Raw genomic sequence first — 115,343 nt, forward strand, 5'->3', positions numbered from 1 at the left:
TTAATTTATCCGGACCAAACTCGATACTGATTACTTGAGTATCCGGGGTCTCCCAATCATCTTGATATGCGTAGCGCCCACCGTTCGAACTCACCCGAGTCGGGTAATCAACCTGTAGCCCCCAACGTGCTAGATCCACCATATGTGTACCATTATTCAATGCTTCACCCGTACCCCAATGCCAAAACCAGTGCCAGTTATAATGGATGAGGTTATCTTGAAAATCTCTTCGCGGAGCAGGTCCTTGCCATAGATCAAAATCGAGCCACTCCGGGACAGCCACTTTCTTCCCGACACCTATAGACGGACGATCATTGGAATACCATGTTTTAGCATAAAACACCTTTCCAATTGTGCCATTGTGTACTTCTTGGATACCCTTTACCACATTTGGCCAGGACCGCCGCTGGTTACCCATCTGGATAACGTTTTTATGCTTATTTACCGAATTAATCAGCAACTCACCCTCTCTCGGATTGTGTCCGCATGGCTTTTCTAAATAAACATGCTTTCCGGCCTGAGAAGCCAAGAGAGCAGCTGGAGCATGCCAATGGTCAGGAGTAGCAACGACTAGCACGTCTACATCCTTACTTTCCAGCGACTTTCTGAAATCCGAAAACCCCTTTGCAGTGGTTTGCTGGTATTTTGCCAGTCCCTTTATACACTTATCTATGGCGCGGCTATCCACATCGCACACATGGATGATTTCGCTATTAGGCTGGGCGGCAAAATTTTGCGCTAACGCATTTCCTCTCGCATTAACTCCCATCATCGAAATGCGTAACCTATTATTCGAGCCAATAATGTTATTATAGCTTTTCGCACTAAATGCAGGCAATACACCTCCTACACCAATCGCTGCCGACGCAATCAATGTCTTTTTAAGGAAATCTCTTCTTGAATTATTATTCATAACAAATTATTTTATAATATGATTTAAGTCAATTGAACGGCCATTAGAAAACTTACTGACATCTGCTGCCTCAATAAATGCACAAATTTCTAACGTCTCTTTGCTATCAAAGGGTACAACTTTGGTGTCAAAAAATTCGACAATTCTCTCCAATAACGGGTTATAACCGTTAAATGCTCCCAACGCTACTGTAGCCTTTTCACAGTAAACCGTACCACCGTATGCATTTTTACCTTGGCGAGTACCACGAACTACACCGATACGACTGTCCTCCCATACACCAACAATAATGTCCGAACCCGCTGTATGTGTTCTAGATAAAGATTTACATCCTATTCCCATGGCAGCAAAAAGCATTTCCACGCCGTGGATACCATACCAAAAAAAGTCCGGATGACTCGGATCTAACGCCGCTGGGCTATATACATCCGCACCCAACACTTTACCGTATTTACCCTCGATAACATCTTGCATTCCATCTATGTATCGGAGAGACGACGACGAAAAGAACGGCGTTTTATACTGTTCGGAAAGCTCGAAAATTCGTTGTGCATCGGCATAGGAAGCAGCTAATGGCTTATCGATGAAAAGTACTTTGTTGGCTTTCAATACTTCCTCCGCCTGTTCCAGATGAAGGCGTCCATCGTTCGTCTCCAGCAAAACGAAATCTACCTGCTTCAACAACTCTTTAATAGACTTTGTAATCTTGACCCCATGTGTTTTGATATCTTCCGTAAATTTCGGTATACGATCTGTGGCAGATGGAATAGTCTTCGTACCATAGGGGTAAGCAGCGACTACCTTATATCCTCTATACTGTTCGGGATTCGAATTAATAGATTTTGTAAAAGCTACCGAATGAGAGGTATCCAATCCAATAATACCTATGCGCTTTCTGCTTTGAGAGGTTGTCGATAGGGAAAAAGCGGAAGCTTGATTTGCGGCTAGCCCCAACATCGCTAAGGAGCTTGCTCCTATGAAGTCTCTTCTAGTAAGGTTTTTCATGTCAACGGTTTATCTTGTTATTGTATAAATATATAAAATTGTGTACGTAACCGAAAATATTTTTAAAAAATTGATTCATTTTATTTTCTCTCGTTCTTTTTCTGCGGTTGCTTTCTCGCGGCGTCATTCAGTATGTCTTCTATATACAATCTTCCCTTTCACCATCGTATATTGGACCTGAAAACTATTGTCTAAGATAACAATATCCGCATCTTTTCCGATATCGATAGATCCCTTCTCTTCCTCGACCTTCATCACCCGTGCTGGATTCATCGTGATCATGCGGATAACTTCTATCAAAGGGATATCCCCTAAATTTAACATCGTCCTAACTAATCTATCTGTAGTGGCCACACTTCCCGCAAATGCAGTTCTATCTTTAAGTTTAGCTACGCCGTCTTCCACAAGCACCTCTATACCATCGTCGTAGCTCCCGAGTATTGATATTGTATCGTCGGTTCCGGCCGCACGCATGGCATCCGTTATCAATACCATTTTTTCTGGTCCTTTTATTTTATAGATCAATTTCAATAATGGATCAGGAAGATGCACACCGTCCGCAATAAGTTCGACATCAAAATCGTCAATTAAATAGCCTGCTTCTACAACCCCAGCATACCGAAAAGCATCCCGCCTCGTAACCCCAGACATAGCTGAATAAAAATGGGTCATCAGATTATATCCCACCTGATGCGCCTTCTCTACATCTTCGTAAATGGCATCCGTATGGGCGATGGCGGCAATGATATCATTCGCGACCAAGTATTCTCCAAATGCCAATGCCCCCTCCAATTCTGGGGCCGCACTCCATCGAACGATACTTTTGTACTTATCTATCAAAGCTTTATATTCATCTGGATCAGGATTCCGTATATATCTGGGATCCTGTGCTCCTCGCTGGCTTTGTGCAAAATAGGGTCCCTCTAGATGAATACCCAATAAGTCTGCCCCATCCTTAGCGTATTTTTTTACGCTTTCATAGCTCTGTAATGTCTCTTCCAATCGGTCTGTCGTCGTTGTCAGCGTAGTGGGAACAAGGGAAGTTGTGCCAAATCGCGCATGAGTTTTTGCTATTTGAATAAAAGCTTTTTCTGTCCCATCCATAAAATCATACCCACCTCCACCATGGATATGGATATCAATAAAACCTGGAGAAAGATATTGCTGATTCACATCAATCTGCGTATATCCGTCATATTTATCCAGATATAAAAGCTCATATGCTGGAATTACAGACTTGATTTTACCATTCTCTACTAACACTCCGCCATCTATTATGGTCTGTTGTAAGATTATTTTTGCATTATAAAATAACGTCGGTTTCGCCATTTTAGGTTTATTTTTATTTCCTGTGTACGTACACGAAGGTACAAATTTTTTCTATTTATCAAAATTTAACCTAAAAAAGTTACATTTTTTTCATTACCTCCTAGCTATCGATAGCTCCTGTATAAATCCGTAGTTTAGAGTTTTGTCAATCCTACACTTAAATAACGTAAAGATTCCTATTTTTGCCGTTATGACAACAATAGCGGAATTGAAGGAAGAACTTTTAGGGAAAACCTACCCCGAACGGGTAGAGATTTCACAGGAACAAATCGTGGTAAATACGGACACCTTCCTAAAGATACAATTTCTCGAAGTAGAAGCTTGGAAAAAAGATTTAGAAAAATGTCCGGCTTATTTACGACTTATCAAATTCCGGGAAGCCGTAAAACAGTATAAATGACGTCATTTTGATTGCACTAATTGAAGCGAAAGCTCATTCAGGAGTGCTTTTGCATCGTTGAGATCCTGATTCCAAGTCTCGTTACGCTGCGTAATTTTCAATTTCTGAATACTCTTTTCTAACCGATCCAAATTTACTTGATCAGCTTTACCCTCTAGCGCTTGTTTTACAACCTGAATCTTCGCATAGTCTTGAAGTCCTTCTAATAAACGCTCGTAACGAATCGAGCTTCTGGCATTTGGATATACGATATAGGTATCTCCTGCCGGCCAAGTACGGAACCGAGAGTCCACCAATGGATTTTCTACCCACGAGTTAAACGCCCAACGCAGCATACCATCAAAATGCGCAGCTTCAGCAAACCACGCCACAAGGACAGATTCCGCGGGGTCTGAAAATGTAAATTGATTAGGAAACGCATTACCGCAATAGATATAAAACGTCGTATTCAATCCCCGTGATTGGCGGTCTTTAAGATCCTCTTCCGAAAACGGGTGACCCATTGCAATACTAACGTCATCGCTATTCGGATAACGTTGATAAGTTTTCTGATTATCAGCATACGAAACGCCCAATTCTGGAGATACTTTTTGTAATAACGATAAAGCACCATCCACTTCTTCCCTCGTTCGTTCATCAATGGCAATATTCGTTTTTTCCAACCACCCTTTTTCTCGGAGATGCGCTACGAAATCCTTTAAGAATGGTGTCCATAACTCCTCAAATACAGGCGTACCCGGTTTCGCTTCCACATTGACCAATTCGCCAATCGCCTCATCTCGATAATGGATCTCATTATTCCACGGAATAATAGAATAACAATTGATCATCTTGTTAACTCCTAGATCCATCATCAACTGCACCCATTTATCAAACACACTGTAGTCATATTTCCATGAGCCGTCTTTTTGCTTTGCCCAGACAATCATATCCGCATACGGGTCGAATGTTTGCACATTCCATGGATCTTTATTAAGTGTTGCTGTAATTACCTTTTGTCCTATATCTGCCAACATCTGCATCTGCGGTTTTAACGCCTCAAAATGTTCTTCAGACCACATTTCTAATCCTTCTACACGTGCCACTGCCGAGGGGTGTTGCCACTGGTCCAAATGGTAAGTCCATTCTGATGGCTTTGGTAAGAGTTGATCGATCACGTGCAGAGAAAGTCCCAGTTCCTGTGTGGGTGACTCAAGCCCCTCTACTAGCACTTTTGCTGTATAGTTTCCTGGTTTCGCGTCCTCTGGAATACGGATCGTTATCCAAACAGGCCGTACTTTCTTAGCTTCCAGATTGAAAGAAGTTAAATTATCCAACATATCGGCAGAAAGCGAAGCGGCAAAATCTTCCGGCTTACGATGACCACATCCATCCGCAAACTCATCAGTCATCACGTAACGGACAAAACGGGCAGAGGTAACATCAGCAGGCAGATCAGCACCGTCCTCGGTGCGAAATTCTGTTATTGCCACTTTTACGTCCGCAATTTCCGTATTTGTCCACAACAACAATTGAGCGGAAACACGTTCTCCCCGCCATCCTGTCAAAGACTCCTGCTTTTCGAGCGCAAAGTCTGGCGCTATCGATTTCGGGAAACGCTTGTCAATCGTCACGAAAGACGTCTGTAATCCGTTTTTTACGTTAGACCAGTCAGACAATGTATCTGCCGTCGGATCAGGCAATTCTTCAAAATCAACCAACTCGAAAGGAGTTTTACGCGTCTCATCCGGTTTATTTTCCGCGCAGGCAGAAACCATGATCAATAAGATAGTATGGTATAAAATAGTTTTTAACGTCCTCATACTTAAGTTTATCATATATAAATTAATTTAAACCTAACGAAATTGCCGAGTACATGCAAGCGTTGTTGCAACACAATCGATTGCTTAAAAAATGTTAAGAACCACAGCGACGAGATTTTGGATCCGTGGAGATGCTCATCCATACCATTAGAGACGAATACCAATGACTAAAAGAACAAAAGAAAAGCGTATCTTTGCAGGATGATTAATGTCTCTAATTTATCCCTCCGTTTTGGGAAACGTATATTATTTGAAGATGTAAACCTGAAATTTACTCCTGGAAACTGTTATGGTATTATCGGTGCTAACGGTGCCGGTAAATCAACGTTCCTAAAAATCGTTTCGGGTGATGTTGACCCTACGTCAGGTTCCGTGTCGTTTACACCAGGAGAACGTATGTCGGTCTTAAACCAAAACCACTACGAGTTCGACGAGTTTACAGTGCTTGAAACCGTAATGATGGGCAACCAGGAACTGTACAAGGTGATGAAAGAAAAAGATGCCATTTACATGAAGGAAGACTTTACCGACGCTGACGGTGAACGCGCTGGTGAGCTAGAAAGTCTTTTTGCCGAAATGGATGGATGGAATGCCGAAAGTGATGCTGCAACCTTGCTGAGTAATTTAGGCATACAAGAGAATTTACATTATAAATTAGTAAAGGAGCTTGACGGTAACGAAAAGGTTCGCGTTCTTTTGGCGCAGGCTTTGTTCGGCAAGCCAGACATTTTGATTCTCGATGAGCCTACCAACGACTTGGACATTAATACCATTGCGTGGTTAGAAGATTTTCTTGCGGGATACGAGGCCATTGTTTTAGTGGTTTCACACGACCGTCACTTCTTAGACCATGTTTGTACACATATTGTGGACATCGATTTTGGTAAGATGAATATTTACACCGGTAATTATAGTTTCTGGTATGAATCATCCCAATTGGCATTGAAGCAACGTGCGGATCAGAACAAAAAAATGGAAGATAAAGTGAAGGAGTTACAGGAATTTATACGCCGTTTCTCTGCCAATGCTTCCAAATCCAAACAAGCTACCTCGCGTAAAAAGGCTTTGGATAAGCTCAATGTGGAGGATATCAAACCCTCCAACCGTAAATATCCGGCTATCATGTTCAACCAAATGGACCGTGAACCAGGCGACCAGGTATTAAATGTAGAAAACTTAAGCAAAACTGTTGGCGGGGAAACCTATTTTAAAGATGTTACCTTCATGATCAATAAAGGCGACAAAATCGCCTTATTATCAGAAAACTCTTTGATAACCACAGCTTTTTATGATATACTATCCGGTCGCGATAAAGATTTTGACGGAGAATTCAAATGGGGCGTTACCATCACCCCAACCGATATGCCTATTGAAAACGCCGAGTACTTTGAAGGTCACAATGAAAATCTCGTAGATTGGCTTCGCAACTACACCTCAAAACCTGAAGCAGACGAACAATTTATTCGCGGATTCTTAGGAAAAATGTTGTTTTCAGGAGAGGAAGTCTTGAAAAAAGTATCCGTCTTATCCGGTGGAGAAAAGATGCGCTGCATGTTCTCCAAAATGATGCTTCAAGGCGCCAATTTTCTTCTCTTCGATGAGCCGACAAACCACCTTGATTTGGAATCTATCACGGCGTTGAATAACGGCATGTTAGATTTCAAAGGTTCGATGTTGTTCACATCACGGGACCACGAATTGACACAAACAGTAGCGAACCGCATCATTGAACTTACGCCTAAAGGGGTAATTGATAAATTAATGTCTTATGATGAATACATCAATTCCGACGTTGTAAAAGCACAACGCGAAGAGATGTACGGCAAAAACATAGCATAAGAACGATATCATCAGCGCTTTATCTAGCATAAAAAATAAGGGGGAATGTACGTTTCCCCTTATTTTTTAGTACTTTGGCTTTCTAAACTTATAAAAGAAACCATGAGACTAAACACATTGTCCTCGCTAATATTGTTAGCGGGAATTGCTTTTTTATCTTGTTCGTCTGGAACAACTTCGTCAACCACACAGGTAGAAGACACCCTTCAGGATACCCTTGGTTATCCTGAAGAACATTTAAACTGGAAATTAGGCGCACAAGCCTACACCTTTAGATTGTTCACATTTGCTGAAGCATTAGATAAGATCGACAGCGCTGATTTACGGTTTGTTGAAGCTTTTCCAGGACAAATTGTGGGAGCTGGAAATGAGGAAAAGTTCACGTATACGCTCTCGGAAGAAGGACGTGATCTCGTACGGAAACTCTTAGCCAGCCATAATATTACATTACATGCTTTTGGTGTAGTTAACGGCAAAGATGCGGACGAATGGGAACAGATTTTTGCATTTGCCCAAGACATGGGTGTGAAGGTGATTAACTGTGAACCTAAAGAGGAACATCTGGATATTGTATCCACCCTGTGCGACAAATACGACATCTACGCTGCGATTCATAACCACCCAGAACCTAGTACCTATTGGAAACCCGAGGTCATTTTAGCGGCATTGGAAGGAAGAAGTTCAAAAATGGGCGCTGCAGTCGATGTTGGTCACTGGATGCGCTCGGGGTTGGATCCCGTGGAGTGTCTACAAAAATTAGAAGGCAAGATTATACATTCGCATTTTAAAGATTTAAACACTTTCGGCGATAAAAAAGCACACGACGTACATTGGGGAACAGGTAAACTTCCTATTAATGAAGTTATCGAAGAACTAAAAAGGCAAAACTTTGACGGGATGCTTTCTGCAGAATACGAATACAACTGGGAAAATAATCAAACCGATGTTGCTCAGAGTATTCGTAATTTTCGTGAGCTAATATCAGCATCGGCTAATTAACCCAGTTCTTATAAAAATTTTCCTGCGGTGGTCGACTTAAATCGATAAGATAGCCGTTGACCACCGCATATTTTAACATCGTTCCATTTCCTAGAAAGAAATTGCTGGTTCCTGTCAGTACGATGGAAGGAGTAGGTATAAATTCACTATGGGCAGAAACCACCAAAGGAAGCGTATGTAAACGGTCCTTTCCTCTGGATGCGACCTGGATAGCAATATAGCCCTCTTTCAACAACTCCCAGGCCCTATCATTATTCATATCGTCAACCGTTCGGAGAACCTGAGGATAAACTTTTCCCTGCACGAATTTCAATCCGTCAGCATCCAATTCGTCATAACCAAACGTACCTTCCAAATCGCCTATATCTTCTATCCAACCCCGTACACAATAATCCCGTTCCACAGTCAATTCGGCCCGGCGGATAGCAATATCTGTCTTTAACGGTATACTATCCGTTCCCAGATCGATCTGACGGATGATCACATCATGCAGTTGAGAAGCATTGAAAGGTATATCATCATAGGCTTTATAATCGTACTTTTTATACGAATCCTGCGCTATTTCCAACAAAGCGTTTAAGATAATAGCAAAATTAAACCGTCTTATTTCCTGTTTTTCAGGATCGCCCTTTAAGCCGCCTGATTCAATTAACACCGTACTCGCTCCCCATGCTTGGAAATTGTCACCAAAACCACGTGGCGAATGCGTATCATCATACTTCGCAACTGCGTCAGGAATGTATTGCTGCAAGAGGTTATTCATCCCCACAATCAACTGCATAGCTCCTTTCCGAACATCGTTCACGTCCCTTTCTGTGTTATACGCCGGAGCAAGCACCGCTATCGTTACCGGATTTTTCGTTCCGGGCACATTATAATATATGCTCTGGTCGTGTAGGTTAAACCCGTAATTTGGCTTAATCTCTTCCGCCATTCGTCGCAAGAGTCTCGCCTCTACTGTCTGATTGGCGCGTGCATCGCGATTCAAATCAATGTATTGCGCATTTCGTCGTATAAAACGTTCCGCACCGTCGGGATTAAGCATGGGAATAAAATGAATAGTCAAGTTATCCTTAAGGCAGTCGCGGATAGAATCAAAACCATCATCCTCGCCTTCCAAGAAATTGAAGATGTCAAACAAGGCCATCGTTGCAGTAGGTTCATCACCGTGCATCTGCGACCACAGCATCACTTTTTTCTCTCCGTTGCCATATTGTAGTTTATATATTTCTCGGTTTTCCACCGATTTTCCTATTTCATCTACCTGCAACGTCCCTGCCCCATCATGCACTTCTACTAAATCTACAATATCCTGATGCTTAAAACGCCTATGCGTTAAAACAGTTTCTTTATACTTTTTATGTAAACTGTTATAGTCAGTCGTATCCAACGTCATGCCCTCTGCATATCTATTTGATTCATCCGTCATCGCGGTCTGATTACAAGACTGGAGACATAGGAGTATACCTAGAAGAAATAGCACTCTTTTCATAACATTTCAATAACGTTATACTTTGTACATCGAGACATGCCTCCATGTGTTTCTATCGATTAAACAATAACCGATGTCCCGTACCCACCTCAATAATCTTGCCATCTGTATAGGCCATATTTCCAGATACGATGGTATGCCTTATGGTGGACGAAAACGTATGCCCTTCGAACGGCGACCAACCGCACTTAGATAGGATGTTACCTTTAGAAACCTCATAAGGTTGATTCAAATCCACTAACACCAAATCTGCCCAATAACCCTCTCTGATAAAGCCCCTATTTTCCACCTGAAACACCTCAGCCGTATTATGAGCCGTTTTTTGCACCACTTGCTCTAATGTAATTTTACCCTGTTTTACAAGATCCAACAACGCTTGGAGTGCGTGCTGCACCAACGGACCGCCCGATGGCGCCTGCGCATAAGGTTTCGATTTTTCTTCGAATGTATGAGGGGCGTGGTCGGTGGCAATGACATCAATATGTCCATCTAATACAGCCTGGAAAACGCCATCCCTGTCGGCGGCTGTTTTCACCGCCGGATTCCATTTAATAAAATTTCCCTTTTCTACATAATCCGCATCAGAAAACCAAAGATGATGTATACAAGCTTCGGCGGTAATTTTTTTCTCCCTTAAAGGCGTAGAACTAACAAACAATGCTGTCTCTGCCGCTGTCGAAATATGCAATATATGAAGACGGGTATCATGCTTTTTGGCAAGTTCTACCGCTTTAGAAGAAGAAAGATAACAAGCCTCTGCTGTCCGGATCAGCGGATGCATAAATGGCCGGAGACCATCTTCTCCATATTTTTCCTTAAAGGCTTGAAGATTGCGCTGTACAGTTGCTTCGTCTTCACAATGCACGGCAATCAATGTCGGTGCTTCCGCAAAAATCTTCTCCAGCGTTGCCTCATTATCAACCAGCATATTACCGGTGGAGGAACCCATAAAAATCTTGATTCCACATACATCACGTGGGTTTGTTTTTAAAACCTCGTCTAGATTGTCGTTGGCTGCTCCCATAAAAAACGAATAATTTGCCAACGATTTTTCGGCAGCAATATCGTATTTTTCCTGTAACAATTTTTGGGTTAACGTATTAGGAATAGTATTGGGCATTTCCATAAACGACGTCGTTCCTCCCGCAACCGCAGCCCTACTTTCATGCCAGATATCCGCTTTATAGGTCAGTCCTGGTTCACGAAAATGTACCTGGTCGTCGATCAATCCTGGCAACAGGTGTAAACCTTGCGCATCTACCGTTTGTTCAGCAGCATGATTAATTTCCTCCGCGATCATTTCGATCCGTCCGTTACGAATATACACATCGCCCAAAAAAGTCTTTCCTTCGTTGACAATTTGTGCGGATTTTATAAGAATTGACATGTTTATATCTATGAGTTATAAATTACCTATCCACTTCGCCTAGCACAATATCGATAGAGCCTAGTATCGCGATTAAGTCTGCTATAAGCTGCCCTCTTCCTAACTCCGGCAAAACCGAAAGATTATTAAAGCTAGGACCTCGCGCTTTCACCCGTCGCGGCACATCCGTTTTCTCTTGCGTTACAAAGTGAAATCCGAGTTCTCCTTTCGGGTTTTCCGCCCGAATGTAATATTCCTGTGCTTTCAAGTTCACCTTTTTCGGAACTAATCCGCGGGGGTCGAAATCCGGCGTCCGTTTAAAATCTGTCTGAAGCCTACGCAGACATTGTTCGATTATTTTTACAGACTCCGTCACCTCGTCAACCCGAACCTTATATCGATCCCAACAATCCCCAAGCGTTCCCATCTCTCCTTTTCCAATTGGAATTTCAAACTCTAGTTCCGGGTAAACACTATAACCATCCACCCTACGCAAATCCCACTTGATACCAGAGGCGCGTAACATCGGCCCGCTGCAACCATAATTAATCGCTACATCAGCAGGCAGAGCTCCAATATTTGCTGTCCGCGAAATAAATATCTGGTTATTGGATAACAAATCATCCAACTCCACCAATTTAGGTTTAAAATAATCTACAAATTCCTGACAGCGCTCTTCAAATCCCACGGGCAAATCATAAAATAAACCACCCACCCAAATATAATTGTAGAGCATACGTGACCCTGAAGCCCACTCTAACATATTCATGATATGTTCTCGATCCCGAAAACACCACATAAAAGGTGTAAACGCCCCAATATCTATACCATAAGTACCAATGGCGATTAAGTGCGACGCAATACGGTTAAGTTCACAAACCAACACCCGTATATACTCTACCCGCTTAGGCAATTTATCTTCTATCTTGAGCATCCGTTCCACCCCCATCACGAACGCATGACTATTGTTCATGGACGATAAATAATCCAATCGGTCCGTAAACGGAATAGCCTTTCCATAATTCATTGATTCCGCGTGCTTGTCAAAACAGCGATGCAGATAGCCGAGATGCGGAATAATATCTCTAACAACCTCTCCATCTGTAATAAGTTCCAAACGGAGCACACCATGTGTAGAAGGGTGTTGAGGTCCCATATTAATGACCATCTCTTGGGGTGTTATTGCGGCAAGCTTCTTCTTATAATTTTCCAGTCCTTCAGTATAACTTGTCATCTCCTTCTATTTAATGGCTATTCCATGATAGGTATCCGCATCTTCGTAATCCTTACGTAAAGGATATCCCTGCCAATCGTCAGGCAGCAAAATACGTCTCAAATCCGGATGCCCCGTAAAAAATATTCCCATCAGATCAAACGCCTCTCGTTCGTGCCAATCAGCAGTACGCCAAACCGTAGAAACAGAAGGAATCTCCGGCAAATTGTCAAGTTGGCGGTCGTTCTCCATTTCTACTTTTAATGTTAACTGCGTTTGGTAGGGAATAGATGCCAAGTGGTACACTACACCAAACCGTTGTTCAGGGAAATAATCTACAGCAGAAATATTAGAAAGAAAATCAAAATAGTATCCCTCCGTATCGCGCAGCAAAAAAGCAGTTTCCACTAGATCGTCCACACGGATAACCAAGACAGGTTGTAAGTGCTCTTCTTCCAGACGAACAATAGCCTGTTCGCCCATATTGGTAATGATTAAATCTTTTATTTTGCTTATCATGTACTACGGTGCTAATCGTTGTATAATCCAGTCTCCCTGCCGGAAGACATATTCGATTCGGTCGTGCAAACGGTTACTTCTACCTTGCCAAAATTCCATCCGCAACGGGCTGACCAAGTATCCTCCCCAAAAAGCAGGGCGCTCTATAGTGACGTTATCAGCATATTCTGCTGTCAACTCATCTACACGTGTTTCCAACATTTTTCTATCTGAAATGACTTGACTCTGCGGAGAAGCAACCGCTCCAATACGACTTCCTCTCGGGCGCGATGCAAAATACTCATCCGAATCTTCCGAAGGCAACTTCTCTGCCCAACCCTCAATGCGTACCTGTCTCTGCAGTTCGGGCCAAAACAACAAAAGACTAACTTTCTTTTGCTTTGCCATCGCCTGTCCCTTTTTACTATGATAATTCGTAAAAAAGCTAAAGCCCGCAGGTTTTATATCTTTTAAAAGAACCACCCTCGAAGAAGGGAAACCGTCGTCGCCGATAGTAGCCAACACCATCGCATTTGGTTCGAGGACTTCAGCATGACGCGCTTCGTCAAACCAGCGTTGAAACTGCTCTATCGGATTGGATAGCACTTCGTTTTCATCCAATTTATATTTACAATAATCTTCCCTTATAGCTGCAATATCTTTATGGATAATGGACATGGGTAATATATGTTGATGCAAACACAAACTTAATCAAAAGCCATGGGATTCATAAGGTGTACGGTCAAAAAATTGCTTTTTCAGGAAAAACAACCTATATTGAAACAAGTTTTAGATGAAAGGGTTCTTATTATGTTTAATACGCACGCACCTCAAAAAGGAAGTTTACTACTCTCCGAACCGTTTATGCTTGACAACAATTTCGAAAGATCTGTTATTTTACTATGCGAACACGACATCATTGAGGGTACGATGGGTGTTATCGTCAATAATCGTTCTTCTCTACTTTTATCGGATGTTATACCCGATATAGAAAACGCGCAATTTCCTTTATATATCGGCGGACCAGTAGGCGTAGAAGCCTTATTTTTTCTGCACAAAGTTCCCGAAAAGATCGATGGCGGCATCGAGCTGGTCGATGGTATTTACTTTGGCGGAGCATTTGAACAGATACGGCTTCTGGTAAACGATCATCTTCTTCAGCCCGACGAAATTAAATTTATACTGGGGTACGCCGGATGGACGCCGGGTCAATTAGACGATGAAATAACCCAAAACAGTTGGGCTGTACACAATAAATTTCCTACAGATTTACTTTTACTCCAAGACGGCGAAGATCTATGGAAACAAGCGCTTATAAGCCTCGGCCCGAAATATGCCCACGTCGCCAATTTCCCCAAAAGCCCAGATTTAAACTGAGGATTTTTGGGAAGCCACCTTATTTATCAAAGGATGACTTCCCATGCTTTACTTTATAGAACTTCACGCCAAACAAAAATATAACGATATAGCTCACTATGGGGAGATAGTAAGATACCGCTATATTTGTATCCGCAACCAAACCCATTAAAAACGGAAAAACTGCAGCACCAACAACCCCCATCGAGATAAACGACGAGGCCTGTTGCGTATGTCCGCCTAAATTCTTGAGCCCTAAACTAAAAATCGTCGGAAACATGATGCTAAAGAAAAAGTTGATGGATAGCAGCGCGGCAAACGAGACCCACCCCCAACCCTGCGCGACCAAGATACACATAAAGACATTGGCCAGCGCGAATATAGCTAATAGCTTATTTGCAGCAATATATCGCATCAGAAATGTACCTATAAAACGTCCTAACAACATGGTTCCCATAAAAAGCACGAGGTAGCTCCCCGCTTTTTCATCAGAGAAGCCCATGACCTCATGACCATAATTAATAAAAAATGCCCACGTGCCTCCCTGTGCTGCCGCATTAAAAAACTGGGCGATCACAGCCCACACAAAATGCCTATGCTGGAAGAGCTTCTTATCTGGCGACACGTCCACATTAACAGCCTCAAGATCCACCGCTTCCTCGGATTTATGTGGATCCACCAATGTCGGAATTTTCACAAAAGAAAAGCACACGGCAATTAATATAATCACAGCACCGATACCGATATATAAATTCTTAACCGAGTCCAGCCCCTCCGTGGGAATATTATAGCTTCCCCGTAGTAAAAAATACGTTCCCAGCGCCGGCCCGATCATGGTACCCACTGCGTTAAATGCCTGCGCAAAATTGACCCTTCTATCGCTGCTCCGCTGATCCCCTAAGGATGCCATGAAAGGGTGTGCTACGGTTTCTAATGTTGCCAAACCACATCCCAGCACGAATAGCGCTATCCGAAAAAAACCGAACGACTCCGCATCAGCAGCCGGTACAAAAAGAAAAGAGCCTGTCGCGAATAAGATTAGCCCCAAAAGCACCCCTTTTTTATAACCAAACCTTTTCATAAACATTCCAGCAGGAATACTCATAATAAAATACGCACCAAATATAGAAAACTGAACCAGCCCAGAGTCCGCCTTGGAGACATTTAAAACCGTTTGAAAATGCTTATTAAGAACATCCCCCATCGTGATGGCAATACCCCAAAACATGAATAACGAGGTAACGAAAATAAGCGTAATCATATACTTTTTTTCGGTAAAAGATATTGTCTCTTTCATTGTTTATTTTTTTGGTCTATAAAAATTCTGTTTAATTTGATTTAGCAAGTTTATCGTCCCAGAGATACGCCGCACCCAATAAAGCCGCATCTTCCCATAGCGCACTTTGATATAACGCTACCTCCTTGTTTTCCATTTGGGTTTTCAGCTTATCGACAAATAAATCATAGCAGCGAGCGATATTCCCGCCTATGATAACAGCAGATGCCGATTCTTGCCGAGTAAAATCATCGAGAAAGATCGATAAATGCTCCGAAAACTCATTAAAAAGCCGATCTTTCCATGGATCGTCGCCGTTTGCAAGAGCTTCAACACTTTCTAGCTGCTCGCCGCACAATTCCTGATATCGATGCTTAAACCACCTCGATGATATATAATCTTCTGCTATTCCCTCTTTCATTGGTCTTATCGCTCGGAATACATCCCTGCACATTCCCTTGTCAGACACCGCAGAGCCCAGTCCCGTACCCAATGTGATACCAACGACCTTCGTGTCCGTCAAACCCGTCCTATATACTACCTCTCCTTGTAAAAAAGCCTCTGCGTCGTTCCTAAACAATATATGCTGCTGCGGAATACCCAACATTGTCGCCAGTTCCTTTTTAACGTTTACGCCATATAATGCGTCATACTTATTCAGCTCTTTAATATAGGAAACCCCCTCCGCGTAATCAAAAGGCCCAGGCATAGCAATACCTATACAGATATTGTCTTTATTGGCTTCGTTTACAAAAGGAGAAAGAAAATTAGCCCAAGAACCAAGAATAACTTCCGGGGGCGCATGCGAATCCACTTTCATTCGGCTTTGAGATCCAACAAGCAGCTGTCGCTCATCCAACACAACCTTTCCTGCTGAGATATGCGAGCCACCGATATCCACTCCAATAACTTTCCGTTCGTTTTTGTTCATAACTGTATTAGCTCAAATCGTTTTACAATTATATAAAACGTTTTAGCAAAATCAAAAAAGAACTTAAAAATATTTTAACGAGTAGATGAATCTCGTTCTATAAAAGTAGTTTTCAAGACTATTTTTTGTACATCCTTGTCTATTTCGGTCGCTTTTTTGTTCAATCTAGACAATAATAAATTAATTGCATTTTCCGAAATAGATTCGATAGGCTGCGCTATACTGGTTATCGCTGGAGCATACATCTCGAAAAGTTCATAATCATCAAAGCTAACGACTGCTATATCTTTCGGAATACGTAAGCCAAGTTGTTTGATTGATTTGAGACCACTCACACAAATATAATTTGTCGAAAAAATAACAGCGTCTATACTGTTCCGCTTTCTTTTGAAAAAAGACAATAAATGTTTGTGCCTTTTAACGCTATCCTCGTGTGCAATTTCTTTTATAATCGGGGTCAACTTACTATCTTGTATAGCTTGCTCATACCCCGCTAATCTATCCAGCATTTGACTCTGCAATGAGTTCAGCGTAATAAACGCAATATTCTTATACCCTTGTTTAATAAGATATTGCGTTGCCGAATACACACTTTCATAATTATTGACCAAGACATGATCTGTTTCCACATTATGCAGATGGCGGTCTAGCACCACCACAGGTTTGCCCGATGCGCATAACGCATTTATCTTTTCCTCCACGCCTTCCGGTGGAACAATAATGTAACCATCTACATGCTTATCTTGATAGATTTCTATCAATTCTCTCGTTTTGACAGCATCATTCTCCGTGCTAGAATATATAATCCTATAGCCATTTTTATAGGCATTCTCTTCTATCTCTTTCGCTATTGCCGAGAAAAAAGGAAAAGAAATATCCTCCACAATGAGCGCAATAATATTAGATTTTCCCGTTCGCAAGCTTCTGGCCAATGAATTGGGCTTATAGTCGATCTCTTCCACGTAATCCATAACTTTTTTCACCAATTTATCGCTGATTCGCTTCTCCTGCGCTTTTCCATTCAAAACAAAAGATACCGTTGTCGTCGATATCCCTAAATGTTTTGCAATACTCGTGATCGAAATTTTCTTACTCATTATTTACGCTCGTTATTCCCGTATTCCGCTTGTCAATATACAGTGCTAAAATGATTTTTCCATCTATCTACAAACTTAGATAAATTTCTTTTACAAGCAATATGTCCTATTATCGCAGACGAACACATTATGCTGGAATATCCTGTCGCTCCTGTTTAAACTGCTCGACAATACACTGTCGGTGTCGCGTTCCCCACGCCGCCAGACTGTTAATAACCGGAAGCAACTCGATACAATAATCGGTAAGTTCATAAACAACCGATATCGGTTGCTCCGAGATCACCGTACGTTTTACCAATAGGTTCATTTCCATATCTTTCAATTCCCGACTGAGCATCTTTCCCGAAATCCCCTTTACCTCCTTAAGTATTTCCGAATAACGTCGTTTGCCAAAACCCAACAAAGAGATGATGGTAATTTTCCATTTACCATGCAATACATCCATCGTATCGTGCACAGCCGCAATATGTTTGTCGCAGCTTGCGTGATCCTGTCTTTCACAAGGTATATTTTCTATTTTGTTTTCCATAAAATGTCACTTAGTTACCCGAATGTTACTATTACTTTTTGTCCCTTGGTTACAAATTTACACCAAATCATTGGATATTTGCATAGGTTTTATAAAAATTTAAATTACAGATGGAATTACAAGACGCATTATCATGGCGTTACGCCGTAAAGAAATACAAAGAAGCCACCGTAGCGGACGACAAAATCCGTCGCATTCTCGAAGCGACTAATCTCAGCGCATCCTCCGTAGGCATTCAACCTTATCGGGTTATCGTGGTCAAAGACAAAACGCTGCGCGCCGAACTGGGAGCAGGCTCATTTAATACACAGATTGCCGACGCATCGCATTTACTTGTTTTCGCTGCCTATACCAATATTGATCAACATATGATAGAGGATTTTATGGCACGTACAGCAGCGGCACGGTCCGTACCACTGGAACAACTTGCTGATTTCAAGCATAAACTAGATAGTTACCTTCTAGCACGCAGTGCCGAGGAAAATCATCAGTGGGCCTCCCGTCAAGCCTATATTGGTCTCGGCACTGCCCTTATAGCTGCAGCAGCCGAACAAGTAGATTCTACGCCGATGGAAGGTTTCGATGCCGAACAAGTAGACCGCATCCTTGGGTTATCCGAAAAAGGATTACGTAGCGTAGTCCTATTGTCATTGGGCTATCGCGACGAAGAGCAAGATTGGTTGGCACCTCTTAAAAAAGTTCGACTACCGGTTGACGAATTCGCCTTACAAGTTGGTTGAGTAGAGTCCCACTTGTTTAATAAAAGAATCTCCCGGATCGCCAGGCGATTCAGGAGATTCTTCTACATCCTTATCAACAATTAAATTGAAATATCTACCGGAGTTTTTATTACTTTTACATCATGAGCAACAATGATATCATGAAAAAGCTCCGCGTGGCTTTAAAATTCACCGACGATGACATCATCGAAGTACTATCCCTAGTCGATTTCAAGGTAACGAAAACCGAACTGGGTGCGATATTTCGCAAAGAAGACCACCCCAATTTTAAACCCTGCGGTGACCAGATACTCCGAAATTTTCTTAACGGGTTGATCATTTACAAACGTGGCCGCAGACCCGACAATCGTCCGAAAGTTTAGCGATATCCCATTTCCAATTACCATCGTGCCCGTTCATATTGAACAGGCCACGCTATGTTTACCTTTAATTCATGAGCTGCCCTTAGTGGAAAATGCGGGTCCCTCAAAAATTCGCGGGCAATCATGATTAGATCGGCTTCCTCATTAACTAAAATTGATTCTGCTTGAACAGCATTCGTAATCAATCCTGCCGTAGAAGTCAGTGCACCTGTTTCCCGTTTTACTTTTGCTGCAAAAGGCGTTTGATAAGCCGGTCCAACAGTTATTTTTTGATGACTTACCACACCACCACTCGTGACGTCCATCACGTCCACCCCTTTGTCTTTTAAAATTTGTGCAAGCGCAACAGCGTCCTGAGGTGTCCATCCACCTTCCGCCCAATCCGAACCTGGAATACGTACAAGTAACGGCTTTTCCTGCGGCAACACCGACCGTACGCCATCCAGCACCTCCAATAATAATCGAGTTCTATTTTCAAAAGTACCACCATACGAATCCATACGTTGATTGCTTAAGGGAGACAGAAACTGGTGTAGTAGGTATCCGTGCGAAGCATGAATTTCGATAACATCAAATCCTGCCTTTAGCGCCCTTCCGGTTGCCGTCTTGAAATCCAAAATCACTTTTTGAATCCCCTCCATGTCCAATGCTACCGGTTTTGGGTAATTGTCTGCGTAAGGAATCGCCATGGGAGCTACCGTCTGCCAGCCACCGTCTTCCAGCTTCACTGCATCACGGCCCACCCATGGAACCATGGTACTGGCTTTTCGACCTGCATGAGCCAATTGAATCCCCGGAATCGCGCCTTGCTGTTTAATAAAAGTATTAATTTGACCCAGCTTTTCCACGTGTTCGTCCTTCCACAGTCCTAGGTCCGAAGGTGATATCCTTGCTTCAGGCGAAACACCGGTTGCTTCCACCAAAATCAACGCAGCGCCACCTACAGCAAAACTACCGAGGTGCACCAAATGCCAATCGTTGGCAAAGCCATCCAAAGCGGAATACTGGCACATCGGCGAAACGATGATTCTGTTTTTTAAAGTAATTCCTTTTATAGTAATCGGACTAAATAATTTGGACATACGGGTTATTTTTAAACAATAAAATTCTTATGTTTCGTCAACATCCGAAGTTACAGACAAAGGGATTCTTTATCAAGACAAAATGTGGAAAGCAAGTCATAAAAAATCGTTCATCCAGCGTTGGTAAAACGAGAGACGACGTACTCCTAACCTATGGTTGACTTAACCATTCTAATACATTTAGTAGCAAAAACACATGATCTTTACCATCTGGATGATTCATTCCAACTTTTCTACTATTTATACCTTTTAACAACGCAGTAAAGGAAGAAGCATCGGCGAAAATACAAACCCGGCCTTTGCCACATTCGAGTAATGCGCCATTCGCAAGTTGCGTTCCGATTATATAAGGCATGTCGTTTCGGATACCCGTTTCCGTTTCTTCTATCTTGGAAGGTAAATAAATACGGTACGCCGCATCTAATACCGCAAACACCTCTGCATCTTCAGGAGGAATAAAACCGCTACCTCCCCAAAAACGCAGTTGATGAACCTGCCTCCCTTTTCTATCCGTCACTGGCGAAGGAAGTAGATTTCCGATCTCTCTAGTGAACAGCTCTGGCTGCCCATCTACCCGATGGGTGAAACCATTGATCAAATTAAACCCAAATCGTGCAGCTAAACTACCTACCGCACCCGCACTCGGCATCTGATCTGTGATGATGAGCAAGCTTCCTCCCTCATCATGCACCCAGCGATAAAGCGCTTCTATTTCCTCTTCTCTATAGACGGAAGTATTAGGAAGATCCCACAGCGAAGGATGACTTAAGGCATTCACCGTTACAAACACTTTTGCTTGGGATAAAACATCCCTTTCAATAGCTGCTTTATAAGCTCGCAATCGATAACCTTCTGCCTCTACGACATCTGCAAACCCTTTGTATTGACCTGAAAGAGAAAAGGCATTATAATGATATTGATCGTAGAGCAGCAATGGACCATTTTTATGCGGATACAATGGATACGTCAACTTAACCTTAAAATCAGGATCAGAGACTGTTTGTCCACCCGAATAAGATGGCGCAAAGATGAGCAATAAAATAAACGCTAAGACTGTCATAACTATTTTCCTGCTTTAACCCAACGATCATCTTGAAAACACTGCATCTCAACTGTCTCTTTGGATTCGTCTGCATAAAAAGTAACAGGCATAGCCGCATCCGGATTTATAAATTCCCGATCTGTTATACAAGCAAGCGGTATACGTTTTCCATCCCATTCTTGAACGAGCATTAAGCCATCGCTGTCAGGGAAAATCTTGATTACATACGTTTCGTCCCGTTGGAGATAATAATCCCCCTGATATAAATGAGCTAACGAATCGCTAAGTAACTTTCGCTGTGTAGGATCGAAATCCACTTTGATTAAGTCAACTCTTTCCAAAATCTTTACGGCAGTAGGTGGTAGGCCATTAAATGCCAATTTATATTCTTCCTCGATAGATTCAAAGGTCAAATTTCCAGTTCTTTTGAGCGAATAGCGGCGATCATCCCAGACCTGTCGAGCCTCCAACTGATCGTCTATGATCTCAAATTGAATATAAGCTACTCGATTCGGAAACCGGTAAAAACCCTCAAACGGTTGTAACGAAGTTTGCCCTGCAACACGATCAGCAAACGGATTACGATTGCCCATAGCAACGTGCAACCCACACAGCCCTATAAGAGCCACCAATACCCAAAGTTGTTTTTGTTTCTTTTTCATCTGTATATAATTATCCTTGTTTTAATGAATGAGACAAGTATAAATAACACCTTATTTAAAAGCCTCCGTCTGGATAAATCTGTACAGAATTGTTATTGCTGCTGTAGGTATTGCTTTGGCGTCATGCCAACTATCTGTTTAAAAGCGGTATAAAATGTGGTTTTAGAATTAAATCCCGATCGGATGAAGATCTCCTGGATACTATAATCGTTTTGTGTATTTTCTTTTAACAACTTTTTCGCATAGCGAATACGGAAGCCATTTATAAACTGATAAAAATTCAGATCGACACCGGTGTTCAGCACATAAGAAAGCTCATGGACCGACAATCCGATCTTGTCGGCTAATAGCGGTAAGGTTAATGTCGAGTCCAAATAAGGCTTATCGCTATCCATCAAGGAAAGTAGCCTTTCCTTGAAAAACCCCACTTGTCCTGCCGTCAGTCGTTCCTTATCCTTACATAATATCGCTGCCTTTATAACGGGCACCTCCGAGTCTACGAGCTGATAAATTGCAGTTTGTGATAACGCATAATAACAAAAAGCTAATACGCCAACCAAATAAAACCCGTCCATCAGAGGCGATAGAGAAGGAACAAAACGGACAACCAGAGAACAAACGCCCAAGAACAACATCCCCCACCATATATTAAGCACCCATTGGAGATCCACGTCATGGACATCAGCGGAGATCTTTTTCAACAATGCGCGGTGTCTACGTAATAGCACATACGTCCAAATACCGTATAGAAGAAACTGAATATATAAAAAATAGCGTATTGTATAGACGACAAAATTAGGTAAGTCGTACCCGCCCGGGAGCAACAGAATAAGTAATAAGGTCGGTGTAAAGTGTAAAAAATATTTAAACGGCAACTGGTCGGGAGATATATATAGGTTTATAGCGACGAAAAAGCAAGGTAATATTGCCCATCTCCCAAACTCTAAAAAGTATAGCAGTGCCACCTGTTCTAACATGTTTACGCTTTCCAATAAGAGTTGAATAAATACACTCGACAGAAAAAAGCTACAGATTCCCAGAAACAGATTGGCTCCTTTATTAGCTTTGGGTTGATTGAACAAAAGGAGTAAAGCGAGTAGAAACAAGCTTCCACCGCATAGTCCATAAATTAAGATCTTGTATATCATACGTCTGTATAACCAATTAAAGATAAAAAGTTTAGACGAGATATTTAGCCATCTGTATCCATCCGGACTATAAATTTATTTCATCAACATACCACAAAGTTTATTCTACATTCCTCATAAAAATTTTATCAAACAGCATATTCTGGTTTCCAATATTGTGTTTTTTCGGTCTCTATAGCATCTAACCCCATGCAAATAGCGATTGCAGAAACGCGACCTGTCTCCACATTGGATGCTGGTGTTTTACCATTTACGATGCAATCTTGAAAATCAATCAAAGCACTTATCGTAGGTTCAACCATCTTCTCACCAGATGCTAGATATGGAATTTCTGTTTTTTCGCCCTGCGTCGCGTTTAAAATTGTTGCTCCCGTCACCCCGTCGACCGTACCCAATGTCCGTTTTGTTACTTCAGGATAGATATATGCTTTATTACGTTCTATTTCGATCGTTGCTTTATTGCCTAATATTCTGATCTGATAACCATTAAATGCGTTAGACAATACCGAAGTATATGTTGCCTTTATACCCTTTTCATATTCATAGACCGTCCGTACATTATCATGTGTCTCTCTCCCATCTTTCCAATAGTCGATCCCTCCCAACCCGATCACTTTAGTAGGATGACTAGCCGTCATAAAGTTCACCGCATCGATCTGGTGAGCACACAGTTCAGATAAAGGTCCCCCACAAAGATCTTTATACATCCGCCAATTAATAACCTTTTCTAACGTTGGGTCTTTAACAGGGTATCTCCAGTCCGAGTTTCGATTATATTGGCATTCAAAACTGTATGTATCCCCTATCCATCCTTCGTTAATGACTTTCTTTACTTTGTGATATAGCTCGAAATTTCTGTACTGAAAACCCACTTGAAAAACCAATCTCGAATCTCTTACCCTTTTAACTAAGTCCAACGACTGTGCGATGGTAAAGGCCATAGACTTCTCGACATACACATGCTTATTAGCCGAAAGTGCCGCTACTGCCATGGCGTAATGCAGATACAACGGTGTCGCAATGATAACCGCGTCCAAATTTTTGTCCGCCAATAACTGTTCATAATCTGTATAGGCTTTCGCTTTTGGATCGGCTTTTGCCATGGCTACGCTTAGATTGTCAGGAATAATATCGCAGCATGCCACGACTTTCAAACCCGAAACTTTGCCTATTGTATTTATCAATCCCAGCCCACGTTTTCCCGTGCCGATAACGCCCACCTGAACGATATTTTCGCTGAAGGAGGTCTTTCCTAACAACGACGTTTTAGTAACCATCAAACCGCCCAGCGTTAAAACCGTACCGGACACAAATTTTCTTCTACTTATTAAGTTATCTGACATTCTTCAATTATTTATTAGTTTTACGGTTCCACGACCTTAATATCCACTTGCTTTACGATCTGCTTATCATTATACGCTGTTTTAGCCGAAGCAACGAAAGTAGCAGTGTACGTACCAGCCTCGGTATATACATGTCTAAATTCCTGCAGCGGCATATCAGCATATCCCTTTATCGGAATACTCCTGTCTACTCCCATATCAATTTCATCCACTTGAAAGGATTTAGAGATTCCCCATTCTTCATACTCCAACCGATGTCCAGAAGTAGCCGCCAACAACAAAATTGTCGACGCGACAGTACTAGAAGATGTTAATAAGGTATCCTTTTTTACAAGCTTCCATCCCATCGATGCGTAAGAAGCTAAATCGACAGTATGACCATACTCCGTATTTACCCGAAGCGCATGCGAACGAGTCCTCCAATTTCTGCTCGGAATAGCTCCCTCAGGTACCGGTGGCGCTACATATCGATAAGCGATAAAGAACGGCCGCCCCTCCTCCAGCATATCTACCAAACTCACTGTACCCGATGATTGCCAATTGGTTTGCCAAGGTGCAGGCGCTGCCCATTGAAATCGAGTGCTGAGATCATGCCATGTTGCCTCACTTACATCTTCGTATTTATAAACGCCATTAAAATCTGTGGAGAACATCAACTGTACCTGTACGGCCTCCGTGGGCGTATTATGCGTATCAAATGTAAACATCATATCTTTCACTTTATCAATTCGAGGCACATCCTTAAAGTCGTATGCATTGCCTACTTCACCCGAGTAGAAAGAAAGTTGTGCAGGGTCTCCTGTCAAGAGAAACTCAGCCTGTTCACCCGCCTTTATCGTTAAGCTTACTGGCTGTACAGAAAAAGTGGATATATCCTCAGCCTCTTCCTTTTCACAGGAATTCAATATGGCTAGGCATAATAATATGCCAATTAAACGAATTTTCATATTGCTAAATTATATTTTTATCATATTTATTACCAACCCGGATTTTGTGGCGTCAACCCTCTATTCAATGCCATTTCACGCGGTGAAAACGGCCACAACATATCACGCGGAGAAGCATTTTGAAAGCTGAGCACACCATAAGCGGTTGACGAAGAAGCGCGCGGTACTGGAAAATCGCCGTTGATAAAATCATTCTCTATACGCTTCATATTGATCATAAACTTACCCCAACGAATAAGATCGTGCTTCCTTAACGTTTCAAAACACAGCTCTCGAGCCCTTTCATCTTCAATCAGCTCTTGAAAACTCTCCTGAGTGGCTGTTTGGTCGTCCGTTAAATCGGCATTACTCGTTTGTCGCGTACTGAGTAATGTAATTGCCTCGGCACCAGATCCACCGCCACCTATCAACGAGATAACGGGAGTAGAAGTGTAGTTACTTCCTTCCTCTATTATTTTAACTCTCGTTACCGTTCCATTCGCATTCACAAACGCCTTGCCCGTAGCTCCCGTGCCACCTCCACCAGTGATGGTTACCGTGGGCGCCGCCGTATAACCTGTCCCACCATTCATCATCTGAACCATGCGCACGGACTCATTCGGGAGAAATTTCCCATAAGCTCTCCTACGAACTCGATTTACCGCCGCGATTGCTTCATCGGACGGCGTCTGGGTAATCTTATTGTCTGCCTCAGCAAACATCAATAGCACATCCGAAAACCGCAGTAACGGAAAATTAATCGGTCCAGCATTCTTATTCTTGGGTGCAACCAGTTCTAACTCCCGACGCCATTTGCCACTTGTACGTTCATAAATCTGTGCCGTAGTAAACGGTATTTCTACAGCAGGTGTACCCGTTATCCGATACGGAGCGATAGCCCACTCGCGTCTTTCATCAGACGAAAGCAAGTTGGCGGCGTCATCGTAGAGATGCCATAACCGTCCTGTAATCTGAAGAAATCCATAACTATAACCATACGCTTCATCTTCTCCAGAATAAGCAATGCCATTATTGCTTCCTACTCGTCCATTTTCTTGGAAAGCATCCGCCGAATTCCCATAAAACTCTACCTCCCATATGGATTCTTTGATATCATATCGATCTTGGCACATATTAATAAAAACTTGTTGATAAGACGGGTTGAGATCGTGCTGGAACCCATCTTCTGGAGCGGGATCAATTACCTTTTTAGCCCAATCTCTCGCTTCAATATATTTACCACTATCGTTGATCGGTTCGCCAGCCATATATAAACATACACGTGCTAATATGCCCCTTACTGCCGATTTGCTAACCCGTCCACCATGTCCTATTTCCGAAATCGTTTTCACCATGCCCTCCGCTTGTTTCATATCCGCGAGTATCTGCTCATATACTTCTCGCGCTGCAACGCGAGGCGCTACGGTTTGATCTGCCGAACTGATGGGTTCTAACATCAATGGCACGTCGCCCCAATTGCTCACCAATATCAAGTGGTAGAATGCGCGTAAAAATAAGGCCTCCCCTTTAATAGCTGCCAATTCTGTTTCGTCCATTTCTACTTTATCCGCATTTGCCAATAAAAAATTAGCCCTATTAATACCATCGTACCAATGTTGCCAATTATTAGCAATGGGCGCGTCAGACGGGCCGGTGTTGTAAACCGATACCCCTACCCGCGCAGAAGTACGTGCATAGTAGCCCTCGTCTCCCTCCAGTCCCATACGGCCAAGCATTTGGTCACCAAACGTCTGCGGGCGGGCCATTCGATCATAAACGCCTGCCAGAGCCGATCGAAGCTGTGCTTCCGTTTCGTAATAATTTTCGGGAGATAACGCATCAATTGGCGTGGTTTCCAGAAAGTTTTTACACGCTGTAAAGTGGAGCAGCACCCCTATGATAACTATAAAATATCTTTTCTTCATGATTTTCAATACTAAGTTTATAATGTAGCTTTAATCCCAAACACTACCGTACGCGCTTGCGGATAAGCGGAGTAGTCAAACCCAGGTGTAAGAACAGAGTGCTTAGAGGAAACCTCCGGATCAAACCCGGAATACGATGTCCATGTTAACAAGTTCTGTGCAGATGCCGTTAAGGTCAAATCCTGTATTTTCGCATGTTTAACCCACGACTTGGGAAGACTATACCCTAAGAACAAGGTTTTCAAACGTAGGAACGAACCATCCTCTATTATTTTAGATGAATAGATACCATTCGGTCCCCACCCCCCTACACGATAATGTTCATTAGAAGGATTCTCCGGCGTCCACCGGTCCGCGTACGAAGCAAATTGATTTAAGCTTAATCTCGTTGATCCCTCAAAAATAAGCCTGTTTGCATTCATGATACTATTGCCATAAGACCACTGAAAAAATACGCCTAGGCTGAATCCCTTATATGTAAAGTTATTGGAAAACCCACCAATATGGATAGGAATACCTCGACCGATCACGGTCAGGTCATATTGATTAATTACACCGTCCCCATTCAAGTCTCTATATTTTATATCTCCAGGCTTCACGGTGATGTTCTGTCTATCATTATTATTGGTAGTTACATGGCTTTTCAATTCATACACATTCGGTGAAACTTCATTGAAGTCGTCAAACTGATATATACCGTCCCAAATGTAGCCATACATCTGTCCCGCAGGCTGACCAATTTTCGATATATATGCTGGCGTGTTGTTAAACGCTGTTTCCCACGTTAAATTGCTAATGATGCTGTTTTCGCCCTCCGTTAGCGCTAAAATCTTGTTCTTATTAAAACTGATGTTAAAATTAGACTGCCAGCTGAAATCTTTCGTTTTTACATTCACGGTATTAAGAGTCAATTCGATCCCCTCATTTCGCACTTTTCCAACATTCTTATACACCCTCGTGAAGCCCGTGTGATGAGGCATATTAGCGTTTAACAGAAGGTCGTTAGTCGTTTTTCGATAGAGGTCTACCGTGAATTCCAGTCTGTTTTTCAGAAAAGAGACATCATAGCCGATATCTATTTGTTCCGTTGTTTCCCATTTCAATTTCGTATTCCCCAGACTAGATATATTCACACCTTGCGTCGGAATCTGGTTTCCGAAAGAATACGACGCGTTGTTATTCGGATCTACTAATGCAAATGCGGCAAAATCCGACACCCGGTTATTCCCCGTCAGGCCGTAACTGATACGTAATTTTGCGTCCGAAATCACATTTTGATTTTTCATAAACGGTTCGTTTATCATTCGCCACGCAAACGCTCCCGAAGGAAAAAAGCCCCACTTATTAGCCGTCAGAAATTTTGATGATCCATCTGCACGAAAAGACGCTGTGAACAGATACCGCGAATCAAAGTTATAATTAGCTCTTGCCAAATACGATTGCAATCTAAAAATGGAAGCTCCTCCAGTGGTTCCCAAAGGCGTACCTTGTCGTAGGCCATGAATCCCCAACGATTCATTCGGAACCAGTATAGCGGTATAACCACCTGACTCATTTCGGCTTTCCTGCACACTATAAGCCCCCATCAAATTAAGTTGATGAACCTTGTTGATCGTCTTTTTATACGTCAGGATATTTTCGTTGGACCAAGCCATACGTTCACTGTATGATTTCGACCCCCACTGTCCACGCGAGTTGGAAGGCAAAAGAGGTGTCCCTCGGGATGTCAGCGAATTAAAAAAATTCTCCGACCTCGAATTAAGACTGTTCAATCCTCCTGTTACCTTAAAAGTCAATCCATCGATAATTTCATAAGAGAGGTAGGCGTTCGCAATAAGATTATTTCTTAAAACTTCACGGTATTCATTTTGTGTCGATATAATCGGGTTAATTCGGTAGTCTTCAAGCGGGTTTACATCCTCATCCATCATATCATCCGCTAAATCATCTAAAGAAAAATCCACACTCCCCGTGACCGGCCTATATCCCAATGTCGCGTAAAGCAAGTAACTGGTGGCCGAACCAGCGGAATTGGCAACAGATGCCTCCCTCCCAAATGCCGTTCTGCTGGAGTAATTCGCATCAAATCCAGCTTTTACCTTTTCGCTGAACGTCTGTTCTAATGAAAACCTTCCTTGATATCGATTACTTCCCGTATTAATAATAACCGCATCCGAATCAAAAACTGATGCCGATACCGAGTACTTTGTCCGATCATTCCCTCCTCTTGCCGCTACATTATGGATATTAGTAGCACCTTTGCGAAAAAGTCTATCCTGCCAATCTATTCCTTGCACATCTCGATACGATTCGAGCGTAGTCGTCGAGTCGTCGAAATAACGGCTACCATTACCTCTGTCCGCCTGATATCGTACAAACTCATAAGCATCCATCATTTCCATGCGTTTGATAACTTCTTGAAACCCATAAGAGCCATTATAGGTTACAACCGGCGCCCCGATCTTGCCTCTTTTTGTTTCGATGATAACGACACCATTTGAGCCACGGGCACCATATATAGCCGTTGCAGATGCATCTTTAAGTACATTTATAGACGCTATATCATCCATGTTTAGGGAGCCTGGATCAAAATCTTCAATAGGGAACCCATCTACAACATATAAAGGCGCATTACTTTGCGTTAGCGAGCCCGCGCCACGAATGACGATATTGATTCCTTCACTTCCCGGCTGCCCCTCGCTCGCCGACACCTGTACACCTGCGATTCTCCCGGCCAACGCTTGATCAAAAGACACCACCGGCGCCTTTGCCATCTCTTCTACGTCTACTATTCCAATAGAACCTGTGAGGTCTTCTCGATTTACGGTACCGTACCCGACAACGACTACTTCATTTATTTCTCCCGACATGGGGTACAACCTCACATTGACTGGCGAGCTCCCTTTAAAAGAAACCTCCTGTTTATTGAATCCTATCATACTAAATACGAGCGTATAATTTCCTTTGGGAAGATTCATACTATACGATCCTTTTTTGTTAGTCACCGTCGTTACCGATGCCTCTTTTGAGGACACCGTTACTCCTTCGAGGGGATTACCTGCGTCATCTAAAACGAAGCCGGTTATATGAACAGTTTCTTGCCTGTTATATTTTTTTGTTGCGTTTGAATACCCAGGATCTGTTTTTTTTTCATTAATAACAATCACCTTATTCTTCAACGTCCAATTAAATGGTAAACCTGTTAGGATTTTTTCCATTGCCATTTCTAAAGGAACATCTTTCAACACCGCATTTATTGTTACCGGTACTTTCGTTTTGGCATTCACGAAGAAGCGGTAACCCGTTTGTTCCTGTATATGGCGCATAGCCTCGTTCAGGGAGATGCCTTGAGCATTCAGTGATATCCGCTGAGCATAACTATTTGGAGAGGCTTGCAATACGGTTATGCACGTCAATAATAATATCAATTTCATTCGTATCAAGATCCTTTTAGTCAAAAGCAGATCTATAAAGATGCTTTCGACTTTCTGATTAAAAATCATAACTTTATTCTATGTTTTAGGGTTTATAATTTTATGTGCAGCCAGCTTTTTTAAGCAGCTGTATTATTCGAACCGCCCTAGGCACACCTGGATAGTGTTCACAGCACTATCCAGTTATGTATCATCCCGAAACTAGTCCTCATACTAAATCAGAAAAAACATGAATTTACCATACTTCTTTGCATTTCGTTAAACAATCTGTTAATTACTCCATTACTTTCAAGGCATAATGACCAATTTATGGGTCTTACCACGTACCTCCAATTTAAAATTAAGACCGCTTTCCTTCAGTATATCAAGCACGGATGATAAATGGAGGCTTCTTTCAATTTCACCCGAAAAATATGTCACAGGAACAGCACCTCTATATTCAATCTCTATGTTATACCAACGACTCAGTTCCATCATCGCTGTCTTTAATTCCGTATTAGAAAACCTGAATAAACCATTTTTCCATCCGGTTGCCCGTTCAATATCCGCTATTTGGGTATATAACCGGTTGTCGGCCCATACAGATTCCTCTCCAGGCTTTAACCTAACAGACGATTGTCGCGCCGAAACATTGAGTGAACCATTAACCAGGGTAGTTTTCATTTCTTTTTCCTCTGGATAAGCCAAAACATTAAAAGCCGTCCCCAGTACGTTGATCTCCTGCCCGCCACAAAGCACCTTGAATGGTCGTTTGCTATCTTCTGCCACCTCAAAATACCCTTCCCCTTCTAATTCAATTGTACGTTCATTAGACGAAAATACAGCAGGATATTTCAAGGAAGAAGCAGCATTAAGCCATACTTTAGTACCATCGGAAAGCACAACACGATACGTTCCCCCCTTTGGAATATTCAAAATCATCAGTGAAGCGCTATCGTGTAATTCCTCGTTTATCTCGCCATTATTTGTATCTAACACAGGTCGTCCATCCGTATATGTAATTTCCTGGCCGACGACAATCCCTTCTTGGTCAGCGCTTAGATCCACAATGGTACCATCGGCTAGTGTGAGCATAGCTTTGTTCGTGCCTGGAGCGACATCCTCCAACTCGACAAAATGTACACCCTCAACATTCCCGCCTGCTTTTTCATAAATAACACAATAGATACCGACGAACGAAGCCAAAAGGATCGCTGCGACCGCTCCGTATATCCGTATCCGCTTAGAACGACGTCTGATCTTTGCTTCTCTGTAGACCTTTTCCAACAACTTACGCCGGTGCATCTCTTTCGAAGAGGCAATATCCTCTTGGATATAGATGGGCGTTTCTGCAGAAATAGAAAACCATTCGTCAAACTCTTGTTGTTCCACTTCTGACAGACTGCCGTTTAGCCAACGGCTGGCCAAATCCTGCATACGTCTGTTCCGTTCGTTTTTTGCCATTTAGTTAGGTCCTTTATTAATAAGTACCCTGACCATGCCGAACCCTTCATTTTTTTTTAAAAAAAATTGATGATATATTTTATACCAATAGATACAACGATAGAAACCGCTGTAATCCCGAGCGGAGAACTTTTTTAGCCCGCACAAGGTGGGCATCCACGGCCTTCTCGGTTATATCCAATTCCGAGGCAATTTCGCGATAGCTCATGTCTTCCTCTTTATTCATTCGATAAATCAATCTAGCTTTCTCGGGGAGATTGCCAACAAGCTGTTCAAGGCGGTCTTGTAATTCAACAAAGTCTAGATACTGTCGAGTGGAATCATCTAGTAAGTCTACCGAACTGCACCCTTCCTCGACGTAAACACGTCGGACTCGCTGGTGGTTCAGCACTTTAATTATTCGATATTTAACCGCTACCAATAAGTAATGTTGGAAGCTACCTGTTATATTTAATTCTTTTCTTCTTTTCCACAACGACACAAACACATCCTGAACGATATTTTCCGCTTCCATAACATCATCTATTTTATGTATAGCTGTTTGAAGCAATTTATCCCAATAGCGGCTAAACAGCTCGCTAAAAGCTTGTTCCTGATCTTTTGTCATCAGGCATAATAAATCACTATCGGAGAGCTGTTTATAAGGTATCATATCTATAATATCAGCAGGTTTAGTCATCGATTCCTATTACACAAAGTTAGGACATTAAATCCAAAACGACCGACATTAAATTTAGTTGGAATCCAATTTCAATCGTCATTTCACATTTTTCGGCTAAATTTCTTACTTTTAAACATCGTTCATTTTCATTCAACATATTCACTATGGTTACGACGCTCGCTGTTATCTCTATCCTCCTCATACTTTTAAGTGTCATGCCGTTTATCCAACACCAGCATTGGCTATTCCGCGTTGCCGAATTCATTAAGATACAGCTTCTTATCCTACAAATCATTGTCTTCGGCATCACCATGGTATATATACCGGAGACCCCTTGGCTTTGGAGTATACAGGTCGTTCAGTTTTCATTGGTTGTCTATCACGTCTACATTCTGATGCGATACACCAAATTCGGAAAAAAACAACACCCCGAAAAAACACTTTTTAGTTCGAATAAAATCAAGATTATTTCGTGTAACATTTACCAATTCAACCGTGAGCATCATCGGTTTATCGAACTGATCAAACAAGAACAACCAGACATCTTTGTCACGATGGAGAGTAACGCCGATTGGGAAGAAGCGCTGCGCGGCCTGGAGAAGGATTACCCATCTCAAGAAAAAGTGACATTAGAAAACACTTACGGCATGCATTTTTACACAAAGCTAAAAGTTAAAAAAATAAAAACCCATTATTTTGTAGCTGATGATGTTCCCAGCATCGAAGCAGAACTCGAAACAAGCGACGGATATCGCTTTATTTTCTTTGCAGTACACCCACCACCACCCAGCCCGACCGAAGAAGAAAACTCCAAAGAGCGCGACGGCGACTTGCTATCCGTAGCGAAGAAAGTAAGAGATAGTGCCTTGCCCGTGTTGGTAACGGGAGATTTCAACAATGTCGCCTGGGCAAAATCTTCCATTTTGTTTAAAAAAACCAGCGAGCTGATCGATGCACGCATTGGGCGTGGCATTCTATCAACCTTTCATGCCAAATACTGGTTTTTCAGAGTTCCGTTAGACTTGTTGTTCCATAGTACGAATATTATTATCGACAAGCTGTTTATTTATCCATCCGTTGGTTCCGATCATTTTCCAATGGGCTGTACCTTCCACATCGACGTTAATTCTAACCAGCAGGAAGAAGATGTCGAGCATCTGGAAGCAGGTGAAATGCAGGAAGTAAATGAACTGATTGAAGAAGGAAAAGCAGAAGAAAGTGACAACCGGCCGTCTGCTTAAATCAATCGTATTTCAAAAAAAGTGAAAATTCTTATAGTAGACTTTAAACCTATTTACGTATTAACTAAAAATAGGAACTAAGATTCTTACATCGATATAGTTAGTATGGAGCAAGATCTACAAACGTTATTACAGAAATATTCACATTCAGCAATCAGCACCGACGAGTATCTGCTGCTTAAAAAGATGTTGGAAAACACATCCGATAAGCAAATAGAAGATGCCCTATCCGTACTATGGGAAAAATACGAAAACAAGGAACCCATTCCTCCCGGAGACTTTGACGAATTGGCGCGTCAACTAGGCATAAGCAAAAAACAACATATCCGATCTATTTTCGTACAAATCGCAAAAATAGCCGCCATTTTCACCCTATTTCTTTTCGCTGGATATTACTTATTAAAAACCAACAGCCAAGATATCTTCTTGTCTGACAGTGCAGTGCTTGTCGAAGTAAAAAGCGGAGAAAAGGCAGAAGTAATGTTACCTGACGGATCAAAGGTATTCCTAAACGCAGCATCCTCCCTATCCTATGCTCCGGATTTCGGCCGTAAAAGCAGAGAAGTCACCATACAGGGGGAAGCTTACCTTGAAGTCGCAAAAGATGAGAAGAAACCATTTTTAGTGCATACCGAGTCCATAGAGATTGAAGTGTTAGGAACAAAATTCAATGTGAATGCGTACGACGATTTAAACACGATCGAGACTACGTTATTGGAAGGCAGCGTCCGTCTGAAAACAAAAGGGAAAGACGTACTTTCCACCGTGATGACGCCTTATCACAAAGTCATATACGACAAAGAAAAACATGCACTGTCGGCCCGGCGCACCAACACTGAATTTGAAACAGCGTGGACTCGCGGAGAGTTGGTACTTCGTTCATCTACCTTAGTAGAGGTGATGAATAAGTTAGAAAAACGATATGGGGTCGATATTGACATCATTGGGGATTCTTCTCGTCTGGGCTCCTTTACAGGGAGTTTCAAAGAGGATAATATATATAAGATATTGGATATCCTAAGCCTTCATTACAACTTCACTATTCAACAATCGCAAGGGAAAATAAACATAAGGCTTCGCTAATCGAGTCGTCCACAACAATTATCAAACTTAATACACAAAAAAAATGAAAAGTTAAACACGCTAACAAGGGAATGTCGCGCATATTCCTAACGCTACATTTAAAATAATGTAGATCAAAACAAGGAATTTATTAATAAATGAACCTCTAAACTTAAATTATAAAAATAACCATATGATTGTAAACTATATTAACATAAACAATACATTTCGCGTATTATTCGCTTTATTTTTATACGCATCAGTATCACTACCAAATGTTGTTTTCGCTCAACAGCGGCATTTCGTTACACTCGAGATAACAAATCAGAATCTCAAAACCGTACTTGATTCTATTGAATCGAAAACAATTTACCGGTTTAACTATCGAGATCAGATTCTTTCTCGATCTAAAAATATAACCATCAAGGCAGAGAACATGAAAATCGACGATTTTCTTCGTAAAATTCTGACAAATTCTTCGTTGACATATCGCAGAAATGGGAACATGTTCTCGATCATATCTGGAGGTACTAAAGTAGAAGGCCACCTTCAACAATCCACTATGAATGTGAGCGGAGCGGTGTACGGTGGGAATAGACAGCCTCTAAGCGGGGCGTCAATAACCGTAAAAGGAACCACTGAGGCCACTTTCACTGATGAACAAGGTCATTTTTCACTATCTTGCCCACCCTTATCTACCTTGGTTGTATCACATATAGGTCATACACCGCAGGAAATAAGGCTGGATGGTACTTCCGAAGTAAATATCAATCTGATACCCAATGACCAACTATTAGATGAAGTCGTGATCGTTGGTTACGGCACGCAGAAACGATCGAATGTGACCGGGTCAGTAGCCTCTTTACGACCTGCTGATTTCAACGATCTGAATATGAATGCCACGAATGCCATACAAGGTCGAGTGGCTGGCGTAAATGTATCCAATGGAAATATTATTATTAGAGGAGCCGCATCTGTAAACGGTTCAGATCCGTTGTGGATTGTCGATGGCGTTCCAGGAACAGCTCCAAACATGAATGATGTCGAATCATTGGAAATACTCAAAGATGCTGCCTCAACGGCAATATATGGCGCTCAAGGAGCTGGCGGGGTAATTCTAGTTACTACCAAACGCGGAACAGCAGGGAAGCCAGTAGTAAACGCACGTTATAACGCAGGTGTGGCTTTGCCAATAGATATTCCCAAATTATTGGAAACACCTGACTATATCGACAGGAAATTAGCGGCGGGGTTTACCAATAATCCCGATGCCGGATGGGACGATCCCTCTTCCCTACCTAATACAAATTGGGAAGAATACGTCTGGAGAAATGCCGCCGTTACACAAAATGTATTCGTCCAAGCTACCGGAGGAAGCGAGCACACAAACTATAATACCTCCGGTGAATTTGTTCGCAATCAGCGCATAGAGCAAGGATCACACGACATGGCCGGAAACCTGCGGTTCTCTTCACAAACAAAATTCAGCAATCGGTTTAAAATGACCGAGATCCTTACGCTCGGTTTCACCGACAGAGCGCCCAGTGTATTTGGCGATGCCACATCCAGCAAAATATATTACCGGCAGGTTCCTACCATGCTCCCCTACGACCCAGAAAATGTCACAGGTGGAGGCTGGGGAATGCAGCCTCCGGGGGGCTACTATGAAGGTCCTAATCCGGCAGCAATCATTGGATCCAATCACTATAATCAACGCAGATACAACGGCGGAGCCAATGTAATCTTTGACTGGGAGATTATTGACGGTCTCGCCTTGCAAACCACCCTAACCGGACGATACAATTCGTCGGCAAGCAATTGGTTTCAAGAATATTGGAATACCGGAAATATCAGTCAAGAACAGCGATATACAAAAGATTACGGTGAGGAATTCCATATGCGGATGCTCCATACATTGACCTATAGTAAGACATTGGCCGAAAAACATAGTTTTAAGGTTTTGGCAGGTTACGAAGCCTCAAAAACCGAATCTTCCAGTGCTGGAGGTTGGAAAACAGGCTTTAGTGTGGAGCCCGTGGAAGACATGAGTCTAGGTTCAGGTGCTACGGAAGCTTTGGGTGGTAAAGGGCTACGACGTAGCCTCTCTCAATTCGCCCGCTTAAATTATGCATACGAAGACAAGTACCTGTTTGAAACAAGCATCCGTCGAGACGGTTATGATAATTTTGGTGCAGAAAACCGCTTTGGGCTCTTTCCATCTGCTTCAGCGGGTTGGAATATCGCCGAGGAATCGTTTATAAAAAACAGCGTACAAATGCAGTGGCTAAATCAATTAAAACTAAGAGGAAGCTTGGGACGAATTGGGAACAATACTATTCCTCAATTTCTTTATGAACCTGCCTACACAAGCAATTACCTATACTATTCCTACAACAACTTAGTGACGAATCGCGGCTTCTGGTTTTCTAATATCCCCAATGCAGCTATTAAGTGGGAAGATGTTACACAGTGGAACCTTGGTCTCGATGCCGGTTTCCTACAGAATCGTTTGCAGACCACGATAGAATATTATCAGAAAAAAACGACCGACATGCTCTATACAATCTCCGCACCTCCTTCATCAGGAGCATACAGCAGTGATATCTTCGCGCTTTCCCCAAGTTATGTCGCTAACATTGGAGAGATCAGCAATAAAGGTTTTGAACTTATGGTACAATGGAAAGATGCGATCCAAGATTTCAAATACGATGTCGCATTTACCCTATCGACAAACGACAATAAAGTCATCAAATTGAGTGACCAAGTGAACCCATTGATTTGGACAGGAAGTTCAACGGCCATCAACAGTTCAATTTATCGAACAGAGAATGGATTCCCAATGGGTCAAATGTACGGATACATAGTCGATGAAATTTTTCAGCATCAGGCAGCAATTGATCAGCTAAATGCCGCATCACCAGATGGCGTTTATCAAACAACCGGAACGGCGCCTGGCGACTTTAAATATCGGGATCTAGATGGCGATAACAAAATAACGGTCGATGATCGAACCTATATCGGAAACCCTTGGCCAAAAGCAATCTACGGCATGAATATTAACCTAAGATGGAAAGGCTTTGATCTTTCTATGGTGTGGCTCGCACACACCGGAATGGACATCTTCAATAGCACCAAGGCTTATGAAAGAAATTTCTTCGGAGATTTTAACACCACCTATAAAGTCTACGATGCCTGGACGCCAGAAAATATGCAGACAGAACATCCTCGCGTCACCCAAACTGATCCGAACAATAATTTCAGAAACGTATCATCGTATTTCGTAGAAGATGGTTCTTTTCTGAAATTGAACAATCTTCATTTCGGATACAACATCCCAAAGAAAGTCCTCTCCCCGCTTGGTGTTCAAGGGCTTAAAGTTTACATAAACTGCGATAATATAATGACTATAACCCGCTTTCAGGGAGACCCTGAGATTGGCGGCGGATACCTCGCGCGCAATCATTATACCGAGAAACGTTATCCGAATACACGTTCTATCATCGCTGGCTTAAACCTTACTTTTTAATCTCCTTATCATGAAAAAAACGATAACCATAATTATTAGCGCAATTTTAATGTGGGGTTGCTCAAACGATTTCCTGGATGTTTCCAACCCATCCCGCCTCTCTCCCGCTGTCTTTCCGAAGTCCATAGCCGACATGGAGCAGGTGGTTACAGCCATCTACGGCCAATTGACCCAACAAGGTCTATATGGAAAGCGAATATTTGCCAAAGGCACATTTGTAACGGATCATACCGTAGATATGTCGTGGACGGCAGATGCCTATTGGAATCAGCTAACAACCAACCAGATTACACCAGACAACACCTATATATCAACGTTGTGGTTCGCTTTTTATAAAGTGGTCAACTGTGCCAATACCGTGCTCTTAGAAGCTGGTAGAATCAATACAGCTGGTTTCTCGCCTGAAGACACTAAACGATTAAGCCAGATGAAAGGCGAAGCGTTGTTTTGGCGAGGTTGGGCACATCAACATTTAGTAGCCCTTTGGGGCGAGGGATTTGCCGCCAATGGCGACGGAGACAAACAAGGAATCCCACTTCGATTGGAAGTTGCCTCCAGTCCTGATAAGTTAAATATTCCACGAAATACGGTCGACGAAGTTTACGATCAGATTCTATCGGATTATACCGAAGCTATAGCATTATTGCCCACCAGCTGGAGTGCAAGAGAAAACTTCCCTCGTCCAACTACCTATGCCGTCAAAAGTTTTATGGGGCAGTTGAATCTATTTAAAGGCGATTTGGCTGCCGCGAAAAACGTATTAAAAGATGTAATCGACAATGCCGGCAAAGAACTCGTTTCATTTGAGGATTATAAAGATATGTTTAATGAAAAACAGATCAAATTCAACAGCGAATCGATTTTAGAAATCAACTTAAGAAATGGAAATTCGGGTGCTAACTTCTGGAATAGCGAAGGTTCCCAACATGCATTACTTGCCGCATTATGTTTCGAGAACGCAGCAGGCAATGTGGAGTCCGCAGGATGGGGAAACATATTTTTTCACGATTCGAATATTGAACGCTTTGGTTCCGATCCTCGCTTACACGTAGCAGCCCTTCAGCCTGGTACACCAGTGATCATGCGCGGTGCCAATACCGTCGTGATGAAATATAAAGATATTGAGAGCAATTATCAAGGTTGGAGTCTGGGGAAATATATTCCCAGGAATGCACGCGTTGGCGATAACCCTTACGTCGGCAATAGTGTCGGCATCAACATGTATCTGATGCGATTAGCAGACGTCTATCTGCTATACGCAGAAGCCAACCTCATCGATGATGAAGAAACAGCAAGAGAATACATCAACAAAGTCCGTCGGCGTGCATACGGTTTACCTGTAAACACGACAGCCCCACTAGTAGATATCGTTTCCAGCGGAACGCAACTACGGGACGAATTGCGCGAAGAACGCTTCAAAGAGTTCTGTGGAGAAGGTGTACAGCATTGGATAGACGTATGCCGTTGGAAAACCCTCGATCAAGAAATCAAAACCTGGTATCCCAACACGCGCGTCGGAGCACCAACTTATAACAAGCAAGACCTCTACTATCCCATACCCATGGCGGAGCTGGAAAGTAATCCTAATATGAACCCGAGTACAGGATATTAACATATAAGCCGTTTGTCACGGTCCTACAGATGTACCGTGACAAACATTTTTCAGATTAATGATCATCAAACATGCAACAGAATACACTTTGTTATCACCCAGTCATTCACTTTATTATCCTTGCTCTTCTTTTCCCCTTGACCAATGTACATGCCGATACCAATCCAATGGTCTACTATGTCCAAGACTACGGAGCCAAAGGCGATGGAAAATCCCTTGACACCAAATCGATTCAAAACGCAATTGACGCCTGCCATCACGCAGGGGGAGGCGTCGTTCAATTAAACAGCGGGACGTTTATGTCTGGTACAATTTTCTTAAAAAGTGGTGTTCGGCTACATATCGAGAAAGGAGCAACGCTATTAGGCAGCACAAACGCACAGGACTACCCCGACATTGGTGCCCAAGATCCTACCAAAGAAGAACGCTACAACGCCGGGAAGGCGTTAATTTATAGCGAAGGTCAACACCATATATCGGTATCAGGTCAAGGTGTCATTGATGGAAATGGTGCTGCATTAGCCAATCTCAACCAAGTGAGGGCACACATCATTCATTTCAAAGCCTGTCACGATATCAAAATCAACGATGTTTCCTTGGTAAACGGGTCATGGTGGATACAAAAATACGACACCTGCAATAACCTCCAAATCGATGGTATCACCGTAAATAGCAAGGAAAACAGCGACATGAACAAACCTCGTTATGCCGATACTCCCGGCAGAAATACAGATGGTTGCAATATCGTCGATTCACGGAACGTCCAGTTATCCAATTGCCATATTTTCAGTGGCGACGACGGAATCGTCTTAAAAAGTTTCTCAAAAGATCTGGGTTGCCATAACGTGACGATCAGCAATTGCATCATCAGTACCAATGCTTCCGGCATTAAAATCGGCACAGAATCCGCAGGCAAATTCCACGACGTGCTGGTCAATAACTGTATTGTATATGATACCCGATTAGGCGGAATCGAGTTGATGGTTGTGGATGGAGGCAGCATGGAACGCATCGTCGTTACGAATATCTCGCTTAACAATATTCTCGGTGCCGCCATATATGTGCGATTAGGAAATCGCGGAAGAGAATATACACACAATAAGATGCCTTCGGTAGGTAGCGTCAAAGATATCCTCATCCAAAACATCTATGGAACAAAAATAGGGCGCTATGGCAGTTCTATAACCGGTATTCCTAGTGCACCATTAAAAAATATTACACTAGAAAATATCGACCTCACCTTTACAGGTGGAAATGCGCCGTTATATTTTGAAGGATACCCCACGAAACCTGTAGAAGAGCGAACGATAGATAATGTTCCCGAAGAGGAGAAATCCTATCCACGATGTGATATATTCGGTAAGTTACCCGCCTATGGTTTTTATATAAGACACGTTGAAGGAATCGATCTTCGTAACCTAAAATTAAGATTCGAAGAAGAAGATACACGTTCCGCAATTGTTGCAGACGATGTTTCAAATTTCGTTTTGGATGGCTTAAAAGCACAGATATCACCGCATGCGCCCGCTGTCATTCAGGGAAGAAACATGCAAACTGCAGCGATCGTAAACTGCATAAGTTTGACTCCGGCAAAGTCATTTTTACATGCTTCAGGAAACAAAACGCAACAAATTGTATTATCTTCCAATATATGGAAAAATTTAGGAACCCATTTGTCTACCGACAATTCGTTCCCTATATCTGAAATTCACGAAAAAAAATGAGTATATCACTACGCATAAATAAACTACGCACATTAGGTATGGCTAAGCTGATTATTTTCTTTTATCTCATCCTAGGCGTTTGTCTGTCATCAAGTTCTCAAGAAATCGCGATAAATGCCAACCTATCAGGACAACGTTGGCCAGCCAGTTGGATTAAGGCAAGCGACGGTTCCGTAAACGGGTATGGTGTCTACCACTTTCGTAAAGTATTCGATCTAACCAGCAAACCTTCAAAATTTGTCGTTCATGTATCCGCTGATAATCGCTACAAACTATATGTCAATGAAGAATTGGTTTCCCTAGGACCTGCACGTGCAGACATCTACAATTGGCCATTTGAGACCGTCGATATTGCCCCTTACCTTAAAAAAGGAAAAAATGTACTCGCCGCAGTTGTATGGAACTATGGAGCGCATTTGCCGGTTGCACAAATGAGTTTTTACAAAACAGGATTTATCCTACAAGGAGATAGCGAACCAGAACAGATCGCCAATACCAACACCACCTGGAAAAGCTTCGTTAATTCAAGTTATCAACCTACGACAACCGATCTTCAGACCTATTACGTAGCCGGACCGGGAGATCAAGTTAATGGAGAATTATATCCCTGGAAATGGGAAACCGGAGATTATGATGATTCGTTATGGAAGGAAGCCGTCGCGATCATGGTAGGCGCCGGAAAAGGAGCATATGATTATCCCGGATGGCAATTGGTCCCCAGGCAAATTCCACAAATGGAATTGACCAATTTGCGGATACCAGCATTAAGAAAAGCCGAAGGAATCAATAAATGGTCAGGCTTTCCACAAAAGAAAGGGAACTATACCGTTCCTGCTGGTTCAAAAATCTCCCTGCTCATTGATCAGACTTACCTTACTACCGCCTATTTCAATGCAGAATTCAGCAAAGGAAAAGGGGCGAAAATTAAGATTAAATATGCCGAATCTTTGTTCGAAGACCGCAAAGATGATAAAGAACGGTTCCAGCATAAAGGCAATCGAAATGAAGTAGAAGGAAAAGTTTTCTTAGGATATTATGACGAAATTCTACCCGACGGAGGTACGAATCGTTTATTTACTTCCCTTTGGTGGCGAACCTATCGCTATGTTCTATTAGAGATAGAAACAAGCCAAGAACCCTTAATACTACATGATGTATACGGCGAGTTCACCGCTTACCCATTTGAACAAGTATCCCGTTTTGAGAGTCGGCAGCAACCCGAACTTCAGGATATATTATCCACCGGATGGCGTACCGCACGCCTATGCGCACACGAAACCTATGAAGATTGTCCTTATTACGAACAACTGCAATATTTCGGAGATACACGGATACAAGCAATGATTTCACTTTACAATACACGCGATGACCGTCTGATTAAAAACGCGATAGACAATGGCCGGCAATCCATTATTTCGGACGGTATTACGATGAGTCGTTACCCAACGAGTCTGCATCAATTCATCCCCTCGTTTTCCATTTGGTGGATTGCCACAGTTCACGACTACTGGATGTACCGCGGCGACGATCAGTTTATAAGCCGTCAACTTTCCGCTACCCGGTCCATCTTAAATTTCTATGAACAATACCTTGGGGAAGATGGTAGCCTATCAAAAATCCCTTATTGGTTTTTTACAGACTGGACAGCAGGATTCGAATCCGGGATGCCTCCACGAGCAGCAGACGGAAAATCAGCCATTCAAGATCTACATTTTTTGTATGGCTTACAATTGGCTGCCGAGATGGAGAAAGAGCTCGGCGAGCCTGCTCTCGGAGCCCGATATGAAGCATTGGCTGCACGTATTGCTTTAAATTTCAAAGATAAATATTGGAACGAAAAACGAAATTTATTTGCGGATACCCCCTTATCGGATAGCTTTTCCCAACATACCAATATTCTGGCCATTTTAACCGGCTTGATCGATGGCGAAAAAGCACGCTCAGTCTTGAAAACATTGCTAGCAGATGAAAGTATTACACAGGCGAGTATCTACTTTAGGTATTATCTGCATATGGCGCTGGTCAAAGGTGGATTAGGCAATAATTACCTAGAAATGATGGACCTATGGCACACACAACTTTCACTAGGATTGACTACGTGGGCCGAGCAGCCAGAACCATCACGAAGCGATTGCCACGCGTGGGGCTCTAGTCCCAACATAGAGGTATTCCGAACCGTATTGGGTATTAAAAGCGACGCTCCCGGCTTCAAAAAAATCCGCATACAGCCTCATTTAGGAAATCTTCGCGAAGTCAAAGGTAGCATCCCCCATCCACTGGGCGATGTGGTCGTTAATTATCAAGTAAACGACACCGATTTTTTAGCCGTGATAGACTTACCCATGAAAACGACTGGGATATTGCAATGGCGAGGAAAAGAGTTTATTTTGAAGCCTGGTTTACAGCAGATCAAAATAACGCATTAGCGGAATCTATTCAAAAAAACAAAACGAAGAAGGCAAGACCGGTATAACCGACTTCCTTCTTCAATATTTGTAGCGCTACAGATAGGGTATTATATACGGTTTGTTCGCTAATAGAGAGGCTTTCAGCAATCTCTTTTGCAGGCTTCCCTTGTTCCTTACTCAATTCGAATATTTCTTTTTGACGTGCAGTGAGTTTCGTTTTTGCAACTTCAAGACGTTGAATGAATAAATCCAAATCCATTTTCGAATCCATATTAGACTCGCCACTTTCCAAGGTATCACAATAGTCCAGATAATCGTCAAATACCGGATTCTTGACCTGTTTCCGTAATCGATCAATGATAATATTCTTCGAAATCTTGAACAAATAAGACTTCAAAGATCCATCGGATCGCAGTTTCTCTCTATTTAACCAGAGTTTGATGAACGTCTCCTGAACAATTTCCTTACTGATGTTATGCGATTTGGTTAATGAAAAAACGAAACCATAAAGGTTATCGTAGTATAACTCATATAGTTTTTTGAAATCGTTATAAGAGCCCCGTTGTAGCCCTCTTATATATTCAATATGTTCCATATCACATCAAAACCGGTTATAGAAAGGATGGATACCCCGGGTTGTGTTTCCCGGGGTCGAATTACGTCAACATTTTAGCCACGTCATCATCCACAAGAAATAACAATTCTCCCGCGGTTGGTTTTAAAAGTTGAGATGGATATAGTTCCGGGTTGCTCTCTCCTTGCAAAACCTCCCGCAAAGCCGTAGCCTTTTTCTCACCAAACGCAATCACTACGATCTGGTCGGCCTTATTGATAAATGGAGCTGTCAGCGTAATCCTATACATATCCTGTGGTACCAGAAAATAGGCATCTACCCATTTTTCCTTTTCATGAAGCACCTCCGTGCCAGGAAACAACGATGCCGTATGTCCGTCATCTCCCATTCCTAAAAAAATAAAATCGAGTTGTCCATCATCCCCTAGTTTTTCCCGTAAAATTTGTTCGTAGGTCTGCGCATAATCTGCTGCCTCCACCCCTTCTTTATACATCGGAAAAATGTTAGATTCCAGAACAGGAACATGATTAAGCAACGTTTCATAAGACATCTTTGTATTACTCAAATCGTCTTCGAACGGCACCCATCGTTCGTCGCCCCAAAAAACCAAAACCTTGCTCCAGTCCACCTGTGATTTATAGGCTTCTGTAGCTAATAATTTATGCAAATCAACAGGAGACGAACCACCGGTCAATGCCACAGAAAAAAAACCTTTTTTATCTATATTTTTCTTTGCCGCTTCGACAAACAGCTGCGCAGCTGTTTCAAAAATTTGCTCTTTACTTTTAAACTGTTTTACCATCATATTCCTCTTTTAAATCTTCCATTGTTGCTGATAACCATCGATGTCCCTGTCTACTCAGTAATTCATTAGCCGCTTCCGGACCCCAACTTCCAGCAGCGTACGTGTAGATAGGCGAATACGTTCCGTTTTTCCATTCCTCCTGAATCGTAGCAATAATATCCCAAGCTTCCTCAACTTGATCCGAACGCATAAATAACGTCGAGTCTCCATCGAGTGCGTCGATCAACAAGGTTTCATATGCTTCTGGACTATCCGGTGCACATTCAAAATAGTCAAACACCATTTCCACGGGGTTTAACGTCATGTCCAAGCCAGGCTTTTTCGTCATGAACGATAAACGGATATCCATTTCAGGCTGAATATTGATCGTCAATTGATTCGGCCGTAAGCTATCCGTACCATTTGCAAATGTCTTGTTTGGTACTTCTTTAAAATTTACAATCACACAAGATTTCTTCTGTGCCATACTCTTGCCGGTTCGCATATAAAACGGCACCCCTTGCCATCTCGGATTGTCAATATAAAACTTCATCGCCACAAAAGTCTCCGTACTCGAATTCGGATCCACACCTGGTTCTTGTTTGTAACCTTGTTTTGGATTTCCCTTTATTTCCCCATCCGTATACTGTGCACGAACGGTGTAGTGGTTGATATCTTCCGGCTTGATCCTACGTACAGCTTTTAATATTTCCGCCTTTTTATCCCGGATTAACGAGGATTCGAATTCAACCGGAGCGTCCATAGCAACCATACAGAGAATCTGCAAGAGATGATTTTGAATCATATCACGCAATGCGCCAGAATGGTCGTAATATCCGCCACGATCTTCCACCCCCACCTGTTCCGCTACCGTAATCTGCACCGACTCTATATGCCTATTGCTCCATAGCGGTTCAAAAACCGTGTTGGCAAAGCGAAAGGCAAGAATATTTTGTACAGTTTCCTTACCCAGATAATGATCAATGCGGTAAATCTGTTCTTCTTTAAAATTTTGATTCAATAGCTCATTCAAGGCAACTGCAGAAGCCTTATCATAACCGAATGGCTTTTCGATGATGATGCGATCTTTTTCAACTTCATCTGCCATACCCGCTTTCTTTAAACTAGTCGATACCGAATCGATAAAATTAGGTGCTACCGATAGATAAAAAAGACGATTTACGCGGCTATTGCATTCCACATCGAATGCTGTCAGCTTATCGTTCAGATTCTGGAAAGAATTTTCACCCGTAATATCAAAATTTAAGAAGGTAATTTTTTCGCTAAAACTAAGCCATTGTTCTTCAGTAAACTTGTTATTACGTGAAAATTCCTTCAAATTTTCCAAGACATAAGCTCGGAAACCCTCCTGGCTATATTGCTTTCTACCCAATGCAATGATCTGGAAACGTACAGGCATCCATTCATCAATGAATAAGTTAAAAAAAGCCGGGAATAATTTTCTTTTCGCCAGATCCCCCGTTCCACCAAATACGACAATCGACGTTGGTGCTGTTGTTCTATCATGCGTCATGCTACGGTTGCTAAAATTAGTTCCACTGGAAATGAAATATACCCTCTAGATCTACATGTTCATAAGTGTGTGCGTCAAAATAATCAACGATTCCAAAATTGTATTTATACATTTTTTTAAATTAGTTAAATATGGAAAGAGCAAATATATCGAAACTTGTGTGCTATTATGCAATAAATCGCTTTTTTAACCCCGACGTGACCAATGTTCACATCGGAGTTTACCCAATCAGCTTACGGATTCGTACTAAAAATCGATCCATTCGCAATCAGCGCCCTGCGATTCATTTTTAGGATATCCACCACCCATTCTGCAAAATCTTCCGGTTGCAGCACCTTGTCAGGGTTACCATCCGTTAATCCCCCCTCTATACTCATATCCGTAGCAATCGTGCTCGGTGTCAGGGTGACCACGCGGATATCGTCCTTACGCCACTCCGCCATCATGGATTGCGAAAGTGAAATCACGGCCGCTTTAGAAGCCGCATACGCCGCCATACCCGCGCCACCCTTTAAACCTGCAGTTGAAGCAACATTGATGATATCACCTTGTCCTGTTGTTTTTAGGTAGGGATAAATCGCTCTAGCCACGTTATAAACACCAAAGAAATTAATATCGAATACCTTTTGGAAATCTGTCGATGACATTTCCATCACTTTACCGAACTGGCCCACGCCAGCATTATTTATTAAAATGTGAATGCCTCTCAGCGATTCAACCAGTTCCCTTATGCCTTTTTCTACTTGCGCATTATCGGCTACGTCAAATACGGCGTAGCGTGCTTCCACACCATATCCCCGGAGCTCTTCCACCGTTGACTGTAAATTCTTTTCGTTTTGTCCGGTGATACCTACATCCACCCCCTCAGCCGCCAGTGCTAGCGCGACCGCTTTTCCTAAACCACGACCGCCGCCAGTGATAATTGCTTTTTTACCTTTTAATTCTATCATTTTAATATTGTTGTAATCTTATTAGCCCCGCTCTTACTTCGTTAGCTCGTCCGTATCGGGCATTACTTTATTCCGTTCCACAGATCCTAAAAATCCACCATATTTAGTTAGGTTAAACGGATCATACGACTATTTTCGTCGGCGTTGAAGATAATCATATTTTTACATAAATTATCTTTCTATCCTCAACCTCATCTTAAAACGATGACTACCTGCCACCAACTGCACGGTCTTCCTATCGTGTACGTTGCTTGGCATATAAAACGTAGCTGAAGCATTCGGTGGAACCACGATATCGTAATAGACACTATCTCCCTCCTTTTCCCATGTAGAACGAATTTCACCGTACGGAGAGCTATAGCGCACGTCCGACTGTTCCAACCCTTCGGGAAATATCGGCTTAAGCAACGTATTTTTAAATCCCGGTTGTTCAGGATCTGGCAATATCCCGCCTATGGACTTAAAAAACCAACCGCCAATCTCTCCAAACATCATGTGGTTATCTGAAATATCCCTTTTCGCATCCAAATCCCAATTCTCCAAGAGCGTCGTTGCACCATTCTCTACCCACCAACCCCAAGACGGATATGTATTTTGTACCGCTAACTTGTATGCCGTTTCGCCATAGCCATTATCTTTCAGTGCATTCAGTATCGCTTTTGCCCCTAAAACCCCTACATCAAGATGAAAATCGTTTTCCTTCACCCTTTCATTCAGATTAGCGGCCACTTTGGCCCTGCTCTCTTCTGGGACGACGCCCCAATGCAAAGGTACACTCAATTCCGTCTGGCTGCCATCTGCATATATACCTGTTGCCCGGTTCAGAAACTTATTATTTATAGCGTCCCTGATTTTCTCACCCAGCGCGTAATATTTCTTATAATCCTCCTCTTTGCCAAACAATTTAGCCGCACTTGCCAAAATCCGTGCATCTGTATAAAAGTATACCGAAGAGGTCAGTTCGAGATTAGACGTTGTTTTTACGGGTACCCAATCCCCTCTTCCAAAAGTCGTCAACCCATTTGGACTAATGCCGTCTACATAATCTACATAACGTTTGATATTATCATAGCAATCCTCCAACAGCCTACTGTCACCATAAAACATATACACTTCCCACGGGATAATTGCAATCGTGCTTGTCCAGTCCAAACCATTTGCCGTACCATATCCCCATCCTCCCGTCGGGATAATATCCGGTAAAATGCCGTTTGGTTGTTGTTCGTCCCGGTGGTCCGCCAACCATTTTTCATAAACGGTAATTGCATCAAAGTTATACAACGCACTTTCAATAGCCAGGTGTCCATCCCCAGTCCATCCGTTTTTTTCACGCTGCGGACAATCTGTCGGATACCCCATAAGATTAGATAGATAGGCGTTATTTGTAATTTCCCACAAGCTATTTACCAACTCCGAAGAAGTTTTGACTGATCCGATCGGCCGTACGTCACTATGCATAAAATAAGATGTCACGTTGGATTTGTCAATGTCCAATGGTTCCGTAGTCGTGATCTCCACATACCGAAACCCCTTATAGTTGAATTTAGGCATGAACGTATCTTGCTTTTTCCCACTTAAGATCAGTATATCCGTCTGAAACGGGTCGGCGACATTATCACCACGATAATACACATCAATATTAGACATATCCACACGGCCGTCATCATATAATCTTTCACCATGCTTCATTTTAACGACCGTCCCCTCCCTGCCTTTCAAGTTGACCGCCGTCACGCCTGCCATATTTTGCCCCATATCAAACACATAGGTGGTATCGTCAATTTTATTTAGCGTTTGTGGATGATATGTCTTGACTAAACGAATCGGCTGCATCTGCTGAGAAACAATCAAATTGGAAGGTGCCCCCCTATATCTTACGCTGTTCCACTGGGAATCATCAAATCCTACACTGTCCCATCCCTCTTGTTCCAAACGGGCATCATAATGTTCTCCTGTGTATATACTGTTGGACACAATAGGCCCCGACGAAGTTTTCCAATCACGTTCGCTCCGGATAGTCTCCACGGTACCATCTTCATATTCTATTCTCAAATCCAAACAGAATGCCGGTCTCGCACGCCAAGGGGCATTATGAAAATCCCAAACCGCCAACGACTGATGGTTGTACCAACCATTTCCCAAAACCACGCCGATGGCATTTGCTCCCTTGGTTAGCCATTCGGTCACATCATGCGTCACATATAATGTTCGACGGTCGAAACGCGTATACATCGGATCCAGGCGATGGTTTCCCACACGCTTACCATTTAACGAGAGCTCATATAGCCCTGCCACAGCGATATAAGCTCGAGCGCTTTTTATATTTTTCTTCGCCTGAAATTCTTTCCGAAAATACGGTGCAGGCCTATAATGAATATCGTGTTGATCACTAATCCAACTTCCTTTCCAAGATCCTTTTTCACCCATCATCCCCGTTTCAAAAGACGACACGTCCGAATTACTTATCCTATCGTTTCCATCCCAGACCACCACTTTCCAAAAGTATCTCGTCCAGGGCTTCAGTGTCGCCCCTTTGTATACGACTAAACCTTCTTGTCCATCTACCTTGCCGGAATCCCAAACATTCTCCTCCCCTGCTGCAACATCTATCGAGTCCAATCCAACAACGATTCGGTAAGCCATTTGTTTTGCTCCCTTCGCTCCGTCGTTTAATCGCCAAGTCAGCCGCGGACTTGGTTCATCAATCCCCAACGGCGCAAACATATGTTCGCATTTCAAATCAACCGGTCGGGACAAATTATCCTCCTGTTGTGCATATACGACCACCTTATTGCATAAAATATAAGTACACAATAAAATAATCCAAATAGATTTACAGTTCATATTCTGGCGATTCCTTAATTACGACTTAAATTAAGGATAAAAACTTAAAAACACCAAAATTAACGTAAAGATCGTTCTACGTAAGAAAATCAACCATTAAAAACTATAGGCTATACTTCCCAGCACATTTCGGGACATCATGGGGTTTACCGTAGACCATCCCTTGAAATACGTTTCGTCCGTCAAATTATTCGCTTTCACCGCCAGTTCATATTTTTTATAGCGATACGATAAGCTCGCATTAACTAAAGTGTATGCCGGGACAGTAAATGCGCCCGTCGGTGCACTATTCGTAATCAAGTTTTTTCCAGCGTGGTTAACGCCCGCTCCAACACCCACGCCACGCAGCAGCCCACGTCTAACCGTATAATTTGCCCAGAAATTAAATAAGTTCTTAGGTCCAGCCTCCGTCGGGCGGAGATTATTAACACTTGCGTCAGCCTTCGTCAACTTGCTGCTGTTGTTGCTATAGCTCAAAATAACATCTAATCCTTCCATTGGCGCAGCTGTTAGATCAAATTCAAAACCACGGCTCAATCGAGTTCCGTCCTGTACGGTAATATTATAGAACTCGCCATTCCGTTCAATCGTCTCCGGTCTGGTGATGTTGCTAACAGAAATATCATAATAACTTGCCGTCAACCCCACACGGTCATTAAATAAATTAAACTTCACCCCTGCTTCCCATTGCTCGGCTTGCTGTGGTTTGAAATCGCCCGAAACATCTGGTAAAGGTTGTACTATCGGCGCAACATTTTTGAATCCATTCTGGTAATTACCGAAAAACGATATCCGATCTTTCATAAGCTCGTACACGATCCCCGCCCTTGGCGAGAGAGCAGTCTGGCTATAAGTCCCTCTCGTCGTATCGGCATCATAATCATACGTTCCCTTATTATCAAAATAATCTACACGTAGGGCGAGATGGACATGAAGAGCAGGTGTCACATCCAGCACATTGGATACATAGCCTCCCAACACCCCGTTCCGGCTACGGTTATTTGTTTCAGCACCGTTGGAGGCAGCGATAGCTCGATCGATGAATGCCGCATTGAATTTGTAATAATTGGGATCGTCATAGGATGTATTTATCTTATCGACCAAAACATAAGGCGAGTTGTGTGTTATCGCCTGTTGGAAGAGGTAATCCATACCGATCAATGTACGGTTGCGCATCCCCCCAATCCGGTAATCGCCCACAAAATTCTGCTGTGCATTGAACACTTTCGCCACGTAATCCTGATCGCCTGCATAACGACTGATCAGCGTATCATTGTCCGGTTCCAGATACATCACATATTGGAAATAACCATCCGATTTTCGTTGATTGAAACTAACCGTCGTGTTCGACGTCCACCGATCATCCAGACGATAGTTTACATTTCCGCGAATATTGGCGACGGGGTTATTAAACGTAACATCATTATGCGTATAGGATTTATCGAAATCAAACTGTAACTCGGACGGTGTACGTGCAAAAAGATCCCGGCTTCTGTTCAGGAAAACCATTAAAGGATTTGTGGCTTTACTTTGGTAAATTTCGGCATCAAGCTGAATATCCAAACGCTCATTGGCCCGATAAAGCAAGGAAGGAGCGATAAAGAAAGAGCGTTTGAATCCGGCATCCTGAAAAGTACCCGTGCTGGTATAAGCCGTATTTACACGTCCTAACCATTTACGATCCTTCGAAAGCGGACCGTACACATCCGCCGTTACCCGATGTTGGTCAAAAGATCCAAAAATATAATTTACACGCCCGCCAAGCGTATCCAAAGGCTTTTTTGTCACATTATTGATCAACCCCCCAAAGCCGACCGCCGCCCCGCCAAACAATGTTCCCGAGGGGCCTTTAATCACTTCAATCGTTTCCAAGTTTATCGGATCGGGACTTGCGCTTGCAATACTTACTACACCGTTGACCATAGCAACCTGCGTTGTAAATCCACGCAACGTGTAATAAGACGATCCATCTCCCGGGCGACCGGTCGCACCCCACAACTGATCTACACCAGAAACATTCGCCAAGGCATCGTCAAAACTGGTATTTACCTGGCTCTGTAATAGCTCCTTTGTAATAACAGCATATGATTGCGGATTTTCCATATTGCGTAGCGGCATCTTAGCCACATAAGGGCTGGTTTTCCGCGTATACGTATTCCGTATCCCATAAATATTTATCTCCTCGAGAGAAGCGCGATTCTCCGTCAAGTTAATTGTCGGAACCGACATTCGTCCACCCGGACGAACATAGATTTCACGCGAAAGCGGCTTTATCCCCACTGCAGATACCGAAAGAATATATCTTCCTGTATCGATGTTACCGAAAACATAATTCCCTTTTCCGTCCGTGTAAGAGGATTTTTCCAAACCATTTATATGAATAGTAATACCAGCGGCAGGCTGGTTATCCGCTGATAGCACTTTCCCATAGATTTCCACGCTTTGCTGAGCATGCAGTAGGGTATGGACAAGAACACATACAGCAACTAAGATCTTTCGCATAATAAACTAGAATAATTATTTAGAACAATTTTAAACTGCGCTAAATTAGATTAATTCTAATTAATAGACAAGCTAATGTGGAAAAATAGGGTGTTTTTTCTATCTACGTTCCACTCAAAAGTCATTAAAATTCCAATTTCCTCGATAAGGCCGACTTCTCATCATATTTGCGAAGCTGTCATCAAACTCTTCTTTTACTGGATCCCAACGTAAATTTCTTTGCAACTCATAGGCGATATTAATTGCGTTACAGATCGTTGACGTGCGTTGACCGATCTCCACGTCACAAATCGGTTTCGAACGGTTTTGAATAGCTTTCACCCAATCCTGATAGTGATTATCACTATAATACAGACGCTTATCATTAACAGTTAAGTTTTGGCTGGCAAGTGCCGTCGGATTTGTTTTCAAGAACGACCGACTGACTTCTATGCTTCCCTCCGTCCCTATAAACTGAATAGCATTAGGTTCTCCCCAATCAACATGATTGACACGTGTACCATGCTCATAGACGTAAGTCAAACCTTTTTCTGCTTGTGGAGCTTCAGGAGGAATAAACTGGACGGGGCCTCCATTATCCATATCTAAAGCCCACTGAACAATATCAAACATATGCGCTCCCCAATCCGTAATATATCCTCCTCCGAAATCTCTATATCCTCGCCACCATGCCCATTTATCATCTTCAATGGGCGGTGATAATATAGGATGATAACCACGGTATAAAGAAGGTCCAATCCACATGTCCCAATCCAAATAGTCTGGTATCGACATAGAAGGCAAATCACATTGTTTTACAGGTTCACCTACCGAGACATTGATTTCCTTCACGTCTCCAATATAGCCGTTATAGACCAGCTCCGCAGCCTGTCTAAAGTTAAACGAGGAACGTTGCATACTACCTGTTTGAAAGACAACTTCATATTTTCTAGACGCATTCACCATAGCTCTTCCCTCAGCTATAGTAAGCGCTAGCGGTTTTTCACAGTAAATATCTTTCTTAGCTTTCGCTGCATCAACAGCTATCTGCGCATGCCAATGGTCAGGTGTTGCAATTACCACTGCATCGACCGAGGCCGATGCAAGCAATTCCGGATAATATCCATATTTCCCAATGGAGGATTTTGGTTTTCCCGCTGCACCCTGTGCGTTTGTTGCCTCCTTTACGAAGTAATCTAATTTGTTTCTATCAACATCACAAGCCGCCTGGATCACCACTTCTGCGCAGCTGTTCAACCCCCGTAATAAGTAAAGACTTTGCTTTCCTACACCAATAAAACCAACTTGAATTTTATCACTTGGCGCCACAAATCTAGGCCCGCCCAAGACACGCCGTGGAACGATCGTAAAAGCAATAGCAGACTTCAAACCTGCATCAATAAAATCTCTTCTTTTCATGTTACATCAATTTTCTTTTGGCACAAGACTTACGGAACTAATCTCCGGTAAACCATTTCCATCGATTATGGCCGCTTCAAGCACAAACGGAACAAATGGTTCGCCTATTGCTTTTTGCGGTATTTCGATTGTTCCCATTTTTGCTTCTTCAAACGATCGTCCTTCCTTGGGTTCAAAGCTATACGTCACCTTGCTACCTGCTGTATGGAAAACCACTGTTCCACCAACGGTTGATAGGGGCAAATATTGAATCAGTACGTCATATTGCCCCGGCCGTTGTACCTTTACTTTCCAAGATACTTTATCATCGGTATGGATCCATCCGGCGAGGGCATTAGGACGTTTAAAATCATGTCTCGCACCACTTATCTTCATCCCATGGGTTGTATGGATATCCGCGTTATCGGCAGACAAGACAATCCTTCCGTCCGATAGTGCTTGTGCCACGTTCTCTTCCAATTCGAGTGCTCCCTCCACTTCCATCACCAACACCTTTGGTCCATCCTCCAGCGAAAACGACGGTATAGAAATTCCCGTACCCATTTCTTGCGAAACGGCTTCTATCAAACTATCTTCCGACCCCATCTCGTAGAGAGTTTTTACGGTATTTTTTAACGGTACGTTAATGACACCACCCCGCGGAACATCAAATACATGTAGATAAAGTTTGTCCCCTTTTATCGTGCAATACCCCCAATCCAATTTTCTAAAAGGACTCGCCTGTGTTCCATAAATAGATTCACCGTTTACGGACATCCATTTTCCTACTCTTTCCAATATTTCCACGGCTTGCTCAGGAATTTTGCCATTACCGTCAGGCCCTACATTTAATAGAAAATTCCCACCCTTACTAACGGTTTCCACCAGCAGGCGCATAATTTGTGGGAAACTTTTCCAGTTTTGGTCATGCGTACTATAACCATAACTTTCGTTCATCGTATAATTTACTTCCCAATTGGTCCCGCTAATACCTGTTGGCGGCACATATTTCTCGGGCGTTCCAATATCGCCATTCTTGTTTTCTAACCCATTCCAAAACCGATTATTGATCAATATATTCGGTTGCCATTTAATAAGATCCGTCAAGATCCGTTTCGTCCCCCAGCTTTCACCTTCGTGTTCCTTATTACTAAAATCAGCCCATAGTACATCCAGTTGACCATAATTATTAGCCAGCTCTTTGATTTGACCGTACATATAATCCTTGTATCGCTCGTGGTCAGGAACATGATCCGTAGAGTTTGGATTTAACTGGAAGGCCTCGTACGAATCCGGATGTTGCCAATCCAATAAAGAGTAATACGCTCCTGTCTTTAGTCCTTCTTGCTGAAATGCATCCATAATCTCTCGGTATAGATCACGTCCAGCAGGTGAAAGATTCGCCGTCCCCGTAACATCATTGTGCAAAGCAAAGGGTTGATTACTATTAAATAAACTAAAGCCTTCGTGATGTCGCGAGGTAAGAATCATATATTTCGCCCCCGACTTTTTGACCAACTGTGCCCATTCCTTTGGGTCAAATTCCCCTAACGTAAATTTAGGTTTTAAATGTTCCGTGTATTGTTTACTGGGAATCTTACCCCAAGTCTGTATCCATTCCGCGTAATGCTGCGGATACGTTTCACCTTTAAAAACACCGCCAGCAGCACTATATAGCCCCCAATGGATAAATACACCGAAGCGGGCATCTTGGAACCAAGCTAAGCGCTTTTCCTGTGTTTCCAGCCATCCCGGAACACCTTCAAAAGGCTCGGATTTGGTCTGAGCATATAAACCTTTAATAGATAGTAAGAGAAGTAGATAAATGATGATCTGATATTTCATAGTTCCTGCGTTTATGTGACGTTTTTTGTAATTTTTGTATTTTATTTTGGATGCGCATGCTTTCTTTTTTTGCCTTATCAATCGGAAGCCCCACCGGTAACCCCGGTCGTTCGTGTTTCGTATATGTCAACCATGCGTTTTTTTGTATTTCCTGTCGCACCTCCAATAATGTATAAAGATGCGCGTAATAAGACGTACTGTCCAGGCATTCGGATAGAAAATCCTTTGCTGCAAACGTATCATCGAAATAATGAATGATACATTCCGCTATTAGACAGTGACCTTCCAATCCAGGATGGATACCATCTTCCGATAATTTAAAATTAGGTTCTAGCCGTTTTTTTGCTATTACATATTTCTGCATAGGAAAATGGGTATCTATTACTTCCCAGTTTCTCTCCCTTCGTTGATCAAGTAACCATTGCGCATATCGATCAAGCACAAGATTATAGCCATGAAACCCCAAGACAGTATCTTCATGTATACTTGGTGTGATGAAGATTATCCGTTTAATCTGCGCCGCTTTAAGCCGCTTATACAAGGCTATCATTCCTTCTTTATAGCGCTGAAAATTCGAATCGCTAAAAGGCTGATAGATTCCGTCGTTCATACCATAACATGCAAAAACGATGTCCGGCGTCATCCGTTCGGTGATGTTTTCAAGGCGGTTAAAGAGGCACGGCCGAATAAATGCTCCATTAGCATGACCATCCTCACTAAGTCCCGAGACAGTTTCACTCGGCAACCCTAAGTTGATCACTTGAGTAGTTGCCTTTGGAAACGCCGTTATCATAAAACTCTCGAACAGTGTCACATAATGACCAGCATAGGTTATGCTATTCCCCAGGAACACTATTTTTTGAGCGGCGCTTATAGGGAAAGCCCCTTTTAGCGATTGAGCCCACCCACTGTCGGTGACTGTGATCCCTAAAAAGAAAACAAAAACAACATAGATACGATTCATGACGAGCTTTGTGTTATTTTTAAAGTGTACCCTTTGGGCAATTTCCGAACTGATTTTGGCAGTTTTATCGTAAGCCCTTCTTCTGTTTGTCTAAAAGCGACTTTGCCTACGCCCAGTATCTCCACTTGTTTCACATCAATTTCTCCGCTGGCCAAGCTTTTAACAACCGCTACCCGACTTTCAGGCAATTCGAGCGATAACACATACAGATACTTCTCCCGCTCTGTAAACCAAAAATCTTCCGATGTAAATTCAGCTTTAAACCCTTCTTTTTCGCGTTGTTCGGTATCTGTTATACGCACGGTCGTCGGACCTTCACGTTGCACTTTCCAAGGCTTGGAACCATATATTGCTTCGTTATTCACCGCCATCCAATTACCGAGTTTTTGTAGATTGTTCATAACCATCGATGCCACATTTCCTTTGGCATCAGGACCAATGTTCAGCATATAGTTACCACCTTTACTCGCGATTTCGACCAGCCAGTAAAGCAATTCATCCACACTTTTCCAATCCTGATCGTACGCTTTGTATCCCCAGGAATGGTTAAAGGTACCGATGGCTTCCCAAGGCCTATCAAATTGATCGTCAGCATCAGGTATACGATTGTCTCCAGGGATCGCATAATCGCCCATTTCGTTCCCTATACGTTCCGCGATAATAACGTTCGGGTTAATGTCGTATACCGTCTTATAAAAGGTATAGCTCTGTTCCGGTGTCATAAGCCCCGGCATGTCAAACCAAATATAGCGGATGTCCGGATATTGTTCCAGCAATTCTTTAACCTGCGGGATGGCTTTATTTCTAAGATAAGAAGTAAAAGAATTTGGGCTCGGATCCCATAAATTTGCGCCGAAGCTATCTGTATCCTTACCAATCCGATCGTTGGCTGCTTTCGTTGTGGCGTATTGGGCATCGGCCCCATCCGCCCAATCAATATTATGAGAGTAATAAACGCCAAACTCCAACTGATGCCTTTTGCAAGCTTCATACAATTCCCGTACAATATCCCGTTTGAACGGAGTCGCGTCGATCACATCAAAATCACTAACTTTCGAGTCAAATAGTGCAAAACCGTCGTGGTGTTTGCTCGTGATGACGAGATATCTCATTCCAGCTTGCTTGGCCATGGTAACAATATGATCCGCATCAAAATCGACGGGGTTAAATGAAACGGCTAAATCAGCATATTCCCCTCTGGGGATCTTCGCAACCAACTGAATCCATTCGGCCACACTCGGAATCCCCATTTCTTCCATTGTTTTCCCCTTCCACACCCCGCCAGGAATAGCATATAACCCCCAATGGATGAACAAACCGAATTTTTGCTGCTGGAATTCCCGTAATGCATGTTCTTTTGACCGATTCATTTTATCCCAATCGTTTTCCATTGATTGGCATAGTGCATTACCGCTCCAGACAGCCGTCAATAATAACATTATAACATATTTCATAAACTAATCTTCCATTGAAATTTTTAACAACTGATGCTTGTGAATATCGGATTGGGGAATCAAGACGTGTAATACACCGTCCTTCATTTCCCACGTCTGGATGGTCAGACCATTTAATTCTATCCGATTCGGTTTACGATCTATATTAAACACAATCTCATACGCTCGCCTATCCAGCATGCCTTTATAAGCACCAGCGGTTGGAGCTATCGTGAATTCGATCTCATTACGTTTTTCATGACATTCAAAATGTGTTTTCGAAATTGCACCTTGCTCAAAATCAAACGATTCACCGTCATCTTCCAATAATATATAGGAGCTTTTCCCTTCCGGGTATACCTTTAAGATAAGCGTGTCTAACGGATTTTGATCAACATATTGCATCGGCTTTTGAAACGGAATAATGGCACCAGCCTTCACAAAAAGCTGACCACCGGTATGTGCAGGAATCCTCGGCGAGACGGTCTGCCCACCCTTTACCTTTTCGCCCGACCAGTAATTCACCCATTTACCTTCAGGCAAATAGACTGAATCCGTAAAGGCACTGACCAATAGATGTTCCCCAAACATAAACTGCGTCGTCATATTTTCCACTTCCTTATCTCGTGGGAATACCAAAGGCATTGCCCGTAGGATGGGCATTCCCGTTTGGCTGCCGTGTATGGCAGTCGAATAGATATACGGCAATAGGCTGTTACGCAACTGTGCATAGAAACGAAACGTTTCCTTATATTCGGGCGAAAAATACCATGGATAATGCATACTTGCCCAACTATTGATTTGTACCCATGGTAGAAAAAAGCCAAAATGGAAACCTGCTTTCACATCTTCTACCGCGTCCAGTACATCCGCGGAAGTATTAAGGAATCCGCTCAACCCCAGGTTGAGTTGATCATAGAGCGCGTCCCGACCACCACCATTGTCTCCAGCGGTAGACGCTCCCCAATGTTGGCTTCCAGCATATCCTCCACAATAGTGGTGAAAAGATCGAACTCCTTTGTGATCGCGGAAAATACGGTACATCTGTTTTGGCAATAGCACTTGATTTAAATTGTGCATTTCCCGATCCGTGTATCCATTGTAATATACTCTATCGGGGTGCTCGTCGAGTGTACGTCCCGGATCGAGCTTAAATCCATCAATCCCCTGATCAACAAATTTCATCAGATGAGGAAACCAATGTGCTTTTCCTGACTGTTTACCACCGTACTGGGCAGCCAAATGATCTTCCTCTTCGATACTCAGATCATGATCAATACACAACCACAGGGCTACATGATAACCTAGTTGACGTAATTTGGATAAAAACAGTTGCTTGTTCTCATAACGGTTTCCTTCGCCCTTCTGCCAGAAAAAATACGCCGGAAATTTGGACAGATCCCAATCCTTCTCCGTGGAGTAATCGTAAAATTTATCCATCCACTGCGGTTCGATCCAATACACATCAACCGGAATATTTTCCTGGTGGAACCGTACAGCGTTGTCCAACATCCGGAATTGATCTTCCATCATATTCCCTCCGAACGCTAATCCATAAGCCCATTTGGGTAACAAATATGGCTTACCCGTTATTGTCGTGTACAAGTCGATCGTATTTTCTAAAGATTGTCCCGTCATCAAATAAAAATCGACTGTTGCATCCGTATTGTACACGTACAGTTGGTTCTCTTCAAAATGCCCTACATCAAAATAGTTCAAAGCAGTTGTATTGTTAAATATGCCCCAACCCCGTGAACTAACAAGAAATGGTGCGACCATATCCGACTGCTGATACGTGGCCCATATCCGCAAGAGCGATCCTCGATGCTGAATAGCTTTACGGCTAGCCGCACCACCACCATAGAAACGTTCCTCAGGCGCAATCGACAAACGAAGTATAGCCGGCTCTACTTGGCTTTTTGTCTGTTTTAGACGCTCCGAAACACCATCTTCTCTCGTGGTATCTCCGATAATTTCCTTTTTTGTCAACGCTTGCTCATAATCCGTTAAAGATTCATACAATGCGTTATATGTTCTATTTTCCTTTTCCAAGACCGACAAACGGGTGATGATTTTATCCCCGGAGCGCGATTTAACGGTGATACTTCCATCTTTCCCGTTGATTTCCAACTGATTTTGGTTTGTTATTAGCCAGTAATCCGAACCATACTTCTTTATATTTGTTTTACCCACCCAATCTCTCTTTACAATACCATAGCGCTCCATAAGCGTTTCGGAGAAACTGTTCGATGACGAGACCCTTATTCTGAACGTTTGGTCATTACATGCTTGTATATTTAGAAATTTGCCATTCGCGAGTTCGATCGTATGTCCTTGCCCAAAAGAACGCATACCCAACGAACAGCTTAGTGCTATCATCGCCAGCCAGCCCTTCCGGAGAGCGCGCTTCCATTTTATATTCATCATATTTCTCAAATTAAAGTTGTACGGCGACATGCACCGCACAACCTATTGACAACAGGTTAATAGACCGATTAATAACCTGGATTTTGGATGAGTAAATCATTTTTGAGTATTTCGTCCCGCATAATGGGGAAAAAATACAATTTGTCATGCCAGATTCTCAAATCACCGGGAATCTGAATACGGTTAAACACAGGCGTGCCCCATGTCGATCCATCAGCCTGTCGATAGGACGCGACTTGTGTTTTATCGACAGTATAACGAATATCGACTCCGTGTGTTTGATGAGAAGCCTCCGGGCCGATAAGCCACCGTCGAACATCCCAAAAGCGGTGATCCTCAAAAGCAAACTCTATACGACGCTCCTGTCTAATTGCCTTCCGTAAGGCGTTTCCGCTGGTCGTTTCAGGCAAATTGGGTTGTCCCACGCGCTTACGCACCATATTGACATAATCCCTTGCTTCCGCGTCCTCACCCAATTCATTACACGCCTCTGCGTAAATCAACAATATCTCCGCATACCGCATATACCGAAACGGTATATCTTGCTTTTTTCCATCTGTAGGTGAAATGGTGGGATCAACCGCTTTACGGAGATAATATCCAGAATAACTACCATTCCAATCCTCAATAGGCCCCTTCCTTGTGTCGAGGCCAGCTTTGATTAAGGTACCTTTGGTATTATAGACATATCCTGTCTGAATCCTACTATACGGATCCATAACCAGTGCATCCGAAGGACGAGTCGCCCACTGCACCCCTTCATAAAGTACCGTAGCGTAAAACCGGGCGTCACGATTTAAATAAGGATTTGCTTTGTGCACTGGATTTTTCCAGTCGAACTTGGAACCGTCTTTCATTTCGTAATCGTCTACTAAATCGCCTATAGGGTTTTGGTTTCCTGTTCCATGATATCCATTTGGATTAGAGGCAATAACAGGATCTACCCATCCACCCGTAGAAGTTTTAGGTGTATAGTGTATCGTTATCATATCTTCCGCTGTCAATTCTTTCATAAGGAAGTAATCAGCAATCGTCTGTGGAATAGAATCCCCTTCGGTCGGCTCAGCAGCATATAAACTATAGGTTTGCATATCGATAACTGCCTTAGCAGCATTCTTTACCGATCTCCAGCGGTCAGCAGAAGAACCGTTCGTGTAACCTAACAATTCAGGATGAGCGTAACCATGGAGGATGGCACCATTTTTCTCAGGATTATGCAGGTCACTTGCAGCGTAAACCAATACTTTTGCTTTAAACCCCAGTGCGCCGCCTTTCGTGATCCGTCCCGCTTTGTCTGCCGAATAACTTTCGGGTAACAACGCAGCAGCGCTATCAAGTTGTGAAACAATAAAATCAATACATTCCGCATAGTTATTCCGCGGAAGAAAAAAATCGTCGTTTAATCCGTATACATCCGTAATGATCGGAACACCACCATACAGTGTTGTCAAATAATGATAAGTGGCCGCACGCATAAAATAAACTTCCCCTTTCAGCCGGTTAGAAAAATCCGGATCATCAGCCGCAATCTCCTCGATTTTTGAAAAAAATATATTGGTTTGCCGGATATTGGCATACAGCGCGTTCCAGTTTAAATGAGCCGTAGCATAGGTTGCAGGCCAAGTATACAAATCATCCGAAGTAATTAATCCCTTATTAAAATTTCCCGTACCCCAATCCGGCACAAAGTGGGATTCGTCGCTATAATCGGAGAGACGCCAAGCAGCGAAAGGTGTTCCGAAGACGTTTATATACATTTTATTTACAAAGGTTTCCGCCAGATTTAAATCTTTCCACACATTGGTTTCTGAATATTCTCCCAACGGATCCAAATCCAGAAAATCCTTATCACATGCCAGATGGAGGCATAGGCAAAAAAATATGATTGTTTTAATAAATAGCTTGTTCATTTCCATTATCTTTTAAAAAGTTAAACCAATCCCCATATTAATGATTCGCTGCGCCGGATATGACCGACTGGTTTTAATCGCTTCCGGATCAAAATGTTTTAGTTTGTCCACCGTAAATAAGTTGAACGCATTCGCATAAATACGTAATCTTTCCACGCCGATCCTTTCGGTTAAATTCTGCGAGAAACTATATCCTAATTCTATATTTTTCAAACGGATATAGTCAGTCGGTTTTAGCCAAAATGTATTCGCAGAGTTCGTCCAATAAGGTTCAGATCGGTTATACGCTCTGGGGTATGCGGCATCCATGTTGTTTGGCGTCCAATGGTTTTCTGCAAAAAATTGATAATAATTTCCCCAGTCGCCAGATTCCACCATGTCAATATACTGCACCCCATCCGCAGCCCCTTGAAAGAAAATGCTCATATCAATTGCCTTTTTATAGCTGAAATTCAAGGTCAACCCACCTAACAACCTAGGCATACTTGACTTTGTATTCATCACCCTATCCAATCCGTTTATTTCCTGGTCGCCATTCACATCTTTAAAGATAATATCGCCAGGTGCCGCACCAGGGAGATGAGGATGCGCGTCAATTTCCGCTTGGTCTTTGAAGATCCCAATGGCTTCGTAATAGAGTGAGGAACCCATCGGACGTCCGGTAGACTGTTGATAATCCGGTATACCAGGAGTTTCATCCCAAAACACAATCTTATTTTTGGAATAACTTGCGTTAAAAGCTATCGAATAATCGAAATCACTTTTACTATCCTGATAGCCGATATGAAATTCGAATCCCTTGTTCCTTACTTTTCCGATGTTTTCCGGTGGCAAAACCAATCCTGTACTTCCCGGTACAGAAGCGTTCCGTGTCACCAGAATCTGCGATCGCAGATTATTGAAATAATCAAATTCCAAAAAGAATTTATTTCCAAACATATAGGTGTCAAATCCGACATTAAATTGGTTTGCCACTTCCCAGGTTACATTCGGATTCGGAATTTTCATTTCTTCCAGCAACTTGTTATCGATTGTCGGAACGCCGAATCCATAATTTCGATCAGAGAATCCGTATGTAGCGAGGTACTGGTATTCGGCAATACGGTCGTTACCGGTTTGTCCCCATGATGTCCTTAATTTTAGGTCATTAATAAAAGCCAAGTTATCGCTCCAGAAATCTTCGTCCGAAATCCGCCATCCCAGAGATACACCGGGAAAGAAACCAAACCGTTTATCTTTGGGAAACATATACGAACCATCGTAGCGCCATAAAAATTCAAGCAAGTATTTGTTTTTGAAATCATAATTCGCACGGCCAAAATAGCTCATATATTTATTATGGGATGCCGATCCCCAATTAGACATAAATTGATCCTCCGCCCCCGCAAAGAGCTCTTCAATAGCATCGGAAATAAAATTCCGTCGAAATGCACCAAAGTTCTTCCCTCTTCCGCCACGCGTTTCCATCCCTGCCATCAACTTTATATTATGCTCTGTATCAAATGATTTGATATAGGTAGCAAACGTATTCAACAAGTAATTGTCTCCTCCCGAATAGTTTTCCGTCAATTGTGCAGAATCGAAACCACGCTTTCCTCTCGTCGTTACATGATCAGGATTTCCATCCCATGTATATAAATACCAAGGTTTATTAAATACCTTTTGGAGACGAAAAGAACGGTCATAAGCAGCGTTACCTGTGAGCGTGAGCCCTTCTACCCAAGGTATACGAATATTTGCCCGAAAATTCCCTTCGAACACATAATTATCTACTTTATCGTACCCGGGCGCATCCGAAACGATTACAACGGGATTATCGCCGCGCTCTATATCAGGTCCAGGATCTCCATTCGGCCAATAAGCCGGCATGTTTGGTTTTCCTCTGGTAATCATCGACCAGATAATATCTTCAGTGGGTCTTGTCGGCAAATTATAATCTTCCAGTCGACCAGCAACATCAAATGCGACATCGATATACTTATTCACTTTCGCGTCCACATTTGATCTAAAATTATATTGACGATAATCTGATGAACTTTTTCTATAGTAAGCATCCTGATACTTCTCGCCTGCCGAAATAAAGTATTGCACATTGTCTGACCCGCCGGATAGGGTGATACTTGTTTGATGCTGTGCCGACCACGGTTTCAGTGTTTCCGAAAACCAGTCCGTATCGGGATGTCCCCAAGGATCGGATCCGTCACCGAATAACTTGATATCTTCTTCGGTGAATCGTTGATACCACCCACCATCCGGTTTTTTATAGTATTCCAGTTCATTCAGCAAAGTCGTGTATTGTACAGCATCTGCCATTTTCGGTATGCGTGTAGGTTGATTCAGTCCCATCCCAAGATCAAGATTGATCCTAGGTTTACCCGAGTTCCCTCTTTTTGTCGTGACGATGATGGCGCCGTTGGCCGCCTGTGCACCGTAAATAGCGGCAGCGGCATCCTTTAGCACCGTAATACTCTCAATATCATTTGGGTTTATACGTTCAAAGCTACGGTTAGGAACACCGTTCACGACGATAAGCGGACTATTATTACCGAGTGTATTTAAACCCCGGATCAGTAGATTTGCGCCATCTCGACCAGGTTCCCCACTCGGTGAAATTGCGCTTAGACCTGGTACCCTACCCAACAAGTTGTTGGTCACATTAGTTGCTGGCGAGGAAGCAATCGTCGAACCTTTAATAGAAGCAATCGCACCCGTGGCCGTTTCTTTTTTCTGCACACCATATCCAACCACCATAACTTCTTCCAAATCGCTAACGGCTTCTCTCAAAATAATATTGATAACAGATTCTTCACCGACTAGCTTTTCAGAAGGTGTAAATCCCACGCTGGAGAAAACTAAAACAGCTTTTGCATCAGACACTTCTATTCGATACGCCCCTTCGCTATTTGAGGTCGTACTAATCGTTTCACCTTTAACAGAGATCGTTGCCCCGATAAGCGGTGTACCTTGTCCATCCATTACCCGCCCCGTTATACCTCGTTGCAAAGGAACCTGTATCACAGGTTCATTGCTCGTCTTGGCACGACCACGTTTGACAACTATTGTTTTATCTTTGATAACCCATTCGAGATTCAAAGGTTCTAATAGCATGTCCATGGCCTCATCGAGCGTTTCATTTTTTATTTCTGCATTCACGCGTGAAATTGCTATTGCCTTTCCATTCAGGAAAAAAGCGTATCCACTCTGTTTCTGAATACTTCGCATGGCCTCGTTAAGTGTTAAATTCTTTACTTTTAGGTTTATCGCCTGTGCAGTTCCCTTTGCATGAACCTGCAACATGGCAATGAATAGAAATACGATCACCAGCTTCATAATAACGAATATTCGGCGAATTAAAGTCCAATAACGGGCTTTAACACAAGGATAAAAAATCATATATTTGTATGTTTTGTATTGTTTTTATAATGGTTGACTACAAGCCGTCATTTTTACGGCATATAAAAGCATTCAAAATTTTAGGTAGTGCCCCCCAGCACTGCCTTTTTTGCTTTTCTCAATCTTACAATATCAAGTTGGTTTTCTTTTCATTCTAATCATTTATTAAGTTTACAATCAAAAACGAAGTCATTCCATTTACTGTGCAGATAGCACCGTTAATACGTTTTTCGTTTTTTCTTTTGCTAACCGGAAGCGTACGTTGCCCTCTTCCAGTATATTCAGTACATTTTTAAGTGATTTACTTCTCGATATCTGTCCATAAAAATAGGTCTGCGAAACATCTCCCTCGTACCTAATTTCTATATCATACCAACGGCTAATTTGGAGCATGGCATCCGCCAGTGCTGTCTCATCAAAGTAAAACAAACCTTCTCTCCATCCAACTTGCGCCATCAGATGAACCTCTTTCACCGATATTTCACTGCCCTGTTTAAGAATAGATTGCTGCCCGGGATGTAAGTATACCGACGATGAAAAAGCCCCGTTCTGCCCTACCTTTACCTTTCCCTCTACCAAAGTTGTACGTACAACACGCTCGTCGGGATAAGCATTAATATTAAACGTTGTACCGAGTACTTCCACCGTTTGATCTCCACTGGTAACCTTAAATGGCCGCCTAGGATCTTTTTGAATTTCAAAATACGCCTCTCCTTCAATTCTCACCTTCCGTTCATGGCTACTAAACTTAGACGGATAGATTAGTTTGGATGCAGCATTCAGCCAAACGATGCTTCCGTCATTCAAAGTAACCCGATAAGTACCACTATTTGGAGTAGAAAGTTCATACAGAACCTCCATCTCATCCCTAGTTTCAGTTACCTGCTCCACCTCCGCCCCATTTGTGTAGGTAATCTCATCACCCATAATAATACCATCCTGTGCCTCGTTAAGAACAATGATACTTCCGTCGGCCGTTTTAAGCACGGCTTTATTGGAGCCAGGCATTACATCATCAAGTTTTGTATTTTGCGGTGTGTCGAGCGTAGATTTCTGGAGGGTTTCATTATATAGATAAAGTCCGAACGAACAAATGATAAGGACCGCGGCCGCAGCCCAAAACGAAATCAACCGCTTTACTTTTTGCGCCTGAGGCTTTATTCTCGTTTTTGAAGATATTTTTTGATAGAGAACCTCAAATTTTTGATCATTCAGCTTAGTCGTATCAACTTCCTGTAGAAGACTTTCCCATAATGCCTTATCAACATCGTCGCTATTATTAGACAATGCCTTGTGAAGGCGCTCTAACTCTTCGCGCGAACATTTGCCTTCTTTATATCGCTGTAGCAGCGCTCGTATATTAGATTTATCGTTATCCACTTTCGGTCTATTTTTAATAAATACACCGACAAATGAAAAAAGGTCTGCTCTATCTATTATTTTTTTTAAGAAATGCCCATATAGAAGAAAAAAAGCAGTAAAGACGAAAAGCTTCCTTCATACATTAATCCCTCTTTAACGAATTTGTTCGCTTTTACAATGTGGTCTCGAACGGTTGAAACTGAAATCTGTAATTCTTCAGCGACCTCCTGATAACTTTTTCCGTCCAATTTACACATCCTAAAAATTCGTTGTCGCTGGAGCGGAAGTTGACTGACCACATTCTCTATCAGCTTCTGAACTTCCTTTTTATGAAGGATATTATCTACAGACTCTACCAATTCGGTACTGTCATAGGCGAGGTGAATGGCAGATTCAATTTCCAATTTCAGTCTTCTTTTAAAATTGAAGACCATGTTTCTTGAACACGTAAATAAATACCCCGAAAACGACAAGTTAGGATCAACGGAAGCACGATGTTCCCATATTTTCACGAAGACATCCTGCAGCAGATCGTCCGCAACAGATTCATCACCGACGAACTGCATAATATTGCCATATATAAGCCGACTATAACGCTCGTAGAGTATACGAAAAGCATCTTCATCTCCTGACTGCAGCCGAAGAAGAGTCTCGTGTTCGGATAGGTTTTGATCGTTTATCATTGTCGATTAGCTTTGTTGGTTGATTTAACCACCATTGATATCAAGATCAAATATAGCACAAAATTTCACTAATATTTTAGCACTATCATAAAAACTTACCTCACGATCGATGGGTCCTTATAACGACGCAGGGTACGCGAGCCTCTATTTAAATACATCAAATAGTATCATCGTAACCCACTGATAATATTAGGAATAAAAACACCCGAAGCACACGCTTTCGGGTGTTTTTTAATTAGCACCCATCCTAACGAAGTTATTTTCTTGTCAAATTAACGAAATAAACTCGTCCTTTACACCATTACAAACCACGACGGAATTGTAAGTACAATTTTCCATTAACACCGGATCAAATGTATGTAACCTTATTTTGGACGGTTCGAGTTCTCGTTGCAGAAGTGCCGTAAAGATATTCAGCGCAGCCTTCGAAGTTGCATAAGCCGTTAAATTATAACTGGCATAGCAAAACTCTTCCTCCGTCATTTTGGTAATATCGCCCAACGCACTTGTAATATTGATGATCTTAGGCGCTATACTTTCATCGAGAAGAGGTTTTAGCACTTGGATGAGCCTAATCACCGCAAAGAGATTTACTTCATAAAGCGCCTTAACTTCACATAGCTTTATTTGATCAATCTTTTGGCCGAAGCCATTTACAATTTCCGCGTTATTGACCAGCAAATCCAACCTACCCCACGAAGATTGGATCCGTTCATACAGTTCGGTTAACCTTGTCTCCGAAGTAAAGTCTACTTCAAGAAGCTCGCAGCCGGCAGCAAAATCATTTTTTTCCGCTAGAAGCTTGTAACTTTCGCCACAGGCGGCAAGAATTACACTATAATTATGTTCCAATAAAAGGTCTGCAAATGTTTTTCCCAAACCGTTGCCCGCTTCGGTCACTAATGCAATATTTTTCTCTTTCATCATCGTCTTTCTTTTGCGTAAAGTCCTTACTGTTTTCTAAACTGATTGGGCGTTATTCCACTTAATTTCCTAAAGAATCTGGTAAAGTGAGTCGGTTCCTGAAAGTTTAACCGATACGCGATCTCCGCGATATCCAGTCCCGAATATTTAAGCAAATTCTTACTTTCAAGCAATAATCGCTCATTTATAATATCCTTCGCACTCTTACCCGTGAATTTTTTTACCGTTGTCGTCAGGTAATTAGGCGTAATATTAAGTTTATCGGCATAATCGCCTACATTTTTAGTATCTACATACATTTTATCTACCAACACTTCAAACCTATTTGATATTACCTGCGATCTCGACAAGTGATACTCCGTTGTCTTGTTTCTATCAAAAATTGCCTTACAGAAATAAAGCAAAGAGCCGAGCATCCCTTCCAACATCCTTTCTTGATAGGGGTGCGGATTTTGGGACACCGAATGGATTCTCTTCATATCATATAACAATGTTTTATGCTCCTCTTCGGTCAGCACTAAATCCTTATTTTCCGTCAGTTTCAGAAACGGAAAATCATCCAGCAAATTTGGAAACGATTTCCCTAGGAATTCCTTCTTGAACATAATAAAGAAACCCGCCAAGTCCTTGTCTCGTACCCACGAAAATATTTGCCCCGGAATGACAAACAGTAAAGGATACCCCCCTAAATTCAACGTATTCGTATTCAAATTAAACTGCGTACTACCATACTCGCTCAACAAGCCGATCTGGAAAAACCCCTGCCGATAGGGTGCCATACATCTTGTTGCCGAAGGTTCTAAACTTTCGGCGTGCCAAATATCGAAATCAGGGATGCTGCTACTATGCTGAAATCCAATAGCCTGGTAAAAATCATTAAAAGTTTCAAAAACCGGAATATCCGTCTTTTTCATTAAAAAATATCTTTATCTCGGTAAACTACAGCACCACAAGGCCTTATTTACAAATATCATAAATTAATTGTTATTATCGGTCGAAGAATGCGCCATCGCTTCAAACTTCTGATCTACCTCCTCCTGCGTGATGATCTCCCATCCGCCACCCAAAGCCTTATAAATGGCTACCAATGCCGTCGCAGACGATATTTCGCTTAATGCCAAAGCGTTTTCTGCAGCCAGTAAGGTCTGTTCTGCACTTAAGTAATCAATAAAGTTATCCAGCCCCCCATTAAATCGCTGCTTCGCAAACTCGGCCGCTTGTGCGCTCGCCTGCGTAGATGTCCGGAGCACCTCCCTCCTTCGGATTTCCTGCGTATAATTACTCAATGCCGTCTTAATTTCTTCGAGCCCCTGTAAAACAGTCTTTTCATACTGATTCACTGCAGCCACTGTCCGTGCGTCGTCCCGTTTAATCTGTTGCCTTACCCGACCCAAATTGAAAGCTGCCCAAGAAATTCGTGGGAATATACTCCATGTAAACGATCCTGTGGTACCAAAGTTCGAAAAATCCACTGCCGAAAACCCGATAGAACCCCCAAAATCGATCTTGGGATAAAGCTCGGCGACCGAAATATTGTACCCTGCGATCCGTTCCTGTAAAACTGCCTCCGCAAGTCTTACGTCAGGTCTACGTCGCAGCATCTCCTGCACATCACCCAGCGCGATAGACGCAGGCAAACTCGGCAGTGGCTGTTTCTCCAGCACCGCGGCGTCTAAATTGCCCGGAACCTCGCCCACCAGCACGCTAATACTGTTTTTCAACGCTTCGATCCTAGCCTCCAATGGAGGCATACTCGCACGGGTAGTTTCCAGTTGTCCCAGTGCCCGTGCCACATCAAGACGGTTGCCCGTACCAGCCTCAAAAAGCTTCACCGTCAAATTATAGGTTTCCTGCTGCCCTTTTAGATTTCGCTTGGCAATATCTTGTAAATATTGCGTCCCTTTTAATTCCAGGTAGCTATTGGCCACCTCTGCAAAAATACGGATATAAACGCCGTGCATATCAGCCAACACCTGCTGATGATTCGCATAAGCACCCTTGATCCTGTCCGAAACTCTTCCAAAAACATCAACTTCCCAAAAAGAATCAAAGGCAGCACTATACGTGCTGTAGGTTAGGTTTTGCCCCGGAATAAATACATTTTCACCCATCCGTGTTCTGGTATAATCCCCGCCTGTCGTAATGGTCGGCAAGCGGTCGAACTTCGTGTTCTTTAGCATCGCTCGAGATGCATGGAAATTTGCTATCGCCGTATTCACATCCAAATTATGGTTTCTCGCCTTTTCAATAAGCGCATCCATCACCGGATCTTTAAATTCTGCCCACCATTCTACGGCAATAGCCGTGTTCTTAAATGCTGCATCTGCCACATCCATCGGTAGAAAATCTTCTTTTACAACCACAGCAGGCACTTCATTATAATCTCGTTTCCGAATACCACAAGAAACAAGTATCCCTACAGATAAGACCAGCATTAACAGATTTTTCATGTGATAATTTTTATAGATTTGACCCATCATTTGTTGCTTCTGTTTTTTCCTTTTTATACTTCGCACTCAGCTTTCTGCCTAAATAATAGAATACCGGCGTAAGAAAAACACCCAATACCGTTACACCAAGCATACCACTGAACACCGCAATCCCCAATGAAACGCGCAATTCTGCACCAGCTCCCGTAGCAAGTGCCAACGGCACAACGCCCAAAATAAAAGCGAGTGCCGTCATCAAAATGGGCCGTAAACGCAGTTTAGAAGCCTCGATAACCGCCGTCTTCAATTCCATGCCCTGTTCCTCCAACTGTTTTGCAAACTCCACGATCAATATGGCATTCTTACTTGCTAAACCGACCAGTACCACCAAACCAATCTGCACCATGATGTTATTTCCCACACCCGCTATATCCACGCCTATCATGGCAAAGAGTAAGACCATAGGTACAATCAGAATCACCGCAAGGGGTAAAATCAAACTTTCAAACTGCGCCGCCAATAAAAGAAAAACAAACACCACAGCCAGCACGAATGCAATAGCCGCCGTATTCCCCGCTGCCTTCTCCTGATAGGCAATCTCGGTCCACTCAAAAGACATTCCCTGCGGTAAAACCTCCTGCGCAAGCTCCTCCATGCGCTCGAGCGCCTGCGCCGAACTATATCCTGGTGCAAACTCGCCATTTAACGACGCCGCAGGATACATATTAAACCTTGGAATCCGTGATGCCCCAGCCATTTCCTCCTGCTTAGCAATCGTACCCAACGGCACCATGGCTCCCTCCTGATTACGCACCTTAATCTTCGCGATATCCTCCGGTGTCAAACGATCGGGAGCATCCGCCTGCGCTGTCACCTGGAACGATCTGCCCAAATAGTCGAATTCGTTTACAAACGTCGATCCCATGTAGATTTCGAGCGATTCAAACACATCCTGCACATTTAGTTTTAGTTTTTCCGCTTTTACACGATCTATATCCAGAAAAAGCTGAGGCGCCTGGTTATTAAAAAAGGTGAACACATTACTTAGTACCGGGTCTTGGTTTGCTGCCGCCGCTAGTGCATGCGTAGCTTCTATCAACTTATCCGTTCCTACATTTTCCCGATCTTGGATCATCATTTTAAATCCGCCTGCATTCCCTATCCCACTGACCGGTGGTGGTGGGATAACCAATACCATCGCCTCACTGATCTGCCCCAGCTCTCCGCGTACCTTTTCCAGTAGATCTTCATATTTAATCCCCTTCCGGTCGCGTGCTTCAAACTCATCGAGGGTTTGAAATACCACGGCCGAATTGGATGCCATCGTGAAAGATGTCGGATCAAATCCGGTAAAGGAAACCGCGTCGACAATCCCGTCAATCTGCAACGATACATCCAAAACCTTCTTCACCACCTCGTCCGTTCTAGACAAGGAAGAACCCGGCGGCAGCTGAATAACCGTGATATAATATTGTTGATCCATGGCCGGTATAAATCCCTTCGGAATCCGGTTAAATTCAAACCCTGTAAGCACAATAAGGCCAACATACACGAGCAAGACCATGCTCGAAGTCCTGACCAGCCGTTGAACACCTCTTCCATATTTATCCGAAAGCCTTTCCATAAAGACATTGAACTTATCGCCCAGGTATATAAAAGGTCTCAACAGAAAGAACGCTTTTTTTGTATCCGTCTTTTCCTCATGCCGCATCAGCAGAGCAGCCATCGCCGGACTCAGCGTTAGCGAAACAAACACAGAAATTGCAGTCGCCACGGCAATCGTTAAACCGAACTGCTTATAAAACTGGCCCGATATACCATCCAGAAAAGCCGTTGGCAAAAATACAGCAATGAGCACCAACCCGATCGCCACCAAGGCTCCCCCTACCTCATCCATCGTTTTAACAGCCGCTTCCTTCGGTGAAAATCCCTTTCGCAGGTACCGCTCCATGTTCTCTACCACCACAATGGCATCATCCACCACAATCCCGATGGCCAGCACCAGCCCAAACAAGGTTAAGTTATTCAACGAAAACCCTAACGCCTGCATGGCTGCAAACGTTCCAATTAAAGAGATCGGAATAGCCAGAATAGGGATGATCGCCGCGCGCCACGATTGTAAGAATAAGAGGATGACAAAAATCACCAGTAAAACGGCTTCGAAAATCGTATGGTAAACCTGATCGATCGACTTTTGAATAAACTTGGTCGGATTATACGCTATCTTGTATTCCAGATCCTCCGGAAATCGCTTGGAAATTTCTTCCATTTTAAGCTGAATCTCGCCCGCTGTTTCGAGTGCATTCGCACCAGGCTGCTGGAACACCGTCATCGCAACGGAGCGTTGCGCCCCTAAATACCCCCGGGTTGTATAATTTTGTGCTCCCAACTCCGCGCGAGCCACATCTTTCAGCCGAACAATACGTCCGTTGTCGCCCGCTTTAATAATAACGTTTTCAAATTGTTCCGGCGAAACAAGCTTGGCCTGCGTTTCTATATTCACCTCAAAAGCCGTTTGATTGGTCGTCGGTGACGCATTAAGCGTACCGCCGGCAACCTGCACATTTTGTGCCCTTATAGCCGCTACCACTTCAGAAGCATTCAGATCTAAGGCTGCAATTTTATCCGGATCTAACCATATACGCATCGCATATTCTGCCGCTCCAAACATTTGCACATCTCCAACACCGCTGATTCTTGCCAGCTCGTCCTTTATCTGGAGAACGGCATAGTTTCCCATATACGTCTGGTCATACGTCTCTCGGGGCGAATACAAATTGATCACCATCAGCATATCTGGAGACACTTTTTTGGTGGTAATTCCAAGACGCCTTACGGCCTCCGGAAGACGCGGCTCTGCAATAGCGACACGATTCTGCACCTGCACCTGAGCCTTATCCAAATCTGTCCCCAGTTTGAATGTCACCTGTAAGATGACACGACCGTCGGCCGAAGACTGGGATGTCATATAGAGCATGTCTTCTACACCATTGATCTCCTTTTCCAGTGGTCCCGCAATGGTGGTAGAAAGCGTTTTCGCATTCGCGCCCGGATACGTCGCCACCACTTCAATGGTGGGTGGCGCGACATCAGGAAACTGCGAGGTGGGCAACGACACGAAAGCCAATCCTCCCACAATAAGCACCAAGACACTCAGCACCGCGGAAAAAATCGGTCTTTCTATAAAAATGTGACTAAATTTCATATGTATATAAATCGTTCTTTAATGGCCTCCCTTGTCTGTCCATATATTTTATATTTGACACAGAGAGACATAAATTAAAGCCTAAGCTTTTATCAGTTTAAGAATTCGAGTAGATCTAAAAAATTATTCGGGATTACTGTTGTAAAGCTGCAAGACTTGATTCCTGACCTTTTAAAGTAGATTTTGTCGGGTTGACCACCATTCCAGGGCCGATCTTTTGCAAGTTGTTTAAAATAACTTGATCGGTTGCGCTTAGGCCATCCCGGATAATGCGCAAACCGTTGGAATGCAATGGCCCTAAGGTTACATTCTTGCTCACCACCTCCTGGTTATCGCCCAATACATATACATAGCGAAACGTCTGGTTTGTACCAATAAGTTCATCAGGGATCATAATGGCTTCATATTTAGCACTGCCCAAAAACCTGGCCTTGCCAAACATTCCCGGTTCTAATAAGCCATTTTCATTGGGAAGCACTGCGCGGAGTTCTATTGTCCCCGAACGGTTATCGATCTCATTATCGACAAAATCCAGCTTCCCTACGTGTGCAAAGCCAACTTCATCCGTCAACTCGATCTGAACGTCAACCCCTTGTTTCCGGACTTCACCTCGCTTTCCGTCCTTTGCTAACCGCACATATCGCAAATAATCCGTCTCGCTCCCTGTGAAATAAAAATGGATAGGACTCGTTTCTACAATCGTCGTAAGTAGCGTCGACCCCGCACTTCCCCCATCGATTAAATTGCCTTCATTCACTTTATGGCGGCTCACCAAACCCGAGATAGGCGCCTTAACTTCGGTAAATTCCAAGTTTAATTTCGCGTGATCAACTTTAGCCTGCGCTAACTGTAAGCTCGCTTCAGAACGTGCCACGGCTTGTTTTCTGCGATCATACTCCTCCGCCGACATGGCGCCAGATTCCCGGAGCGACTCTGCCCGTTCAAATTCATCTCGCGTGGCCTTCAAGCCGGCCTTAGCTTCTGCATAGCTTGCCTCCGCCTCATCCAGCTGGATTTTAAAAGGCCTTTGGTCGATGACAAATAGTACCTGCCCTTTTTTGATATACTGCCCGTCCGTAAAACGCACCTCTTTCAAAAAGCCGCTTATACGCGCCCGTACCTCTACCCGGTCGCTCGCTTCAAACCGTCCTGTATATTCATCCCATTCAGTAATCTCTTCGTAAACCGGCAAGGAGGTTTCTACTGCCATCTTTGTAGGTTCTATTATAGGCGGCGCTTCCTCCTCCTTTCGAGTTGCCGCAAACGCGAAAACAGCCAGCATGATAACAATAAATGTTCCGAGCTCTAACCGATAACTCCGCTTTGTGTTAAATCTAATTTTTTTCATGGTTCCGTATATGATTGTAATTCATATACAAAAGTAGAGCACATTATTCCACGGCTATAACCATATTATGCTGAAAAATGACCAAAATCTAATGTGGAGACGACACCACGTAAGCAACGTTAATGACGCGTTGTCGTACTAATTACTAACTAAATCCGGCATTTCCACTCTGCGTTGCACCGGGCTGCTTAAGGCCTGTAAAAAAGCAATGAGAGCATCTACCTCCTCTTTGGATAAGTGAAGCTTTCTTAACAAAGGAGACGGTATAGGACGGGTACGTTCGTCTACCACCACCCTTCTTTGTATCGGCGCAGGGTTCCCAAAATTGTATAGCTCAACCACATCACGTAGCGTGGGAAAATTGCCGTGATGCATCCACGGACCAGTCAGCGCAACATCCCGCAATGACGGGGTTCTAAACGCACCTATGTCCGTTTGCTTTCCAGAAATATGGTAATGTCCAAAATCCTCTTGCCGAGTACCATACAAGGCTTGGCCATCGTTATGAAATTTATTATCCGAAAACAACGGCGTATTATGACAATTGATACAACGTGCTTTCGTTCGGAACAGATGCATTCCCAATAGCTCCTGATCATTGAGCGCGTTCACATTTCCAGTTACGAAACGGTCAAATTTGCTCGGATAGCTGTTTATACCGCGAATAAACGTAGCCAGTGCTTTCTGTACATGATCGACTGTCACATCGCCATCCTCAAAGGCAGCATAGAAATACGGTCGATATCCACTTATCGCCGCTATTCCGGCTATCATACTATCTAAGTTAGCATTCATTTCCACTGGATCTTGGATTGGTAGAAGCACTTGATCTTCCAAAGATGCTGCGCGGCCATCCCACATAAAAGTATCGTAATGTCCCACGTTGTAGAGCGTCATGGCATTCCGTTTGCCGGTGCGCCTGTCATGACCATGCGCCAAGCTCTTTCCGTCTCCAAATCCCAGCTGTGGATCGTGACAACTGGCGCAAGATATCTGACGCGAAGCTGACAAACGTGGATCGAAGAACAACAATTTGCCCAGAGCCGCCTTTTCTTTAGTATAGGGGTTATAATCGGGGTACGGTGCCTTGTTCAATGGGCCGATATCTTTGAACCCCAACCGTACACTTTCATCCAAATGCGCTTCTGGCCACTGGTTGATATCTCCACTGCTATAACGAGCACGCAACTCTTCCAAGGAATAATCACCGTTCCAAAAGCCTGTCAACAGAACCAAAACACAGGGTGTCAACAAAACGATTAAACCAATCCACAACCTTCTAAAATCCATAAGCCATTGATATATTTAGCTGTGATCGTTCATTTGCCGGATAGGCATCATATATATTTTGCATCGGTACAAATCCATTCGCCAACACGCTTTGATAACGTAAGCTCCAATGCAGAAATCGACCCCCATTAATAAGCTGTCTAAAGCCCAGGTTCACCGCTCCACCATAGTTATTCGTCTGGTAGTAGTTCACATCATGGTAAAACACATACCGATGGAAAATATTTTCGTTTATCTGTGGAAGTTCCCATTGCAACGTTGGTGTAAAGTTAGCTAGAGCGGCAATCCCTACCTGAAGATGTTGTTTCTTCGCGGTGATACGAGTTATCATAAATGACAACTCCGTGTTTATCCGCATATAGTCCAACAACGTTCCAGAACCACCGTCGTATTTCCTTTCTTGGTTATACACAAATCCACTTTCATAATCATACTGCCAACGGTCGTGCTGTCGGCTATAGGCACCGAGCACATGATACCTGTCGCTTTGGTATACATAGTTATTCAAACCATTCCATTCTGCTGGTAATTTATCCTTACCTCGCTTATTTAAACCTTGAAAATACAAGTAAAACTGCCGGTTATCCTTTTTCATATGCCATTGCACGCCATAATCAAAAGCATCGCTTTCATAAGCCGTTAGGTCGTTTTTACGAGATTCATTCCGTAACACCTGTTCATAGCGATGGCGTTCGTTTTCGTATTCCATATAGGCATATAATCTACTCTTACCTACAGTATGTGAAACGTATCCCTTCATCGCCGGGCGTTTCATGTTGGTCTGGTAGTGCAAGCCCTTATCCAACAACCAGTCTTGCACGCGCCATCCATAGCCATAAACGGTATAATTCAAATAAGGTGATTCTATGGCCTGGAGTGCATATTGATCGTTTCTATAAGCCACCTCTACTGCTTCCTGTCCATATCCATACGCACCCTCAATCCCGATCTGCCAATCCGCAGCCAATTCATACCCTACGCCTAAACTCCCATCCACTTGAAATACATCGATACTTCCACGCGGGTCATTATTACTGAAATGATCACCCAAGACATAGTCCACTCCCCCAAAAAGCGACCATTTTTTATTATTAAAATAGCGTTGCCCTCTTACCTGTATACGGTAGTCTGTCCGCTCGTAATGATTAGCCCCGTATGAGGCAAAGTAAAAGGGAGCCTGTGGATTATGACGCGTCTGATGACCGAACCGGGTACTATCTTCCATAGCATTCCTGTAGCTAAAGCTTCCCCAAAGTCGTACATCCTTAATCGTTACACTTCCCTCACTTTTGAATCCAATCTGTCGTATTCTATCGGCTTGCTGTGCTGTACGGTACCCTCCTTTCTCCACTCCATACCCCAAGCGGATATCACTATAGCGTGGTTCGACCAATTGCTCCAACCACATCGGGTGGTCGATTCCAACATACCGCATCTTACGACCTATCGTATCTAGGGTGTTCACCTCTTGCCCGTAGATCAGCGAGCTGGTAAAACTAACCCAGATGAACAGGCAAAAGAATGTCCCGATTCGTTGTCTCATCATGTTCCCATTTTTTAAGCATTAGTCTGCAAACCCTCTTGGATTCGCCTTTATAGACAAAAAGTCTTCGGTGGAGTTATTCGTGTCCATGAGCACCCTTCTGCCGTTGACTACATCCTTTGTTTTCCGAATAACCGCATCGGACGACCGCGCTCCACCGTTGGCCGCGATCCATCCTGCATCCTGCTGCGCCGTTAAGCGTTTAGGATATACCGTAGACGTCGAGGACGACTGCAATTCAACCGCATCGATGATATTCGCCACCGGAATTTGTATATACGTTCCATCTGTTCTCTCCCGTCCGTCAGTATACGGCAGATCATAGCCCTTCCAGCTACTCACTGCGCCCATTCCCTCGTCATTAAAGATCAACCAGCTTATACGCCCCGTCTGATCCATGATGAGATCAGTGGCATTACCAGATCTTCTATGGACAATTACATTTGGTACTGTCGGATTGTCCACGTCCGAAGCTAACGGCCGTCCAGTTTCTATATAAGGCGCATAATAAGCTTCAAAATCCGCTTTGCTCAGGTCGACTGTCAGCGAAGGATCCTGCACGCTAATCGTCACGCCATCCGTACCCGTATATGGCGATTGGTGATTGACCGCTGTCGAAGCAACCACGATACTTTCCCCCGGCTGGATCGGGTATTGCTCTCCGTCCCCAGGCAGTTGGATAATGGTACGGGCGTATACATAATCTACATTCGCGTTCAAATTGGCCGGCATACCATATGATTTACTCCAATCGTACTGCCCACTATTAGGTTGGTAAGCATATTGTGCATTGGCATTGTTTGCGCCATAAGCTTCTGCAATGTAAAGTCCATCAGCATACACCACGTGGTCACTATTATTATAAATTTCGATAAACTGGTCTCGAAAACTTGCTCCCTGTTGTGCATGAGAACCCGTATAGTATATCTGTTTGATGACCAATGCATTCGTTGTGCCCGTCATCAATTGCAGGTCGAAAGATTTCTCGCTTGCAATGCTAACCTCCACTATTTTTTGCTCTGTCGTGAACGTCACATCGGCTTCCTCTGTCTTTCCCATCGCGGCGTTAAAGTCGGATGCGGCATACACTTTGGTTGCTTGCAACGTATACGTAGCTGGCGAGAGCTGTTCTACTTTTATTGTTCCTGTTGCATCGGTCGTCCCCTGAAAGACCATTTGTCCCGACGCGCTATACACATTCACGGTAACTCCCTCCACGTCGAGATTTTTAGCATATTCCTCCCCCGCGAAGCTTACCGACACATCGACATCTACCGGCACATTTTGCGGCGTTTCGTCTTTCTTACAGCCTGTAACTGCTGTCAGGACTGTCAGCAGCAAGATTCCAAATCGGATAGTTTTCATTTCTAGTATAGTCATTATTTTTAAAGTTGCTATGTTTTAAATTAAATTTTCAATCTCAATTGTGCGCCATAAGTCGGCTTGTCGTTCGGTATAATCAATGTGTTATCTGAACGCAGGTATTGTGGTCGGTAATTGAATACATTATAAACCTGAAAAGTAAGTGTCAAACGCTTGGTTATCTCTTTTGATAGATTGAGATGAAAATTGCTATACACCGCCGGTTGATTCTGGTTATTGAGCTCCTGTTGCGGCACCAGCAAATGTCGATATTGCAGGTTATTTTGATCAAAATTTTCAATGGTTATGTAACGTCCATCCGCAGTATAGTAGGCAATCGGCACCCCTTCCGCGGCATCGGTATCCGTTCTATTGATCAAGTTAACTTCCGCAATAAAGTTGATGACCAGATTCGCTTTTGGTATATGCGTACTGGACGTTATTGCCGCGTTACTACTCACCGACTTGCGCTTCAGCCCCGGATAAACACCCGTTACCGCATAATCTACATCTGTACTCGGGTTCGTAAAGTTACGCTGGCTATTCGTTGACGGGTTATATACCGTTTGACTGATACCTCCTCGTAAATTGAACGATGTCTGGATCGCCTCCCATTTAGGTGTCGATGCCATCAGTTCTATACCGCTGTTTCGCGTCTTGTTCAAGTTCGCAAAACGGTGGCGCGGCAGGCGATACTGTTTTCTTCCATCAATAATATACAGCGGAGCACCGCTCGGATTTCTGTGGTATTCATCCAGTTCAATAAGCGCATAATCATTTAATGTGCTGATCCCACGAAATGTTTCCTTCAGGTACAGATTCAGACCCAACTGAAAACCACGTTTGTGATACCGAACCGTACCTTCCCATTGTTGCGAACCCGAAGGTTTGAGGGCGCTATTATCCGGCATAAACTTATCGACGTACAACAAGTATAAACTATTCACTTCGTCCACAGCGCCCGATTCTGTAACCGCAGTATGTTGGAACAATGGGATTTCGAAATACACAGGTCCGGGATATAGTTGTCCTAAAGCCGGCGCCTTACTAGCATACCCATAAGCTAACCCCAACTGGAAGTCGGGTGTTAATTCGTAAGATAAGTTAGCCCGCGGAGAAAAAGTGAGATATTGTTCAAATTTATCTACCCTTGTCCCTACCCGGGTGTACAAAGGCCTATTCGCCAATCTGGTTTCAAACGTATTCTCCACGTATATTCCAAGCTGCTGTTGCGCATGTATCGTCGAAAAATCATAGTAACGAGCCGATCGGTTACCGGAGGTCGCTGCAGATACCAACTGGTTCGGTCGCGAAGGATCCACCAATTGGCCACGACCTAGATTTTTGGCATAATTATAATTCAGCCCGAAACTGAGCTGATGCAGGACATCGCCCGTATAATATTTTCCATTGAGATCCAGCCTAGCCGACACATCAACCGGTTTCCCCTCGATATGGTCTACGGAAGTGTAAATACCCGGAGCATAGATGCCTTTAGTAAGCCCTACCTCTGTAGCATCGGAGTAAATGATATACGTACCATTCATAAACCGTTCCCGGTATGTATTTTGGTACGATTGACTGTAGCGGAGATTCAGCCCGACATTGGTTAGAAAACCCTGATCGATCCGGTAATTACTACGATTAGCCACGGAAAAATTGTAATTTCTAAAACGGGCTAGGGATGCTGTAGGGTCGTCCGGATCACGACGGACGTTATCCAGGTTACGGCCATAATCCGCAGATAATGTATTTGTAAATGCCTTATTAAACCCTGCAGACGTACTCCACATCATATTGGTAGACAAGCGGTCGTAGGATTTCAATTTATCCCTATTATCCTGAAAAGAACGGGTAAAATTACCACCAATGGTAAACGCTCCCCATTTATTGGTTTGAAAGCCTTTACTTAGCCCATATACTGTGGCATTGTCTCGAAGCTGCATACTGAAATGTAGCGGCGAACGTCCCGCAATACGGTTTACAATGATTGCCCCATCCGTTAAATCGCCATATTTAGCCGATGCGACCCCGGCAACGACCTCTATGCTTTCGATATTATCTGTCGCAATCTGCCGTAAATCTATCCCGCCGTACGCATAGTCTCCCGAATAGCGCATACCTCGATCCGTACTCCCTACCAATCCCGACGTACCCACGTCTACCGATGCATTTCCCATGCCCGTCATCCCAGGATTAAGCGTCTGCATATTGCTGTTATTAGAAAGCGCAATCCCATCCATAATAATCGCTACACCAAACGCGTTATTCATCGCAAAAGGGTCTCTTGCACCTTGCGATCCGGTGGATAGCGTATTGCTTCGTAAGGTCGCCTGTTGTACACGTTGGAGGGAGGGCGATTCAATCTTTTTATTCGGCACCAGATTTAGCAAGTCATGTAGACTTAAGGCGCCCGACTGTTCAATCACCTCCCTGTTTATATAAAGGGAGCTGTTACTACTCAGTTCTTTACGGGTCGTTGGGTTCACGGCAATCTCTTCCAATCCCACGCTTAAGGTAGGCATGGTCATCGTAGGAACCGTTTGGTGCTGTTCGGCTAGCGATAACTCCATTGTTTGTTCCTGTCTGCCCAGCATCGAGAAAGCCAGATTTAATTTCGCATAGCGCGAGACCGGGTAGTTTATGCTAAAGCCCCCCTGTTCATCCGTGATGTATTGCTGGTTGAATTCCCGGACATAGACATTGACGGCCGCAAGCGGTACACCCTGTTCGTCCACCACCTTTCCGCTCAGTTTGCCGTACCGCACTGGACGGACCAAGATATTTCTCCCCGAGATCTGCATATCAAGCATGGTTTTCTTGCCCAGCACATCCAAGACGTCCCCAAGATTGCCTGCCGTTCGGATACTGACCCGCCGTTGCAGACGAATCAGCTTCGCGTCATACGTGAAGGCATAGCCTGTCTGTTGCTCCAGCTCGTTAAAAATATCGTGCAACATCGTCTGTTCAGCGTCCAGCTGAATTATTTTTTCCTGGGTATACCCCCCTAAAGAAAAACCGATGAAACAAAGCAGCAGCACAGACCTGCAGCTTAACATATATAGCGCATGCATAAATAGAAAACAATTATTTTGGTGTCACGAAAACGGTATCTGTCTTTACCGAGAAACGGTATCCGGTCGTATGCGTTAAGCCGGATAGCACGTTCTCCAATGATTCCTGTTTAAACTTGCCAGAGAAATGTAAGTCGATATCAGGTGCAGCACGGAACGTGACCCCATAATGGCGCGACAACTTGCGCTGAACCTCTTTGTAGGGAGCATTCTCAAACCGCAGTTCATCCACCCGACCCGGCGAAGTCCGATCCAGGTTAAAAGACGAAACCGATAATGTCCCATCCGTTTTATCGAATGTAAGTGCTGTCCCCGGATCAATTTCTTTATAGACTTGATCCCCAGAAACAGCGACTCTTCCGGAGAAGAGTGCCAGTTGCAACTGCTCATCTTCCTCAAAAGCCGTTAAGCTGAAGGATGTTCCCAATACCCGTATCTGCAGGTCCGATGTAGCAATGACAAACGGTCTATCCGCCTGTCTTTGCACATCAAAAAATCCCGAACCGTCCAATCGCACGGTTCGTAGCGTATCAGAAAAAGTTTTTGGGTAAGCGAATTTGGAAGCGGGCGCCAGGGTTACCTTGGTGCCGTCTTCCAAGGTCAGGGACATCGTCTTTTTAGGTGGAACCTGCTGGTTTACCCACGCGGGTACAGTGTCTTCGGAACTCGGATCGACGTATAATGGGCCCATAAATTGCCAGAAGCCAATCACGAGTAAAATCGCAGCAGCTACCGCGACGGGCCACTTCCAATAGATCGTTTTTCCCTTTGCACCCCTATCTATCGCACCAATATACGTTCTTATGCGCTGCCGTTCCACCGCAAACTCCCGCTCACTTGGTTCGTCCATCAACAAGAGCACCATCTTTTTTGCATCCTCGCACAGCGTGCGGTATTCCGGGTGATCCGTTATCCAAGCCGTCCAATAGGCCACATCGTGTTCATCCTTCTGTAAGCAATAGTTTACGAAACTTGTTTCCGCAATAAGCTGCTCAATCGTTAATTTTTCCATCTGCTTTCTCGCCTGCTTTAAGGAGTAGTGTAGAAAAAGAAGGTTTTTTACCGGATTTATTTAGAAAAAATAAAAATAAGTACAGAAAATGCGTAAATATCGCCTTTAAGCCTTTTTAAGCTTTCATAGATTACGTTATAAACTGTACGAATAGAGACGTCATCAAGCTTGGCAATTTCCTCATAAGATTTGTTTTCGAAGAAGCGCCATTCAATATATTTACGTTGTTTTTTGCTAAGCTTTGACAGCGCCCTTTCTAATTTTTTATGCAGTTCCCATATTTCCTCAATTTCAATGCGTTCTTCTTCAACAGATCGTTCTGTTAGTTGCTCCGACAGCTGATCAAGTGGTACATACACGGTCTTATCCTCCCGGAAAATAATACGTTTTAACCAGGTAAAGAGATAAAACCGGACATCGTGCCTCGGTACAGGTAAACGTTCCCTTTGTTCCCAGAGTTCACAAAAAAGTATATGCAAGCACTCCTTCACCAGTTCCCGATCATGTTTGATCTTGAGTCCATAGTGAAAGAGCGGCTTATAGTACCTATCGTAAAGCTCCATAAAGCTTTCCTGGTTTCCTTCTTTTACTTTTAACCAAACCTCTTGCATATTCGCAGCAAAGGTAAATATTATTTATAATTATTCTAATTAAGACTTCATAAACAAAGCTACACAAAGACTATTCGTGTCGATAATAAAACCAATCAAAATTTATATACCTTTAATCGGAAATTAAAGATAGAGACATGAACAAGCTACGCAAATTATTCACCCATACCCGATGGGTATCCATACTCGCAATTATGATGATAGCAGCCTGCCAATCGCCTCAAAAAACAGATACCGAAACGACTCATGCCGCTTCCTCGGACACGAAGCAACCTACGGCAGACAGTTCTTCTATCACCTTAAAAAATAAACACGTAAAATTCTTATGGCGCGCGGAACAATTTGATCCAGCATACGACGCCACGATCAATACGCTCGTATTGGACGAAGCCTATATCAAAACGATAAGCGACCCGGAAAAGGCCGCCTTGGGGTATGTCGCTACATTCATTGGCAACGAATGTGCTTGGGATGGTAAAGCAACTCCAAACCGCAGCAACCTAAAATGTAAAATCCTTACCGCCTTAGACCTCGGTTACCAATGTTCCGATACCCACCTCGGATTTCTCCGTCATTGGTTCCGCAGCGACAGCACCGCTTTGAAAAAGCTAGAAAACTGCCCTACCATACCGGATGGTTCGACCGTACAAGAAACGTTCGACAAAATAGATCTGTCCGTCAACGACGATGAAATTGTCGTCGCTTATACCGTGACCAGCATTAATATGCGAGAAAACAAGAGCTGGACCTGGGATGTCCAAGATCATTTTAAATACCACGACAACAACCTTGAATTGGTCAAGACCGAAAAATCGGAACCCACCTCTGCAGGTTTTGACGTAAGTGACTCGGATACTTAATCTTCGATCAAAAAAGTAGGCGGCAGGAACATAAACTTCCGGTAAAAAAAAGTATGTCTCAAAAGGCATAAAAATACATATACGATAAAAAATCTTTTCTATATTTGCCATCAATTTAGATTTAATCTAATTAATGGTAAGGATATACATCACATTAGCTATTTGCTTATTAGCCTCTTACGGATATAGCCAACAGCGTATAACCGGTAGAATTATCGATGATGCGCACAGTCCCGTGGTATATGCGACTGTACTCTATATCAACGCCAACGAAACAACGCTCAGTTCAAAAGACGGCGCCTTCAGCTTTACCCTTCTGCCCCATCAAGACTCCGTACGCCTACGCATTAACTTTATTGGCAAACAGACGAAATATATTTCCTATCCTGTATCCAATATTCCGAAAACACCCGTTATACAGCTTATCGATCAATCGCTTACCCTCGAAGAGATTAATGTGTTGCCCACCTACTCACAGGATGGACAGTCCAATTCTTCCATCACGATTGACCGGCAGGCCATTGACCAACTACAAGCTTTCAGTTTGGTTGATGTTATGAACTCCCTTCCCGGAAAAAAAATGCAACCATTGGACATGAATAGTCTCTCGACTCTTAATTTCCGTGGCGGGTTCGACATGAGAAGAGGTATACCCGAAACAAATGCCACCACCGTGCAGCAGTTAAACAACTCCTTGGGTATCGCGGTTATTATCGACGACATGCGCATATCCAACGATGCCAACATGCAAGCACAGGGATTTGCCCGAGGCGGATTTAATCGGTCCAGGATAAACGGTGGTCGATACAGAGACAGCTACTTTGGGAACAGCGATACAAAAGCCTACGACACGCCTTTTCAGGGTATCGACCTTCGCGACATACCCACGACAAATATTGAGCGCATCGAAGTGATCCAGGGTATCGCGCCAGCCCGTTATGGCGAGGTGACCGATGGCGCCGTCATTATCGATCGGCAAGCCGGTAAAAGTCCATACGTAGTAAGTTTCAATATCAATGGTGGTTCGACCGGTAGCTCCGTAAGCAAAGGATTTCAATTGCCGGGCAACTGGGGCGCGATCAATTTCAGCACCAATTGGACGCACAGCAATGCCGACCCGAAAGACAAAGTCAAATCGTTCAACCGTTATGGCCAAAGTATCATCTGGACACGCAGTTTTGATCGGTTCAAAAACACCTTATCCCTGGATTATTCCGGCCGGAACGACCGGAAACGGCAAGATCCCGATGACGAAACCCTACGGACATCGCAGTTTAGCAACAATCGATTTGGTATTAGCAACAGATTGCGCTATGAGATAGACAGCAAGTGGGTCAAATCCCTCCAGCTGAACGCCAATATTTCCGCGGGAAAACAAGAATCTTATTCATCTTACGCCATGAATAAAGGGCCGATATTCCCCGTCGCCAATTTAGACACTACCGGTGTTTACGAGGGTGCTTTCGTTGACGGACGCTTCGTTGCCGAAGAGATTATCATCGGCAAGCCCTTGAATGGTTCGTTAGCGCTATCGGCCAATTCAAGCCTTCCCTGGGGAACGGTTACCCATAATTTACAGTACGGTATCAACTACACGATATCCAACAATGGCGGACAAGGTATCCTATCCGATCCCAACCGTCCACGCTTTTCGGGCAATAATGATCAAAACCTCCGCCCGTATTCGTATGAAAGCTTGCCCACGGCACAGAATGTTGGCCTATATATCGAAGACAACTTCAACGTAAAACTTGGCGAACGCACCCTATCCAACAATATCGGTGTACGCTATGATATTCAAAATGGCTATGGTACCCTGCAACCCAGAATCAACTCGCGTCTGCGGTGGAATGAACATTGGGGTTTTACCGCCGGGTTCGGATTGGGAAGTAAAGCACCTACCTTAGCCCACTTATACCCCGGCCCCGTTTACATCGATTACGATCTCGCGCTTGCTACCACCGGCACCTTGGATTCATCGTTCTACCTCCTATTCACCGATAGATTCACGCCCGACAACAGCAAGCTCAAACCTTCCAAATCCTTGCAATTTGAGTTTGGTGTGGAGCATCGAAACACGTTCTTTACCAGTTCTATTTACACCTATTATAAACGAAACTGGGATGGGTTTGCCCAACAACAGCAGCTACGTCGCTATATACTTCCGGAGTATAACTTTTGGTTCAATCAAGAGACCGGTAAATATGAATATGCAGAAACTGGTAAGCAGATCATCCGTGGAGGTTTCTTGGATTTCAACATGATCAACGGCGCCCGTTCCGAAACCTGGGGTTTTGACTGGTTTATCAGTACACCGCGTTTACCACTTATCAACACCAGTATTTCCTTAAACACCTCCTTTTCGTATAATAAATTTAGTAGCGTAGGCGACGAAGCAGACGAACCGCCGCAACGTATTGACCTGGAGAATGGCAGTTTTATAAAGAGCGTTTTTTACCAGCCAACAGCCCATAACAACAGGATGCTGATGAGCAAACTGAATACCGTGACCCACCTGTCCCGTATTGGTTTTGTCTTGAATTTTTCGGCCGATATCAACTGGATGGCCAAGCAAAACGTTACCAGCAGTTTATATCCCACCGCCTATCTTGACGATGATATTAACTACGTAAAACTTACAGACGAACTTCTGTCTACCGAGCCGTTTGATCGGCTGGTACGAACATCAACAGATGCCTCGCGCCTTATACAACCCATGACCTTTATCACCATGAACTTAGGTGTAGAAAAAGAAATCCGCAAAAATTTCCGGATCAATCTCCGGGGCTATAACATCTTCGATATCCGACCCTTCAAGATCACCCAGCTGGCTAATGGAGAAGAATTGATCTTTAATCCGAACAGCAAACCCAGTTTAACCATAGGAACAACAATCAAATTTTAATAACATGAAAAAGCAATCCTACCTCTATTTAATCGCACTCCTCATAAGTGTACTGTCGAGCTGTAGCAAAGACGACAATGACCTCGCTCAATCCGTCTCCCTGGAAATACAAGTCGCCGCGAAAGAAGGTGAATTTAGTTTCGACGTTTCCAAGGCAGTCGTTAAGATAAGCAGTAATACCACCAGTGCAAGTTTCAGCGCAACGCCCAATGCAGCCGACAAGGCTATTTTTGAAAGCCTCACACCCGGCACCTACGATGTTTCCACGACATTGGTCGTCGATGCAGCGACTTACACGAGCGTAACGGGAATCACCACCGACGAAGATATCTATTTCAATGGATCGGTCGAAAAGCTGCAAGTTTATGAAAATACCGTGACCAATTTAGATCTCCTGATCGGACGCGTGGGCAGCTGGGTTTTCAAACAGATCTATTATGCTGGATCGAATGGCCAAAGAGGTGCCAGCTTTCGCGATACGTTTTTTGAAATCTACAACAACTCCAACCAGATTATGTACGCCGATAGCCTGTATTTCGGGCAGGTAGAAGGAAAAAACAACACGACCGCCGGCGAATGGTATCAGTCCAACCTTCAATTTGATTGGAATAAATCGATCGGAATGGTAACCGATCCCGGATTGAATGCAAACACCGATTATATCTATGCCTATAATATCTTCATGATCCCGAGTGATGGGACAGGCAAAAAATATCCTGTCAATCCCGGCGAAAGCATTATTATTGCAGCCAATGCCATAAATCATGCCGCTAGCTATGTAGATAACAGTGGAAAAACAGTTAGCGTGCAAGATCCCAGCTTGACAGTCGACCTATCGAATGCCGATTTTGAAACTTACCTAGCAGAATACCTAGGCGAGCCCTATCGCTACGACATCGATAATACAGCGGTGTCCAACGTTGATGTCATCTATGCTGCTGGCCGCAATGATATGATTTTACAAGCGAACGGTCGAGATGCATTCTATCTTTATAAACCTGTCGCAGGCCAGATAGACGCCGCCGACTTGCCCCTCTATACCCATCCAAACGTGCGCGAAGTAACAGCTACAACTAGTAAGTTTAAACAAATACCCGTGAGCTACATCGAAGATGCCGTAGAAGTACAGCATCCAACCGAAGCCTCCCGCGTACCAAAGCGGCTTCCGATCAGTTTAGATGCCGTACGAACGCATGTACCGGCAGGACAGTATTCCAGCCAGTCCCTGATCCGTAAAACATCGAAGATTATCAATGGAAGACGCGTGCTGCAAGACACGAACAATTCCAGCGAAGATTTCGGGTATTTTGAAAGGGCCGATGTCTCTAAATCTGCGTCGTCCTTCTTGGATTAGCCACTACATAAGCGAACGGGATACACGACCCCGTTCGTATTATTTTGTATACGATGAAATACGTTCCATACCTTTTCTTACTATGCTGTTGTATGCCGGCTACTATCCAAGCGCAGGACGACTATAAGTCGGACAGTATCTTGCGCTATTCAGCCAGCGAACAATACATAGACTTTTTATTGTCTCACCCCACGCTTCTCTGGGATAGTACGCAACTGAAAGCTTTCGGTGTCGCCGATCTCCATTATCTATCAAAACGGAACGATTTCCGGACAGCACAAACCGAAAGGGAGCAGCAAACGGCAGCTTTTGCGGCACGCGGTTACAACAAGATCGGTTCGCGTGTATATGTATCCGGTTCCTTCCAATTCCGTAAATCCTGGCAGGATAGCTTAGCCTATGCCCTCCGTGGACCACAACTTGATGGTATGCCGACCTATTACTTTGTTCCGAAAGCAGGTACTTTCGAAAGGCAGGTATATCAAGCCACTGCCCACGTGGGCTACGCGCTGAAGCCGGATAAATGGCGCGCTGACCTGCAAATGGACTATCTCCACCACTGGGCGACACGCTCGGTAGATCCCCGAATGGAGCATTATACCATGCAACTCGTGCTAAAACCCAGTCTTTCCTATCGTCACGGCACGTTACAGACGACGGTACAGGGAATATGGGGGTACGCCAATGCACAAACCAATCTCAGCTACAAACACACACCCTACACCTTTGGCAATGCCTTTCCAGAATACCATTACCGAACCAGTTATGGTTACGGCAATATCAGTCTAGCACTAGACAGCAGCGATATGCGGCAATACGACCATTATAAAGGCCTCGCACTGCTCGGCAAGACACGTAAGGCCAATTGGGAAGTGCTATGGCATGGCGAATATCTAAAGACCCAGCAGAACAGCACCAACGACCAGCGCCGAATGGTCGATTACTACGTTAAACAACGTTTTTCGCTCGATGCCTTCCGTGTTTCCATTTTCGGTATCCAGCATCAAATCAACCCACTAGCAATACGTCTAGCTGCCGAACACAAACAAGGAGAAGATTTCCATGGCAACATGCGTCGTAAAAACTACGTGTTAAAACAATCACGTGCTTTAATCGGCTTTACAAAAACACTACAGTCCGAAAGCCGTTTACCCAAAGAATTTGGAATGGAGACCATCATCACCTACGATGAACGTACAGACGGCTCCACAAACCACTACATGCAGCGCAGTTGGATGGATGTGGGTGTGCCGCTCGCCCTCACCTATGTATTGCCGTCCGAGAACCGGATACGTTGGGCCTTCCGCCCTTCCTACCGTATAGCACTGCGTAACGAACTAAATATTCCTAGCACGCAACTGAATGTTTTTTCAACGGGAATCGCTTATCCCGAACACTATCACTACGGAACCAATGCTCTGTCGTTACAAACCCGGTTAGCTTATATTGACAGGGCGTCCATGAAAAATTATACGATAGGGTGGTATGTAGATTTTGGATGGACGAGACCGGCTAACTATCGAGGAGAAATATATCCAGGCACCCAGCATTACAGCGGAAACAACACGGCATGGCAATTAGGTATAAATTTTTACCTCTAGCATAGGTATAGAAGCATATTAATTATGAAACGATTTTTAGTAATTTTCACTGTTATATTAGGTATCTTCCTCCTATCCTTCCTTTCCGAATATCAGGAAGACCTTCGACGCTTGTACTCCCGACCGGTTTCCGAGTGGCCGGCACCCACTATTGATTCCGGCATCGTCTGGAAAGAATTCCAGTCCTTACCCAAGGTAGACAGCAATTACTTCGAAATCATGGAATCTCCCGAAGTTGTACTTGGAAAGTTCCTCTTCTTCGATCCCATCCTATCGGGGTCAAACCAGATATCGTGCAGCTCCTGTCATAACCCACAAACTTCCTGGGCAGACAAACTCACCGTTCCGATCGGTCACGACCATCAAGAAGGCTCTAGAAATACGCCCTCTCTATTGAACGTCTACGCTCGTCAAACACTCTTCTGGGATGGACGCGACTCCACGCTTGAAGCTCAAGCGTTGTCTCCTATTGCCGCCCATCACGAGATGAACATGAAAACCGACGAACTTGTGCCGAAGCTAAAGGCTATTCTGGCTTATGACACGTTGTTTCAAGCGGCCTATAAAACCCCAGACTGGTCGATATCTGAAGTTGTAAAAGCGCTAGCCGCCTTCCAGCGCACACTCAAAAGCCGCCGAAGTCGTTTTGACGAATTCCTAGACGGAAACTACAAGATCCTGAACGATCAAGAAATACGCGGAATGCACCTTTTCCGTACCAAGGCACGCTGTATGAATTGCCACCACGGTCAGTTCATGACCGATGAACAGTTTCACAATATCGGTCTAACCTATTACAAACGAAAATATGAAGATCTCGGAAGATACCATGTGACGAAAGATCCAGCCGACGTCGGAAAATTTCGTACACCGTCCCTACGGGATGTTATGAATACCGATCCCTGGATGCACAATGGCTTATTTTGGAATATGACCGGTCTGTTGAATTTGTACAACAGCGGCATGCAAATGAATAGTGCTACACCCGAGCAAAAGGCGGCGGATCCTCTGTATCCCGTTACGGATCCCCTCATGCAAAAATTGAATCTCAGCAAAGAGGAAATAGCCGATATCGCCGCATTTATGCAGGCCATTACCGCGACAAAATACCGTATGCGCAGACCGGAATCGCTGCCGCGTTAACATAGGAGGATATATTTCCATAACATATGATCTCAAACCGTTCCTCTATTTCAAATCATGGCCCACCGATAGCTCGTTTATCAAAAAATAAGAATCCAGCACTCCATTGCCAAACGTTGTGCCGGAAACACGATTAACAACTTTATTAGCTATTAACTTTATACAAAAAATGCAAACCTCCATAAAACACATTTGTACCATTATTTTTATATCCATCTTGTCACTCTATCATCCGTTATTGACCTACAGCCAAACCCATGGTCAATCCGCATCCCTACAAGGTTATATCACGACACAGGATGGCCTACCAGCTCCGCATACCACCGTTCGCATTAACCATGGCAAATCAACCATGGCCAATGCAGAAGGCTACTACTTTATAGAAGGAGCCACGGTGGGCGAACATCTTTTAGAGGTCAAACTGCTCGGTACCGATCTGCAGACACATAAGATAACCCTGAAAGAAGGGGTAAACAAACAAGATTTCGTACTCTCACATTCCGCACAGCATCTTTCTGAGGTATTGGTTGTCGGAAACAAATACGAAATTAGCTCTAAAAAACAGAGCGAAGACGTAGCACGTATAGCCCTACCCTATCTTGAAAACCCGCAAGTATACAGTGTCGTGGATAAAGAGCTGATAAAAGAGCAATCCGCTATATCGTTAGACGAAGCCTTCCGCAATATTCCCGGCGCTGCTCCTTCCAAAACTGGAGCAGGCATGCCTGCCTTCTTTTCCCGAGGCTTTCAGACCTCAGAGAATTTTAGAAACGGTATGGCCACCTATCTACGTACAGGCATTGATCTGGCAAATGTAGAACGCGTTGAAGCGATCAAGGGCCCTAATTCCACCTTCTTCGGTGCGCAGATGACTTCTTTCGGCGGTATAATCAATTACATTACCAAAAAACCATACGAAACCTTCGGCGGGGAGGTTGCTTACAGTGCGGGAAGCTGGAATTTTAACCGGCTTACTGCCGATATCAACACACCATTAGATAAAGAAAAGGACATACTTTTCCGTGTAAACGTAGCACGTCAACAGGAAAATTCATTTCAATACCAAGGCGGCAACAATTCCATGCTTATCGCCCCCAGCCTCTATTACCGTGTGAACGACCGTCTCGATCTGTCGTTAGATGCAGACTATTCCAGCCAGAAAGGCATTACACCCGCCGGTTGGTTCATATCCACCAGTCTCGAGGAAAGAAGCTTTAACGATCTAAACCTTTCATATAAAGAATCGCTTAACGACAACTCCCTAACAAGCCAACAACAATCGGGCAACGTCCTCTTTCAAGCCCATTATAAAATATCCGACCAATGGACATCAGAAACAAAGTATGCTTGGGGGAACGGAGCATATGATGACCTCTATATTTTCGACATGATCTGGCGTACCCGAGATTCTGTAGACCGTATTCTAAGAGCCTTCAGCGATGAAAACACAGCGCGGCATAACTTGCAACAAAATTTCAAAGGCAATTTCCGAATTGGCTCCCTCGTTAACAGAGCCGTCATTGGGGTCGATTGGGTCCAAAATCTTCGTTACACACGCTATGACGGATTAGGATATGGCGAAAAAGTTTTTGAATCTGTCGATCTAAACCGGCTTTCCGAAGCCCCTGTTATCCGGATCGAAGATGTTCAGCATATTTTGGCACAACGCAATACAGGCCACAACCAAACAACCCAGAAAACGCTTGGAGCCTATATAGCCGACGTTATTTCCATTGCCGATAGGTTGCATCTGTCGCTCGGGCTCCGCTTTGATCGTTTCATCAACGACGGTACATATAACACCTTGAGCAGAGCAACCACGGGTGCCTATACGCAGAACACGTTATCCCCCAGATTAGGTTTCTCTTTTGAATTACTCCCAGAAAAGCTATCCCTTTTCGGAAACTACATGAATGGGTTCAAAAATATAGGAAATCAAATTCAGCCCGATCAAAGCATCTCCGTTTTCAAGGCGCAGCGCGCCAACCAGTTAGAAGGCGGTACCAAGCTCGCTTTCGGAAAAATGCTGAACGCCACACTAACCTATTACAAAATACAGGTATCAAACAGCGTGACGAACCGTGTCGTAGACAATATGAACTTTTATTTTCAAGAAGGTGAGCAAAAAAGTGAAGGATTTGAAGCAGAGCTGATGAGTAATCCCTTACCGGGACTGAATATATTGACCAGCTACGCCTATAATCACAATAAGTTTGTCAAAGCGAACACCAGCGTAGAAGGTAAGCGCGCCTTGGGTACACCCGAACACGTTGTAAACGCTTGGGCTACCTATGCCCTTCTAAACGGTAGCTTAAAAGGGTTAGGCATTGGGGGTGGATATACCTATGTATCGGATGCATTTCTCGATGCCTCCAACCAATTTATATTGGACGGTTACCATTTGTTAGATGCTACACTCTATTATAACCACCCTAAATTTCGTTTAAGTTTGAAAGGAAACAACCTCTTGGATGTCCAATACTGGGTTAGTGATGGGTATTATGCCCGGCCACAACGTCCAGGTAATTTTCTGGCCAGTATCACCTATCGGTTTTAGAAATAAAATCCCCCGATGCATTCCGTCATCGGGGGATAAATCAATATCATTCCAAATTCCTAGCGATTATTCAATACCTTAATCGCCCTTATACCGCTTCATGCCGCTTCCCAGCTGCATAAAACATTCAATCGGCACTGAAATATTCAGCAAGATTTTCATTGATTATTATATGGTTTTTACTACATTTGTGTACCTACGCCTATATTTAGCGGGTTATCAACATACATCTACAAATCTTATAAACAACTATGAAAAAACAAGACATCTGGCGGTATATACACAACTGGAAAGGTATGCTCGAACGCCACGAAGCCACTCGTATCTTAAAACGCCTTTATGCCGATAAATCTCATTTTGATTTTCGCGTATTAGATTTTATGCAATCGGGCGCAAAAAATGCGCATGTATACCCCGGTGTATCAGATGATTATAAAACCCTCCGATTTTTTGTACTATCCGAAACCTTTGATTGCAGCACGTATCGGGACAGTCTGGATCAGTATATTTATGTATCAAAACCGATAAAGAAAACCCCTCAGGGCGTAGATCTAACCTCTGAGATCAGTGAAAAGGAAGCCCAGAAGCGCATCAATCGTTGGAACAAAACCTTTAGCGGCAAAGTTATTGATCCCGCTATTCTAGAATTACTTAAAGTAAAGTGTTTTATCATTCCGATGGAGGATATTTCGACGTGTGTCAATAGCGCATACTTTGCATTTAAGGTGGATAAAAAAACATCCGTATGGTCTATGGATTTGATTATCCGAGGATGTCACGATGATCCAGACCAGGCGCGTTCCGCACCGCAGGTCTCGTATGATACGATTCGTCTAGTGCCTCCATTTCCACCAAAAAAACAAGAGCAGTTATTTGAAATCTTGTTTGATTAAAACATGATGTCAAATTGGGTACAATGGCTGGATGCTGCAACGTGGTCCATACCCATTATATTGACCCTAAGCCTTGCAGCTTTAATCTGCTATAAGAAAGCATCCAACCCGTGGGATTACTACGTGTTTGCCTATCTGGCTATTGCGCTTATTGCGGATTTGTCTAGCCGATGTTGGCCCTATTTCTATGCAGATAATTTAGTTTTCGTACAGTTATATGCCTTGGCAGAATTGATTTTAGTGGGCCTCATGTATATGCAGTATTTCCTTACCCGTCTTCGAAAAATCGGGTGGTTGCTGCTATTCATAAGCGGAAGTTTCGTGGCCTGGGAGTTGGCGCATCATATCTTTTGGGATAGTGATCAAGATTTTTCGCACTATCAATCGTACAGTCGCGTCGTCGTTTCGGCAACCCTTGTCACCTATGGGCTGGTGTCGTTGCTGCAGATGATTCAACGTCCCGATAGGATGAATCATCAAAAAGTGCGTCTGATTGTGGCATTGATCTTTTATTACAGTTTAAATTTTATATTCTATCTTCCCATCAATTTTTTCATTACAGCCCCTACCCATTTCAAATTTTTACTCTGGACTATAAACCTACTGGTTACCATCGGCTTTTACATCTATTTGACCCTATACTTATGGCGCTTTGGCAAAAAGAAGAAACCATTATTTTTTGGTTAATCGTTTCCCTATTTTTTATCTCCGCTATTTTGATCTGTTTTTTTTGGTTATTCTATCGTTATCAGCAAAACATATATCAACAAAAAGTAGCGCATCTGGAAAACGAACACCGGTTTAAGGAGTCATTAAGACTCTCCATGCTCGAGAGTCAAGAAAATGAACGTGCCCGGATAGCACATGATTTGCATGACTCTCTAAATGGCCACTTAACTGCCCTGCAGTGGTCTATCGACCTTCATCTCGAGCCTCAAAAGCTGCAAGATAAGATCAGGTTTTGCATTGGAGAAGTACGACGTATTTCCCACAATCTCTACCCACCCCTGCTGGAAGAGACACCTTTAGAACACCTCATTTCCAATCAGGTGCAGCATTGGCTTAGCCGCTACGAAATTGATTATTATGTAGACGTCCGTATGCAGCAACCGATATCCAGCCCTATAAAATTACATTTTCTGCGCATTATTCAAGAACTCTTCGTTAATAGTGACAAACACAGTCAGGCCAACAAAGTCCGCTTACATTTACGTATTACACCATCATCACTGTGTATGTATTATCGTGACAACGGAAAAGGCCTGGAGTCTGGATACCAAGCTGGATTAGGCATCAAAAGTATCCAAAACCGGATGATGATGATCTCCGGACAATACAAAACCAAATCGTATAAAGGTTTTCAGTTTATTTCGATTTGTTCCGATAGTAGACACCTCTATAAACAAGCCCTTTCATGACAGCTTCCCCATCAAAAAAATACCGATTGGCATTGGTTGATGACGACCTTTTGCTCGTTGAACTGTTAAGTTCCTATTTAAAGAACAATGATCAGTTCGATATCGTTCTACAAGCCTCCGACGGCAATTCCTGCCTGGAGCACTTAGTTACGATGCAAGACCAACATCCAGAAATTTATATTATCGATTTGAAGATGGAAGGAATGGACGGGTTAACCCTGATAGATCATATTCAACATCGCTACACAGATTCGCGTATTGTTGTCATTTCCTCCCATTACCACAACGATACCTTGGGATTTATGATTAAGAAAGGTGTAGCCGCTTTTTTGCCCAAAGGCGTTTCTTTGAAGGTCTTGATCGAGGTGCTCGACGAAGTGATGCGCAGAGGCTTTTATCTTCTACCAGAGCAAGTGGATATCTTGCGGCAGCAAATATCCCATAAGGTATCGCCTCCGCGACTTGGAAGCGAGCTGTTAACATCGCGCGAGCAAGATGTGCTTATTCGATTAGCACAACAAAAGACAGCCAAAGAAATTGCGGATGAGCTGTTTATTACTACCCGAACCGTGGAAGGCCATAAGAACAATCTGTTTGCTAAAACCGGTGCGAAGAATTTAGTAGGATTGGTACTTTACGCCATCCAGCAAAAAATCATCGACCCCGATAACATCAACATATAGCATCCACGTATTTTTACCTCTTTCTTATAGTCAGGTAATTGCTACCTAAAAATCCTGCACATTTACCGCAAACTTTGTGTATGCCAAAAGCAACACGAGGATATGCTATTGGTTATTTTAAGTCTAACGATTAAATTATTTTATCATGGGGTATAACCAATACGTAGAGCTAAGATTACGCTCTGAAAATCTAAGACTGGGCGTAGAAGAAGCCAAGTTGGACTGCGGAAAATTTTATGAAACAGGTGATAAGGACAAAGAAGTTTCTTCCGCTGAAATCGACAAAATTACGGTCAATAATGGAAAGTGGTCAATGATCAATTCTTGCGGTCGTCACAGTGCAATGAAAGGTACCGAAGGTAGCATAACCATCAAAGATCTAGATACCCAAGTCGTGTTGGGAAAATACAAATGGGATTGCCCCTATTGGTCTTCCGGCAATACTTCTCAATTTACTTGGGATAATGAAGAGCTGAAAGCGTTTTATTATATCCAACTTGATCCAGGTGCGTTGTCTTCAGGACCTATCGGTAAGGCTTTTCTCCTAATTGTAAAATATTAAAATACGACCGCAATGAAATTAAGAAAATTATCATCTAGCCCTTTTTACAGTATACAAGTTGGCGCCACAATTTCCAGTTCCAATGGCAAATTTGGGCCATCATTAATTAATAGTCCAGTAACTAAATTTGTGGCAGACACACAGCAGACCACTTCTATGAAAGGAGAAAGTTCCTACGTTTATGCTGACCAAGTCAACCAAGGCTCCTTCAGTGTCGTCGGTGGGTATGGCATTAGCGGAGTGGCCAAAGTGGATGCGGGCGTATCCGCTTATGCTGGACACTCCCAACAAAGTAATAGAAAAGAAGTCAGTTTGACATACTCCTTACAGATCAATAGTGGTATAGAATATATCAACTTCGATGATCTAAGCGTTATGGATTTAGTCAACTCCTTAGCCAACGGGCCAAAAGGACAGCTTTTAAACGCATTAAACTACTTTACAGAGATTCAAAAACAACTTAAAGAAAAGCGTGTAGACCTGTTAGAAGTTATTGCCGGAAAAATAGACGACCCCGCTTTGAAAGAGCTTCTAAACAAGTGGTTGAGCGCTTCTCATACTTTTTTTAATTCATACGGTGATGGTATCGTCGCTGGCGTGATTTGGGGAGGAGTCGGCGAAGTAGATTTAAAGCTAACAGCCGAACAAAAAGAAGAAAATTGGCGTTATGGCGGCTCCGCCAAATTTAGCTATGCAGGCGTTGGAAAATCAATAAGTGTCGCCGCCGCGTATGATGGTTCCAATACCAATCGCAATGCAAATATTGACTTTAGAGTGGAGAGTCTAGCCGTTGGCGGTGTTGTTTTGCAACAGGTACAAACTTGGGCCAACACGTTGAACGAGGCAGGGCTTAATCAGCTATGGAATGTATCTGTCTTGGATAAGGCCCCAGCGTTATCCGGACCGCCAGACGAACCGGTTATACCACCATTCCAACAACCTCCATCCGATCCAAAAGTAACCGATCTCTTTGATAAAATTGGGAGCTTAGAAGAATTGGGAGCCTATGCCAAAGCATCCGCGTTCGAAGCAGCAAAAGCAAAAGATCCCAATCTCACGCTTGATAAGTTTTTAGAAGAAGAGAATCAACCCGCAAAAACAGAAGCCTTAGCGAATATAAAAACTGACGTGCTCAACAACGAATTGCCGGAGCCTGAAGAAAACACCTTGAACCGTGCATTGGATGATATCACCGATGTAGAAAATTCTGTTCTCAATACACAGGTCGGCACAAGTGGCAACCTGTCTGTACTAGGCATGTGGATCGTCAATTGGTCCGAACTGTTTCCCTGGTTGGTTAGAGGATTTGATAATGATATTACACCCGATTTGCGGTTACACGAAGTACTCCAAAAACAAATGGTATTACAAGATCTTATTGCGCTAGAACGTATATACTCCCTATTGGACAATAGTGGGATAAATGCCGAAGCGCTCGAGATGCCCAAATTCGACGATTTAGTCATTGAATATGCTCGGTCTGTCCATTATATACAAGATAATTTCGAGAAAGATACCGTCGTGACGGAGGCATTGCAGCAGTTAGGTCAACCAGCAAAGGCTATTCTGGATATCTGGCAAGAGAATTATTTCCTTCGATCTTGCGAGCTCGGTCTAGGCATCTTAGTGGACAACGAATTCTCCGTCGAAAGAAAGATAAAAAAGGCAACAAATCTAGACCAAACAGATGTCCAACTTATTTACGATAAAATAGCATTATCTATCAGTGGACCCAACGATTATTATCGATTTAGAGATACCTTGATGGGTATCCCGCTAATTACACCTGGAGGGAAAGTTTATCTTGTCGGTCAGAATAATATGGCTCTTACCAACGTCAATAAAGAGACGGGCGAGTTTACATTCTCCCGAAATGCCAGTCAGTTTTTGCATTTCACTATTGAAAAAAATGAGCAACGATTGGTCAGTAGCGAAAAAGACATCGTGCTTTTACCGATCAAGTTTGAAGTTGCAAAAAATATTGACAATTGGTACGGCAGGGTAATCAGTAATAATTTGGCATCCAATAAAAGCTTGCTCGATAAGTTTAACGTCCTCGAAGAGGAGATGAAAGGGTTGCCTAAATACTCCTACAGCAGCGACTTCTTCAAGGGAATTCCAAATTGGAATCCCGAAACCTCCTATAGTACACGTGTGCTGCCGGTACAATACCTCGGTATAACCAATCGCATCGGGAATATTTTCCGCTAGACTCCGAGCGCGATCTCTGGCCCTCCAGAGATTCCCGGCATCCATTTACAAACATAAAACTCCCGAGGCCTGCGCCCCGGGAGTTCGTTATACAGTTACAAGATACACCTATCGTCCCATATTTATGGGTACTTCCCTACGAAATCAAACACCAGTTTACCTTCTATCCATTCTGGTCCTATTTTATTGGGCTGCCCCTCTGGACCATGGTTTGTCGCTGCATCAAACTTGGTTCCGATAGCACTGATGCCATTCAAAAAAGAGATGTCGCCTGCAGGGAACGGAGGCGAATTATGGTCATTTTCTGCGGCTTGCGGCCCTGGTGGCGTATAAAGTCTTAGAAACAGATCATCGCTTTCGCTATAGATCACAAAGGGTTTAATCGTATTTTCGATGACAACCCAATTGAAATTCCGGTAATAGCCTTTAAACTCGGGATATTCCCAGGATTCTCCGGTAACCGTATTATTGTACTTTTTATGCCAAACGCCGTAATGGTTACCTTTCATTCTATTTTTCCAAACCCGATAAGGGCCTCTTCCCATATATTTCACACCTGTTACCAGCTCTTCGGGAAAATCAAAGTTTATTCCCAAATAATCAAACGCATTGCCGGCATCTCCTGTGTCGTGGTAATACGCATAGTCCAATGTCAGCAAACCATTGGGAGCTAGTTTATACTTCACCCGTTTCAGCGGGCCGTTATAATGTATTTCGACAAAGACACTGTCTCCTTTTGTAGCGTGCTCCATAGAGACAAACTCCGCCTTTCCTACGGCCGGTTGAGGTCCGTTCGAGAAAGGAATCTGCTCATCACCACTTTTTACCTGATGGATCAATCCCGAGCTTTTGTCGAAGCTGATGGCTAAACCGCCGGCTGTTAGCGTTACATCACGCTCCGTTTCCATCACCTGTGCCTTTGCTTGCGGACGCGGTTCGTTGATCCATTGTTCGTTGATCGTTTTCACCGACTTGAGCGGCCAGGTCCATGTGTAGAGTTCTCTTCCGTGTACATCGGTAGCCTTTAGCGTTAAGAGATCGGCCTTTTCCTTTTTTTGCTGATCGAAAGGAATTTTCATCGTCCCGCGTTGTTTGGGTTGCAGATCGGGTCCAGCGATCGATCCCTCATCCAACACCTTGCCTATCGTATCCTGCGCATAAGGCGAAGGAAAAGTGCTGAGTTTCCAAGCAAACTGCACGGTATTTAAATTGGTGTAAAGATAGCGGTTCTCTATTTCCAGGCCACCATCAAAATGAGTTGGCAGCTTTTCGTGGTCGATATAAACCGGCGACCAGATTTCTTTGATCGTATAAAAGCTGCCTTCCTTTTCACGGTAAGGACCTAAAATGCCATCGGGAGCGTGGTTGCCATCGGCATCGATACGACCACCTTGATCTAGCCTAACTACGCCTTCATCTGCAAATACCCATAGAAAACCGCCGGCAGAAAGCGGATTGGCCATCATCTTGTTCCAGTGGTCGTTTAAACCGGCGCCGTGCCCGCCATCAAACAGGCCGTGCAAAAACTCTGTGGGAAAGAATACCTCTTTGCCATTATATAGCGATCCGTCGCAGCAATCATAGCCTTTATAGTGTTGCGTGTCGGTGCCATTAAAAATATTCCAGGGATGAATGACGATTCTATTTTGGGGATCGTATTTGGCATAATCTTCCACAAGTTCATGATTATTCCCCCCTTCATTGCCATTAGCCCAGATAACGATGGACGGATGGTTTACATCCTTGGTTACCATCTCTTTCAACAATTTACGCCCAACAGCTGTATCGTACTTCTTCTGCCAACCGGTTAATTCATCGATAACAAAAAGACCAAGGGAATCACATACGTCGAGGAAATGGCCGTCGGGCGGATAGTGAGACATCCGTACCGCATTCATGTTCATATCTTTCATGAGATTGACGTCCATGATGCTGATCTCCTTGCTCATGGTTCTACCGGAGGTTGGCCAAGCGCTATGTCTGTTGACACCTTTGAACATTACTTTAACACCGTTTACGAAAAAGCCTACTCCTCGCTTTAACTCGACCGTTCGGAATCCAAACTTTTCGGTTTTGGTATGCACCATATTTTGCTTCGCATCGAGCAGCTTCAGCTCGACCTGATAGCGATTGGGAAACTCGGGCGACCAAAGGTCGGGCGATTCCACCTGTGTACGCAGACTTGTTTTTTCTGCACCTTTTTCAAGCGGCATACGAAAAGGCGCACCCACTTTTTCTCCATCCAACGTTTTTATCTGGGCCTCCACCGTCTGATTTTTTTGATCCCCTTCTGTATAAACATTGATCAAAAAGCTACCATCTGCCTTCGCATCAATAGCGGTCCACTCGATATGGCTCTCTGGAACGATTTCCAGGTATACGGGCCTAAAGATGCCGCCAAAAACCCAAAAGTCCGACATACGCTCCGCTCTATTGACCGAGGTATCCGAAGAAATTTTCCGGACCGTTACCTCCAGCAGATTCTCGCCGGATGATTTGAGCAGCTTCGTAATGTCGTACTTAAACCGGTAAAAGGAGCCTTGATGCATGGGGCCTGCAGATTTCCCGTTCACCTTTACCTCGGTGTCGGTCATTGATCCTTCAAAAACAAGCTTTACCGTCTTATTTTTCCAGTGCGCATCAGAAACAAATGTATGCTTATAATAGCCAATTTCATTTTTCTCGAAATCTTCCTGCCAGCCATAATGATAGGTACCAAAACCTTTGGTTTCCCAGTTGGAGGGCACCGGTATTTTACTCCAGGTGCCGCTATTGGCGCCACTGCTCACCATAAAATCCCAATCTACGGTATGGTCTTTATCGGTACCCGAAAGATAGTTGATCACTGTGGATTGACCGCAGACGGTACTTATTGTTACGAAATGGAGCAGGTACATGGCCCACTTCGTTGCATTTTTGATACTTCTTTTTTGGATCATGGTGTTTTTTATTGCCAAGCAGGATCTTGTTGAATATTGGGATTTGTATTTCGTTCGGTTTACATCTCAAATATATTAGTTTAAGTTCACGCATGCAAATATTAAAACCGACCGAGGTATCTGCAATAAAAAATCATAAAACCTTGGTTTTATAAGTACTACTACCTAAAAATATTTCCCCGCAATAATTCGATGGATTAGGCATAACGGTTCCGCTATTTTTGTATCCGATGAATACCATTTTAATTGCGCATCTTTTCGTGGCAGATGGTAAACGGCTACGACGTATCGCCGTACAAGATATCCGATACCTGAAAGCTGCGGGCGACTATACCGTGATCTACCTAGACAAGGGTGAGTTTATAAGTTCATCAGGTATCGGCTGTATCGAACAAAAGCTTGATCCATCCCGTTTTATGCGTGTGCACAGATCGTTTATCGTCAACCTGGAGCACATCGACACCTGTCATCGTGATATCGGAAGGCTCTACCTTATGATGGACAATGGGCAGAAAATCGGGGTAGGAAAACGTTACATGCATCAGATCAGATCTTTAATACTGTAAGTCGCTGGGTATTTCTATCTGGACGGCGAGACGCTGCTAATTTTAAAATTAAACATCACCGTAGTCGACGGGGGAACTTCACAGTTTTGTACATCCATTGGAAAGATTAGGCCCGAAAAAGAACCTTCTATGTACTGACCAACATCCGTCAGCGTAGCTGTTCCGTTAAATACGTGGTCGTTTTCGCACGTGCGGTAAAAACTAACAGCATTCCGTCTTTCCCCTCCATTATAGGTCGTATAGTACAGCACGGCCTTGCCGCTGTCGGTGCCACCAGGGTACGTGCCAGCGCCAGTACCGAAACATTGGAGGGTAAGACTTATCGGAGACTCCTCCCCGCCTAACCGTATGTATACACTACCATTAACAAGCTTAGCATCGTTTCCCGTTTTGGATAGATCCCGCTCCACGCCATTCACGATGAGCTGAACGAAATTTTCGGGTACGAGCCGAATGGTCGTCAATAAGATAAGCTTGCCCAGCTTGCGCCTACCGCCCGGAGCGCTTCGGTCGCTGATGTAACCGTTCTTGCTCTCCACTTCGACCTGTATTTCCACATCCGTAGCTCGCTCGATGGTTGTCGGGGCCGTATAAACCGCGTCACCGTGTACCATGTTGGTGTTGATCTTCGGCGATAATGATCCCGGGCCGGAGATAATCTTCCATCCGCTCACCGTCAAATCCTTCGAAAAGCCAATATCGTCCATTGCCGCTAAGGGAACACTATCGATGTGGTTTGCCGGAATGAGTTCGGCAAGTACCTGTTCCAGCAACTTCAAATTGACCGTTTCACCTGCGCCTACCGTTTCTTTGTCTTTCCGCAATGACAAGAGGTCAAACCACACCCAATCGCTGAAATGTGTTGTTTCAACCGTTAGCCGACGTTGAGAAGCATTCAATTCCGTGGAGTTGCCGCACCATACGCCGTCTCTCCGCTGGAAGGCCACCATGCGTGTCGTTGGATTACCCTCCGCATCTGGATCATACAAAAACGAGATCCGAACAGGTTTGTTGAAGCGGGTACCCTCCGGAGTCAGCCGGAACGCGGGATTAGACGACGCCTCATCGAGTGTATTGCTAATGGGCCTGATGCCGAACGTCGTTAGTTCGTCCACGGCGCCGGGTGGGATTTCCATTCGTACCATATCTCCGTACAACAGGACGCCGCCATTGGGCCCGATCGTTGCCGAAACGGCGTCGCCCACAGGTTGTCCCTTGGGTTTAACTACCGGTTCGCCGAAAACAGGGTCGGGTTCCTCTGTCAATGGTGCGTCCTTATTGCAAGAGGCCGCCAGCAAGAACGGCAACATAAATACAAATCGATAAACGGTTAACTTAAGCGAATTCATGGGCTTTTTTATGCAAGTATCGGTGGTTACTGGCAATTATCTTCATCCATTTCGACGAACAGTCGATAAGGTCGATAAAGAGCCGTTACTCTCCGTTAACCCGTTTTATATATTGCAACATCCCAGTTTCCGCATCCAGCTGTCTTATGTGTATCGTGCTTGCCGTAAACGTGTTAACGACCCGGGATGCGCTCCCGTCCACTTCCAATATGACGTAGGTTTTATTGACGTCGTTTCCTTCTTTCCATTCTTCCGTTGTCGGGTAAGGGTCGCTCCAGGTTACGAGATACAGCGCACGCTCGCCCCCGAAAAATGCCTTAATAGATGAATATACACCTATGGGGATAATTTCTTCCCCCATGGGGCTAAACAACCCCAGATGTTCCTCCATACCCTCCGAAACTTTCTTTTCTTGAGAGACCAGCACATGTCCGGCTTTTGTCACCTCTATTTTCTGGTACACCGGCGGCAGCAGCTCCTCGCCTATCCAGTTAACAAGGCTATACTTTTTTTCGACCAAACCAGCCGTATCTTGCGTGGTGTGGAGGTACAAAAACCCAAGCGAATTGATTGTCGAGATCAGTTTTTTGCTCCCATCTACGGTTTCGGCAATCGGGAGACTAACATCGCCACTTAAGCTGTATTGCATCGCGCCTTCGGTTGGTTCATCGTCCACCGACAGCACAGCAAAGATATCGAAAATCCCTTTTTCTTTATTTCGGTACACGCCCCCATAATGCTTTTCCAACATAGGCATATCGGCTGGCTGCGGAAACAGGATAACCCCGTTCACAAAACGCAGCTGACGGTGCACTGCCGGGATCAGGATATCGCTTCCTTTTTTTAACCCGGTTTTTCCGTTTTCCGTAAAAAATTGGTAACCGAGCCCTTCCAAATACCCATCTACTTCGCTGCTTTTCCTAGAGGCGTATTCCCCATATAGGGAGACTGGCTCTGGTGTTGAGTCGGGCAGGGATAGTATACGCTCCACCGTCTTCACTTTCTCTTCCGCAGGCTTATCACGATCCTCCAGGAGGAATGCGTCGATCTTTTGGAGCTTATCGTGCGGAAATCCGTCACTGTAGTCGTTCGATTGTCTGGAGGCCAGCTTATTGAATTGGCTGTCGTAAACGTCGTGTCTCCCCTTTTCGGGGGAAAACAAAAACGGATTATCTTCAAACTGCTCATAGAAGCTGCCTAGGGCCGTGTCAATTTCACGAAAAACCGTATAGAACGGAAGGTGTTGATACCCCGTCAGCGGCATAATGTAGCTATACCGGTGCGGTATAACCTCCTCCCCTTGGCTATCGATTAGCCCAGCGAAAAATGTGCTGTCGCGCGACATATAATAGGGCTTCCCGTCGATTTCAAGCATTTGTAAATCCAGGTATATCGGTGGAACTACATAGTCGCCCTGCTTGTCTATTACGCCGCGGAATTTGCCCCGATGCACGATCGCGTGCCCATGCTTGAAGCGCGCTGCATAATCAAATGAAAAGGCAATGCGTGTTTTTTGGTTAACATCAATATATCCCCACTGCCCGTCAAGCTTTACCGATGCAAGTCCTTCGGAAAAACCGGTAGCGTCGCAATACGTAGGCGGTATGTTGTGGTCCTGGCCATTCACACTGACAAAACCATAGGTCTTTTCTGTGCAATTCCCGTAGGACGTAAAAGGTTCCTGTGCGCGTGCAGTCATTATACTTATGGATAACAAAAAGACGATAAAAAAATTCAACCTATTCATCGGTGTAAAAGTAAGTAACCGGTCTGACTCAGGCAACTTACCGCACGCTACATATTATCTACATCCAAAAACGGATACAAAGCATTTTATTTACCACCCTAACTACTTAAAAGTTCATGCTCTTTTTGAAGTGCTGACCGCAAATTACGACGCTAGATATCTGTAATAGAAAATCACAAAAACGTTGATTTTATAATCGTTTTTCATTTTATATAATTATTTTTCACAAAATATAACCATTTTCCGTGGACGGCCTGCTCCCGAAGAGGGGTGTCTGGCCGGATATGAGTTAATTCAGTTATGGGCAAAAATGTTTATCGTGACGAACAATATATATGAAGCGTATTATAATAGCAAATGCACGTCAAAATAACCTGAAAAATATCTCTTTACAGATACCCAAAAATAAGATAACCGTATTTACAGGTGTGTCCGGTTCGGGTAAATCGTCATTAGTATTTGAGACAATAGGCGCTGAAGCACAAAGACAATTCAACGAAACACAGGGGAGCTTTATCCGAAACCGCCTGCAGCACATTGGCATCCCAGACGTGGATAAAATTGACAACTTAAATGTTCCTATTATTATTAACCAAAAGAGATTAGGAGGAAATGCGAGGTCGACCGTCGGAACAGCCACCGATGTGTATGCGTCTTTAAGGTTACTTTTTTCTCGTATGGGAAGCCCATTCGTAGGCTATTCAAATGTCTTTTCATTTAATAACCCTTTAGGAATGTGTAAAGAGTGTGAAGGACTAGGTTTTGTACAAACCGTCCGTATAGACACCCTCATAGACAAGCATAAGTCTTTAAACGAGGGTGCGATAATGTTTCCGACTTTTCAACCCGGTGGGTGGCGTTTAACGAGATATACATTATCAGGTTATTTTGACAATGACAAAAAACTTGAACACTATACGAAGGAGGAATGGAATATACTTTTGAACGCTACCGAACACAAACCGAAGAACCCTAATAAAGAGTGGGGAAAAACGGTCAAGTATGAGGGTATAATACCCCGAATTGAAAAAGCATTTTTAAAGAAACAGTCGAAGGAAAATATTAGTCGAAAAGAAGTTTTAAAAAATATTGTTATCACCAAAACTTGTCCTCTATGTAATGGACAAAGGTTGAATGACAAAATTTTATCCTGTAAAATAAATGGAAAAAACATTGCCGAATGTGCCACTCTTTCGGTAGATGAGCTCTTGGAATTTATTGGTTCTTTGCAGTCGTCGTCCTTTGCGATAATTCTCGACGAACTAAAAAAGAAACTTCAAAACATCGTTCAGATAGGCTTACAATATTTAACATTGGATAGAAGGACAGACACCTTGTCGGGTGGGGAAAGTCAACGCATAAAAATGGTGAGGAACCTTGGAAACAGCCTTACCGATTTACTCTATATTTTTGATGAACCCAGTATTGGACTCCATCCTAAGGATTTGCAAAATATCTCTTCCATTATTAAACAAATACGGGATAAAGGCAATACGGTATTAATCGTTGAGCACGATCCGGATTTAATCAAAATCGCTGATTGGGTTGTTGACATGGGTCCTAAATCAGGAAGAAAAGGCGGAGAAGTTATCTACGAAGGGACATTCGAAAACCTGAAAAATTCAAGAGGGAAAACTGGTCTGTACTTTGCAAAAATCCCAAAAATTAAGGACAAACCCAGAATTTCGAATGAATATTTACAAATCCGAAACGCTAATCTGTATAATCTTAAAAATATCCAGATTGAGATTCCCAAAAATGTCATAACGGTCGTTACAGGAGTTGCAGGTTCAGGCAAAAGTACACTGATCGGCAAGGTACTGCCTAAATTTTATCCAGAAACCACGATAATCGACCAATCGTTAGTTGCTGCAAGCATACGCTCAAATCTACTTACCTATCTGGGGTTGTCCGATGATATAAGAAAACTGTTTTCAACGACAAACCATGTATCAGAAAGGCTTTTTAGTAGAAATAGCGAAGGAGCCTGCGAAAATTGTAAAGGAATTGGAGTGGTAAAAATTGATCTGGCATTTATGGATGATGTGGAGCAGCCCTGCGAAGTGTGCATAGGCTCTGGCTTCAAACCGCAGGTCTTAACCTATCAATACAACAACAAAAATATCGTCGAAATAATGGATATGACGGTGGAAGAAGCCGTTGATTTTTTCCGCGATGATCGATATCAAAAATCTTTCGATACGTTGCTCCAGTTAGGTTTAGGGTATCTTACATTAGGGCAAAGGCTGAGTAGTTTTTCCGGTGGCGAAAGGCAACGATTGAAATTAACCAAAGAACTGAAGAACTCCAATAAAATAATCGTTCTTGATGAGCCAAGCACAGGCTTACACCCAAGCGATGCCAAAAAGTTATTGAACTTTATGAATAGTATCGTTCACAACAATAATACGCTCATCGTTATTGAGCATAATCTTGATATAATCGCTCAAGCAGATTGGATAATAGATATCGGGCCTGGAGCAGGCAAATATGGTGGTGAGGTTGTGTTTTCTGGAAATGTTTCAGATTTATTGAAAGATCCTAATTCCATTACAGCCGATTGTTTACGGCGGCATATCAATTTATAATTTCACCTTGGTTATTATCCAGTCTTTCCTGCCATTTATGTCGCTCTTCGGCTGTTATTCGAGACCAATCTTTAATCTCCCCGATAATTTTTAGTGGTTCCAGACTGCGGTAAGACCGCGTCGGGTTGCCCGCAAACTTTTTATTCGTCACATTCGGATCGTTTTCAAAATCCCCTGTTGGTTCGACAATGTAGACACGTTCTTCTCCCTCTCCTTTCGCCAAAGCAGCGGCGAGTCCGGCGCCATTTATGAGGGCGGTGAAGTATATGTGGTTCATGATGAGGTCGGCTTCGTAATTCGATTTGCCTCCGGCGGTCAGCAGATCGCCTATCTGCAAATCTGCACGCGTTCCATGAAAAAAAGGCCCTTTGTTCGATGGCGCATCAGGCACCTGTTTCGCTAGCTTAGCATATTTTTCGGCGTTATCCGTCTCGCCCAGTTCCTCATAGCATTGCGCCAGCTGGGTGTATAATAGCGGTAGTGCTGGTTTAACCCCCTCATCATTTATTTTCTGTGCGAGCTGCAATCCCGTGTTAAGCCACTTTAATTTGTCCACCAGCTTCGTTTGCCGACGAGCAATATAGTACGCCGACGTAAATTTTTCAGCATCGTCCGTCGCCTCCTCCCAAGCTTGCAGAAAAAGGGCAAGTGCATCTTTGTAATTACCTGCCTCCTCCAGATGCATGCCCTGTATACAGAGCTTAACCACTGGATTATTTGCGCTAAATTCCATTTTATAATGATTTAAGTGATATGCTGCTAAAGAAATAATCGAGAATCTGACGACAAATATACAACAATAAACATACCACCTGTAGCGCACTTGATGACGACATCCACAGATTTTGAGATACGTGAATCGGGCGGTTATTATTCAATCAAAAAAGTATTCAGCAGTAGTATAAACTTCCCGTAGAAACATCTATCTTTGGGCCTTTAATTAATCTAACTTTATGGATAACATCCGTGTGTCCCTATTATTTATTTCTTATTTCAACATGAAAAAACTTTACATTTTAGTTTTAGTAGCTTGTTTACTTGCTACAGGTCGGTCTTATAGCCAAGACAGTAAATTCAACATCTCTGTCCATACCCATTTAGGTACAGTGAAATCATCTTCAGGCGCTTCATCAGGGGATGGCTCTACAGTGAAAATGAAACAGTTTTCCATCACCCCCCGAGCGGTTTTTCGGATTGACAACGTATGGGCGGTTGGCGCGCTATACAGCTACCGGAACGCTGAAGAGAGAACATACCTAGCGATCCCGGGCGTGGGCGGAGGAAACATCGACACCAAAACTATCGATCAGTATGCCGGTGCCCTTGTCCAGACCTATCTTTTTGATAACGGAAAATTCGCTGCTTTTTTGGAATTAGATGGTACCATGGGAACCTCTAAAACGGAAATTTTGGCTGGTGTGAATGGTACACCTACCAAGTCTGACTTATATTCCTCGGCATTCCACGCCGGCGGACGGTACACATTCTTCAAGGGGCTCGGTGCCGAGATACGTCTAAACCGTTTGGTTAGCTATCGCAAACTAAAAGGAAAAGAAATGGACATGGAAACAAGCCAGTTCGACTTGTTTAATAACATTTTGAATCAGGCTTCCTTAGGGCTTTCCTATCAATTTTAAGCATCCCAAAACACCCGGATCGCTCCGGGTGTTTTTAATTCGCACCAATTCTGTTTCCAATCTTCCCTCAATACCGCTGATTGCTTCTCAAAACCCAAAGACATTACGAGTTATGTTCATCACATGCTAAAAAACAATCGATGACCAGCAATGTGCTGCGTCTATCTTGTATTAATTAGATTGGATTATTTTCACACTTTTATCTTTCGCATCTTCGGCATTCGTTGGATAATCAGGTTGAACGCCTCTTTGTTCCCAGTTGGTCTTTGTTATTTCATTGATAGGAGATGCAGTAGAGATCGAAATGCGAAGATTATGGGGCAGTGGAAAGAACGAATTCATATTGGCAGCTCCCGCTGATGTTTCTCCTACTACTACGGCCTTTTTATGGGCTTGTAAGGTATAGGTAAAATATTCTGCTGCAGAAGCTGTCTTGTTATCGATAAGGATGTATAACGGCGTACCTAACCTGAGCTTCCCGTACACGAGGTCGGAGGTGTACTTCGGAGCGGGATGCAAGGTACTATCACCGAAAAAAGTTGTTGACAACAATGTGGGTGGCCCATCGAAATAATGATTCAGAATGTATTCCATAATGCCTGGATAACCACCACCATTTCCCCGCAAGTCGATAATAAGTGCATCTGTATTTTCTACGAGTTTCATTGCAGCTACAGCCGTTTGCATGGCACGCTGCGGATGCATAAACTCCGTGATTTTTATAAAACCTACATTATTTTCTAATATCTGCACTTCCCGAAAGCCATAGTTCGAACGGATTTCCCGCTCCAATTCCTGTTTCTCCCAATCTTTTACATCTTTTTTAACCGTATCGTTAGTGCTTAAATAGCGTACATATAAATGCCCATCATTACTGATCGATTTCAAATCGTGCGAAAGTATCCCAGCGAGACTATCGGGATTCGTTATTGCATCATATTTGCCACTTTTTACTTTCTGCTCAAATTCTGATACAATTCTTCCTTTACTTTCCTGAAAGACATAATGTTCATTGATCAGATTTCCGATTTGATCGGTGATTAGCTTGATGTCATTTTTTGTTAAAATTTGTCCATTCGTGTTTTGAAACCATAAGATCAATACGATGAGCGGCGCGATTAATTTAATGATCATAACTTGCTATTATTTCATAAAGATACTCAAGATTATAAAATGGAACGTTACAAAAAACAATAAAATCACCTATTCAATGCCTTTGCTGGCAATTTTATCGGCGCCAGCAGTACCACTTGTACCGCTGTCCTTGGTGAAACCACCCAATGCTTGTTGTTTTATGTTTATCACATATTGTTTTAACAGCAGAGCCTATTCCCTCGCTGTGAAACAAAAGTGGTGTGAGCAGGAAGATTTTAACGGAAAACGACGACAGATGGGCACATTTGGGCACAAATGGGCGCTATGACGACAACGATAATTAGTTGAATTGAAAAGAACTGAATAAAAGATGCAATAGCCCTCAGTCTGAGATATATGCACGGTATTCCTTAGGTTTTATCAATTATAATTTGTAACTTGTCTACTATCAGGGCATATGTCTATTTGATCGTTATTTTGGGCATCAACAGCCTCTACTTTTCATTATCTCTATTTCAACTTTGGATAAACACATCATTTTACAGTTTCCCAATGCACAAGCAAAGGAACTAACGGTCAACTATAGCGAGGAAGAACTACATGATTGCTACATTATCAAGTGTCAAGTTAAATGTGAACCACCCAAGCCCTCGTGGTTGCAACTTTCAAAATTTATTTTTACTTCCATAAAAACCGATGGGCTTTACAGCCTTTTGTTCGAAGAAAGGAAATACAACAAGAACCTCCAGACTTTGTTATTTATGGACGAGGTTTATGCCACGATCATGCGGAAGTCAAATTATGGGGTAAAACGCTAATAGTAACGTAAGAAAAGAGCTTCTTAGAAAATGTAGCTCACTTTTATGCCCTCTAAAACTATTCTTCGCTGTACTTGTTCCTTTAAGCAAAAGGCTTAAAATCAAGCTTTGCCGTTATTGGCAGGCGCAGCTTATGTTTGCTGCGTCCTTGTATAGGTCACGACCCATGATGCGCCCACTATGAAACTGATCGATGATTTTATAAAATATTACGACCCCGACTATTACCAACGGCAATCGCAAGCTATCGCCGAGCAAATTGAAGATCAACTTTTTAGGAGGGGAATCAAAGCGATCGTTACCTTTAGGGCTAAAAAAAAAGACAGGCTAAGAGATAAACTGATCAAGCGAAACGCTGATAAACACTATTACTCTAAGGAGGATATCCTAGAAGATGTCGTTGACCTGGCGGGTGTACGTGTGTCCTTATATTTCCCTTCAGAACGGGACATCATCGACGAAATAATCACCGATATATTCAACGTTGAAAAGAAAAAAATATTTCCAACCGAAGCGCATACCCCCAAACACGCGAAGCGATTTTCAGGTTATTGGGCGACCCATTATAGGATCAGGTTTTCCGGGGAAAACAGGGAGAAACAAAACAGAGACATAATCGCAGAAATCCAAGTTGCTTCGGTTTTAATGCAT

General features: G+C 43.4%; 82 protein-coding genes (2 of these 82 only partly in view). 28 read left to right on the forward strand and 54 right to left on the reverse strand.

Annotated elements, in window-relative coordinates; translation table 11 throughout:
- The 3 genes from H8B17_RS08195 to nagA form a co-directional block, all read right to left on the reverse strand.
- On the reverse strand, window positions 1-913 hold the 5' portion of the coding sequence (locus H8B17_RS08195) for a Gfo/Idh/MocA family oxidoreductase (RefSeq protein ID WP_190308712.1). It extends 437 nt beyond the left edge of the window; the window shows 913 of its 1,350 coding nt (coding positions 1-913); it begins with the start codon at window positions 911-913; its stop codon lies off the left edge, out of view.
- A gap of 6 nt (window positions 914-919) precedes the next feature.
- Window positions 920-1,918, reverse strand: a complete 999-nt coding sequence (locus H8B17_RS08200; protein ID WP_190308713.1) for a Gfo/Idh/MocA family protein — start codon at window positions 1,916-1,918, stop codon at window positions 920-922.
- 123 nt (window positions 1,919-2,041) lie between these two features.
- A complete protein-coding gene (gene nagA, locus H8B17_RS08205; protein ID WP_190308714.1) occupies window positions 2,042-3,247 on the reverse strand; it encodes an N-acetylglucosamine-6-phosphate deacetylase in 1,206 nt (401 codons plus the stop codon).
- Window positions 3,248-3,437: 190 nt separating this feature from the next.
- Between nagA and H8B17_RS08210 the strand changes: the two genes are divergently transcribed.
- Window positions 3,438-3,647 (forward strand): DUF6965 family protein, encoded by a 210-nt coding sequence (locus H8B17_RS08210; RefSeq protein WP_190308715.1) that lies wholly within the window; start codon window positions 3,438-3,440, stop codon window positions 3,645-3,647.
- A 2-nt stretch (window positions 3,648-3,649) separates the two neighbouring features.
- Here the strand turns inward: H8B17_RS08210 and H8B17_RS08215 are convergent, their stop codons facing one another.
- The gene (locus H8B17_RS08215; RefSeq protein ID WP_223816438.1) at window positions 3,650-5,449 is read right to left on the reverse strand and encodes a DUF4091 domain-containing protein; all 1,800 of its coding nucleotides are present in this window, start codon (window positions 5,447-5,449) and stop codon (window positions 3,650-3,652) included.
- Between the two features lie 201 nt (window positions 5,450-5,650).
- Here H8B17_RS08215 and H8B17_RS08220 point away from each other — a divergent pair, with 201 nt between their 5' ends.
- Both H8B17_RS08220 and H8B17_RS08225 read left to right on the forward strand, forming a co-directional pair.
- Window positions 5,651-7,288, forward strand: a complete 1,638-nt coding sequence (locus H8B17_RS08220) for an ABC-F family ATP-binding cassette domain-containing protein (RefSeq protein ID WP_190308716.1) — start codon at window positions 5,651-5,653, stop codon at window positions 7,286-7,288.
- 102 nt (window positions 7,289-7,390) lie between these two features.
- Window positions 7,391-8,287, forward strand: coding sequence for a sugar phosphate isomerase/epimerase family protein (locus tag H8B17_RS08225; RefSeq protein ID WP_190308717.1), 897 nt, complete (start codon window positions 7,391-7,393; stop codon window positions 8,285-8,287).
- On the opposite strand, the gene H8B17_RS08230 is transcribed toward H8B17_RS08225, so the two are convergent.
- From H8B17_RS08230 to pdxH, 5 genes are read right to left on the reverse strand one after another with little or no spacing between them, the layout of a single operon-like run.
- A complete protein-coding gene (locus H8B17_RS08230) occupies window positions 8,280-9,779 on the reverse strand; it encodes a M14 family zinc carboxypeptidase (RefSeq protein ID WP_223816439.1) in 1,500 nt (499 codons plus the stop codon). The two genes, H8B17_RS08225 and H8B17_RS08230, sit on opposite strands and share 8 nt — an antisense overlap.
- 52 nt (window positions 9,780-9,831) lie before the next feature.
- Window positions 9,832-11,166, reverse strand: a complete 1,335-nt coding sequence (locus tag H8B17_RS08235) for a dihydroorotase (RefSeq protein ID WP_190308718.1) — start codon at window positions 11,164-11,166, stop codon at window positions 9,832-9,834.
- A gap of 22 nt (window positions 11,167-11,188) precedes the next feature.
- Window positions 11,189-12,379 carry an NADH-quinone oxidoreductase subunit D gene (locus H8B17_RS08240; RefSeq protein WP_190308719.1) on the reverse strand — a complete coding sequence of 397 codons (1,191 nt, stop codon included), beginning with the start codon at window positions 12,377-12,379 and terminating at the stop codon, window positions 11,189-11,191.
- Window positions 12,380-12,385: 6 nt separating this feature from the next.
- Window positions 12,386-12,877 (reverse strand): NADH-quinone oxidoreductase subunit C, encoded by a 492-nt coding sequence (locus H8B17_RS08245; RefSeq protein ID WP_190308720.1) that lies wholly within the window; start codon window positions 12,875-12,877, stop codon window positions 12,386-12,388.
- A gap of 3 nt (window positions 12,878-12,880) precedes the next feature.
- Complete coding sequence (pdxH, locus tag H8B17_RS08250; protein ID WP_190308721.1) at window positions 12,881-13,534, reverse strand: pyridoxamine 5'-phosphate oxidase; 654 nt, start codon at window positions 13,532-13,534, stop codon at window positions 12,881-12,883.
- A 132-nt stretch (window positions 13,535-13,666) separates the two neighbouring features.
- Between pdxH and H8B17_RS08255 the strand changes: the two genes are divergently transcribed.
- The gene (locus H8B17_RS08255; protein ID WP_190308722.1) at window positions 13,667-14,233 is read left to right on the forward strand and encodes a YqgE/AlgH family protein; all 567 of its coding nucleotides are present in this window, start codon (window positions 13,667-13,669) and stop codon (window positions 14,231-14,233) included.
- 19 nt (window positions 14,234-14,252) lie between these two features.
- Here H8B17_RS08255 and fucP read toward each other — a convergent pair whose 3' ends face one another.
- The 4 genes from fucP to H8B17_RS08275 form a co-directional block, all read right to left on the reverse strand.
- Window positions 14,253-15,509, reverse strand: a complete 1,257-nt coding sequence (fucP, locus tag H8B17_RS08260) for an L-fucose:H+ symporter permease (RefSeq protein WP_190308723.1) — start codon at window positions 15,507-15,509, stop codon at window positions 14,253-14,255.
- Window positions 15,510-15,540: 31 nt separating this feature from the next.
- Window positions 15,541-16,419 (reverse strand): ROK family protein, encoded by an 879-nt coding sequence (locus H8B17_RS08265; RefSeq protein ID WP_190308724.1) that lies wholly within the window; start codon window positions 16,417-16,419, stop codon window positions 15,541-15,543.
- Window positions 16,420-16,493: 74 nt separating this feature from the next.
- On the reverse strand, window positions 16,494-17,516 hold the full coding sequence (locus H8B17_RS08270) for a LacI family DNA-binding transcriptional regulator (protein WP_190308725.1): 1,023 nt from the start codon (window positions 17,514-17,516) through the stop codon (window positions 16,494-16,496).
- A 127-nt stretch (window positions 17,517-17,643) separates the two neighbouring features.
- Window positions 17,644-18,045 (reverse strand): winged helix-turn-helix transcriptional regulator, encoded by a 402-nt coding sequence (locus tag H8B17_RS08275; RefSeq protein WP_190308726.1) that lies wholly within the window; start codon window positions 18,043-18,045, stop codon window positions 17,644-17,646.
- A 110-nt stretch (window positions 18,046-18,155) separates the two neighbouring features.
- On the opposite strand from H8B17_RS08275, the gene H8B17_RS08280 reads away from it, so the two are divergent.
- Window positions 18,156-18,785: an NAD(P)H-dependent oxidoreductase gene (locus H8B17_RS08280; protein ID WP_190308727.1), complete on the forward strand. Its 630-nt coding sequence runs from the start codon at window positions 18,156-18,158 to the stop codon at window positions 18,783-18,785.
- Between the two features lie 122 nt (window positions 18,786-18,907).
- Window positions 18,908-19,147 carry a DUF1456 family protein gene (locus tag H8B17_RS08285; protein ID WP_190308728.1) on the forward strand — a complete coding sequence of 80 codons (240 nt, stop codon included), beginning with the start codon at window positions 18,908-18,910 and terminating at the stop codon, window positions 19,145-19,147.
- Between the two features lie 17 nt (window positions 19,148-19,164).
- On the opposite strand, the gene H8B17_RS08290 is transcribed toward H8B17_RS08285, so the two are convergent.
- From H8B17_RS08290 to H8B17_RS08335, 10 genes are all read right to left on the reverse strand, one after another.
- Window positions 19,165-20,229 (reverse strand): NADH:flavin oxidoreductase/NADH oxidase, encoded by a 1,065-nt coding sequence (locus tag H8B17_RS08290; RefSeq protein WP_190308729.1) that lies wholly within the window; start codon window positions 20,227-20,229, stop codon window positions 19,165-19,167.
- 151 nt (window positions 20,230-20,380) lie between these two features.
- On the reverse strand, window positions 20,381-21,289 hold the full coding sequence (locus tag H8B17_RS08295) for a hypothetical protein (RefSeq protein WP_190308730.1): 909 nt from the start codon (window positions 21,287-21,289) through the stop codon (window positions 20,381-20,383).
- A 2-nt stretch (window positions 21,290-21,291) separates the two neighbouring features.
- Window positions 21,292-21,933, reverse strand: a complete 642-nt coding sequence (locus tag H8B17_RS08300) for a hypothetical protein (RefSeq protein ID WP_190308731.1) — start codon at window positions 21,931-21,933, stop codon at window positions 21,292-21,294.
- A gap of 92 nt (window positions 21,934-22,025) precedes the next feature.
- Window positions 22,026-23,081, reverse strand: a complete 1,056-nt coding sequence (locus H8B17_RS08305) for an AraC family transcriptional regulator (RefSeq protein ID WP_190308732.1) — start codon at window positions 23,079-23,081, stop codon at window positions 22,026-22,028.
- Window positions 23,082-23,209: 128 nt separating this feature from the next.
- Window positions 23,210-24,424 carry a Gfo/Idh/MocA family protein gene (locus tag H8B17_RS08310; protein WP_190308733.1) on the reverse strand — a complete coding sequence of 405 codons (1,215 nt, stop codon included), beginning with the start codon at window positions 24,422-24,424 and terminating at the stop codon, window positions 23,210-23,212.
- Window positions 24,425-24,444: 20 nt separating this feature from the next.
- Window positions 24,445-25,371 carry a DUF5017 domain-containing protein gene (locus H8B17_RS08315; protein ID WP_190308734.1) on the reverse strand — a complete coding sequence of 309 codons (927 nt, stop codon included), beginning with the start codon at window positions 25,369-25,371 and terminating at the stop codon, window positions 24,445-24,447.
- Window positions 25,372-25,400: 29 nt separating this feature from the next.
- Complete coding sequence (locus H8B17_RS08320; protein ID WP_190308735.1) at window positions 25,401-27,275, reverse strand: RagB/SusD family nutrient uptake outer membrane protein; 1,875 nt, start codon at window positions 27,273-27,275, stop codon at window positions 25,401-25,403.
- A 17-nt stretch (window positions 27,276-27,292) separates the two neighbouring features.
- Window positions 27,293-30,709 carry a SusC/RagA family TonB-linked outer membrane protein gene (locus H8B17_RS08325; RefSeq protein WP_223816440.1) on the reverse strand — a complete coding sequence of 1,139 codons (3,417 nt, stop codon included), beginning with the start codon at window positions 30,707-30,709 and terminating at the stop codon, window positions 27,293-27,295.
- A gap of 288 nt (window positions 30,710-30,997) precedes the next feature.
- On the reverse strand, window positions 30,998-32,152 hold the full coding sequence (locus tag H8B17_RS08330) for a FecR family protein (protein WP_190308736.1): 1,155 nt from the start codon (window positions 32,150-32,152) through the stop codon (window positions 30,998-31,000).
- A 79-nt stretch (window positions 32,153-32,231) separates the two neighbouring features.
- Window positions 32,232-32,804 carry an RNA polymerase sigma-70 factor gene (locus H8B17_RS08335; protein WP_223816441.1) on the reverse strand — a complete coding sequence of 191 codons (573 nt, stop codon included), beginning with the start codon at window positions 32,802-32,804 and terminating at the stop codon, window positions 32,232-32,234.
- A 173-nt stretch (window positions 32,805-32,977) separates the two neighbouring features.
- On the opposite strand from H8B17_RS08335, the gene H8B17_RS08340 reads away from it, so the two are divergent.
- From H8B17_RS08340 to H8B17_RS08365, 6 genes are all read left to right on the forward strand, one after another.
- On the forward strand, window positions 32,978-34,054 hold the full coding sequence (locus H8B17_RS08340) for an endonuclease/exonuclease/phosphatase family protein (RefSeq protein WP_190308738.1): 1,077 nt from the start codon (window positions 32,978-32,980) through the stop codon (window positions 34,052-34,054).
- A gap of 105 nt (window positions 34,055-34,159) precedes the next feature.
- Window positions 34,160-35,137 carry a FecR family protein gene (locus H8B17_RS08345; RefSeq protein WP_190308739.1) on the forward strand — a complete coding sequence of 326 codons (978 nt, stop codon included), beginning with the start codon at window positions 34,160-34,162 and terminating at the stop codon, window positions 35,135-35,137.
- Between the two features lie 172 nt (window positions 35,138-35,309).
- On the forward strand, window positions 35,310-38,642 hold the full coding sequence (locus tag H8B17_RS08350; protein WP_190308740.1) for a TonB-dependent receptor: 3,333 nt from the start codon (window positions 35,310-35,312) through the stop codon (window positions 38,640-38,642).
- A gap of 10 nt (window positions 38,643-38,652) precedes the next feature.
- A complete protein-coding gene (locus H8B17_RS08355; RefSeq protein ID WP_190308741.1) occupies window positions 38,653-40,254 on the forward strand; it encodes a RagB/SusD family nutrient uptake outer membrane protein in 1,602 nt (533 codons plus the stop codon).
- 71 nt (window positions 40,255-40,325) lie between these two features.
- Complete coding sequence (locus H8B17_RS08360; RefSeq protein ID WP_190308742.1) at window positions 40,326-41,978, forward strand: glycoside hydrolase family 28 protein; 1,653 nt, start codon at window positions 40,326-40,328, stop codon at window positions 41,976-41,978.
- Window positions 41,975-44,404: an alpha-L-rhamnosidase-related protein gene (locus tag H8B17_RS08365; RefSeq protein ID WP_190308743.1), complete on the forward strand. Its 2,430-nt coding sequence runs from the start codon at window positions 41,975-41,977 to the stop codon at window positions 44,402-44,404. Before H8B17_RS08360 ends, H8B17_RS08365 begins: the two co-directional genes overlap by 4 nt.
- A gap of 10 nt (window positions 44,405-44,414) precedes the next feature.
- On the opposite strand, the gene H8B17_RS08370 is transcribed toward H8B17_RS08365, so the two are convergent.
- From H8B17_RS08370 to H8B17_RS08495, 26 genes are all read right to left on the reverse strand, one after another.
- Window positions 44,415-44,981: an RNA polymerase sigma factor gene (locus tag H8B17_RS08370; RefSeq protein ID WP_190308744.1), complete on the reverse strand. Its 567-nt coding sequence runs from the start codon at window positions 44,979-44,981 to the stop codon at window positions 44,415-44,417.
- Window positions 44,982-45,042: 61 nt separating this feature from the next.
- Window positions 45,043-45,765, reverse strand: a complete 723-nt coding sequence (pgl, locus tag H8B17_RS08375) for a 6-phosphogluconolactonase (protein WP_223816442.1) — start codon at window positions 45,763-45,765, stop codon at window positions 45,043-45,045.
- The gene (zwf, locus tag H8B17_RS08380; RefSeq protein WP_190308745.1) at window positions 45,746-47,278 is read right to left on the reverse strand and encodes a glucose-6-phosphate dehydrogenase; all 1,533 of its coding nucleotides are present in this window, start codon (window positions 47,276-47,278) and stop codon (window positions 45,746-45,748) included. Before zwf ends, pgl begins: the two co-directional genes overlap by 20 nt.
- A 233-nt stretch (window positions 47,279-47,511) precedes the next feature.
- On the reverse strand, window positions 47,512-48,228 hold the full coding sequence (locus H8B17_RS08385) for a 3-ketoacyl-ACP reductase (protein ID WP_223816443.1): 717 nt from the start codon (window positions 48,226-48,228) through the stop codon (window positions 47,512-47,514).
- A gap of 171 nt (window positions 48,229-48,399) precedes the next feature.
- Complete coding sequence (locus H8B17_RS08390) at window positions 48,400-51,072, reverse strand: alpha-L-rhamnosidase (protein WP_190308746.1); 2,673 nt, start codon at window positions 51,070-51,072, stop codon at window positions 48,400-48,402.
- A 96-nt stretch (window positions 51,073-51,168) separates the two neighbouring features.
- Window positions 51,169-53,574 (reverse strand): TonB-dependent receptor, encoded by a 2,406-nt coding sequence (locus tag H8B17_RS08395; protein ID WP_190308747.1) that lies wholly within the window; start codon window positions 53,572-53,574, stop codon window positions 51,169-51,171.
- Window positions 53,575-53,688: 114 nt separating this feature from the next.
- Complete coding sequence (locus H8B17_RS08400; protein ID WP_190308748.1) at window positions 53,689-54,972, reverse strand: Gfo/Idh/MocA family protein; 1,284 nt, start codon at window positions 54,970-54,972, stop codon at window positions 53,689-53,691.
- 6 nt (window positions 54,973-54,978) lie between these two features.
- A complete protein-coding gene (locus tag H8B17_RS08405) occupies window positions 54,979-56,796 on the reverse strand; it encodes an alpha-L-fucosidase (protein ID WP_190308749.1) in 1,818 nt (605 codons plus the stop codon).
- Window positions 56,750-57,760 carry an SGNH/GDSL hydrolase family protein gene (locus H8B17_RS08410; RefSeq protein ID WP_190308750.1) on the reverse strand — a complete coding sequence of 337 codons (1,011 nt, stop codon included), beginning with the start codon at window positions 57,758-57,760 and terminating at the stop codon, window positions 56,750-56,752. The genes H8B17_RS08405 and H8B17_RS08410 overlap by 47 nt, the downstream gene beginning before the upstream one ends.
- Entirely contained in the window at window positions 57,757-59,214 is a 1,458-nt protein-coding gene (locus H8B17_RS08415) for an alpha-L-fucosidase (protein ID WP_190308751.1), read from the reverse strand. Before H8B17_RS08415 ends, H8B17_RS08410 begins: the two co-directional genes overlap by 4 nt.
- Before the next feature lie 3 nt (window positions 59,215-59,217).
- Window positions 59,218-61,620: a glycoside hydrolase family 31 protein gene (locus H8B17_RS08420; protein WP_190308752.1), complete on the reverse strand. Its 2,403-nt coding sequence runs from the start codon at window positions 61,618-61,620 to the stop codon at window positions 59,218-59,220.
- Window positions 61,621-61,688: 68 nt separating this feature from the next.
- On the reverse strand, window positions 61,689-63,530 hold the full coding sequence (locus tag H8B17_RS08425) for a RagB/SusD family nutrient uptake outer membrane protein (protein WP_190308753.1): 1,842 nt from the start codon (window positions 63,528-63,530) through the stop codon (window positions 61,689-61,691).
- Window positions 63,531-63,542: 12 nt separating this feature from the next.
- The gene (locus tag H8B17_RS08430) at window positions 63,543-66,860 is read right to left on the reverse strand and encodes a TonB-dependent receptor (protein ID WP_190308754.1); all 3,318 of its coding nucleotides are present in this window, start codon (window positions 66,858-66,860) and stop codon (window positions 63,543-63,545) included.
- A 261-nt stretch (window positions 66,861-67,121) separates the two neighbouring features.
- Complete coding sequence (locus H8B17_RS20815; RefSeq protein ID WP_190308755.1) at window positions 67,122-68,303, reverse strand: FecR family protein; 1,182 nt, start codon at window positions 68,301-68,303, stop codon at window positions 67,122-67,124.
- 65 nt (window positions 68,304-68,368) lie between these two features.
- Window positions 68,369-68,968: an RNA polymerase sigma factor gene (locus H8B17_RS08440; RefSeq protein ID WP_190308756.1), complete on the reverse strand. Its 600-nt coding sequence runs from the start codon at window positions 68,966-68,968 to the stop codon at window positions 68,369-68,371.
- Window positions 68,969-69,235: 267 nt separating this feature from the next.
- Window positions 69,236-69,895, reverse strand: coding sequence for an SDR family NAD(P)-dependent oxidoreductase (locus H8B17_RS08445; RefSeq protein WP_223816444.1), 660 nt, complete (start codon window positions 69,893-69,895; stop codon window positions 69,236-69,238).
- A gap of 23 nt (window positions 69,896-69,918) precedes the next feature.
- Window positions 69,919-70,806, reverse strand: coding sequence for a helix-turn-helix domain-containing protein (locus tag H8B17_RS08450; RefSeq protein WP_190308757.1), 888 nt, complete (start codon window positions 70,804-70,806; stop codon window positions 69,919-69,921).
- 63 nt (window positions 70,807-70,869) lie between these two features.
- The gene (locus H8B17_RS08455; protein WP_190308758.1) at window positions 70,870-72,342 is read right to left on the reverse strand and encodes an efflux transporter outer membrane subunit; all 1,473 of its coding nucleotides are present in this window, start codon (window positions 72,340-72,342) and stop codon (window positions 70,870-70,872) included.
- Window positions 72,343-72,352: 10 nt separating this feature from the next.
- On the reverse strand, window positions 72,353-75,526 hold the full coding sequence (locus H8B17_RS08460; protein ID WP_190308759.1) for an efflux RND transporter permease subunit: 3,174 nt from the start codon (window positions 75,524-75,526) through the stop codon (window positions 72,353-72,355).
- 133 nt (window positions 75,527-75,659) lie between these two features.
- Entirely contained in the window at window positions 75,660-76,874 is a 1,215-nt protein-coding gene (locus H8B17_RS08465; protein ID WP_190308760.1) for an efflux RND transporter periplasmic adaptor subunit, read from the reverse strand.
- A 138-nt stretch (window positions 76,875-77,012) separates the two neighbouring features.
- Window positions 77,013-78,164: a cytochrome-c peroxidase gene (locus H8B17_RS08470; protein WP_190308761.1), complete on the reverse strand. Its 1,152-nt coding sequence runs from the start codon at window positions 78,162-78,164 to the stop codon at window positions 77,013-77,015.
- Window positions 78,154-79,710, reverse strand: coding sequence for a DUF6850 family outer membrane beta-barrel protein (locus H8B17_RS08475; RefSeq protein ID WP_190308762.1), 1,557 nt, complete (start codon window positions 79,708-79,710; stop codon window positions 78,154-78,156). The genes H8B17_RS08470 and H8B17_RS08475 overlap by 11 nt, the downstream gene beginning before the upstream one ends.
- 18 nt (window positions 79,711-79,728) lie before the next feature.
- Window positions 79,729-81,087 (reverse strand): DUF4876 domain-containing protein, encoded by a 1,359-nt coding sequence (locus H8B17_RS08480; RefSeq protein ID WP_190308763.1) that lies wholly within the window; start codon window positions 81,085-81,087, stop codon window positions 79,729-79,731.
- 26 nt (window positions 81,088-81,113) lie between these two features.
- A complete protein-coding gene (locus tag H8B17_RS08485) occupies window positions 81,114-84,128 on the reverse strand; it encodes a TonB-dependent receptor (RefSeq protein ID WP_190308764.1) in 3,015 nt (1,004 codons plus the stop codon).
- 28 nt (window positions 84,129-84,156) lie between these two features.
- Window positions 84,157-85,155, reverse strand: a complete 999-nt coding sequence (locus H8B17_RS08490; protein WP_190308765.1) for a FecR family protein — start codon at window positions 85,153-85,155, stop codon at window positions 84,157-84,159.
- A 56-nt stretch (window positions 85,156-85,211) separates the two neighbouring features.
- Complete coding sequence (locus tag H8B17_RS08495; RefSeq protein ID WP_190308766.1) at window positions 85,212-85,766, reverse strand: RNA polymerase sigma factor; 555 nt, start codon at window positions 85,764-85,766, stop codon at window positions 85,212-85,214.
- A gap of 137 nt (window positions 85,767-85,903) precedes the next feature.
- Between H8B17_RS08495 and H8B17_RS08500 the strand changes: the two genes are divergently transcribed.
- The 12 genes from H8B17_RS08500 to H8B17_RS08555 all read left to right on the forward strand — a co-directional run bounded on the left by H8B17_RS08500 (window position 85,904) and on the right by H8B17_RS08555 (window position 101,953).
- Complete coding sequence (locus tag H8B17_RS08500; protein WP_190308767.1) at window positions 85,904-86,626, forward strand: hypothetical protein; 723 nt, start codon at window positions 85,904-85,906, stop codon at window positions 86,624-86,626.
- A 133-nt stretch (window positions 86,627-86,759) separates the two neighbouring features.
- Window positions 86,760-89,531 (forward strand): TonB-dependent receptor, encoded by a 2,772-nt coding sequence (locus H8B17_RS08505; RefSeq protein WP_190308768.1) that lies wholly within the window; start codon window positions 86,760-86,762, stop codon window positions 89,529-89,531.
- 4 nt (window positions 89,532-89,535) lie between these two features.
- Complete coding sequence (locus tag H8B17_RS08510; protein WP_190308769.1) at window positions 89,536-90,885, forward strand: DUF4876 domain-containing protein; 1,350 nt, start codon at window positions 89,536-89,538, stop codon at window positions 90,883-90,885.
- Window positions 90,886-90,938: 53 nt separating this feature from the next.
- Entirely contained in the window at window positions 90,939-92,486 is a 1,548-nt protein-coding gene (locus H8B17_RS08515) for a DUF6850 family outer membrane beta-barrel protein (RefSeq protein WP_190308770.1), read from the forward strand.
- Window positions 92,487-92,510: 24 nt separating this feature from the next.
- The gene (locus H8B17_RS08520) at window positions 92,511-93,629 is read left to right on the forward strand and encodes a cytochrome-c peroxidase (protein WP_190308771.1); all 1,119 of its coding nucleotides are present in this window, start codon (window positions 92,511-92,513) and stop codon (window positions 93,627-93,629) included.
- A 169-nt stretch (window positions 93,630-93,798) separates the two neighbouring features.
- Window positions 93,799-96,186: a TonB-dependent receptor gene (locus tag H8B17_RS08525; RefSeq protein WP_190308772.1), complete on the forward strand. Its 2,388-nt coding sequence runs from the start codon at window positions 93,799-93,801 to the stop codon at window positions 96,184-96,186.
- 251 nt (window positions 96,187-96,437) lie between these two features.
- Window positions 96,438-97,079 carry a hypothetical protein gene (locus H8B17_RS08530; RefSeq protein WP_190308773.1) on the forward strand — a complete coding sequence of 214 codons (642 nt, stop codon included), beginning with the start codon at window positions 96,438-96,440 and terminating at the stop codon, window positions 97,077-97,079.
- Window positions 97,080-97,082: 3 nt separating this feature from the next.
- Window positions 97,083-97,766 (forward strand): hypothetical protein, encoded by a 684-nt coding sequence (locus H8B17_RS08535; protein ID WP_190308774.1) that lies wholly within the window; start codon window positions 97,083-97,085, stop codon window positions 97,764-97,766.
- The gene (locus tag H8B17_RS08540; protein ID WP_190308775.1) at window positions 97,724-98,497 is read left to right on the forward strand and encodes a sensor histidine kinase; all 774 of its coding nucleotides are present in this window, start codon (window positions 97,724-97,726) and stop codon (window positions 98,495-98,497) included. The genes H8B17_RS08535 and H8B17_RS08540 overlap by 43 nt, the downstream gene beginning before the upstream one ends.
- A complete protein-coding gene (locus H8B17_RS08545) occupies window positions 98,494-99,180 on the forward strand; it encodes a response regulator transcription factor (protein ID WP_190308776.1) in 687 nt (228 codons plus the stop codon). The genes H8B17_RS08540 and H8B17_RS08545 overlap by 4 nt, the downstream gene beginning before the upstream one ends.
- Before the next feature lie 145 nt (window positions 99,181-99,325).
- Window positions 99,326-99,742, forward strand: coding sequence for an aegerolysin family protein (locus H8B17_RS08550; protein ID WP_190308777.1), 417 nt, complete (start codon window positions 99,326-99,328; stop codon window positions 99,740-99,742).
- 12 nt (window positions 99,743-99,754) lie between these two features.
- Window positions 99,755-101,953, forward strand: a complete 2,199-nt coding sequence (locus tag H8B17_RS08555) for a hypothetical protein (protein WP_190308778.1) — start codon at window positions 99,755-99,757, stop codon at window positions 101,951-101,953.
- A 122-nt stretch (window positions 101,954-102,075) separates the two neighbouring features.
- Here H8B17_RS08555 and H8B17_RS08560 read toward each other — a convergent pair whose 3' ends face one another.
- Window positions 102,076-104,892 (reverse strand): glycoside hydrolase family 2 TIM barrel-domain containing protein, encoded by a 2,817-nt coding sequence (locus H8B17_RS08560; protein WP_190308779.1) that lies wholly within the window; start codon window positions 104,890-104,892, stop codon window positions 102,076-102,078.
- Window positions 104,893-105,122: 230 nt separating this feature from the next.
- Between H8B17_RS08560 and H8B17_RS08565 the strand changes: the two genes are divergently transcribed.
- Window positions 105,123-105,458 carry a LytR/AlgR family response regulator transcription factor gene (locus H8B17_RS08565; protein ID WP_190308780.1) on the forward strand — a complete coding sequence of 112 codons (336 nt, stop codon included), beginning with the start codon at window positions 105,123-105,125 and terminating at the stop codon, window positions 105,456-105,458.
- A 14-nt stretch (window positions 105,459-105,472) separates the two neighbouring features.
- Here H8B17_RS08565 and H8B17_RS08570 read toward each other — a convergent pair whose 3' ends face one another.
- Entirely contained in the window at window positions 105,473-106,807 is a 1,335-nt protein-coding gene (locus H8B17_RS08570) for a hypothetical protein (RefSeq protein WP_190308781.1), read from the reverse strand.
- Window positions 106,808-106,892: 85 nt separating this feature from the next.
- Window positions 106,893-108,506, reverse strand: coding sequence for a WG repeat-containing protein (locus H8B17_RS08575; protein ID WP_190308782.1), 1,614 nt, complete (start codon window positions 108,504-108,506; stop codon window positions 106,893-106,895).
- 383 nt (window positions 108,507-108,889) lie between these two features.
- On the opposite strand from H8B17_RS08575, the gene H8B17_RS08580 reads away from it, so the two are divergent.
- The gene (locus tag H8B17_RS08580; protein WP_190308783.1) at window positions 108,890-111,142 is read left to right on the forward strand and encodes an ATP-binding cassette domain-containing protein; all 2,253 of its coding nucleotides are present in this window, start codon (window positions 108,890-108,892) and stop codon (window positions 111,140-111,142) included.
- Here H8B17_RS08580 and arr read toward each other — a convergent pair.
- Entirely contained in the window at window positions 111,132-111,533 is a 402-nt protein-coding gene (gene arr, locus H8B17_RS20820) for an NAD(+)--rifampin ADP-ribosyltransferase (protein WP_317171020.1), read from the reverse strand. The two genes, H8B17_RS08580 and arr, sit on opposite strands and share 11 nt — an antisense overlap.
- 607 nt (window positions 111,534-112,140) lie before the next feature.
- Here arr and H8B17_RS08590 point away from each other — a divergent pair.
- Window positions 112,141-112,779: a hypothetical protein gene (locus H8B17_RS08590; protein ID WP_190308785.1), complete on the forward strand. Its 639-nt coding sequence runs from the start codon at window positions 112,141-112,143 to the stop codon at window positions 112,777-112,779.
- Window positions 112,780-112,950: 171 nt separating this feature from the next.
- Here the strand turns inward: H8B17_RS08590 and H8B17_RS08595 are convergent, their stop codons facing one another.
- Window positions 112,951-113,913 (reverse strand): S41 family peptidase, encoded by a 963-nt coding sequence (locus H8B17_RS08595; protein ID WP_190308786.1) that lies wholly within the window; start codon window positions 113,911-113,913, stop codon window positions 112,951-112,953.
- A gap of 959 nt (window positions 113,914-114,872) precedes the next feature.
- Here H8B17_RS08595 and H8B17_RS08600 point away from each other — a divergent pair.
- Window positions 114,873-115,343 carry the 5' end (the start) of a RelA/SpoT domain-containing protein gene (locus H8B17_RS08600; RefSeq protein ID WP_190308787.1) on the forward strand. Its footprint extends 750 nt past the window's final position, so only the first 471 of its 1,221 coding nucleotides appear in the window; its start codon is at window positions 114,873-114,875; its stop codon lies beyond the right edge, outside the window.

The sequence above is a fragment of the Sphingobacterium arenae genome (assembly GCF_014692505.1).
Taxonomy (GTDB): Bacteria; Bacteroidota; Bacteroidia; order Sphingobacteriales; family Sphingobacteriaceae; genus Sphingobacterium; species Sphingobacterium arenae.

Coding starts and splice junctions, on each gene's coding strand:
- H8B17_RS08290 (WP_190308729.1), bottom strand. CDS start 20,229: ATGTCCAAATTATTTAGTCCGATTACTATAAAAGGAATTACTTTAAAA.
- pdxH (WP_190308721.1), bottom strand. CDS start 13,534: ATGTCCATTATCCATAAAGATATTGCAGCTATAAGGGAAGATTATTGT.
- H8B17_RS08320 (WP_190308735.1), bottom strand. CDS start 27,275: ATGAAGAAAAGATATTTTATAGTTATCATAGGGGTGCTGCTCCACTTT.
- H8B17_RS08425 (WP_190308753.1), bottom strand. CDS start 63,530: ATGAACAAGCTATTTATTAAAACAATCATATTTTTTTGCCTATGCCTC.
- zwf (WP_190308745.1), bottom strand. CDS start 47,278: ATGACGCATGATAGAACAACAGCACCAACGTCGATTGTCGTATTTGGT.
- H8B17_RS08305 (WP_190308732.1), bottom strand. CDS start 23,081: ATGATATACAAGATCTTAATTTATGGACTATGCGGTGGAAGCTTGTTT.
- H8B17_RS08430 (WP_190308754.1), bottom strand. CDS start 66,860: ATGAAGCTGGTGATCGTATTTCTATTCATTGCCATGTTGCAGGTTCAT.
- H8B17_RS08500 (WP_190308767.1), top strand. CDS start 85,904: ATGAACAAGCTACGCAAATTATTCACCCATACCCGATGGGTATCCATA.
- fucP (WP_190308723.1), bottom strand. CDS start 15,509: ATGAAAGAGACAATATCTTTTACCGAAAAAAAGTATATGATTACGCTT.
- H8B17_RS08555 (WP_190308778.1), top strand. CDS start 99,755: ATGAAATTAAGAAAATTATCATCTAGCCCTTTTTACAGTATACAAGTT.
- H8B17_RS08545 (WP_190308776.1), top strand. CDS start 98,494: ATGACAGCTTCCCCATCAAAAAAATACCGATTGGCATTGGTTGATGAC.
- H8B17_RS08245 (WP_190308720.1), bottom strand. CDS start 12,877: ATGATAAGCAAAATAAAAGATTTAATCATTACCAATATGGGCGAACAG.
- H8B17_RS08510 (WP_190308769.1), top strand. CDS start 89,536: ATGAAAAAGCAATCCTACCTCTATTTAATCGCACTCCTCATAAGTGTA.
- H8B17_RS08560 (WP_190308779.1), bottom strand. CDS start 104,892: ATGATCCAAAAAAGAAGTATCAAAAATGCAACGAAGTGGGCCATGTAC.
- nagA (WP_190308714.1), bottom strand. CDS start 3,247: ATGGCGAAACCGACGTTATTTTATAATGCAAAAATAATCTTACAACAG.
- H8B17_RS08470 (WP_190308761.1), bottom strand. CDS start 78,164: ATGGATTTTAGAAGGTTGTGGATTGGTTTAATCGTTTTGTTGACACCC.
- H8B17_RS08520 (WP_190308771.1), top strand. CDS start 92,511: ATGAAACGATTTTTAGTAATTTTCACTGTTATATTAGGTATCTTCCTC.
- pgl (WP_223816442.1), bottom strand. CDS start 45,765: ATGATGGTAAAACAGTTTAAAAGTAAAGAGCAAATTTTTGAAACAGCT.
- H8B17_RS08340 (WP_190308738.1), top strand. CDS start 32,978: ATGGTTACGACGCTCGCTGTTATCTCTATCCTCCTCATACTTTTAAGT.
- H8B17_RS08310 (WP_190308733.1), bottom strand. CDS start 24,424: ATGTCAGATAACTTAATAAGTAGAAGAAAATTTGTGTCCGGTACGGTT.
- H8B17_RS08335 (WP_223816441.1), bottom strand. CDS start 32,804: ATGATACCTTATAAACAGCTCTCCGATAGTGATTTATTATGCCTGATG.
- H8B17_RS08595 (WP_190308786.1), bottom strand. CDS start 113,913: ATGATCATTAAATTAATCGCGCCGCTCATCGTATTGATCTTATGGTTT.
- H8B17_RS08210 (WP_190308715.1), top strand. CDS start 3,438: ATGACAACAATAGCGGAATTGAAGGAAGAACTTTTAGGGAAAACCTAC.
- H8B17_RS08275 (WP_190308726.1), bottom strand. CDS start 18,045: ATGGAAAACAAAATAGAAAATATACCTTGTGAAAGACAGGATCACGCA.
- H8B17_RS08225 (WP_190308717.1), top strand. CDS start 7,391: ATGAGACTAAACACATTGTCCTCGCTAATATTGTTAGCGGGAATTGCT.
- H8B17_RS08355 (WP_190308741.1), top strand. CDS start 38,653: ATGAAAAAAACGATAACCATAATTATTAGCGCAATTTTAATGTGGGGT.
- H8B17_RS08220 (WP_190308716.1), top strand. CDS start 5,651: ATGATTAATGTCTCTAATTTATCCCTCCGTTTTGGGAAACGTATATTA.
- H8B17_RS08490 (WP_190308765.1), bottom strand. CDS start 85,155: ATGGAAAAATTAACGATTGAGCAGCTTATTGCGGAAACAAGTTTCGTA.
- H8B17_RS08360 (WP_190308742.1), top strand. CDS start 40,326: ATGCAACAGAATACACTTTGTTATCACCCAGTCATTCACTTTATTATC.
- H8B17_RS08300 (WP_190308731.1), bottom strand. CDS start 21,933: ATGAAAAAGAAACAAAAACAACTTTGGGTATTGGTGGCTCTTATAGGG.
- H8B17_RS08450 (WP_190308757.1), bottom strand. CDS start 70,806: ATGAAAAAGACGGATATTCCGGTTTTTGAAACTTTTAATGATTTTTAC.
- H8B17_RS08285 (WP_190308728.1), top strand. CDS start 18,908: ATGAGCAACAATGATATCATGAAAAAGCTCCGCGTGGCTTTAAAATTC.
- H8B17_RS08485 (WP_190308764.1), bottom strand. CDS start 84,128: ATGTTAAGCTGCAGGTCTGTGCTGCTGCTTTGTTTCATCGGTTTTTCT.
- H8B17_RS08570 (WP_190308781.1), bottom strand. CDS start 106,807: ATGAATTCGCTTAAGTTAACCGTTTATCGATTTGTATTTATGTTGCCG.
- H8B17_RS08540 (WP_190308775.1), top strand. CDS start 97,724: ATGGCGCTTTGGCAAAAAGAAGAAACCATTATTTTTTGGTTAATCGTT.
- H8B17_RS08460 (WP_190308759.1), bottom strand. CDS start 75,526: ATGAAATTTAGTCACATTTTTATAGAAAGACCGATTTTTTCCGCGGTG.
- H8B17_RS08265 (WP_190308724.1), bottom strand. CDS start 16,419: ATGAACAAAAACGAACGGAAAGTTATTGGAGTGGATATCGGTGGCTCG.
- H8B17_RS08535 (WP_190308774.1), top strand. CDS start 97,083: ATGATGTCAAATTGGGTACAATGGCTGGATGCTGCAACGTGGTCCATA.
- H8B17_RS08295 (WP_190308730.1), bottom strand. CDS start 21,289: ATGACAGTCTTAGCGTTTATTTTATTGCTCATCTTTGCGCCATCTTAT.
- H8B17_RS08370 (WP_190308744.1), bottom strand. CDS start 44,981: ATGGAACATATTGAATATATAAGAGGGCTACAACGGGGCTCTTATAAC.
- H8B17_RS08580 (WP_190308783.1), top strand. CDS start 108,890: ATGAAGCGTATTATAATAGCAAATGCACGTCAAAATAACCTGAAAAAT.
- H8B17_RS08385 (WP_223816443.1), bottom strand. CDS start 48,228: ATGATAGAATTAAAAGGTAAAAAAGCAATTATCACTGGCGGCGGTCGT.
- H8B17_RS08315 (WP_190308734.1), bottom strand. CDS start 25,371: ATGAAAATTCGTTTAATTGGCATATTATTATGCCTAGCCATATTGAAT.
- H8B17_RS08345 (WP_190308739.1), top strand. CDS start 34,160: ATGGAGCAAGATCTACAAACGTTATTACAGAAATATTCACATTCAGCA.
- H8B17_RS08550 (WP_190308777.1), top strand. CDS start 99,326: ATGGGGTATAACCAATACGTAGAGCTAAGATTACGCTCTGAAAATCTA.
- H8B17_RS08400 (WP_190308748.1), bottom strand. CDS start 54,972: ATGAAAAGAAGAGATTTTATTGATGCAGGTTTGAAGTCTGCTATTGCT.
- H8B17_RS08505 (WP_190308768.1), top strand. CDS start 86,760: ATGGTAAGGATATACATCACATTAGCTATTTGCTTATTAGCCTCTTAC.
- H8B17_RS08200 (WP_190308713.1), bottom strand. CDS start 1,918: ATGAAAAACCTTACTAGAAGAGACTTCATAGGAGCAAGCTCCTTAGCG.
- H8B17_RS08230 (WP_223816439.1), bottom strand. CDS start 9,779: ATGAAAAGAGTGCTATTTCTTCTAGGTATACTCCTATGTCTCCAGTCT.
- H8B17_RS08455 (WP_190308758.1), bottom strand. CDS start 72,342: ATGAAAAATCTGTTAATGCTGGTCTTATCTGTAGGGATACTTGTTTCT.
- H8B17_RS08525 (WP_190308772.1), top strand. CDS start 93,799: ATGCAAACCTCCATAAAACACATTTGTACCATTATTTTTATATCCATC.
- H8B17_RS08495 (WP_190308766.1), bottom strand. CDS start 85,766: ATGCAAGAGGTTTGGTTAAAAGTAAAAGAAGGAAACCAGGAAAGCTTT.
- H8B17_RS08365 (WP_190308743.1), top strand. CDS start 41,975: ATGAGTATATCACTACGCATAAATAAACTACGCACATTAGGTATGGCT.
- H8B17_RS08255 (WP_190308722.1), top strand. CDS start 13,667: ATGTTTAATACGCACGCACCTCAAAAAGGAAGTTTACTACTCTCCGAA.
- H8B17_RS08330 (WP_190308736.1), bottom strand. CDS start 32,152: ATGGCAAAAAACGAACGGAACAGACGTATGCAGGATTTGGCCAGCCGT.
- H8B17_RS08445 (WP_223816444.1), bottom strand. CDS start 69,895: ATGATGAAAGAGAAAAATATTGCATTAGTGACCGAAGCGGGCAACGGT.
- H8B17_RS08590 (WP_190308785.1), top strand. CDS start 112,141: ATGAAAAAACTTTACATTTTAGTTTTAGTAGCTTGTTTACTTGCTACA.
- H8B17_RS08215 (WP_223816438.1), bottom strand. CDS start 5,449: ATGAGGACGTTAAAAACTATTTTATACCATACTATCTTATTGATCATG.
- H8B17_RS08410 (WP_190308750.1), bottom strand. CDS start 57,760: ATGAATCGTATCTATGTTGTTTTTGTTTTCTTTTTAGGGATCACAGTC.
- H8B17_RS08240 (WP_190308719.1), bottom strand. CDS start 12,379: ATGACAAGTTATACTGAAGGACTGGAAAATTATAAGAAGAAGCTTGCC.
- H8B17_RS08395 (WP_190308747.1), bottom strand. CDS start 53,574: ATGCGAAAGATCTTAGTTGCTGTATGTGTTCTTGTCCATACCCTACTG.
- H8B17_RS08565 (WP_190308780.1), top strand. CDS start 105,123: ATGAATACCATTTTAATTGCGCATCTTTTCGTGGCAGATGGTAAACGG.
- H8B17_RS08280 (WP_190308727.1), top strand. CDS start 18,156: ATGGAATTACAAGACGCATTATCATGGCGTTACGCCGTAAAGAAATAC.
- H8B17_RS08270 (WP_190308725.1), bottom strand. CDS start 17,516: ATGAGTAAGAAAATTTCGATCACGAGTATTGCAAAACATTTAGGGATA.
- H8B17_RS08575 (WP_190308782.1), bottom strand. CDS start 108,506: ATGACTGCACGCGCACAGGAACCTTTTACGTCCTACGGGAATTGCACA.
- H8B17_RS08480 (WP_190308763.1), bottom strand. CDS start 81,087: ATGACTATACTAGAAATGAAAACTATCCGATTTGGAATCTTGCTGCTG.
- H8B17_RS08420 (WP_190308752.1), bottom strand. CDS start 61,620: ATGATGAATATAAAATGGAAGCGCGCTCTCCGGAAGGGCTGGCTGGCG.
- H8B17_RS08475 (WP_190308762.1), bottom strand. CDS start 79,710: ATGATGAGACAACGAATCGGGACATTCTTTTGCCTGTTCATCTGGGTT.
- H8B17_RS08465 (WP_190308760.1), bottom strand. CDS start 76,874: ATGAAAAAAATTAGATTTAACACAAAGCGGAGTTATCGGTTAGAGCTC.
- H8B17_RS08515 (WP_190308770.1), top strand. CDS start 90,939: ATGAAATACGTTCCATACCTTTTCTTACTATGCTGTTGTATGCCGGCT.
- H8B17_RS08325 (WP_223816440.1), bottom strand. CDS start 30,709: ATGAAATTGATATTATTATTGACGTGCATAACCGTATTGCAAGCCTCT.
- H8B17_RS08235 (WP_190308718.1), bottom strand. CDS start 11,166: ATGTCAATTCTTATAAAATCCGCACAAATTGTCAACGAAGGAAAGACT.
- H8B17_RS08350 (WP_190308740.1), top strand. CDS start 35,310: ATGATTGTAAACTATATTAACATAAACAATACATTTCGCGTATTATTC.
- H8B17_RS08530 (WP_190308773.1), top strand. CDS start 96,438: ATGAAAAAACAAGACATCTGGCGGTATATACACAACTGGAAAGGTATG.
- H8B17_RS08440 (WP_190308756.1), bottom strand. CDS start 68,968: ATGATAAACGATCAAAACCTATCCGAACACGAGACTCTTCTTCGGCTG.
- H8B17_RS08415 (WP_190308751.1), bottom strand. CDS start 59,214: ATGAAATATGTTATAATGTTATTATTGACGGCTGTCTGGAGCGGTAAT.
- H8B17_RS08405 (WP_190308749.1), bottom strand. CDS start 56,796: ATGAAATATCAGATCATCATTTATCTACTTCTCTTACTATCTATTAAA.
- H8B17_RS08390 (WP_190308746.1), bottom strand. CDS start 51,072: ATGAACTGTAAATCTATTTGGATTATTTTATTGTGTACTTATATTTTA.